The 113750-nt window shown below is 72.5% G+C and carries 100 protein-coding genes, 11 tRNA genes, 1 other RNA gene and 1 riboswitch (1 of these 113 running past the window's edge); of the genes, 61 read left to right on the top strand and 51 right to left on the bottom strand.

The window, feature by feature from the left end; genetic code table 11:
* The 5 genes from ACZ3ZD_RS32875 to ACZ3ZD_RS32855 form a co-directional block, all read left to right on the top strand.
* Positions 1 to 692: the final stretch of an ATP-binding protein gene (locus tag ACZ3ZD_RS32875; protein ID WP_467405545.1), read on the top strand. It extends 931 nt beyond the left edge of the window; the window shows 692 of its 1623 coding nt (coding positions 932-1623); its start codon lies beyond the left edge, outside the window; it ends in the stop codon at positions 690 to 692.
* Between the two features lie 13 nt (positions 693 to 705).
* Positions 706 to 2145 (top strand): bifunctional glycosyltransferase family 2/GtrA family protein, encoded by a 1440-nt coding sequence (locus ACZ3ZD_RS32870; RefSeq protein ID WP_467405543.1) that lies wholly within the window; start codon positions 706 to 708, stop codon positions 2143 to 2145.
* Entirely contained in the window at positions 2142 to 4328 is a 2187-nt protein-coding gene (locus ACZ3ZD_RS32865; protein ID WP_467405540.1) for an ArnT family glycosyltransferase, read from the top strand. The genes ACZ3ZD_RS32870 and ACZ3ZD_RS32865 overlap by 4 nt, the downstream gene beginning before the upstream one ends.
* A 47-nt stretch (positions 4329 to 4375) precedes the next feature.
* Complete coding sequence (locus ACZ3ZD_RS32860) at positions 4376 to 5803, top strand: MFS transporter (protein WP_467405537.1); 1428 nt, start codon at positions 4376 to 4378, stop codon at positions 5801 to 5803.
* A gap of 95 nt (positions 5804 to 5898) precedes the next feature.
* Positions 5899 to 6657: a TetR/AcrR family transcriptional regulator gene (locus ACZ3ZD_RS32855; RefSeq protein ID WP_467405698.1), complete on the top strand. Its 759-nt coding sequence runs from the start codon at positions 5899 to 5901 to the stop codon at positions 6655 to 6657.
* Between the two features lie 36 nt (positions 6658 to 6693).
* Here the strand turns inward: ACZ3ZD_RS32855 and ACZ3ZD_RS32850 are convergent, their stop codons facing one another.
* The 4 genes from ACZ3ZD_RS32850 to ACZ3ZD_RS32835 form a co-directional block, all read right to left on the bottom strand.
* A complete protein-coding gene (locus ACZ3ZD_RS32850) occupies positions 6694 to 7203 on the bottom strand; it encodes a PPOX class F420-dependent oxidoreductase (RefSeq protein ID WP_467405535.1) in 510 nt (169 codons plus the stop codon).
* A 75-nt stretch (positions 7204 to 7278) separates the two neighbouring features.
* Positions 7279 to 8100 (bottom strand): YceI family protein, encoded by an 822-nt coding sequence (locus ACZ3ZD_RS32845; protein WP_467405533.1) that lies wholly within the window; start codon positions 8098 to 8100, stop codon positions 7279 to 7281.
* 105 nt (positions 8101 to 8205) lie between these two features.
* A complete protein-coding gene (locus tag ACZ3ZD_RS32840) occupies positions 8206 to 10680 on the bottom strand; it encodes an MFS transporter (RefSeq protein ID WP_467405694.1) in 2475 nt (824 codons plus the stop codon).
* A gap of 85 nt (positions 10681 to 10765) precedes the next feature.
* On the bottom strand, positions 10766 to 11260 hold the full coding sequence (locus ACZ3ZD_RS32835) for a MarR family winged helix-turn-helix transcriptional regulator (RefSeq protein WP_467405530.1): 495 nt from the start codon (positions 11258 to 11260) through the stop codon (positions 10766 to 10768).
* A gap of 204 nt (positions 11261 to 11464) precedes the next feature.
* On the opposite strand from ACZ3ZD_RS32835, the gene ACZ3ZD_RS32830 reads away from it, so the two are divergent.
* Entirely contained in the window at positions 11465 to 11659 is a 195-nt protein-coding gene (locus tag ACZ3ZD_RS32830) for a hypothetical protein (protein WP_467405528.1), read from the top strand.
* A 257-nt stretch (positions 11660 to 11916) separates the two neighbouring features.
* Here the strand turns inward: ACZ3ZD_RS32830 and ACZ3ZD_RS32825 are convergent, their stop codons facing one another.
* From ACZ3ZD_RS32825 to ACZ3ZD_RS32810, 4 genes are all read right to left on the bottom strand, one after another.
* The gene (locus ACZ3ZD_RS32825; RefSeq protein ID WP_467405524.1) at positions 11917 to 12858 is read right to left on the bottom strand and encodes an RNA polymerase sigma factor SigF; all 942 of its coding nucleotides are present in this window, start codon (positions 12856 to 12858) and stop codon (positions 11917 to 11919) included.
* A 335-nt stretch (positions 12859 to 13193) separates the two neighbouring features.
* Complete coding sequence (locus ACZ3ZD_RS32820; RefSeq protein WP_467405691.1) at positions 13194 to 14039, bottom strand: RNA polymerase sigma factor SigF; 846 nt, start codon at positions 14037 to 14039, stop codon at positions 13194 to 13196.
* Positions 14040 to 14223: 184 nt separating this feature from the next.
* The gene (locus ACZ3ZD_RS32815; protein ID WP_467405521.1) at positions 14224 to 14526 is read right to left on the bottom strand and encodes a Dabb family protein; all 303 of its coding nucleotides are present in this window, start codon (positions 14524 to 14526) and stop codon (positions 14224 to 14226) included.
* 8 nt (positions 14527 to 14534) lie between these two features.
* On the bottom strand, positions 14535 to 14714 hold the full coding sequence (locus ACZ3ZD_RS32810; RefSeq protein ID WP_014673639.1) for a hypothetical protein: 180 nt from the start codon (positions 14712 to 14714) through the stop codon (positions 14535 to 14537).
* Between the two features lie 425 nt (positions 14715 to 15139).
* Between ACZ3ZD_RS32810 and ACZ3ZD_RS32805 the strand changes: the two genes are divergently transcribed.
* The 3 genes from ACZ3ZD_RS32805 (at position 15140) to ACZ3ZD_RS32795 (ending at position 17087) form a co-directional block, all read left to right on the top strand.
* On the top strand, positions 15140 to 15931 hold the full coding sequence (locus ACZ3ZD_RS32805; protein ID WP_467405516.1) for a hypothetical protein: 792 nt from the start codon (positions 15140 to 15142) through the stop codon (positions 15929 to 15931).
* 126 nt (positions 15932 to 16057) lie between these two features.
* Positions 16058 to 16519 carry a GntR family transcriptional regulator gene (locus tag ACZ3ZD_RS32800; protein WP_467405513.1) on the top strand — a complete coding sequence of 154 codons (462 nt, stop codon included), beginning with the start codon at positions 16058 to 16060 and terminating at the stop codon, positions 16517 to 16519.
* 1 nt (position 16520) lies between these two features.
* Positions 16521 to 17087 carry an HD domain-containing protein gene (locus ACZ3ZD_RS32795; protein WP_467405510.1) on the top strand — a complete coding sequence of 189 codons (567 nt, stop codon included), beginning with the start codon at positions 16521 to 16523 and terminating at the stop codon, positions 17085 to 17087.
* Here ACZ3ZD_RS32795 and ACZ3ZD_RS32790 read toward each other — a convergent pair.
* Both ACZ3ZD_RS32790 and ACZ3ZD_RS32785 read right to left on the bottom strand, forming a co-directional pair.
* Positions 17075 to 17548: an NUDIX domain-containing protein gene (locus ACZ3ZD_RS32790; RefSeq protein WP_467405508.1), complete on the bottom strand. Its 474-nt coding sequence runs from the start codon at positions 17546 to 17548 to the stop codon at positions 17075 to 17077. The two genes, ACZ3ZD_RS32795 and ACZ3ZD_RS32790, sit on opposite strands and share 13 nt — an antisense overlap.
* A gap of 2 nt (positions 17549 to 17550) precedes the next feature.
* Positions 17551 to 18267 carry an XRE family transcriptional regulator gene (locus tag ACZ3ZD_RS32785; protein ID WP_467405506.1) on the bottom strand — a complete coding sequence of 239 codons (717 nt, stop codon included), beginning with the start codon at positions 18265 to 18267 and terminating at the stop codon, positions 17551 to 17553.
* A gap of 746 nt (positions 18268 to 19013) precedes the next feature.
* Here ACZ3ZD_RS32785 and ACZ3ZD_RS32780 point away from each other — a divergent pair.
* From ACZ3ZD_RS32780 to ACZ3ZD_RS32705, 16 genes are all read left to right on the top strand, one after another.
* Complete coding sequence (locus ACZ3ZD_RS32780) at positions 19014 to 19307, top strand: hypothetical protein (RefSeq protein WP_467405505.1); 294 nt, start codon at positions 19014 to 19016, stop codon at positions 19305 to 19307.
* Entirely contained in the window at positions 19304 to 19633 is a 330-nt protein-coding gene (locus ACZ3ZD_RS32775) for a hypothetical protein (protein WP_467405501.1), read from the top strand. The genes ACZ3ZD_RS32780 and ACZ3ZD_RS32775 overlap by 4 nt, the downstream gene beginning before the upstream one ends.
* On the top strand, positions 19633 to 20010 hold the full coding sequence (locus tag ACZ3ZD_RS32770; protein WP_467405499.1) for an RRQRL motif-containing zinc-binding protein: 378 nt from the start codon (positions 19633 to 19635) through the stop codon (positions 20008 to 20010). The genes ACZ3ZD_RS32775 and ACZ3ZD_RS32770 overlap by 1 nt, the downstream gene beginning before the upstream one ends.
* A gap of 43 nt (positions 20011 to 20053) precedes the next feature.
* Entirely contained in the window at positions 20054 to 21118 is a 1065-nt protein-coding gene (locus ACZ3ZD_RS32765) for a hypothetical protein (protein WP_467405495.1), read from the top strand.
* Positions 21119 to 21332: 214 nt separating this feature from the next.
* On the top strand, positions 21333 to 21578 hold the full coding sequence (locus ACZ3ZD_RS32760) for a hypothetical protein (protein ID WP_467405491.1): 246 nt from the start codon (positions 21333 to 21335) through the stop codon (positions 21576 to 21578).
* Between the two features lie 104 nt (positions 21579 to 21682).
* Positions 21683 to 21985 carry a hypothetical protein gene (locus ACZ3ZD_RS32755; RefSeq protein ID WP_467405487.1) on the top strand — a complete coding sequence of 101 codons (303 nt, stop codon included), beginning with the start codon at positions 21683 to 21685 and terminating at the stop codon, positions 21983 to 21985.
* 90 nt (positions 21986 to 22075) lie between these two features.
* On the top strand, positions 22076 to 23665 hold the full coding sequence (locus tag ACZ3ZD_RS32750; protein ID WP_467405485.1) for a hypothetical protein: 1590 nt from the start codon (positions 22076 to 22078) through the stop codon (positions 23663 to 23665).
* Positions 23666 to 23667: 2 nt separating this feature from the next.
* The gene (locus ACZ3ZD_RS32745) at positions 23668 to 25788 is read left to right on the top strand and encodes a hypothetical protein (protein ID WP_467405481.1); all 2121 of its coding nucleotides are present in this window, start codon (positions 23668 to 23670) and stop codon (positions 25786 to 25788) included.
* A 200-nt stretch (positions 25789 to 25988) separates the two neighbouring features.
* Positions 25989 to 26180 carry a hypothetical protein gene (locus ACZ3ZD_RS32740; RefSeq protein WP_467405479.1) on the top strand — a complete coding sequence of 64 codons (192 nt, stop codon included), beginning with the start codon at positions 25989 to 25991 and terminating at the stop codon, positions 26178 to 26180.
* A gap of 17 nt (positions 26181 to 26197) precedes the next feature.
* A complete protein-coding gene (locus tag ACZ3ZD_RS32735) occupies positions 26198 to 26701 on the top strand; it encodes a hypothetical protein (protein WP_467405476.1) in 504 nt (167 codons plus the stop codon).
* Positions 26702 to 26717: 16 nt separating this feature from the next.
* Positions 26718 to 27182 carry a single-stranded DNA-binding protein gene (gene ssb, locus ACZ3ZD_RS32730; RefSeq protein WP_467405475.1) on the top strand — a complete coding sequence of 155 codons (465 nt, stop codon included), beginning with the start codon at positions 26718 to 26720 and terminating at the stop codon, positions 27180 to 27182.
* Between the two features lie 171 nt (positions 27183 to 27353).
* Positions 27354 to 28157 (top strand): deazapurine DNA modification protein DpdA family protein, encoded by an 804-nt coding sequence (locus ACZ3ZD_RS32725; RefSeq protein ID WP_467405473.1) that lies wholly within the window; start codon positions 27354 to 27356, stop codon positions 28155 to 28157.
* Entirely contained in the window at positions 28154 to 29092 is a 939-nt protein-coding gene (locus tag ACZ3ZD_RS32720; RefSeq protein WP_467405471.1) for a bifunctional DNA primase/polymerase, read from the top strand. The genes ACZ3ZD_RS32725 and ACZ3ZD_RS32720 overlap by 4 nt, the downstream gene beginning before the upstream one ends.
* A gap of 409 nt (positions 29093 to 29501) precedes the next feature.
* On the top strand, positions 29502 to 30758 hold the full coding sequence (locus ACZ3ZD_RS32715; protein WP_467405468.1) for a DUF3631 domain-containing protein: 1257 nt from the start codon (positions 29502 to 29504) through the stop codon (positions 30756 to 30758).
* 177 nt (positions 30759 to 30935) lie between these two features.
* Complete coding sequence (locus tag ACZ3ZD_RS32710) at positions 30936 to 31190, top strand: excisionase family DNA-binding protein (protein ID WP_467405465.1); 255 nt, start codon at positions 30936 to 30938, stop codon at positions 31188 to 31190.
* Positions 31191 to 31200: 10 nt separating this feature from the next.
* Entirely contained in the window at positions 31201 to 32460 is a 1260-nt protein-coding gene (locus ACZ3ZD_RS32705; protein WP_467405463.1) for a tyrosine-type recombinase/integrase, read from the top strand.
* Positions 32461 to 32525: 65 nt separating this feature from the next.
* On the opposite strand, the gene ACZ3ZD_RS32700 is transcribed toward ACZ3ZD_RS32705, so the two are convergent.
* The 4 genes from ACZ3ZD_RS32700 to ACZ3ZD_RS32685 form a co-directional block, all read right to left on the bottom strand.
* Positions 32526 to 32610 (bottom strand) — tRNA-Ser (locus ACZ3ZD_RS32700).
* A gap of 57 nt (positions 32611 to 32667) precedes the next feature.
* Entirely contained in the window at positions 32668 to 33099 is a 432-nt protein-coding gene (gene tadA, locus ACZ3ZD_RS32695) for a tRNA adenosine(34) deaminase TadA (RefSeq protein ID WP_467405460.1), read from the bottom strand.
* Between the two features lie 80 nt (positions 33100 to 33179).
* Positions 33180 to 33713, bottom strand: a complete 534-nt coding sequence (locus tag ACZ3ZD_RS32690) for a tRNA adenosine deaminase-associated protein (RefSeq protein WP_467405688.1) — start codon at positions 33711 to 33713, stop codon at positions 33180 to 33182.
* 304 nt (positions 33714 to 34017) lie between these two features.
* Positions 34018 to 34260, bottom strand: a complete 243-nt coding sequence (locus ACZ3ZD_RS32685; protein ID WP_467405458.1) for a hypothetical protein — start codon at positions 34258 to 34260, stop codon at positions 34018 to 34020.
* 96 nt (positions 34261 to 34356) lie between these two features.
* Here ACZ3ZD_RS32685 and upp point away from each other — a divergent pair, with 96 nt between their 5' ends.
* A complete protein-coding gene (upp, locus tag ACZ3ZD_RS32680) occupies positions 34357 to 34992 on the top strand; it encodes a uracil phosphoribosyltransferase (protein ID WP_467405456.1) in 636 nt (211 codons plus the stop codon).
* Between the two features lie 96 nt (positions 34993 to 35088).
* On the opposite strand, the gene ACZ3ZD_RS32675 is transcribed toward upp, so the two are convergent.
* The gene (locus tag ACZ3ZD_RS32675) at positions 35089 to 35724 is read right to left on the bottom strand and encodes a LytR C-terminal domain-containing protein (protein ID WP_467405453.1); all 636 of its coding nucleotides are present in this window, start codon (positions 35722 to 35724) and stop codon (positions 35089 to 35091) included.
* A 142-nt stretch (positions 35725 to 35866) separates the two neighbouring features.
* Entirely contained in the window at positions 35867 to 36163 is a 297-nt protein-coding gene (locus tag ACZ3ZD_RS32670) for a type II toxin-antitoxin system VapB family antitoxin (protein ID WP_004943146.1), read from the bottom strand.
* Positions 36164 to 36275: 112 nt separating this feature from the next.
* Between ACZ3ZD_RS32670 and ACZ3ZD_RS32665 the strand changes: the two genes are divergently transcribed.
* Positions 36276 to 37886 (top strand): helicase HerA-like domain-containing protein, encoded by a 1611-nt coding sequence (locus tag ACZ3ZD_RS32665; RefSeq protein WP_467405450.1) that lies wholly within the window; start codon positions 36276 to 36278, stop codon positions 37884 to 37886.
* 238 nt (positions 37887 to 38124) lie between these two features.
* Here the strand turns inward: ACZ3ZD_RS32665 and ACZ3ZD_RS32660 are convergent, their stop codons facing one another.
* The 3 genes from ACZ3ZD_RS32660 to ACZ3ZD_RS32650 form a co-directional block, all read right to left on the bottom strand.
* Complete coding sequence (locus ACZ3ZD_RS32660) at positions 38125 to 38445, bottom strand: hypothetical protein (protein ID WP_467405447.1); 321 nt, start codon at positions 38443 to 38445, stop codon at positions 38125 to 38127.
* Positions 38446 to 38539: 94 nt separating this feature from the next.
* Positions 38540 to 39235: an HdeD family acid-resistance protein gene (locus ACZ3ZD_RS32655; RefSeq protein WP_467405445.1), complete on the bottom strand. Its 696-nt coding sequence runs from the start codon at positions 39233 to 39235 to the stop codon at positions 38540 to 38542.
* Positions 39236 to 39428: 193 nt separating this feature from the next.
* Entirely contained in the window at positions 39429 to 40031 is a 603-nt protein-coding gene (locus ACZ3ZD_RS32650; protein WP_467405440.1) for an HhH-GPD-type base excision DNA repair protein, read from the bottom strand.
* 160 nt (positions 40032 to 40191) lie between these two features.
* On the opposite strand from ACZ3ZD_RS32650, the gene ACZ3ZD_RS32645 reads away from it, so the two are divergent.
* The 3 genes from ACZ3ZD_RS32645 to ACZ3ZD_RS32635 all read left to right on the top strand — a co-directional run bounded on the left by ACZ3ZD_RS32645 (position 40192) and on the right by ACZ3ZD_RS32635 (position 45024).
* Complete coding sequence (locus ACZ3ZD_RS32645) at positions 40192 to 42444, top strand: penicillin acylase family protein (RefSeq protein WP_467405437.1); 2253 nt, start codon at positions 40192 to 40194, stop codon at positions 42442 to 42444.
* A complete protein-coding gene (locus ACZ3ZD_RS32640; protein ID WP_467405433.1) occupies positions 42437 to 43024 on the top strand; it encodes a GNAT family N-acetyltransferase in 588 nt (195 codons plus the stop codon). The genes ACZ3ZD_RS32645 and ACZ3ZD_RS32640 overlap by 8 nt, the downstream gene beginning before the upstream one ends.
* Before the next feature lie 266 nt (positions 43025 to 43290).
* Positions 43291 to 45024, top strand: coding sequence for a copper resistance CopC/CopD family protein (locus tag ACZ3ZD_RS32635; RefSeq protein WP_467405684.1), 1734 nt, complete (start codon positions 43291 to 43293; stop codon positions 45022 to 45024).
* Position 45025: 1 nt separating this feature from the next.
* Here ACZ3ZD_RS32635 and ACZ3ZD_RS32630 read toward each other — a convergent pair whose 3' ends face one another.
* The 4 genes from ACZ3ZD_RS32630 to ACZ3ZD_RS32615 form a co-directional block, all read right to left on the bottom strand.
* Entirely contained in the window at positions 45026 to 45511 is a 486-nt protein-coding gene (locus ACZ3ZD_RS32630) for a hypothetical protein (RefSeq protein ID WP_467405431.1), read from the bottom strand.
* Between the two features lie 198 nt (positions 45512 to 45709).
* Entirely contained in the window at positions 45710 to 46135 is a 426-nt protein-coding gene (locus ACZ3ZD_RS32625) for a hypothetical protein (RefSeq protein ID WP_467405427.1), read from the bottom strand.
* A complete protein-coding gene (locus tag ACZ3ZD_RS32620; protein WP_467405423.1) occupies positions 46132 to 46410 on the bottom strand; it encodes a ribbon-helix-helix domain-containing protein in 279 nt (92 codons plus the stop codon). Before ACZ3ZD_RS32620 ends, ACZ3ZD_RS32625 begins: the two co-directional genes overlap by 4 nt.
* Before the next feature lie 301 nt (positions 46411 to 46711).
* A tRNA-Ser gene (locus ACZ3ZD_RS32615) sits at positions 46712 to 46799 on the bottom strand.
* A gap of 96 nt (positions 46800 to 46895) precedes the next feature.
* Here ACZ3ZD_RS32615 and ffs point away from each other — a divergent pair.
* The 6 genes from ffs (at position 46896) to ACZ3ZD_RS32585 (ending at position 55893) form a co-directional block, all read left to right on the top strand.
* Positions 46896 to 46994, top strand: an RNA gene (gene ffs / locus ACZ3ZD_RS32610) — signal recognition particle sRNA small type.
* A 158-nt stretch (positions 46995 to 47152) separates the two neighbouring features.
* On the top strand, positions 47153 to 49504 hold the full coding sequence (locus ACZ3ZD_RS32605) for a DNA polymerase III subunit gamma and tau (RefSeq protein WP_467405421.1): 2352 nt from the start codon (positions 47153 to 47155) through the stop codon (positions 49502 to 49504).
* 112 nt (positions 49505 to 49616) lie between these two features.
* The gene (gene purD, locus ACZ3ZD_RS32600; protein WP_467405416.1) at positions 49617 to 50876 is read left to right on the top strand and encodes a phosphoribosylamine--glycine ligase; all 1260 of its coding nucleotides are present in this window, start codon (positions 49617 to 49619) and stop codon (positions 50874 to 50876) included.
* Between the two features lie 313 nt (positions 50877 to 51189).
* On the top strand, positions 51190 to 53172 hold the full coding sequence (locus ACZ3ZD_RS32595) for a M48 family metalloprotease (protein ID WP_467405682.1): 1983 nt from the start codon (positions 51190 to 51192) through the stop codon (positions 53170 to 53172).
* 251 nt (positions 53173 to 53423) lie between these two features.
* Positions 53424 to 54923 carry a N,N-dimethylformamidase beta subunit family domain-containing protein gene (locus tag ACZ3ZD_RS32590; protein WP_467405413.1) on the top strand — a complete coding sequence of 500 codons (1500 nt, stop codon included), beginning with the start codon at positions 53424 to 53426 and terminating at the stop codon, positions 54921 to 54923.
* Positions 54924 to 54993: 70 nt separating this feature from the next.
* Positions 54994 to 55893: a phosphoribosylaminoimidazolesuccinocarboxamide synthase gene (locus ACZ3ZD_RS32585; RefSeq protein ID WP_467405411.1), complete on the top strand. Its 900-nt coding sequence runs from the start codon at positions 54994 to 54996 to the stop codon at positions 55891 to 55893.
* A gap of 45 nt (positions 55894 to 55938) precedes the next feature.
* Here the strand turns inward: ACZ3ZD_RS32585 and ACZ3ZD_RS32580 are convergent.
* From ACZ3ZD_RS32580 to ACZ3ZD_RS32545, 8 genes are all read right to left on the bottom strand, one after another.
* Positions 55939 to 56011: transfer RNA gene (locus ACZ3ZD_RS32580), tRNA-Gly, on the bottom strand.
* 23 nt (positions 56012 to 56034) lie between these two features.
* Positions 56035 to 56649: a response regulator gene (locus ACZ3ZD_RS32575; RefSeq protein WP_467405408.1), complete on the bottom strand. Its 615-nt coding sequence runs from the start codon at positions 56647 to 56649 to the stop codon at positions 56035 to 56037.
* Positions 56650 to 56685: 36 nt separating this feature from the next.
* Positions 56686 to 57897, bottom strand: a complete 1212-nt coding sequence (locus ACZ3ZD_RS32570; protein WP_467405406.1) for a sensor histidine kinase — start codon at positions 57895 to 57897, stop codon at positions 56686 to 56688.
* 33 nt (positions 57898 to 57930) lie between these two features.
* The gene (locus ACZ3ZD_RS32565; protein ID WP_467405404.1) at positions 57931 to 58719 is read right to left on the bottom strand and encodes an ABC transporter permease; all 789 of its coding nucleotides are present in this window, start codon (positions 58717 to 58719) and stop codon (positions 57931 to 57933) included.
* Complete coding sequence (locus ACZ3ZD_RS32560; RefSeq protein ID WP_467405401.1) at positions 58716 to 59654, bottom strand: ABC transporter ATP-binding protein; 939 nt, start codon at positions 59652 to 59654, stop codon at positions 58716 to 58718. The genes ACZ3ZD_RS32565 and ACZ3ZD_RS32560 overlap by 4 nt, the downstream gene beginning before the upstream one ends.
* A 129-nt stretch (positions 59655 to 59783) precedes the next feature.
* Positions 59784 to 59856 (bottom strand) — tRNA-Gly (locus ACZ3ZD_RS32555).
* Positions 59857 to 59936: 80 nt separating this feature from the next.
* A tRNA-Gly gene (locus tag ACZ3ZD_RS32550) sits at positions 59937 to 60008 on the bottom strand.
* A 167-nt stretch (positions 60009 to 60175) separates the two neighbouring features.
* Positions 60176 to 60493 carry a histone-like nucleoid-structuring protein Lsr2 gene (locus tag ACZ3ZD_RS32545; protein ID WP_467405398.1) on the bottom strand — a complete coding sequence of 106 codons (318 nt, stop codon included), beginning with the start codon at positions 60491 to 60493 and terminating at the stop codon, positions 60176 to 60178.
* 311 nt (positions 60494 to 60804) lie between these two features.
* Here ACZ3ZD_RS32545 and purS point away from each other — a divergent pair, with 311 nt between their 5' ends.
* The 7 genes from purS to purM all read left to right on the top strand — a co-directional run bounded on the left by purS (position 60805) and on the right by purM (position 68321).
* Positions 60805 to 61068: a phosphoribosylformylglycinamidine synthase subunit PurS gene (purS, locus tag ACZ3ZD_RS32540; protein ID WP_467405396.1), complete on the top strand. Its 264-nt coding sequence runs from the start codon at positions 60805 to 60807 to the stop codon at positions 61066 to 61068.
* On the top strand, positions 61065 to 61745 hold the full coding sequence (purQ, locus tag ACZ3ZD_RS32535; protein ID WP_467405393.1) for a phosphoribosylformylglycinamidine synthase subunit PurQ: 681 nt from the start codon (positions 61065 to 61067) through the stop codon (positions 61743 to 61745). Before purS ends, purQ begins: the two co-directional genes overlap by 4 nt.
* Positions 61742 to 64000 (top strand): phosphoribosylformylglycinamidine synthase subunit PurL, encoded by a 2259-nt coding sequence (gene purL, locus ACZ3ZD_RS32530; protein ID WP_467405390.1) that lies wholly within the window; start codon positions 61742 to 61744, stop codon positions 63998 to 64000. The genes purQ and purL overlap by 4 nt, the downstream gene beginning before the upstream one ends.
* A gap of 190 nt (positions 64001 to 64190) precedes the next feature.
* Positions 64191 to 64988 carry a maleylpyruvate isomerase family mycothiol-dependent enzyme gene (locus ACZ3ZD_RS32525; protein WP_467405387.1) on the top strand — a complete coding sequence of 266 codons (798 nt, stop codon included), beginning with the start codon at positions 64191 to 64193 and terminating at the stop codon, positions 64986 to 64988.
* A gap of 66 nt (positions 64989 to 65054) precedes the next feature.
* Positions 65055 to 65489 carry an META domain-containing protein gene (locus ACZ3ZD_RS32520; RefSeq protein WP_467405385.1) on the top strand — a complete coding sequence of 145 codons (435 nt, stop codon included), beginning with the start codon at positions 65055 to 65057 and terminating at the stop codon, positions 65487 to 65489.
* 199 nt (positions 65490 to 65688) lie between these two features.
* A complete protein-coding gene (purF, locus tag ACZ3ZD_RS32515) occupies positions 65689 to 67218 on the top strand; it encodes an amidophosphoribosyltransferase (protein ID WP_467405383.1) in 1530 nt (509 codons plus the stop codon).
* Between the two features lie 35 nt (positions 67219 to 67253).
* Entirely contained in the window at positions 67254 to 68321 is a 1068-nt protein-coding gene (gene purM, locus ACZ3ZD_RS32510) for a phosphoribosylformylglycinamidine cyclo-ligase (RefSeq protein WP_467405379.1), read from the top strand.
* 90 nt (positions 68322 to 68411) lie between these two features.
* Here purM and ACZ3ZD_RS32505 read toward each other — a convergent pair whose 3' ends face one another.
* Together ACZ3ZD_RS32505 and ACZ3ZD_RS32500 are read right to left on the bottom strand one after the other, a co-directional pair.
* The gene (locus ACZ3ZD_RS32505) at positions 68412 to 68657 is read right to left on the bottom strand and encodes a DUF3073 domain-containing protein (protein WP_030348846.1); all 246 of its coding nucleotides are present in this window, start codon (positions 68655 to 68657) and stop codon (positions 68412 to 68414) included.
* 290 nt (positions 68658 to 68947) lie between these two features.
* Complete coding sequence (locus ACZ3ZD_RS32500) at positions 68948 to 70054, bottom strand: Leu/Phe/Val dehydrogenase (RefSeq protein WP_467405374.1); 1107 nt, start codon at positions 70052 to 70054, stop codon at positions 68948 to 68950.
* 200 nt (positions 70055 to 70254) lie between these two features.
* On the opposite strand from ACZ3ZD_RS32500, the gene ACZ3ZD_RS32495 reads away from it, so the two are divergent.
* Entirely contained in the window at positions 70255 to 71097 is an 843-nt protein-coding gene (locus ACZ3ZD_RS32495; protein ID WP_467405371.1) for a DUF8083 family protein, read from the top strand.
* Positions 71098 to 71623: 526 nt separating this feature from the next.
* On the top strand, positions 71624 to 71830 hold the full coding sequence (gene bldC, locus ACZ3ZD_RS32490) for a developmental transcriptional regulator BldC (protein ID WP_003949541.1): 207 nt from the start codon (positions 71624 to 71626) through the stop codon (positions 71828 to 71830).
* A 341-nt stretch (positions 71831 to 72171) separates the two neighbouring features.
* Here the strand turns inward: bldC and ACZ3ZD_RS32485 are convergent, their stop codons facing one another.
* From ACZ3ZD_RS32485 to hrpA, 3 genes are all read right to left on the bottom strand, one after another.
* Positions 72172 to 72366 carry a DUF6274 family protein gene (locus ACZ3ZD_RS32485; RefSeq protein ID WP_467405368.1) on the bottom strand — a complete coding sequence of 65 codons (195 nt, stop codon included), beginning with the start codon at positions 72364 to 72366 and terminating at the stop codon, positions 72172 to 72174.
* A 259-nt stretch (positions 72367 to 72625) separates the two neighbouring features.
* A tRNA-Asp gene (locus tag ACZ3ZD_RS32480) sits at positions 72626 to 72700 on the bottom strand.
* A 94-nt stretch (positions 72701 to 72794) separates the two neighbouring features.
* Positions 72795 to 76739, bottom strand: coding sequence for an ATP-dependent RNA helicase HrpA (gene hrpA, locus ACZ3ZD_RS32475; protein WP_467405365.1), 3945 nt, complete (start codon positions 76737 to 76739; stop codon positions 72795 to 72797).
* A gap of 89 nt (positions 76740 to 76828) precedes the next feature.
* On the opposite strand from hrpA, the gene ACZ3ZD_RS32470 reads away from it, so the two are divergent.
* Entirely contained in the window at positions 76829 to 77887 is a 1059-nt protein-coding gene (locus ACZ3ZD_RS32470) for an ABC-2 transporter permease (protein WP_467405363.1), read from the top strand.
* A gap of 69 nt (positions 77888 to 77956) precedes the next feature.
* Here the strand turns inward: ACZ3ZD_RS32470 and ACZ3ZD_RS32465 are convergent, their stop codons facing one another.
* The 5 genes from ACZ3ZD_RS32465 to ACZ3ZD_RS32445 all read right to left on the bottom strand — a co-directional run bounded on the left by ACZ3ZD_RS32465 (position 77957) and on the right by ACZ3ZD_RS32445 (position 80649).
* Positions 77957 to 78616 carry a histone deacetylase gene (locus tag ACZ3ZD_RS32465; RefSeq protein ID WP_467405360.1) on the bottom strand — a complete coding sequence of 220 codons (660 nt, stop codon included), beginning with the start codon at positions 78614 to 78616 and terminating at the stop codon, positions 77957 to 77959.
* A 111-nt stretch (positions 78617 to 78727) separates the two neighbouring features.
* Positions 78728 to 78801: transfer RNA gene (locus tag ACZ3ZD_RS32460), tRNA-Phe, on the bottom strand.
* Positions 78802 to 78825: 24 nt separating this feature from the next.
* Positions 78826 to 78900, bottom strand: a tRNA-Asp gene (locus ACZ3ZD_RS32455).
* 36 nt (positions 78901 to 78936) lie between these two features.
* A tRNA-Glu gene (locus ACZ3ZD_RS32450) sits at positions 78937 to 79009 on the bottom strand.
* Between the two features lie 80 nt (positions 79010 to 79089).
* On the bottom strand, positions 79090 to 80649 hold the full coding sequence (locus ACZ3ZD_RS32445) for a metallophosphoesterase family protein (protein WP_467405358.1): 1560 nt from the start codon (positions 80647 to 80649) through the stop codon (positions 79090 to 79092).
* Between the two features lie 93 nt (positions 80650 to 80742).
* Between ACZ3ZD_RS32445 and ACZ3ZD_RS32440 the strand changes: the two genes are divergently transcribed.
* From ACZ3ZD_RS32440 to ACZ3ZD_RS32420, 5 genes are all read left to right on the top strand, one after another.
* Positions 80743 to 81093, top strand: coding sequence for a metallopeptidase family protein (locus ACZ3ZD_RS32440; protein ID WP_030348836.1), 351 nt, complete (start codon positions 80743 to 80745; stop codon positions 81091 to 81093).
* A 163-nt stretch (positions 81094 to 81256) separates the two neighbouring features.
* Positions 81257 to 81769 (top strand): hypothetical protein, encoded by a 513-nt coding sequence (locus ACZ3ZD_RS32435; RefSeq protein WP_467405354.1) that lies wholly within the window; start codon positions 81257 to 81259, stop codon positions 81767 to 81769.
* Between the two features lie 318 nt (positions 81770 to 82087).
* Positions 82088 to 84223, top strand: a complete 2136-nt coding sequence (locus tag ACZ3ZD_RS32430) for a DEAD/DEAH box helicase (RefSeq protein WP_467405351.1) — start codon at positions 82088 to 82090, stop codon at positions 84221 to 84223.
* Positions 84224 to 84358: 135 nt separating this feature from the next.
* On the top strand, positions 84359 to 85864 hold the full coding sequence (locus ACZ3ZD_RS32425; RefSeq protein WP_467405349.1) for an amino acid permease: 1506 nt from the start codon (positions 84359 to 84361) through the stop codon (positions 85862 to 85864).
* A gap of 99 nt (positions 85865 to 85963) precedes the next feature.
* Positions 85964 to 86036: transfer RNA gene (locus ACZ3ZD_RS32420), tRNA-Lys, on the top strand.
* Between the two features lie 230 nt (positions 86037 to 86266).
* On the opposite strand, the gene ACZ3ZD_RS32415 is transcribed toward ACZ3ZD_RS32420, so the two are convergent.
* Together ACZ3ZD_RS32415 and ACZ3ZD_RS32410 are read right to left on the bottom strand one after the other, a co-directional pair.
* Positions 86267 to 86938 carry a GTP cyclohydrolase II gene (locus tag ACZ3ZD_RS32415; RefSeq protein WP_467405345.1) on the bottom strand — a complete coding sequence of 224 codons (672 nt, stop codon included), beginning with the start codon at positions 86936 to 86938 and terminating at the stop codon, positions 86267 to 86269.
* A gap of 96 nt (positions 86939 to 87034) precedes the next feature.
* Positions 87035 to 87547 (bottom strand): MarR family winged helix-turn-helix transcriptional regulator, encoded by a 513-nt coding sequence (locus ACZ3ZD_RS32410; RefSeq protein ID WP_467405344.1) that lies wholly within the window; start codon positions 87545 to 87547, stop codon positions 87035 to 87037.
* Between the two features lie 103 nt (positions 87548 to 87650).
* Here ACZ3ZD_RS32410 and ACZ3ZD_RS32405 point away from each other — a divergent pair, with 103 nt between their 5' ends.
* Positions 87651 to 88781: a dihydrofolate reductase family protein gene (locus tag ACZ3ZD_RS32405; RefSeq protein ID WP_467405341.1), complete on the top strand. Its 1131-nt coding sequence runs from the start codon at positions 87651 to 87653 to the stop codon at positions 88779 to 88781.
* An 82-nt stretch (positions 88782 to 88863) separates the two neighbouring features.
* On the opposite strand, the gene ACZ3ZD_RS32400 is transcribed toward ACZ3ZD_RS32405, so the two are convergent.
* Positions 88864 to 88937, bottom strand: a tRNA-Met gene (locus ACZ3ZD_RS32400).
* Positions 88938 to 89061: 124 nt separating this feature from the next.
* Here ACZ3ZD_RS32400 and ACZ3ZD_RS32395 point away from each other — a divergent pair.
* From ACZ3ZD_RS32395 to ACZ3ZD_RS32385, 3 genes are all read left to right on the top strand, one after another.
* Positions 89062 to 90240, top strand: coding sequence for a PP2C family protein-serine/threonine phosphatase (locus ACZ3ZD_RS32395; protein ID WP_467405338.1), 1179 nt, complete (start codon positions 89062 to 89064; stop codon positions 90238 to 90240).
* Positions 90241 to 90370: 130 nt separating this feature from the next.
* Positions 90371 to 90537, top strand: a riboswitch (cyclic di-AMP (ydaO/yuaA leader).
* A 9-nt stretch (positions 90538 to 90546) separates the two neighbouring features.
* Positions 90547 to 91584: a M23 family metallopeptidase gene (locus ACZ3ZD_RS32390; protein WP_467405335.1), complete on the top strand. Its 1038-nt coding sequence runs from the start codon at positions 90547 to 90549 to the stop codon at positions 91582 to 91584.
* An 82-nt stretch (positions 91585 to 91666) separates the two neighbouring features.
* On the top strand, positions 91667 to 92611 hold the full coding sequence (locus ACZ3ZD_RS32385) for an aldo/keto reductase (protein WP_467405332.1): 945 nt from the start codon (positions 91667 to 91669) through the stop codon (positions 92609 to 92611).
* 160 nt (positions 92612 to 92771) lie between these two features.
* Here ACZ3ZD_RS32385 and ACZ3ZD_RS32380 read toward each other — a convergent pair whose 3' ends face one another.
* The 4 genes from ACZ3ZD_RS32380 to ACZ3ZD_RS32365 all read right to left on the bottom strand — a co-directional run bounded on the left by ACZ3ZD_RS32380 (position 92772) and on the right by ACZ3ZD_RS32365 (position 97774).
* Positions 92772 to 94067 carry a PrsW family intramembrane metalloprotease gene (locus ACZ3ZD_RS32380; RefSeq protein ID WP_467405330.1) on the bottom strand — a complete coding sequence of 432 codons (1296 nt, stop codon included), beginning with the start codon at positions 94065 to 94067 and terminating at the stop codon, positions 92772 to 92774.
* Between the two features lie 42 nt (positions 94068 to 94109).
* On the bottom strand, positions 94110 to 94946 hold the full coding sequence (trmB, locus tag ACZ3ZD_RS32375) for a tRNA (guanosine(46)-N7)-methyltransferase TrmB (RefSeq protein WP_467405327.1): 837 nt from the start codon (positions 94944 to 94946) through the stop codon (positions 94110 to 94112).
* Between the two features lie 95 nt (positions 94947 to 95041).
* Positions 95042 to 96262 carry an L-2-hydroxyglutarate oxidase gene (gene lhgO / locus ACZ3ZD_RS32370; RefSeq protein WP_467405325.1) on the bottom strand — a complete coding sequence of 407 codons (1221 nt, stop codon included), beginning with the start codon at positions 96260 to 96262 and terminating at the stop codon, positions 95042 to 95044.
* A gap of 87 nt (positions 96263 to 96349) precedes the next feature.
* Positions 96350 to 97774: an MFS transporter gene (locus ACZ3ZD_RS32365; RefSeq protein WP_467405323.1), complete on the bottom strand. Its 1425-nt coding sequence runs from the start codon at positions 97772 to 97774 to the stop codon at positions 96350 to 96352.
* A gap of 724 nt (positions 97775 to 98498) precedes the next feature.
* Here ACZ3ZD_RS32365 and ACZ3ZD_RS32360 point away from each other — a divergent pair.
* Positions 98499 to 100574 carry an asparagine synthase-related protein gene (locus ACZ3ZD_RS32360; RefSeq protein WP_467405320.1) on the top strand — a complete coding sequence of 692 codons (2076 nt, stop codon included), beginning with the start codon at positions 98499 to 98501 and terminating at the stop codon, positions 100572 to 100574.
* 193 nt (positions 100575 to 100767) lie between these two features.
* The gene (locus ACZ3ZD_RS32355) at positions 100768 to 104118 is read left to right on the top strand and encodes an ATP-binding protein (RefSeq protein WP_467405318.1); all 3351 of its coding nucleotides are present in this window, start codon (positions 100768 to 100770) and stop codon (positions 104116 to 104118) included.
* Here the strand turns inward: ACZ3ZD_RS32355 and ACZ3ZD_RS32350 are convergent.
* Together ACZ3ZD_RS32350 and ACZ3ZD_RS32345 are read right to left on the bottom strand one after the other, a co-directional pair.
* Positions 104105 to 105997, bottom strand: a complete 1893-nt coding sequence (locus ACZ3ZD_RS32350) for a sigma-70 family RNA polymerase sigma factor (RefSeq protein ID WP_467405315.1) — start codon at positions 105995 to 105997, stop codon at positions 104105 to 104107. The two genes, ACZ3ZD_RS32355 and ACZ3ZD_RS32350, sit on opposite strands and share 14 nt — an antisense overlap.
* A 213-nt stretch (positions 105998 to 106210) precedes the next feature.
* Positions 106211 to 106948, bottom strand: coding sequence for a TetR/AcrR family transcriptional regulator (locus tag ACZ3ZD_RS32345; protein WP_467405313.1), 738 nt, complete (start codon positions 106946 to 106948; stop codon positions 106211 to 106213).
* Between the two features lie 377 nt (positions 106949 to 107325).
* Here ACZ3ZD_RS32345 and ACZ3ZD_RS32340 point away from each other — a divergent pair, with 377 nt between their 5' ends.
* From ACZ3ZD_RS32340 to ACZ3ZD_RS32330, 3 genes are all read left to right on the top strand, one after another.
* Positions 107326 to 108702 (top strand): NAD(P)/FAD-dependent oxidoreductase, encoded by a 1377-nt coding sequence (locus ACZ3ZD_RS32340; RefSeq protein WP_467405309.1) that lies wholly within the window; start codon positions 107326 to 107328, stop codon positions 108700 to 108702.
* 133 nt (positions 108703 to 108835) lie between these two features.
* On the top strand, positions 108836 to 110551 hold the full coding sequence (locus ACZ3ZD_RS32335; RefSeq protein ID WP_467405307.1) for an ATP-binding SpoIIE family protein phosphatase: 1716 nt from the start codon (positions 108836 to 108838) through the stop codon (positions 110549 to 110551).
* Between the two features lie 2 nt (positions 110552 to 110553).
* Positions 110554 to 111369: a class I SAM-dependent methyltransferase gene (locus ACZ3ZD_RS32330; protein ID WP_467405304.1), complete on the top strand. Its 816-nt coding sequence runs from the start codon at positions 110554 to 110556 to the stop codon at positions 111367 to 111369.
* Positions 111370 to 111397: 28 nt separating this feature from the next.
* Here the strand turns inward: ACZ3ZD_RS32330 and ACZ3ZD_RS32325 are convergent, their stop codons facing one another.
* A complete protein-coding gene (locus tag ACZ3ZD_RS32325; RefSeq protein WP_467405301.1) occupies positions 111398 to 112672 on the bottom strand; it encodes an MFS transporter in 1275 nt (424 codons plus the stop codon).
* A 134-nt stretch (positions 112673 to 112806) separates the two neighbouring features.
* Between ACZ3ZD_RS32325 and ACZ3ZD_RS32320 the strand changes: the two genes are divergently transcribed.
* On the top strand, positions 112807 to 113355 hold the full coding sequence (locus ACZ3ZD_RS32320) for a MarR family winged helix-turn-helix transcriptional regulator (protein WP_467405297.1): 549 nt from the start codon (positions 112807 to 112809) through the stop codon (positions 113353 to 113355).
* Positions 113356 to 113750 lie beyond the last annotated feature (395 nt).

The following is a 113750-nucleotide window of genomic DNA, read 5'->3' as shown; positions in this document are numbered from 1 at the left end:
GCGGGCGCGAGCAGGTCGGCCCGGACACCCGGCACGCGCTCGGGCGGATCGAGTCCGAGGCCGGGCGGATGACCCTTCTGGTGGAGGATCTGCTGCTGCTGGCCCGGCTGGACGCCGGCCGGCCGTTGCAGTTCGAGCAGACCGATCTCATCCCGCTGGTCGTGGACACCATCAGCGACGCCCGCGCGGCCGGCATGGGCCACACCTGGCGGCTCGACCTGCCCGACGAACCGGCACCGGTGTCCGCGGACGCGGCCCGGTTGCAGCAGGTGCTGGTCAACCTGCTGGGCAACGCCCGCACCCACACCCCGCCCGGTACGACCGTCACCGCGCGCGTGCAGCGGCGCGGGCCGTGGATGTGCGTGGAGGTGGAGGACAACGGGCCGGGCATCCCGGCGTCGCTGCTGCCGCATGTCTTCGAGCGGTTCGCCCGCGGCGACTCGGCGCGCTCCCGGGCCACCGGGTCCACGGGGCTCGGGCTCGCCATCGTGCAGGCCGTGGCCGCCGCGCACGGCGGTGCCGTGACCGTGGACAGCGTTCCGGGCCGCACGGTGTTCACCGTGCACCTGCCCGCCCTCGCGCCGGCCGTACCCGGCCCGGCGGCCGGGGCGAGTTGGTCCTCGCACTCGCCGGCACAGCACGACTCACAGGCCCAGCACAGTGCCACCACATGGGTGCGACAGGGCGGTTGACGAGAGTCGGGGCATGCGAACCGACTCTTCTCCCGGCACTTTGCCGGCGCGGGAGCACCTCCCGGCCGCAGCCGCCGGAACGCCTGTCCTGGACGTAGTGATCCCCGTCTACAACGAGGAGAAGGACCTCCAGCCGTGCGTCCGCAGCCTGCACGCGCACCTCACGCGCACCTTCCCGTACGCGTTCCGCATCACGATCGCGGACAACGCCTCCACGGACACCACCCCGCTGGTGGCGGCGCGGCTGGAGGCGGAGATCCCCGAGGTCGTCCACTTCCGCCTGGAGCAGAAGGGGCGGGGACGGGCGCTGCGGACGGTGTGGTCGGCGTCCGAGGCGCCGATCCTCGCCTACATGGACGTCGACCTGTCCACCGACCTCAACGCCCTGCTGCCGCTGGTGGCGCCGCTGATCTCCGGCCACTCGGACCTGGCGATCGGCTCCCGGCTCGCCCGCACCTCCCGGGTCGTACGCGGCCCCAAGCGGGAACTGATCAGCAGGGCCTACAACCTGATCCTGCGCGGTTCGCTCCAGGCCCGCTTCTCGGACGCGCAGTGCGGCTTCAAGGCGATCCGGCGCGATGTGGCGCAGGTGCTGCTGCCGCTGGTGGAGGACACCGGCTGGTTCTTCGACACCGAGATGCTGGTGCTGGCCGAGCGGGCGGGCCTGCGGATCCACGAGGTGCCGGTCGACTGGGTCGACGACCCGGACTCCACCGTGCACATCGTGAAGACGGCCACCGACGACCTCAAGGGCGTGTGGCGGGTCGGCAGGGCCCTGACCACCGGTTCGCTGCCGCTGGACCGGCTGGCCCGGCCCTTCGGTGACGACCCGCGCGACCGCGACCTGACCAACGTGCCCAAGGGGCTCGCCCGCCAGCTCGTCGGCTTCTGCGTGGTCGGCGGCCTGTCCACCCTCTTCTACCTGCTGCTGTACAGCGTGTTCCGGCAGTTCACCGGCTCGCAGTTCGCCAACGCGCTCGCGCTGCTGGTCTCCGCGGTGGCCAACACGGCAGCCAACCGCCGGCTTACCTTCGGCGTGCGCGGCCGGGGCGGCGCGGTCCGGCACCAGGCACAGGGCCTGGTGGTCTTCTGCATCGGCCTCGCCCTGACCAGCGGCTCGCTCGCCGCCCTCGGCGCGGCGGGCGGCAGCCCGGCGCACTCGACCGAGCTGGCGGTGCTGATCGCGGCCAACCTGGCGGCGACCGTGCTGCGCTTCCTGCTCTTCCGCGCCTGGGTCTTCCCGGACCGGGGGGAGCCGGAGCCGTCCCCGGCGGCCACCGCGCACACCCTGCCCGCACCGGCGTACGGCCCCGCGACCCCGTACGCCCCCCTGCCGCACCGCCCGGTACCGCACCGGCAGCAAACGCCCCGGCAGCAGACGTACCACCAGCAGCAGACCTTCGCGCGGGTGCAGCCCGTGCGGCACGACATCGACCCTGAGGACGCCCGATGACCAGTACGACCGTCTGGGGACCGCCCCCGGCCGCGCCCCCGCACGCCCCCGGGACCGGTGCGGCCGAGCTGCCCTTCCCGCGCAGGGTGTGGCGCGGCCGGCCCGAGGACCCCCGCTGGGCCCGCCCGGCCCTGCTCGGCCTGCTGGCCACCACCCTCCTGGCCTACCTGTACAACCTGAGCGCCTCCGGCTACGCCAACTCGTTCTACTCGGCGGCCGTCCAGGCGGGCAGCGCGTCCTGGAAGGCGTTCTTCTTCGGCTCGCTGGACGCGGGCAACGCCATCACCGTCGACAAGCCGCCGGCCGCGCTGTGGCCGATGGCGCTGTCGGTGCGGATCTTCGGTCTCCACTCGTGGGCGATCCTCGCGCCCGAGGTGCTGATGGGCGTGGCGACGGTCGCCGTCGTGTACGCGGCCGTGCGCCGCAGGTTCAGCCCCGCGGCCGGTCTGATCGCGGGCGCGGTGCTCGCGCTCACCCCTGTCGCGGCGCTGATGTTCCGGTTCAACAACCCGGACGCCCTGCTGGCCCTGCTGACGTCGATGGCCTGCTACCTCGTCGTCCGGGCCGTGGAGGACGGCCGTACGAAGTGGCTGGTGTGGGCCGGGGTCGCGATCGGGTTCGCCTTCCTCGCCAAGACGCTCCAGGCGTTCCTGATCCTGCCGGCGCTGGCGATCGTGTACGCGGTGTGCGCGCCGGTGTCGTGGAAGAAGCGGTTCGGGCAGCTGGCCACGGCCACGCTCGCGCTGGTCGTCTCCGGCGGCTGGTGGGTCGCGGTCGTCGAACTCTGGCCGGCCTCGTCCCGGCCGTACATCGGCGGCTCGCAGAACAACAGCTTCCTGGAGCTGACCTTCGGCTACAACGGGCTCGGCCGGCTGAGCGGCGACGAGACCGGCAGCGTGGGCGGCGGGGGCGGCGGGGGCGGCACCGGCATGTGGGGCGCGACCGGCTGGAACCGGATGTTCAACTCCGAGGTCGGCGGTCAGATCTCCTGGCTGCTGCCGGCGGCACTGATCCTGCTCGCCGCCGGTCTGGTGGCCACGCGCCGGCTGCGCAGGACGTCGGTCACCCGCGCCTCGTTCCTGGTCTGGGGCGGCTCGCTGCTGACGACCATGGTGGTCTTCAGCTACATGGCGGGCATCTTCCACCAGTACTACACCGTGGCCCTCGCCCCCTACCTCGCGGCCGTCGTCGGCATGGGCGCGGGGCTGCTGTGGGAGCGGCGGCGGGAGCTGTGGGCGTCGATCACCCTCGCCGCGTCCGTGGTCGCGGCGGCGGCCTGGGGGTACGTCCTCCTCAACCGCACCCCCGACTACCTGCCCTGGCTGAAGTGGGCGGTCCTGGTCGGCGGGCTGACCGCGGCGCTCGGCCTGGTCTTCGCGGGCCGCCTCACCCGGCGACTGGCCCTCGGCGCGGCGGCCGTCGGCCTGGTGGCCGCGCTGGCCGGACCGACGGCGTACACCCTGAGCACCCTCCAGGAGGGCCATACCGGTTCGATCGTCACGGCCGGCCCGGCGGGCGCCGGGATGATGGGCGGCCGGGGCGGCGGTCCCGGTGGCGGTATGCGGGGCGGCTTCGGCGGCGGCATGCCGGGTGGCCAGAACGGCCGACAGGGTCAGCAGAACCAGCAGAACCAGCAGAACCAGCAGAACCAGCAGGGGCAGCAGGGGCAGCAGCAGAACCAGCAGGGCAACGGCTTCCCGGGCGGCGGCATGCCGGGCCAGAACGGCCAGAACGGCCAACAGAAGGGCACCGGCAACGGCTTCGGCTTCCCCGGCGGCTCCCGGATGGGCGAGCGCGGTGGCGCGGGCGGCGCCGGTGGCCTGCTGAACGGCGCCAGCGTGACGTCCCAGGCCAGGAAGCTGCTGGAGAAGAACGCCGGGGCGTACACCTGGGTGGCCGCGTCCGTCGGCTCCCAGAACGCGGCCAGCTACCAGCTCGCCACCGGCGACCCGGTCATGGCGATCGGCGGCTTCAACGGCACCGACCCCTCCCCGACACTGGCCCAGTTCAAGAAGTACGTCGAGCAGGGCAGGATCCACTACTTCATCGCCGGCGGGGGCATGGGCGGTGGACGCAGCGGCGGTACCGCCTCGCAGATCAGCTCCTGGGTGCAGAGCACCTTCAAGAAGGTGACGGTGGGCTCGGCCACGTTCTACGACCTCACGCAGAAGAACGACGCCTGAGGCGGCCCGACCGCAACAGCGAGCGGCCGGAGGCGCGACAACCGAAAATGCGTTGTACACCGTATAGTCACCACTATACGGTGTACGGCATGTCCTCATCCCACGGCCATCCCCAGCGCTGGCTGATCCTCGGCGTCATCTGTCTCGCGCAGCTCACCGTGCTGCTCGACAACACCGTCCTGAACGTGGCCATCCCCTCGCTCACCCGCGAGCTGCACGCGAGGACCTCCGACATCCAGTGGATGATCAACGCGTACTCGCTGGTGCAGTCCGGCCTGCTGCTCACCGCCGGCAGCGCCGCCGACCGCTACGGCCGCAAGAAGATGCTGATCACCGGGCTCGCCCTGTTCGGCATCGGCTCGCTCGTGGCCGGGCTCGCCGGCAGCACCTCCCAGCTGATCGCCGCGCGGGCCGGCATGGGCGTCGGCGGCGCGCTGCTGATGACCACCACGCTGGCCGTGGCGATGCAGATCTTCTCCCCCGAGGAGCAGCCGAAGGCGATCGGCATCTGGAGCGCGGTCAACGCGCTGGGCTTCGCGGGCGGCCCGCTGATCGGCGGATTCGTGCTCGACCACTTCTGGTGGGGCGCGATATTCCTGATCAACCTGCCGGTCGCGGCGCTGGGCCTGGTCGCCGTGGTGGCCCTCGTCCCCGAGTCCAGGAACCCGCGCGGTGAACGCCCCGACCTGCCGGGCGCGGCGCTGTCCACCGTCGGCATGGCCGCGCTCGTCTTCGCGATCATCTCCGGGCCGGGGCACGGCTGGACGTCGGCGCGGGTGCTCGTCACGGCGGCCGTGGCGGTGCTGGTCCTGGGGGCCTTCGCGTGGTGGGAGAGCAGGGTCGAGGAGCCGATGCTCGATCCCCACTTCTTCCGGGACCGGCGGTTCACGGGCGCGGTCGCCGGGGCCGTACTCATCGTCTTCGGCATGGGCGGCGCGCTGTTCCTGCTCACCCAGCACCTGCAGTTCGTACTCGGCTACGAGCCGCTGGAGGCCGGACTGCGCACCGCTCCGCTGGCGTTGACGGTGGTGGTGCTCAACTTCAGCGGGCTGTCGGCGCGGTGGTCGGCGCGGCTCGGCACGCCGGCGTCGATCGCGCTCGGCATGGTCTGCATGGCCGGGGGTCTGGTGTCCATCGCCGAGGTGGACGGCGGGGGCTACCCGGGGACGCTGCTCGGGCTGCTGCTGATCGGCGCGGGGTGCGCGGTGGCGAACCCGGCGATGGCGCACGCCATCATGAGCGCGATCCCTCGGGAGAAGGCGGGGGTGGGGGCCGGGATCAACGGAACCTTGGCCGAGTTCGGCAACGGGCTTGGTGTCGCCGTTCTGGGTGCTGTGCTCAGCTCTTCCATGGCGTCGGGGGAGTCGTTGTCCGCCGCGCTGGGCACGGGTCAGTTGGTAGGCGCCGTCGCCGTGCTGGCCGGTGGCTTCGTGGCGGCGGGGTTGCTCCGCCGGGCGGAGAGGGTGTCCGCCTAGCGGCTCGGAGGGACGGGCCGGCCGGGCGGCACCGGCAGGATCCGAAGGACTGGGCCTAGGTTGGGACAGTGAGCGCAAACGAGGAAGGGCCGCCGGTGGCGAAGCGGGCAGGTCGGTCGGCGCGGGACAGCGTGTGGCGGGAGGGCCGGGCCCGGCGCGGTGGGCGCAGTGCGCAGCCCTCCGGGCTGGACCGGGAGCGGATCACCGAGGCGTCCGTACGGCTGCTGGACGCGGAGGGACTCGCGAAGTTCTCCATGCGGCGGCTGGCGGCCGAACTGAACGTCACCGCGATGTCCCTGTACTGGTACGTCGACACCAAGGACGACCTGCTCGAACTCGCCCTCGACGCGGCCTACGCCGAGCTGCGGCTGCCCGACCCGGACGACACGGACGAGGACTGGCGGGAGCAGCTGCGGGCGCTGGCCACCGCGTACCGGGGGCTGCTGGTCCGGCATCCCTGGCTGTCCCCGCTGGCCGGGCGCTTCCTGAACATCGGCCCGAAGGCGCTCGCGTTCTCCCGGGTGATCCAGCGGGTCGTCGGCCGGGCGGGCCTGCCGGCGCACGGGGTGACCGGGGCGATCTCGGCGGTCTTCCAGTTCGTGTACGGCTACGGGACGATCGAGGGGCACTTCTACGCCCGGATCGCGGACACCGGGCTCAGCCCCGAGGAGTACTTCGAGCAGTCCATGTCCCTGGTGGACGAGGTCCCCGGCACCGCCGACGTGATACGGCAGTCCAAGGACCTCATGGCGGCACGCGGCGGTGACACGGTGGGCGAGATGCTGGACCGGGACTTCACCTTCGCCCTGGACCTGCTGATCGCCGGCATCGAGGCGATGGTCACCCGCGGCTGACCGCTCCTCCGCGACGCCCGCGCCGGGCTCTTCGGCCTACTCGTCCGTCGACTCCGCCGACTCCGTCGATTCTTCCGGGTCCCCCGACGCCAGCCGCGCCGGGAAACCGCCCGTGGCCACCGGCCCCCACCGCTCCGGGGTGATCCGGATGATGGACTTGCCCTGCTTGACCATGGCCTGCCGGTACTCGTCCCAGTCGGGGTGTTCGCCGGCGATGTTGCGGTAGTACTCGACCAGCGGTTCCACGGAGTCGGGGGTGTCGACGACCTCGGCCGTGCCGTCGATCTGGACCCAGGGGCCGTTCCACTCGTCGCTCAGGACGAGCAGGCTGACCCGCGGGTCGCGCCGGGCGTTGCGGGTCTTGGCCCGCTCCGGGTAGGTGGAGACGACGATCCGGCCGGAGTCGTCCACCCCGCAGGTCAGCGGGGAGGCCTGCGGGGAGCCGTCGGCCCGGCGGGTGATCAGCAGGGCGCGGTGGCGGGGCCGTACGAAGTCCAGCAGCTCGGCCCGCGACACACGGGTGTTGGTAGCGATGTTCGGTGCCATGGGGGCAGCCTAGGGGCAGGGGGCGCCCCGGTGGCCGGCTTTGCTGTGCCGGTGTCCGGGCGCTCCCCCGGGGAGCTAACCCTGGGGCAGCGAGTCGCCCTGGACCGCCTGGATGTCCAGCTCCACCTTCAGCGTGGTGCCGATGGCCGCGATGCCCGCCTGGAGGACCTGGTTGTAGTTCATCGCGAAGTCCTCGCGGTGCAGTTCGGCGGTGGCCCGGAACGCGGCGCGGGTGCCGCCCCAGGGGTCGGCGCCGGTGCCGAGGTAGGCGAGGTCCAGGTCCACCGGTCGTACGACCCCGTGCAGGGACAGTTCGCCGTGGACCGTCCAGCGGTCGGAGCCGGCCTGGGTCAGTCCCGTCGAGTGGTAGGTGATCTCCGGGTGCCGTTCGACGTCGAGGAAGTCGCCGGACCGCAGATGCGTGTCGCGCATGCCGTTGCCGGTGTCGATGGAGCCCGCCCGGATCACCGCGGCCACCCGGGACTTGGTGACGTCGTCGGGCGCGATCTCGACGGTGCCGCCGAACTCCGTGAACCGGCCGCGCACGCTGGAGATCCCCAGGTGCTGGGCGACCGCGGCGACGGAGGAGTGCGCCGGGTCGATGGTCCAGGGGCCGGGCGGCGGCAGCTCGGTGCCGCCCTGCCGGGCCAGTGTCACCGTGCCGACCTCGGCCCGGCCGCTCGCGGTGACGATCGCGCTGGACGCGGCCGGCGCGTAGCCGACGGCGGTCACGATCACGGTGTACGCGCCCGGTGCCAGCTCGGTGGTGTCCCGTACGGCTCCCTCGGCGTCCGTCTCGGCCCGCAGCACCTGCGTGCCGGTCATGTCGGTCACCGTGACGACCGCGTGCGACACGGCCCACCCGTCCCGCGTACGGATCTTCGCGGTCAGTCCCATCCCGTTCTCTCCCTGCACAAAGCTCTACAACTGGTCGTATGAGACCGGCCCGTGGCGGGCGCGCCCTTCGTCCAAGGCGCGCGCCGCCACGGGCCGGGGTGTGAACTACTCGCCGGGGTGGGCGAGTTCGATGTCGTGGCCGTCGACGCCGGGGCCGGACACGGTCAGCGCGGTGGCCACCGGCGGGTAGCCGGTCGCGATGACGGTGTACTCGCCGCCGTCCAGGTCGGTGAAGGCGTACGCGCCGTCCGCACCGGTGGTGGCGGTGCCGGCCACGTTGCCCGCCTGGTCGACCAGGGTCACCCGGGCGTCGGCCAGCGGGCCGTGCGGGGCCCGGACGACCCCCTGGAGCCGGGCGCCGGCGTCCAGGTCGACCTCGACCCGGGTGACGCCGGTGGCGCCGACCTCGACCGGCAGGGCGCGCGGCCGGAAGCCGCTCGCGTTGACCGCGACGGTCACCGTGCCGGGCACCAGCTCGGTGAGGGCGAACTCGCCCTGCTCACCGGTGGCGGCGGTGGCCAGCAGGTCGCCGCGCACATCGGTGACGATGACCATGGCGTCCTTGACCGGCAGCGCGCTCCCGGCGGCCCGGACGACACCGGTCAGCCCGCTGGTCCCGCTGAGCAGGATGTCGTACGACAGCGGGTCCTCGCCCACCACGATGGTGGAGGCCTGCGGCTGGTAGCCGTCGGCGGAGGCGATCAGGACGTACGAGCCGGTGCCGGGGGCGTGGAGGGCGTAGGAGCCGTCGCCCTGGGCGACCGAGCGGCCCAGCTGGCGGCCGGACAGCGAGATCAGGGTGATCGCGGCCTGCGGGACCGGGGCGCTCTCGGCGCCGCGGACGAAGCCGTGCACCGGAGTGCCACCGCCGCCCGGGGTGCCGGGCTCGGCGATCGTGGCGACGGCGCTCTGCTGCGTGACCGCGGTGGCCATGGCGGCCGTGGTGCCGCTCTCGCCGACGACGGGGGCGGCCCAGCCGGGCACCCGCTCCGGGGCCGGGGCCTCGGTGACCGTCTCGACGGCGGCCGGAGCCGGGTCCTCGGCCGGGGCCTGGCCCTCGGCGGCCTGGGCGAGCGCGCCCTTGGTCCGCAACGGGACCTCCTTGATGAACAGCGTGATCAGGAACGCGAGGGCGGCGAGGCAGCCCGCGATGAGGAAGACGTCGGCGATGCCGTGGCCGTAGGCGCTCTCCATCAGCGTCCGGATGGGCTTCGGCAGCGCGTTCATGTCCGGGATGGTGTCGGTCGAACCGGAGCTGCCGGCCAGGGCCTTCTGGTACTTCGGGCTGAGGTCGGCGACGCCGTCCTGGACGTAGTGCGTGATCCGGCGGGACATCACGGCACCCAGCGCGGAGACGCCGACCGCACCGCCGAGGGAGCGGAAGAAGGTGACCGTGGAGCTGGCCGAGCCGAGGTCGGAGGGCGCCACCTGGTTCTGCGTGGCGAGCACCAGGTTCTGCATCATCATGCCGATGCCGAGACCCAGCAGGGCCATGAAGATGGCCATCTTCCAGTAGTCGGTGTCGTACCGGATGCCGCCGAGCAGTACCAGGCCGGCCGTGACCAGGACGCCACCGCTGACCAGCCACGCCTTCCAGCGGCCGGTGCGGGTGATGAACTGGCCGGAGACGGTCGAGGAGACGAACAGACCACCGATCATCGGGATGGTCATGACGCCCGACATGGTCGGGGACTTGTCGCGGGCCAGCTGGAAGTACTGGCTGAAGAACACGGTGCCGGTGAACATCGCGATGCCGACGAACAGCGAGGCGAGCGACGCCAGCGTGATCGTGCGGTTGCGGAACAGGCGCAGCGGGATGATCGGCTCGCTCGCCCTGGACTCGACGAGCACGAACAGCGCGCCGAGGACGATCGCACCGCCGATCATCGCGTAGGTCTGCCAGGACAGCCAGTCGTACTTGTCACCGGCGAAGGTGACCCAGATCAGCAGCAGGGACACGGCGGCGGCGATGAGGGTCGCGCCACCCCAGTCGACCTTGACCTCCCGCTTGACCACGGGCAGGTGCAGGGTCTTCTGCAGCACGATCAGCGCGATGACCGCGAAGGGGACGCCGACGTAGAAGCACCAGCGCCAGCCCAGCCAGGAGGTGTCGGTGATGACACCGCCGAGCAGCGGGCCGCCGACGGTGGCGACGGCGAAGGTGGCACCCAGGTAGCCGGAGTACCGGCCGCGCTCGCGCGGGGAGATCATCGCCGCCATGACGATCTGCGCCAGGGCGGACAGACCGCCGACGCCGATGCCCTGGAACACCCGGAAGGTGATGAGCATGCCGGGGTTCTGGGACAGGCCGGCCGCCATCGAGGCGACCACGTAGATGATCAGGGCTATCTGGACGAGAGCCTTCTTGCTGTACAGGTCGGCGAGCTTGCCCCACAGGGGAGTGGCCGCGGTCATCGACAGCAGGGCGGCCGTGACCACCCAGGTGTAGGCGGACTGGCCGCCGCCGAGGTCCCCGATGATGTGCGGCAGGGCGTTGGAGACGATCGTGGACGACAGGATCGCCACGAACATGCCGAGCAGCAGCCCGGACAGGGCCTCCATGATCTGCCGGTGCGTCATCGGGGCGTCGCCGTGGGAGCCTCCCCCGTGCTTGGCGTGAGCCCGCACACCGGCTGGTGTGGTCGTTGCCATGGGCTTCCTTCTCTTACGTGTTTGCGGGTGTACGGGTGGTCTCTTGCGATACGGGGTCGGGCAGCCGGAGGGGGGCGGACCGGCAGTCGCCGAAGGACGCGCGCAGCCGCGTCATCAGCCGGATCAGCTCGGCGACGTCCTCGTCGGCCCAGTCCGCCAGCCGCTCGGCGAGCAGGTGCGTGGTCCGCCGGGACAGCTCGTCGAGCTGCGCCAGGCCCGTGGGCGTCAGGCGCAGGATGCGCGAGCGCTTGTCCGCGGGGTCCGGGTGCCGCTCGATCCAGCCGCGTGCGGCGACGTGGGCGACATGCCGGCTGGTGACCGACATGTCCACGGCGAGCAGCTCGGCGAGCTTGCTCATGCGCATGTCGCCGTGGCGGCCGACCAGGGTCAGCACGGCGGCCGAGCCGGCCGGACAGTCGGGGGGCAGGATCCGCCCCATGTCCCGTTTCACGGCGCCGACGGCGCTGAGCTGACGCGCCAGCTCTTCGAACTGCGCCTGCTCGGCCATCACACCTCCCGTATCGTTGCTTAGGGCAACCATAAGCGTGTTTGGTTGCTGCAGGCAAACAAGTCGGGGGTGGGCTGCGCAAAAACTTGGCAAAGACAAGCATTGCTGGCGTAAAGATGCAGGTGACCGTGGCTGGCATGCCCCCGTCTGTCCCGGTGGCCCCGCACTTGGGCCGGTCCCCGGGATTCGCTAGGGTCTCGGGGCATGGCTAACACCCAGGGCCCCCAGGGCAATTACGACCCCGCAGGCAACACCCAGATGTTCCGCGCCTTCGTCGACGAGGCCCCCCAGGCCCGCCAGCAGCAGGCGGCCTCCTCCGGCCCCCGGGTCGGCCTGATCATCGGCGTCATCGTCGCCCTCGCCGTGGTGGCCGGCGTCGCCTGGCTGGCGATGAAGTAACAACCCCCAGGTCCCACTCCGCCACGCCGGACACGCGCCGCGTCTCGACGGGGTGCCGTACGCCTCCCCGTCGGCCCCCGCACACCACTGACACCGGGCCCGGACGACAGCCCCCGCACACACCGACCCCGCGTCCGGACAGACGACGGCCGCCGACACTGCCGTAACGGCGTCTCGGCGGCCATGCGTCCATGTCGTCGTGCGGAGAGTCCCGGGGAGCGGTCAGCCGGGAGGGGTCCCTGTCGCGGTCGCGGGGATCAGTCCGAGATCAGGCCGTCCCTCAGCTGGGCCAGGGTCCGGGTCAGCAGGCGGGAGACGTGCATCTGGGAGATGCCGACCTCCTCGCCGATCTGCGACTGGGTCATGTTGGCGAAGAAGCGCAGCATGATGATCCGCCGCTCCCGGGGCGGGAGTTTGGCCAGCAGGGGCTTGAGGGACTCGCGGTACTCCACGCCCTCCAGGGCCGTGTCCTCGTAGCCGAGCCGGTCGGCCAGGGAGCCCTCGCCGCCGTCGTCCTCGGGGGCCGGGGAGTCGAGGGACGAGGCCGTGTAGGCGTTGCCGACCGCGAGGCCGTCGACCACGTCCTCCTCGGAGACGCCGAGCACGGCGGCCAGCTCGGTCACCGTCGGCGAGCGGTCCAGCTTCTGCGACAGCTCGTCGCTGGCCTTGGTGAGCGCCAGCCGCAGCTCCTGGAGCCGGCGCGGGACCCGTACCGACCACGAGGTGTCGCGGAAGAACCGCTTGATCTCGCCCACGACCGTCGGCATCGCGAACGTCGGGAACTCCACGCCCCGTTCGCAGTCGAACCGGTCGATCGCCTTGATCAGGCCGATGGTGCCGACCTGGACGATGTCCTCCATCGGCTCGTTGCGCGAGCGGAACCGGGCCGCCGCGTAGCGCACCAGCGGCAGGTTCAGCTCGATCAGGGTGTCCCGGACGTACGCCCGCTCGGGGCTGTTCTCGTCCAGCGCGGCCAGGCGCAGGAAGAGCGAGCGGGACAGGGTGCGGGTGTCGAGGTTCGCCGTGACCGGCGCGGCCGGGACAGCTTCGGCGGCCGGGTCGGCGGCCGGGGACGGCACGGCTTCGAGGGCCGTGACACCCTCGAAGCCGTCGAGGACGTCGAGAGCGTCGAGCTCCTTGGGCGCTGCCTCGCTCAGCGTGGGCGTCAGCACCTTCGAGCTGCCCTGGTCTGCGGACATGCCACCCCCTTTGGGTCGCGGGACGGTCGCGGCGGCGCCCTCGTGACGAGTAACGCAGCCCTCACCTGAATACCGGAGCCGGAGCCACGGCAAACGCGCTTCCCGCAGAATGTCACATGTCGGCAACGCGCTGTACCGACATGTCGACACGTGAGATCCGAAGAGGCCCTGCAAACAAGAGGCCTGACGGTGTTTCGGGCCCCAACTGCCGCAACTGCCCAGGTGAGGCGATTCGCTCGCGCCGGTGAACGGTCGATCGGGTTTGCGATGCAACGGCGCGCGAGCCGTGCTTCCGTGCGCCCGCTGTGCATCGGCCGCCACGGCCGCTGCTGCGGCTAGGCGTCGATCCGGTTTGCGGAGCGCAGTCGCTGGAAGCTACGGGCGAGCAGTCGGGAGACGTGCATCTGGGAGACGCCGAGTTCCGCGCTGATCTGCGACTGGGTGAGATTGCTGTAGTACCGCAGGAGAAGGATCCGCTGCTCCCTCTCCGGGAGTTGGACGAGGAGGTGGCGGACCAGGTCGCGGTGTTCCACGCCGTCCAGGGCCGGGTCCTCGTAGCCGATCCGGTCCAGCAGGCCGGGCAGGCCGTCACCCTCCTGGGCGGCCTCCAGCGAGGTGGCGTGGTACGAGCGTCCCGCCTCGATGCAGCTGAGCACCTCCTCCTCGCTGATCCGCAGCCGCTCGGCGATCTCGGCGGTGGACGGCGTGCGGCCGTGCAGCGTGGTCAGGTCCTCGGTGGCGCTGTTGACCTGCACCCACAGCTCGTGCAGCCGGCGCGGGACGTGCACGGTGCGGACGTTGTCCCGGAAGTACCGCTTGATCTCGCCGACCACGGTGGGCATCGCGAAGGTCGGGAACTGCACGCCCCGGTCCGGGTCGAAGCGGTCGATGGCGTTGATCAGGCCGATGGTGCCGACCTGGACGACGTCCTCCATGGGCTCGTTGCGGGAGCGGAAGCGGGCGGCGGCATAGCGCACGAGCGGGAGATTCGCCTCGATCAGCGCCCCCCGCACCCGGTTGTGCTCCGGCGTGCCCGGGGTCAGCTCCTTCAGTTCGGTGAACAGGACCTGGGTCAGGGCCCGGGTGTCGGCGCCGCGGCGCTTCTCGGGGGCCGGCGGGTCCGGTGGGGCCGGAGTGGGCGCCTCTTCCTGGGGCGGCGCAGTACTGGCCGACAAGGTCAACGCCACCTCTTCATCGGTCAATCATCCGTCAAAAGCGGTCATAGCATCACAAGACATGTGCACTGTGTGCAAGCACCTGGTAACCCCGTGTTGGTTTCAAACCGCGACAGGTGTGGGTAAGCAGTGCACGAAAAACCCCCCGCCGAGGAGGGCGGGGGGCTGTGCGCGAGCGTCGGGTGCGGGGTTACCGCCCGGCGAACTCGTAGTCGGCGATCACCCAGGTGGCGAACTCGCGCCACAGCGCGACGCCCTCCTGGTGGGCCGGGTGCTCCAGATAGCGCTTGAGGGCGTCGGCGTCCTCGACGGCGGAGTTGATCGCGAAGTCGTAGGCGATGGGACGGTCGCTGATGTTCCAGCCGCACTCCCAGAAGCGCAGTTCCTCGATCCGGCCGCCGAGCGCCCGGAAGACCTCCACGCCCGCCACGACCCGCGGATCGTCGCGCTCGACACCCTCGTTGAGCCTGAACAGCACCAGGTGGCGGATCATGGGATACCTCAGCTCTTTCCTCCGTGGGCGACCCAGGTCATGAAGTCGCCGACGGCCTTGGCCGCGTCCGAAATGCCCTCGAAGCCTATCTGGACGTAGTCGGCCGCCTTGGCCGGGTCCGTGATGATCACGTACAGCGCGAAGACCACGAGCACGTACACGGCGATCTTCTTGGCGTTCACCGCCACTGCGGCCTCCCCTGTGCCAGTGCCTCTCGGGCCCCTGCCTGCCGGCCGCGAGTGTAACCTTCGGGCCTTCGCGCACGGCCAACAGCCTGCCGGGGCGCGCGCGTTGCGTCCGGAACACGCGAAAGGCCCCACCGGACGGCGGGGCCTCTCTACGAGCGGTAGCGGAGGGATTTGAACCCTCGGTGACTTGCGCCACACTCGCTTTCGAGGTCTGTTCGTGCTGGTCAGAGCGTGATCCGACACCGTTCAGGGCCGTTCACGGGTGTCCGCCAGGTGAGGGAGGGGACGGTCGCGAACGGTGCCGGACGGGTGTGAATGAGACGGAAACTGAGACGGCCCACCGGAGCGGAATCGCCGAGTGCATGCACGTCAGAGGCTTTCCCCAAGGCCTCAGCTCTGTCAGGGGGTCCCGCTACTCTCGCACCATGCCTGAGTATGAGGACAACCCAGCCGGCCGCCTGCGGACGCTGCTCATAGAGTTGCATCAAACCCCCCCGAACCACGGGGCATGGGACGCAGTGACGAGGCTTCTCGTCCCGACAGCTTCCCCGTCCTCGCCGGAAGCGCTCAGGGCCATGACACGTCTGCTGGAGCTACCGGCGGAGATCCGGGCCGCCGTGGAAGCGCTCGATGAAGACGAAGAAGAGAAGGAGCACCTTGTCGAGCACTTGGACAAGGTGGAGGCATTTCTGACCAGCGTCACCAACCGGAACAACACTCTTGGCCAGGCATCTCAAGTCTTCGCCACCGGAGGTGATGTCCCCAACAGTGCTGCTGTGCAGTCCCTCGGTACTTGCTCGCGCCGCCTGCACCGCCTCAGCCCTGAGCCCGTCATCCCGCGCGAGGAAATTGACCGTCTGATCCAATCCGTGACTGCGCTCATGGATGAAATCCGAGCTTCCAGCCTGGAGAGTGCGGCCAAGCTTCTCCTGTTGCATCACCTCCATCGCCTGCTTCAGGCCCTTGACCTCATCCGCATTACTGGGGCCGCTCCCGTCGAGGAGAGCTTTGACGCCTTCCTTGGGGCTGTCACACGTAACCGCGAAGCGATGCAGGATGTGGGGAAGCGAGGCCTGTCGGAGCGACTCACGGCCTTCCTGGGCGCAGTCAAAACGGCTATCGACGTTGCCCGAGGTATCCACCAGTTCGGGACAGAGGCACACGCCGTGATCGAACAGGGCAGTCATGCAATCGAACAAGCTCGCCACATGCTCTAGTCACCAGATGCGGTGGCGCCATCAGGAGTCGACTCACTCTTACCGGCCGCTGTCGCCTCTCTCGGCGCAGGTCACGAGTCGTGGGAGCCTGGAGGACATCGACGAGCGAGCGGAGAGGGAGAGCGGGTGTCGCAGCAGACCAACCCTCGGGGAACCTTCTTGAAGATCGCTGACGCGCTGAAGACGCGGATCGAGGGGGACCCGGACATGACGGTTCTGCCGTCACTGACCGACGTCGTGCGCGATTACAAGGTCTCGCGCGGCGTGGCTGTCCGTGCGTTCGGCGTGCTGAAGCAGGAAGGCGTCGCCGAACCCGCGCCGGGCGAGCGGTGGCGCGTCGTCCGCTCGGGGGTGCGAGTCGACCGGCGTCCGCTCCATCAGCGGATCGCGGATGTCATCACGGCTGATGGGCTGGAAGTGGGGGAAGCCTTCCCGAGTGCTTCGGTGCTTGCGGAGCGGTTCGGGGTCTCGCGTCCCACGGTGACCAAGGCGCTGGAGAAGCTGGAAGCCGCCGGTCTGCTGGCGGGGGGAGGACAGGGCAGGGTGCGGACGGTCCGCGCCGTGCCGACGCGAGAGGAGCGTTCGTAGCTTGCCGAAGTTGACGGAGTGGGCCTATCCCCTGGCTGAGTCCCTGCTCGCCGAGCCGTTGCCGCGACGGTGGAAGCACTGCCTGGGAGTCGCCGAGAGGGCGCGTACAGTCGCGCTCATCCTCGACCAGGACGCGGATCTGCTGGAGGCCGCTGCGGTTCTGCATGACATCGGCTACGCACCGGACCTGGCCAAGACGGGCTTTCACCCGCTGGACGGCGCACGCTACCTCCGGGACGTGGCCGGCGCGGACGAACGGGTCATCAACCTGGTCGCCCACCACTCCTGTGCCTGGATGGAGGCCGAAGCACGCGGTATGCGCGAGGAGCTGGAGGGGGAGTTCCCGCGCGAACGAGAGCACCTGAACGACGCGCTCTGCTACTGCGACATGAACACCACACCCGACGGCACGCCGACGAATCCAATCGACCGGATCAACGAGATCACGGGACGGTACGGGCCGGACAGCCTGATCGGGCAGTTCATCCGCCGGGCCGAACCCGAGATCCTCGCGTGCACGTCCCGCGTGCTCGATCAGGTAGCCGCGGCCAAGCGTCAGCCGATGTAGGGAGCGGTGCGTGCCTGGTCCATGGCGTGCTCGATCCGGAGCCGCATGGTGGGGTGCACGTCCAGCGTCGCCAGGTCCGCGGGGTCGACCCAGCGGACCTGAGTCGTCTCGTTGCTAGTACGGAGTTCGCCCCCGACCGGCCGGGCACGGAAGCAGATGCTGAACTGCTGCCGCACCTCGCCGTCGTCGTACTTCATCACGTGGCCGGGGTCCGTGTAGAGCCCGGTCACGTCGGCCACCTCCACCTTGATCCCGGTCTCTTCCCAGACCTCCCGCACGACCGTGTCACTGATCGATTCACCCACGTCGTGGCCGCCGCCGGGCAGTGCCCAGCGGCCGTTGTCGGAGCGCTGGATCATCAGCACCTGGCCCGAGTCGTTCTGGACGAACGCGACGACAGACGGCACGACCGAGTTGGCCGGCGGAGCGTCGGGGTCGTGCAGGTAGTCAATGCGTCCCATGCTCAGGCTCCTGTGATGTCTTGGTCCGTGACCTGGCGGGCGCCTCCCCAGGTCTGTTCGATGCTATTCGCGTAAGTGTCGAACAGACCGCCACCGGGCATGCGGCGCAGGTGGAAGACGGGTGCCATGTAGGCGCCAATGCCGTAGACGTGGGGATTCACGAGCATTTCCTCATCAGCCCGGTATATGGAGTTGTAGAGCGTGGTCGCGTGCAGCCGAAAGCTGATTTCAGGGTGGCTCCGGAACAGGGGCCGATAGTTCACCAACGCGTTCCGGATCTTGCCATTCATGATCCGGTGCCCCTCATCGATGCCACGCTGCCGGACAGCTTCACAGTTCGGGTCTCCGAGCAGGATGCGGACCTGCGCAGCCCCTTCCACCTTCTTCTTCAGGAGATCGTGGAACAGGGGATCCTCCGACAGGAAGAGCCCCGAGTAGACGAGAACGTCTACGTTCCTCTCCGCTCGCGCGTAGAGGTCACGCCAGAGACCGGGCGGGACCGTGTGCCGATGCGGGTAGACAGCGACAATCTCCGCTTTGGTCAGGTCCGCCGCGCTCTCGACGTTGCGTCCGTCATCCCACAGAGTCGTCACGTCGACCTGAAGCGCTGCGGCCGTCGCGTACTGGTGGCGCCTGTACGGCACCTTTCCCTGCGTGATCCAGCGCTCGACCGTCTTCGGGTTGACCTCGATCGCTTCAGCGAGGCTCTGCAACGTCATGCCGCGGGCTAGGAGGGCGGACCGTAAGCGCTCGTTCGACATCTGCACCCCCGTTGGGACTTCTAGGGACTTCCTGACCGTAGCCAGAAGTCCCGGAGCTGTCCATGGGTGAGGTGCCCAACTCCCCTGACCTGCATCGATCCTGATTGAGCGCCAAGAAGTCCCGGCGCAAAACCGAGGGGTTCCGTCGACATGCTTGACGGACCCCCATGCAGTACCTGTAAAACAGGTACTGCAACGACCGAGCGCAAGAACTCGGTCGGAAAGCGGCTTCCTGCCGCATGCGCAGCTTGGTCCCGCCGGATCCGCTTACACGCGGTCTGGGCGGCAGGGGAGACGTAAAAGTCCGTCGTCTTCACGGATCGATCGGTGTCATCGGCTAAGCCGTTGGTCTGACCCTCGGGCGTGGACCCAGGGACCGGATCGGCAGGGATCCCGGTGATTGGGCCGCACCCAGCCCATGGCATCCAGGGAGCATCCACTCAGCGAGTGACGACTGAGTGGCGCGGTGACCGCGCGCCGTCCAAGAGGAGGCGGAGCAAGGCGCGTACGGAGCCGCGAGACGACAGTGACGGGAGCTCCCGTCACTCGTCATGCGGGCAGGACGCCGGCCACGCGTCGGCGGCCTGCCCGTTTGATGAGGGTCCTACCCGTGCCGCTTGCGGTGCGGTTCCTTCCCCACGGCACGCGCTGCGTAGAGGTACCTCCGGGCGCGGACAGCCGATCCACTGTGAGGAGAAACCTCCATGAAGTACATCGTTGCCGGCCGTGAGGCCGTCACCACCGCGGAGTTCGCGGAACTGGCGCTCGGCACCCCCCTTGAGCTGTGGCTCGGGGCGGAGGGAGAGAGCGACGAGGAGCGCGCGGCCCGCCTGGACGCGGCGCGCGACATCCTCTCCGACCCCGAGTTCAGCGACCTGCCCGACGACCTGATCCGCCTGGCCGCGCGGGTCGTCGAGGACCACCCGGACCTGTTCAACGTCGTCCCGCTGGTCCGCCCCGCCCGCCGCCGCGTGCTCCGCAAGGGAGTCGCGGCATGAACGAGGGCCTGGCGCTGGACGACTTGGCCGTGCCGCTGCGGGCGCTGCGTCTGCTCGCTGCGGACTTCGGGCACCTCGCAGCCCCGACCGTCGGGGTCACCACCATCTGGCCGGACCGGCTGGAGTTGTCCTTCCACGGCGACCTGGCCGACTTCGAGGCGTGGCGTGACGCGCTGGACATCGCCCCGGACGCCGTGACGCACAGCACGCAAAGCGGTGGCCGCACGCGCGTCCTGCTCGCGTTCGGCCAGTACGCCGGCGCCACGGTGAAGCTGGTCGCCTACGCCGACGTGCCCGCCCCCGCACTCGTCGGAGCAGCGGCCTGATGGCGGCGCTGGGCAAATGCTTCGACCCCACCGGCGCCCGGCACGGCATCCCCACCTACCCGTGGCGCTGCGCGCCGGACGGGCTGGCCACCCGGCGGCAGTTACGGGCCCGTGGCCTGCGCCCCGGCGGCCAGCCGGTCGCCGCGCAGATCCTCCGCCCCCGCCACCGGCGCGGGCCGCTGGTCGCCTACCTGTACCGGCTCGACCAAGCCAAGCCGGTCCGAGCGATGACGGACGCGAAGCGCCGGGCGCTGGAGAGCGCGATGCGCGCCCGCCGGACCTGCCCGCAGTGCCGCACGGACGCCGGCTACGTCATCCCCGCATCCCTTGGGGTGTGCGTGCCCTGCGCCTACCCCGACGACCAGCGCGCCGCCTGACCGGCCCGGTCAGGCGGTCAGCCTCCCGACAAGGAGACAAGCAGTGAAGCATCCCCCGGAGAAGCCCCTGAGCTGGGGCCAGACACTCGTACTGGGCGCCACGGCGCTGCCCATGGTCGGCTTCGGCTGCTTGGGCGCGTGGGGCACCTACAGCAACATCACCTCCGTGTTCCACCGCTCCGCCACCGCGCTCGGTGTGGTCGCCGCGGGCGAGGGCGCCACGCTGGTCCTGGCGCTGACCCTGGTGGGCCTGACCATGCTGGGCCAGTCCTCCCCGGCGGCCGTGCGGCTCGGTCTGTGGACGCTGCCGGCGGTGGCGTCCCTGACCGGCGCGGCCGTCGCGCCGACGGGCACGGAGTCGGTGGTGTTCGCCTTTACCCCGATGGCCATGTGCGTGGCCGCGGAGGGGATGGGCCTGCTGGCCCGCCGGATCGTGGTCTACCGCACCGGGGTGGACGCCGAAGCGCAGCGCCGCAACGCCGCGGTCGTGCAGAAGCTCGCCTACCACCGGGCCCGCGCCGCGAACCACCCCGACGAGGGCGCACGCAAGGACTCGGAGCTGAAGTCGTGGAAGCTCGCGAAGAAGGTCGGCGCGGGTGACGCTCTGCTCGGGGCGCACCTGGTCGACGTCCAGCGCGAGCGGATGACGGCCGGCGCGGATGCCGCGCTCGCGGGCATGTTCGCCCTGCCCGTCACGCCCCCCGTCACGGGCGTGACGGGCGCTCCCGAACCGGTCGCCGTCGAGGCTGCGGGCGAGGAGGGCGTCACGGGCGTCACGCCTACCGTGACGGAGGAAGACACGCAGGTCACGGCCGAGTTCGAGCCAGTTCCGGCCGGGGCCGTCACGCCCGTGACGCCGCCCGTCACGCCCGCCGTGACGCTGGAGGAGATCGCGGCCGTGGCCGGCGTTGCGACCCCGCAGCCTGGGGAGCCACTGACTGACGCTCAGCTCGTCGTCGTTCTGCGGCACCTGCGCTACAGCGACGACCCGCCGCTGTCCTACCGCCAGGCCGTCACCGGGTTCCGCGAGGGCGGGTTCGTCGGCGGGGAGCAGCGCGTACGCAAGGCGTGGGGCTCGCTGATGTCCCACGAGGAATCCGACGCCTGACCGGCGTCCGGCACCACCAATGACGGCCAGCCCAAGGCAAGTGGGCTGGCCGTCGTTGCGACTGCCGGAAGCAGTCGAGCACCAGTGAAGCAGACCCGGTGAGCCACGGCGAGCGGCACCCTCGCAGACCCGGCGCGCAGACCCGGCGAGCTTGCCCCTCCACCCCACCGGCCGCCCAGAGCGCGGCCCGAACCGACACGCAGGAGATCTGACCGTGACCACGCAGACCACTGCCACCGGTGCCGCCCGAGCTCAGCAGGGGCAGGGCACGCATCACTTCGTCATCACCCTGGAGAAGCCGGGACTGTTCTCCGTCACGCAGGAGGGCACGTTTACGCCCCCGCCCGGTAGTACCCGTCAGGACGCCTACCGGCTCATCTACCGGGCCGTCTGCGACCAGGACCCCGACTTGCACGGCGCTTCGGTCGGGTTCTTCACCCTGGAGCCCAACCAGTTCTGACCGGCGCTCTCTTACAGCGCACCGGCTCGGACGCCGCCTTGGACGGCATGGCGTCCAAGGCGGCGTCCGGGCCTCTGCTGTCCTCCCTGAAGGGACGTTCACGAGTGAAGGACACGCGTCACCGCATCCTCGTCTCCGGCTCCGTCGCTGCAAGTGCGGCGCTGGCCGGGGCGATCGGGGTAAACCTGGCTGGTTACGGCGTGCCGCTGGCGCTGCTGGTGGCCTGCTGCACGTCGTGCCTGGCCACGTTCTCCAGCCTGCTCTTCCGCGTGATCGAGGCGTGGTCGACCGTGACGCACCGCTGCATGCGGCCCGGCTGCGACTTCCGGGTACGCCTGACCGGCGTGGATGCGGCGGAGAACCGGCGTTGGCAGGAGATCGCCGCCCACCACCCTCACCGCTGCTGAGCGGCGGCGCTTACCGCTCATTCAGCAGGCCCGGCCGCAACCTTCCACAGCCCCGGCCGGGCCCTACTCCCCATAAGGAGTGCTCACAGCATGACGGAACTCAGCACCGAGCCGGTAGCCGTCGAGGCTGCCCCGGCCACACCGCCCCCGCCGCCCGACGCCCCGCCCGCCACTTCGGCTCCGGGCGCGGCGGAGGCGGAGCACACGCCCGGCGGCTGGCCGGTCGTCCCCCTCGCCCTGACCGGGGCGAACAGCACTGTCGGAGCGGTCGCCGCCACCTCTCTGGTTGGCGGCCCGATCGCCGCCATGGTCGCCGCGACCGGCGTCGTCGTGCTGGGCACGTTCGCCGCTCGCTCCCGCAAGCCCAACCCCCGCCGCGACGCCCGCCGCTCCCCTGCTCGCACGGCCGGGCGTGCGGCTGCCCGCAGCGCGGGCCTGCGCCGCAGTGGCTCGGGAGCGGCAACGGGCGGTCGCGGCAGTGGCGGCCGTTCCGCGGGCGCCCGGCATGGCCGCACAGGCAACCGCTCGGGTGGTGTGCCTGGCCAGCACCGCCGCAACACCGGCCCGGCCGCACGCCACGACTCCGCCACCAGCGGCAAGACGCTCGGCAAGAGCGGCCACGGCGCGACCCGGCACCTGCCCGGCGCGGCGGGTAGGGCCGCAAGCCGAGCCGGGCAGATACGGGCCCTGCGCGCCGCGCAGAAGGCTGCGGGCGGCTCCCGCGCCGATAGGCGGGCGCAGACCACGGCCGCACGGCGTGCGGTGGCCGACGCCCGGCGCAACGCCAAGGCCGCAGCGGGCACTACCCGGCTGGGCAAGCGCGGTGGTCTCGGGGGCCGTCTGACGAGCGCTGCCGTCCGCAAGGCTCGCGCGGCGCGGGATGCGGCGGTCGCCAAACAGCGTGCCCGGCGCGACAAGAAGGCGGCCGGAACGGTGGCCGCACAGCGTGCCCAGGTGCGCAAGGCGCCGGCCCGGAAGGCGGCCCGCAAGGCGCTGCGCAGGTCGGCGGCCCGGTTCCACGGCCGCCGCGTGCTCGCCGCCCTGTTCGCCCTCCCGATCGGTCTACTCGGTCTGATCACCAGCCTGATCGGCCGGAAGCTCAACATCCCCTGGCTGATCCACCCCGGCCGCCGCCTGTACCGGCGGCTGGCCGGTGTGGCGGCCGAGCAGCGCGCGGCCCGCGATGAGGCGATCCGCGTGGAGCTGGCCGAGCAGGAGGCCGCCGCCGACGCGCAGGCCGCCGGGGACGGCACGGACGGCATCGCGGACGGCATCGAGCGGCCCGCGGCCACGGTCCCCACCAGCAGTACTACCGAGGTGAGTGAAGGAGAGCACGTGTCCGGTTTCCGGTTCGAAGAGGCCGCGGCCGAGATGGAGCAGGCCGCCGGCCAGTACGACCCCGAGAACGCCATGGAGATCCTCGCCATGGTCGAGGGGCTCCCGGCCGCGCTGACCAGCGTGGCGAACGTGATGAAGATCCTCGCCGAGCGCTCCGACAGCGAGTTCCCGCTGGAGAAGGAGATCGCGGACGGCTTCAACGACATCTTCGGCGCCCTGATGAGCGCCGTCGCGGTCGCCGAGGACATGGGCCCGCTGTTCCGGCAGGTCCACGCGCAGGACATCGCCCGCCACGAGGACCCCCGCAACGGCCCCGAGGCCGAGAAGGGCTGGAACGTCTGACCATGGCCGCCACCGCCACCGCCAAACAGCAGAGCAGTGGCCCGGTGTTGGACTGGAGTGCCGGTCACGGACCCGTGACCGGCGCCCTGTCCGCCACCACCGGAGCCTTCGCCGTCGCCACCACCGGCGCCGCAACCGCCATGCCCCCGGGCTGGGCGCTCGCCGTCGGCGCGGCCGGTGCCCTCGGGCACACCGTCGTCGGACTGCGGCTGCGCAACGCCGGCCGCACCCTCGCCACCCGCGCCGCGTCCTGGCTCGTCGGCGCCGGATGGACCACCTGGGCCATGACCCACGGCCCCCTCACCTGGGCCGCCCTCGGCTCCCTGGCCACCATCGGCGTCGGCATCGGCGCCGCCGCCCGCTCCACCGCGCTGTATGAGGAGGCGCGGGAAGAGGAGGCCATCGCCGCGGAGCAGCGGCAGATCGCCGCCGAACTGTCCGCCGAACGCCGGGCGATCGCCGCGGAGTGGATCGACCGGATCCAGCGGGTGTGCTCCATCACCGTCCGCGTGGTCGGGGTGGAGAAGTGGGAGACCGGCACCGGTTACTCGCTGGATGCCGAACTCCCGCCGGGCGGCGCGACCTGGAGCAAGATTGCAGCCGAGTCGGCCCGTCTGTCGGCGGATGCGCGGCTGCCGCACGGCTGCACCGCCACCGCTTCCCCCGGCATCCACCAGGGACGGGTCATCATCGACGTGACCACCGTCAACGTGCTGGAGCAGGAGCGGACCTACCCGGCCGACTACGGGCCGCTGTCCGTGCACACCGGCATCCCGTGGGGGTATCGCACCAACGCCGAGGAGATTCGGGCCTACCTGCGCGAGCAGTGCGCGCTCGTGGTCGGCCCGACCGGTTCGGGCAAGACGAACCTGGTCCATCTGATCCTGGCCGGGTTCGCTCGTGCCGAGGACATGCTGACCTGGGTCATCGACCTGAACGCCGGGTCGGCCGGCTTGCCCTGGGTGCTGCCCGCCCTGGGCGGTGAGCTCAAGCGCGAGGACGGCAAGCCGGTCCGCCCGGGTATTGACTGGCTGGCCGGGACGTTCGATGAGGCCATGGCGATGCTCGAGACAGCCGTCAGGGTGGCCAAGCAGCGCAAGATGGGCTACCAGGACCTGCTCGCCCGCCACAACACCGACCTGCTGCCCATCAGCGCGAAGATTCCGCAGATCATGCTCGTGATCGATGAGGGCGCGGAGATCCTGGCCAGCCCTGACCGGCAGATGCGCAAGCTCGCGGAGAAGATCCTGGAAGTGATCCGGATCGCCCGCGCCATGGGCATCCGGACCGTGCTCACCGCCCTCGGGGCCACCGGCAACGTGCTGGGCAACCTGATGATCCGGCGGGAAGCCAAGGTCCGTGTCGCCCTGACCGGCGGAGAGACCGAGGGCATGGACCTGTCCAAGATGTTCCCCGGCTCCCGCGGCCTGCGCGTGGAGCAGGCCCCGTACAAGGGCGCCGGGTTCATGGGCACCCCGGAGTCGCCGGCCGCGCTGTTCAAGGCATGGCGGATCCTGCCGAACCAGATCCGGGAGATCATCGCCGCCACCTCCGACCGGCATCCGATGCTGGACGACATCTCTGCCAAGGCGGCTGGGCCCGCCTACGCCCGCCGCTGGGACGCCGAGCGCACTGCATGGATGCGCGACCACACCCCCACCGGCGACGCCCCGGGCGCCGGCCCGTCCCGGGAGGGGCTGAACCTGTCCGCGCTGCGCCGCGAGCAGCGGCCGGACGGGCAGGGCTCGCCGGAAGAGGAGATGCTGCGGCAGTTCCGGGCCCAGATCGATGCCCAGTTCGCCACCGCGCACGACCCGCACACCCCCGCCGCCGACGACGCGCCGCCCGCCACCGGCGGGCTGAATTTGTCGGCGCTGAGGGGCGAGCAGGACAACCCCGCACAGCAAGCCGCGCTCGCCGCGCTGCTCGCCGCCGGCCCGGCGGGCACCGGGGCATCGGCGATCGCCCGCGCGCTCGCCGACGAGTACGGCACGACCCGTCAGACCGTCGTCGGCTGGCTCAAGACATGGGTCGAGGACGGCATCGCGGTCCGCGTCGGCGAGGGCACCAAAGCCCGCTACGTCCACCGCCGCCACGCCCCCCAACAGCCCGACGAAAGCTGATCACTTGTCGCCTGTCGCCCCGCGAAAACAAAGCCACCCCTGAGGCGTCTGAAGGTCCGGAAACGGCTTGTGACCTGCAAGGCGACAAGCGACAAGACAAGACAAGCGACAAGCCGCACGACAAGCGACACGACAAGACAAGGCACGGGCAGCACCCCGCCCCCAGGGTGCTGCCCGCCGTGTTTTCCGGGAGGCCGCTCGTGATCCTGACCCTCTCCGCCGTCGCCCTCTTCGGGGTGCTGGCCCTCGTCCTGCTGCGGGGCCGCTACGTCGGCCCGTTCAGCGCGACCGTGCTCTTCCTGTTCGGCTTCTTCACCGCCGGCACCGGCGCCGCCGGAACCATCCGCGCCATATGCGCCGCGCTCGCCGACGCCGCCCGCCACCTCACCTGACCGGCAGGAGACCCTCCATGCCCGACCACGACCAGCCCCCCGCCTGGCACCCGCGCATGACCGACACGGAAGCCGACGCCGAAGCCCGCCGGATCATCGCCGACGCCTACCGGCCCGTGCCGCAGATGCCGACCGTCTACCGCGACGAGAGCCCGCTGCCCGCCTACGGCGGCACACCCCCCGTCCCCCAGCCCGACCGCCGGATCGTCCCCGCGTGGGCCGCCGGGACCGCGGTCGCCGGAATCGGCGTGGGCGCCACCTGCGTCGGTCTCGGCTGCGGGATCTGGCTCGCCTGCCAAGGATTCGCCGCCGTGACGCTCACCAGCGTCCTGTTCGTCACCCTCCCGATCGCCGCCGTGGCCGCAGTCGCCGCCGCCATCGGCTCCACCCTCCGCTCCATCAAGGCCACGCACACCGTCACCCACCACCACTACGCCGGGCCGGTCCGGCAGGAGACGAACACCATCACCGCTCCCGCGTACGGGCTGATCGCCCGCAACCGCAACGAACTCAACCGCTGAACCCGGAGGAACCCGCATGTCGTTCGGAGAGACCCCGATCACCCTCGTCGGCAACCTGACCGACGACCCCGAGCTGAAGTTCACCGAGGGCGGCGCCGCGCTCGCGAAATTCACCATCGCCGTCACCCCGCGCAGCTTCGACCGCGCTGCGAACCAGTGGAAGGACGGCACCACCGCGTTCTACCGCTGCGCCGCCTGGCGCACCCTCGCCGAACACGTCGCGGAGTCCCTGGGTAAGGGCTCGCGCGTCGTCGCCATGGGCCGGATGCGGCAACACGACTGGACGACCGACACCGGCGAGAAGCGCTCGATGCTCGCCGTCGAGGTCGACGACATCGGCGCGTCCGTCCGCTTCACCACCGTCCAGATCAATGGCAAGCGGCCCGCCTCCAACGGCCCGGCCGGAGGCGACCCGTGGGCCGCGACCAACGCCTCCGCCACCGGCGGTGCCGCGGCGGAGGGCACCGAGCCGCCGTTCTAGCAGCCCCAAGGGCGGCCCCCTCGTCTCGCCAAAGTCGCGGGGCCGCCCTTGTCATCCAGCACTTCCGTAGAGGACTGGAGAACTCCCAGCATGACCCAACCGACCCACGTCCGGCGAGTTCTACCGCCGGCCAACCCCGCACCCGAACCGGGAGCTCCCGCACAGGGCGGAATGCGGTTCTACCTGACCACCCACAAGCGGCACTGGGTCAAGCTCACCAGTGTGCCGCTGTTCCTGAAGTCCGAGCACTTCGTCAGCGCCGCCAAGCTCTATCCCGCTCTGGGCCCGTACGCGGTCGACTCCGGCGGCTTTGGGGAGCTTCAGCACAAGGGTGACTGGACGCGCACCCCACGCCAGTACGTGCAGGACCTGCGCCGCATCTGGGAATGCGTCGGCCCCTACGACTGGGCCGCCCCGCAGGACTGGATGTGCGAACAGGCCATCATCGAGGGCGGCTGGTTCGGTGGTCAGTACTTCGTCGGCACCCGCCTCAGCGTCACCGAGCACCAGCGCCGCACGGTAGCCAACTTCCTCGAACTGCGCTCCCTCGCCCCCGACCTGCGCATTGCGCCGGTACTTCAGGGCCGTGACGTAGAGGACTACGAGCGATGCGCGGAGCTGTACGACAAGGCCGGGGTCGACCTGCGGGCCGAACCGGTCGTCGGCCTGGGCTCGGTATGCCGGTTGCAGTCCACCCGCAAGGGTGCCGCGATCGTCACCGCGATGGCCGCCCACGGGCTTCGCCTGCACGGCTTCGGCTTCAAGATTCTCGGTCTGGAACGCGTCGGCCATCTGCTCGCCTCCGCCGACTCCGCGGCCTGGAGCGCACACGCCCGCCACCGCCCGCCGATTCAAGGTCACCCGCACAAGAACTGCGCGAACTGCCTGGACTACGCCCTGAAGTGGCGACAGCGCGCTCTCAGCGCCATCCCCGCCCACCGGCAGACGCTGCTCACGGACAGGAGCGCGGCATGACCCCGACCAATGTCATCGACGTACCCAGCGTCGACCTGCGCAGCCTGCACCTGCTGACTTCCGCCCTGTGCTCCGCAGAGCGCGGCTGGCCGGTCATCCCGCTGCTTCCCGGCAGCAAGCGCCCGGCCGGGCACGCCGAGCGTTCCTGCCCCGGCTCCGGCCGGTGCGCGGACGGGCACCGCACCCCGGAGCAGCGCGCCACCACCGACCCGGATCTGATCCGGGCCGCGTGGGCGCGCACCCCGTACAACGTGGGGATCGCCACCGGCCCGGCCGGGCTGCTGGTGATCGATCTGGACGTGTGCAAGGCGGGAGAGGAAGAAGGAGCGCCTGACGGCGCCGCTTCTTTGAGCGCGCTCTGCGAGCGCGCCGGCCAGGAACTTCCGCCCACGTACCAGGTGCGGACCCCGAGCGGGGGACGGCACCTGTACTTCACCGCCCCGCCCGGCGGGAAGCTGCCTAGCAGCGTCAACCGGCTCGGTCCGCACGTCGACACCCGTGCGTGGGGTGGCCACGTCGTCGCCCCCGGCAGCACCACCCCCGACGGCGCGTACGAGGTACTGGAAGACGCCCCGGTCGCGCCGCTGCCGCACTGGCTGACGCCGCTTTTGGTCGAACCTTCCCGGTCCGCTGCGGCGGCCCCCGCGCCGCTGCTCGTCCCGGGCTCGGTTACCCGCCGGGCCAGGGCCGCCCTTGACCGCGAGGTGGCCGCGGTCGCCGGGACCGGCGAGGGCGGCCGGAACACGCGACTGCTGGAGGGCGCCCGCGCCCTGGGGCGGTTCGTCACATGGGGCGAGATCCCGCGGAACGTGGTGGAGGAGGCTTTTCAGGTGGGGGGAGAGGAGGCCGGACTGTCGCCGGCCGAGTGCCGGGCCACCATCCGCAGCGCCCTCGACTGGTCGATTCGCACCTGCCGGCCCAGGGACGCTACATGACCCCCCGCCCTGAAAAGCCCACCACACCCACGTCCGAGCGCTCGCGCCCGACGAGGTGCGGCACCGACAGGAGCCGTGGCACGAAGAGCGACGGCCGCCAGGCCGTCCTTTCAGCTCTTCGTTCTGACCCGCAACCGACCAGCCACCCGCGCCACAACGCCGGCGACCCCACACCGGCAAGGCCCGGGATCCGCATCTACGCCCCACCGGTCTATCGCCACCACTACGACGGCGCCCGCTGGTCCAAGCGCTACGGCGACACTCCCACCGCCGCCTACGCCTGCCCATGCGGCCAGACGGAGACCGCCAGCGGACAGGACGCCGTGGCCGCTCTGATCGCCGACTACGCCGCTCACAAGCACGCCTGCACGGGAGCTCCCGTCCCGCACACCGAAAGGAGGAACGCCGCATGACCAGCACCAACGGGTCCGCCCCGTCCATCGACGGCGCCGCCTTGCTCGAAGAGGTCGAAGCGTTCCACCGCCGCTTCAACATCTTCCCCACCGAGTCCGCGTACGTGGCCGTGACCCTGTGGGACGCGCACGCGCACCTGATCGACGCGTTCGACGGCACCGCCCGGCTCGCGTTCCTCTCCCCGGAGCCGGGGTCGGGCAAGTCCCGCGCTCTGGAGATCGTAGAGACGCTCACCCCACGTGCGGTCACCACGGTCAACGCCTCCGCCAACGCCCTGTTCCGGCTGGTGGAGGCCGACGGGGGAACCCCGACGCTGCTCTTCGATGAGATCGACACCGTGTTCGGGCCCAAGGCCGGGGGCAATGAAGAGGTCCGCGGATTCCTGAACTCCGGCTACCGGCGCGGCGCGAAGTCCCTGCGCTGCGTCGGGGACGGCTCGAACCAGTCCACCGAGTGGTTCTCCTCGTTCTGCGCCGTCGCCATGGCTGGGCTCGGCTCCCTGCCGGACACGATCCTGACCCGCTCGGTCATCATCCGGATGCGCAAGAAGGCCCCCAATGAGAAGGCCCAACCGTACCGCCGGCGCGTCCACGAGAAGCAGGGCCACGCCCTGCGCGACCGGCTCGCCGAGTGGGCTACCACCGTGCACGACCAGGTCGCCGAAGCCTGGCCCGAGATGCCCGAGGGAGTCTCCGACCGGCCCGCCGACGTGTGGGAACCCCTGCTCGCCGTCGCCGACGCGGCCGGCGGCCACTGGCCCGAGCGCGCCCGCGCCGCCTGCGTCGAACTCATTAAGGCAGCGGGCGAGGGCAACGAAGCCTCCCTCGGGGTCCGCCTGCTGACCGACCTGCGCGACAAGGTGTTCTGCGGCGCCGACCGCATGCCCACCGCCGCCATCCTCGAAGTCCTCCACGGACTCGATGACGCCCCCTGGGCCGACCTGAACGACGACGGCAAACCCCTCACCGCCCGCGGACTGTCCAAGCTCCTGAGCCAGTACGTCCGCCCCGACAACACCCCCATCCGGCCACGCGGAATCCGGGTCGGCAGCGGCACCCCCAAGGGCTACTACGCCGAGGATCTGACCGACGCCTGGGCCCGCTACTGCCCCCCTCCCCCCGAGAAGTCCGCAACATCCGCAACATCCGCAACACCTCAGGTCAGCGGGGGTGAATCCGTGGCGGAAGACCCCGCCGAGAGCCGCCACATGCTCGCGGAAACCGGCACACGCCCGCTGCGCGCAGTCGGCTGACAACCCGCGCCCCCACGGTGCCGCCGCGCCACCGCGCGGCGGCACCTATCCGCAACACAACCGCCATCCGCCACAAATCCAAGCCGCTGACCAGCAATGTTGCGGCGTGGCGGATGTTGCGGATTCCCAGCAAGGGCCTGCCGCCCTCACCGTCGCGAGACGAAGGAGATCCGCCGCATGGACACGGCCCAACTCGCCGACTCCATCGACCACACCCTTGTCCTCCTGACCGTCGAAGAGGCCGCCCGCCGACTCCGCATCGGCCGCACCCTCTGCTACCGGCTCATCGGATCCGGAGAGCTGGAATCCGTCCCCGTTGGTCGACTCCGCCGCGTCCCCGCCGACGCCGTGAACGACTACGTCGCCCGACTCCGCGCGGCCAATCGCGCCACCTTCCCCAACACTTCCGCCGCCATGGCTGACGCCGCCTGAGAGGACACCTGTGGAAGACAAGAAGAAGCGCACCCGACAGCCCAACGGCCGTTCGTCCATCTACCAGGGGAAGGACGGCAAATGGCACGGCCGTGTCACCGTCGGCGTGCGAGACGACGGCAAGTCGGACCGTAGGCATGTCGAGCGGAAGACCAAGGCGGAAGTCGTCGCGGCCGTGCAGGAGCTGGAGCGGATGCGTGACGCCGGCACGGTGCGCAAGCCGGGTAGGCCCTGGACGGTCAAGGCGTGGCTGACACACTGGATCGACAACATTGCGCCGCTCGCTGTGAACGAGAACACGATGGTCGGCTACGGGGTCGCCGTTCGAAAGCACCTGATCCCGGGTCTCGGTGCCCACCGACTCGACCGGCTCAAGCCGGAGCACATCGAGACCTTCTACGCCAAGATGCAGGCGAACGGCAGCAAACCAGCGACCGCCCACCAGGCGCACCGGACCTTCCGGACCGCGCTCAACGAGGCGGTTCGGCGCGGCCACCTCGCCCAGAATCCCGTACAGCTCGCCAAGGCTCCGCGCGTAAGCGAGGAGGAGATCGAGCCGTACACCGTGGAGGAGGTTCAGCGGCTACTGCGTGCCGCGGACCGCCGGCGGAACACCGCGCGTTGGGCCGTGGCGCTCGCGCTGGGGCTCCGGCAGGGGGAGGCGCTGGGACTGAAGTGGTCGGATGTCGACCTGGACAATGGCGTCTTGCTGGTCCGCCGGAGCCGTCGCCGCCCGCGGTACGCGCACGGATGCGGGGGGTCCTGCGGCCGTAAGGCTGGGTACTGCCCACAGCGCCAGCGGACCAACCCGGAGACCGCCGACACGAAGTCCCGCGCGGGCCGACGGGCGGTCGGGCTTCCTCCACAGCTTGTGGACATGCTGCGCGAGCACGCGCGCCGGCAACAGGCCGAGCGCGCGGCGGCCGGGGACAAATGGAACGAGGAGGGGTGGCTGTTCGCCACCGAGACCGGACGTGGGACTTCCCCCCGAACGGACTACGACGACTGGAAGGAGTTGCTCAGCGACGCGAAGGTACGTGACGGCCGTCTGCACGACGCGCGGCACACGGCGGCCACGGTGCTGCTGATCCTCGGAGTCTCCGAGCGGGCCGTGATGGGGCTGATGGGTTGGTCCACCACGGCTATGGCCGCCCGGTATCAGCACATGGTCGACACGGTTCGGCGGGACATCGCGCGACAGGTCGACGGGCTCATCTGGAAGACGAGTGGGGACGACGGCGCCGCTGGCGCTCTCGTACCGGCCAACTGAGACGGGAACTGAGACGGAAGCCGAAGAGGCGCGCGGTTCGATGAACCGTGCGCCTCTTCTACCTGCGGTAGCGGAGGGATTTGAACCCTCGGTGACTTGCGCCACACTCGCTTTCGAGGCGAGCTCCTTCGGCCGCTCGGACACGCTACCGAGGGAGACCTTACAGCACAGTGCGGCGAGGTTTGAAATCCGTATCGGGCGGTGCCGTCAGCGGTCGCGGAAGAAGGCGGTGAGGAGTCCGGCGCACTCCGCCGCGAGCACGCCCTCGATGACCTCCGGGCGGTGGTTGAGCCGCCGGTCGCGCACCACGTCCCACAGGGAGCCGGCCGCGCCCGCCTTCTCGTCCCGGGCGCCGTAGACCACCCGGTCCACCCGGGACTGCACGAGCGCGCCCGCGCACATCGTGCACGGCTCCAGCGTGACGACGAGCGTGCACCCGGTCAGCCGCCACTGACCGAGCCGGGCCGCGGCCCGCCGGATCGCGAGGACCTCCGCGTGGGCCGTGGGATCACCGGTGGCCTCCCGCTCGTTGTGCCCGGCCGCGAGCACCGTCGTACCGTCCGGGGACAGCACGACGGCGCCGACGGGGACGTCACCGCCCCGGACGGCGAGTCCGGCCTCCGCCAGCGCGTGCCGCATCGCGGGCCGCCAGGGGTCCCGGACCGGGTCCGGCGCGCCCCGCGGGATCCGCCCCGTGGGCGGCGGGTCCTGTGGCGTGGTCAGCGGACGGTCTCCAGCACCTCCGAGGCGCCCAGGGCCTCGGCGATCGTGTTCAGCGCGTCGTCGGCGTACAGGGCGCGCAGCTCCTTCTCGCTGATGCCCAGGTCGTCCAGGATCCCGCTGTCGCCGACCGGGCTGTGCGGCACCGCGTCGGCGGCGCCGCCCTCTTCCTCCTCGTCGTCCTCGGACTCCCCGTCCTCCGTGCCGTCGAGGTCCAGGGCGTCCAGGTCCGGGCCGTCGTCCGCGCCGGGCTCACGGCCGAGCAGCTCGTCGGTGAGGAGCAGCTCCCCGTACGCGCTGCGCCGGGCGGCGGCGGCGTCCGAGACGTAGATGCGAGGGTCGTCCTCGCCGTCCACGCGGACGACGCCGAACCAGGAGTCCTCCTGCTCGATCAGGACGAGCACCGTGTCCTCGTCGGGAGAGGCTTCCCGGGCCAGGTCGGCCAGATCCGACAGGGTCTCCACATCGTCCAGCTCCGTGTCGCTCGCTTCCCACCCGTCTTCGGTGCGCGCGAGCAGTGCGGCGAAGTACACCGTGACTCTCCCACTGGTCATAGGCGTGCCGGTTGGGGGTCCCCCCGGCGGAGGTACGTGGGCGGGGAGAGCCTGGGCTCCGAGCCCCACCCACTCGGAATCGTGGCAGAAACAAGGCGTCCAGGGGACGTCTTCGGCTCCCTGTGTCTGGCTGTTTCGATCGTGGATCCCTGATCGGCTCACCAGCGCGCTCATTGCCGCCACCAGCGGATCGTACGCGGCTTTCCCGCCCGCCCACGCACGCCCACGTCCCCAACACCCGTGCGTGCGGGGATCTTCCGCTGCCCGGCGGCGCCCCGCACCGCTACCAGCGGAACGTCCGCATGCGCATCGCGTGGCGCAGCCGGGCGGCCTTGGCGCGCCGGGGCTGCACCCGGGCGCGCAACTCGCGGGCCTCGGCGAGGTCGCGCAGGAACTGGGCGCGCCGCCGTCGGCGCTCGGCCTCGGTCTCGGGCCTGTCGGGATCGGTCCTCGCGAACCGCGCGGCGGGACCGGTCGTGTCGCCGGCCTCGGAGGCGTCCGCGGGCAGGTCAGGCTGGTCGGACACGTCTCACCACCCCACTTACGTCCTTCCCACTTTCCCCCGGATGGCCGGTTTGACGCCAGCGTGAGGGCGGCCCGTGGCGCAGGTACCGTTAGGGGCATGCGTCTCCACGTCGTCGACCACCCCCTGGTCGCTCACAAGCTCACCACGCTGCGCGACCAGCGCACCGACTCCGCGACCTTCCGGCGGCTCGCCGACGAACTGGTCACCCTGCTCGCCTACGAGGCGACGCGGGACGTGCGCACCGAGGCCGTCGACATCCAGACCCCGGTCGCGCGGACCACGGGCGTCAAGCTCGCCCGGCCCCGCCCGCTGGTGGTGCCGATCCTGCGGGCCGGTCTCGGCATGCTGGACGGCATGGTCCGGCTGCTGCCGACCGCCGAGGTGGGCTTCCTCGGCATGATCCGCAATGAGGAGACGCTGCAGGCGTCCACGTACGCCTCGCGCATGCCGGAGGACCTCTCGGGCCGCCAGGTGTACGTCCTCGACCCGATGCTGGCCACGGGCGGCACGCTGGTCGCGGCGATCCAGGAGCTGATCAAGCGGGGCGCCGACGACGTCACCGCCGTGGTGCTGCTGGCCGCGCCGGAGGGCGTCGCGGTCATGGAGCGGGAACTGGCGGGCACGCCCGTCACGGTGGTCACGGCGGCCGTGGACGACCACCTCAACGAGCTGGGGTACATCGTGCCCGGGCTGGGGGACGCGGGGGACCGGCTCTACGGGGCCGCGGAGTAGGCTGCGCGGTCGTTCCCGCGCCCGCGGGGGCCCTGGCCGCCCGACCGGCCGGCCTGCTCCGGCTCCCCGCTCAGCAGGTTTCCTTCGGCTCCCTGCTCAGCAGGCCTTCTTCGTCGTGGCCGTCGTCCGGGGCTCGGACAGGGTGGTCAGGGCCCGGTCGGCGGTCGCGCGGTCGGCCAGGCCCTTGAAGGCGTCCCCGATGATCAGGTCCAGGTCGGCGCCCTTGCGGCCGTCGGCGCGTACCTCCGCGCCGGCGAGCTGGGTGCCGAGGACCCGCAGGGAGGTGTCCTGGGCGGTGGGGGAGCCGAGGAGTATCCCCGCGCCCTTCACCTTCTTGTCGTACTGCTTCGACGCGTTGCCCACGGTGCCGATGCGGAAGCCGCGCTTCTTCAGTTCGTCCGCGGTGGTCTTGGCGAGCCCGCCGTGCTTGGTCGCGTTGTAGACGTTCACGGTGATCCGGCCGGGCTCGGGGAGGGGCTTCACCCGGGCCACGGGGGCCGCCGCCGCCTTGGTACGGCAGTGCGCTTGGGCGGCGGACGTCGTCGTGCCGCCGCCGCCCGTGAAGACGTCGATGAGCTGCAGGGTGCCCCAGCCGACCAGGCCGAGCACGGCGGTGGACGCCACCACGACGGCCGCGAGCCTGCCGTGCCGTCGGGGCGGACGCATCCGAGGGTATTTGTCCCCCGTGATCCGGTACTGGCCGCCCATGCCAGGGGGAGTCAGCATGCTCATGAACGCAGCGTAGTGCGCCCGAGCGGCGATGCCTATCAGATGATCAGTCGATGCCGCTCGGCGAACCCGAAAGGGGCAGCGGTCGTGTCGCACCCGGCCGGCCCGAGGTGGCGCGCCGGGGCCGCCGAGGTGTCGCGCCGGGTCAGTCGAGTTCGAGCACGCGCGCGTGCAGCACCTGGCGCTGCTGGAGGGCGGCGCGTACCGCGCGGTGCAGGCCGTCCTCCAGGTAGAGGTCGCCCTGCCACTTCACGACGTGCGCGAAGAGGTCGCCGTAGAACGTCGAGTCCTCCGCCAGCAGGGTCTCCAGGTCGAGCTGCTGCTTGGTGGTCACGAGCTGATCGAGGCGGACCGGGCGCGGCGCGACGTCCGCCCACTGCCGGGTGCTTTCCCGGCCGTGGTCGGGGTACGGCCGGCCGTTTCCGATGCGCTTGAAGATCACACGGAAAGCCTACCGGGCAAGACGTTCCGGGCGCAGCCATGGCGGCGGAGTGCAACGCTTGAAAAGATGGAGCAATTCCGGCAAATGGGCTACTACGGGAACGGGGTCGGAGATGAGTGACCGCGAGACCGCGCCGTCCACCGGGCCCGACCGGGCCGGTGCGCCGCCCGTCGAGGCCGGTGCGCTGCCCGACGAGGCGCGGAAGATCGCCTCGGGCTACGCCTTCACCGGTCCCGCGCTCGACCTCGGCGCCCTGCTGTGGGACGGCGTGTGCCACCCCGGCGCGTCGGTCCGTGTGCCGCTGCCGGTGCTCAACCGGCACGGCCTGGTCGCGGGCGCCACCGGCACCGGCAAGACCAAGACCCTCCAGCTGATCGCCGAGCAGCTGTCGGCCCAGGGCGTGCCGGTGTTCCTCGCGGACATCAAGGGCGACCTCTCCGGCATCGCGCGGCCCGGCCGGGACGACGACCGGGTGCGCGGGCGGGCCGGCCAGGTCGGCCAGGAGTGGACCCCGGGCGGCCGCCCGGCGGAGTTCCTCGCGCTCGGCGGCCTCGGCCACGGCGTCCCGGTACGGGCCACGATCACCAGCTTCGGCCCGGTGCTGCTGGCCAAGGTGCTCCAGCTGAACCACACCCAGGAGCAGTCGCTCGGCCTGGTCTTCCACTACGCCGACACCAAGGGCCTGGAGCTGGTCGACCTCAAGGACCTGCGTGCGGTCGTCGCCTTCCTCACCTCCGACGAGGGCAGGGCCGAGCTGAAGAACATCGGCGGCCTGTCCGGCGCCACGGCCGGGGTGATCCTGCGCTCGCTGACGGCCTTCGAGGCGCAGGGCATGACGGACTTCTTCGGCGAGCCGGAGTTCGACACGGCGGACCTGCTGCGCACGGCGGACGACGGCCGGGGCATCGTCTCGGTCCTGGAACTCCCCGCCGTCCAGGACAAGCCCCTGCTGTTCTCGACGTTCCTGATGTGGCTGCTCGCCGACCTCTTCCACGACCTGCCCGAGATCGGCGACGCCGACAAGCCCCGGCTGGTGTTCTTCTTCGACGAGGCGCACCTGCTGTTCAACGACGCCTCCCGGGCGTTCCTGGACTCGATCACGCAGACCGTCCGGCTGATCCGCTCCAAGGGCGTCGGTGTCTTCTTCGTCACCCAGACCCCGAAGGACGTCCCCGGCGACGTCCTCGCCCAGCTCGGCAACCGCGTCCAGCACGCCCTGCGCGCCTTCACGCCCGACGACCAGAAGGCCCTGCGGGCGACCGTGCAGACCTTCCCCAGGTCGGCGTACGACCTGGAGGAACTGCTCACCGGCCTGGGCACCGGTGAGGCCGTGGTGACCGTGCTGAGCGAGACCGGCGCCCCCACCCCGGTTGCCGCCACCCGGCTGCGCGCCCCGGAGTCCCTGATGGGCCCGGTCGACGGGGCCGCGCTGGACGAGGCGGTCCGCGCCTCCCCGCTCCACGACCGTTATGCACAGGCTGTGGACCGCGAGTCGGCGTACGAGAGGCTGAGCGCCGCCGCCTCCCGGCCGTCGGCCGCCGCTCCCCGGCCTGAGGGCGCGGCCCCCGAGCGGGAGCGGGAGGCGGCGCCGAGCCGGGAGCCGTCGCTGGTCGAACAGGTCGTCGGCAGCGGGATGTTCAGGTCCCTCGCCCGCTCGGTGGGCACCCAACTCGGCCGGGAGATCACCCGCTCCCTGTTCGGCACGGCGCGGCGGCGGAGGTAGCGGCGCAGACCGGGGCCGCGGGGGCCCGGCGGAGGCGGGGGTGCCTCCGCCGGGGGTGTTCACCGTGGCTGGTCCTGCGGCGGTTGCTGTGGCCGCGGGGGGTGTTGGTCCGGCCTGGGGGCCGTACCGCGCCGGGCCTCCGCGCGCAGGAGGGCGCGCAGGACGGCGTAGGGATCCTTGGGCATGGCTGTGCTGCTCCTTGCGTCGAGCCGACCGACCTCGCGGGGACGCGGGTCCGTCAGCAGCGCAGGACCACCGTGCGCAGCAGGGGGGTGGTGTCCGGCACCCGCGGCGCGGCGGGGCACGGGCGGACCGCCGGGCGGCCGGGCGCCGGGGCGGGGAGGGGCGCGGGGCGCTCGGGTACGTCGGCCCGGAGGAGGACGCGGACGGAGGGCCGTAGCGCCGCGTCGAGGGTCTCGTGCTCGGCGGTCTCGGCGGTCACCGCCAGGCCGGGGGCCGCCTGGGCCGACAGGTGGGCGGCGGGCACCCCCAGGGCGAGGAGCAGCACGAGCACGCGCAGCCAGGTACGGCTCCGGGGTGTGCTGCTGCTCCTGCTCACACCGGCTTTCTCCCCGGCGCGGACGGGGCAGCCTGCACGCCGGGCGTGAACTCCGCCCGCTCGGCGTACCTGCGGCACCCGCGGTTGACGGCGGTCACACCGTCTGCGGGACCCGGCCGGCCCGTCCACGGATGCGCACCGCGGTGACGATCTCCACGATGCCCACCGCGATCAGCCAGATCCCGCCGACGAGGGTCAGTACGGCGACCGACCTGAAGGGCGAGTCGATCAGCACGATCCCGGCGACGAAGGTGAGGATCCCGAGGAAGACCTGCCAGCCCCGGGCCGGCATCCGGGGATCGTGCGCGGCGGCCAGGGTCTGGGTGATGCCGCGGATCAGCCAGCCGATGCCGATCCACAGGGCGAGCAGCAGGATCGACTGCATGGGCCCGCGGAAGCAGAACAGGCCCAGCAGGATCGACAGCGCGCCGCTGACGAAGGCCAGCACCCGCAGCGAGGTCGCCCGGTGCGTGCCGAACGCCGAGACCAGCTGGAAGACGCCGCTGTAGACCAGGTACACGCCGAACAGCACCCCGGCGGCGAGCAGGGAGGCGCCCGGCCAGACCAGCACCAGGACGCCCAGCACCAGGGAGCCGATCCCGGTCAGCAGCACGACCTGCCAGGCGGCCCGGGACAGGGCGTGCAGGGGACCCTCGAACGGCATCTCCGGTTCATGGTGCCCCCGGTACGGTTCCGCCGCGGGGCGCCCACGCGGAGCCTCCCCGGCGTGCACGTGCCGGTCGTCGTACTCACGGCCCCCGTCGGGCCCACCACTCGGCGCCTCGGTCATGCTTCATGCTGGGAGCGGCCGGGGGGTGGCGGCCAGCGGGGTGGGCCGAACGGGGGGCGGGGGCGGACGGTCGCCAGGGGCGATGGGGCGATGGGGCGATGGGGCGCTGGGGCGGGCTGTCGCCGGGCCCGGTCCGGGTGCCGGGGCAGTCGGGCGGAGCCGTGTGGACGGCCGGCGTCGCGTGGGGGGCCGGCTACTTCTTCCCCGGCTTGGCCGCCTTCGCGGCCTTCGCCACGGCCTTCGTCTCCTGCTTGTGGGCGCGTACCCTGGCCAGCGACTCGGGGCCGGTGATGTCGGCGACGGACCGGAAGGACGCCGGCTCGCCGTAGGCGCCCGCGGCCTCGCGCCAGCCCGCCGGGGCGACCCCGAGCTGCTTGCCGAGCAGGGCCAGGAAGATCTGTGCCTTCTGCTTGCCGAACCCCGGTAGGTCCTCCAGCCGCCGCAGCAGTTCCGCCCCGCTGCCGACGCCCCGCCAGACGGCCTCCGCGTCCCCGTCGTAGTGCTCGACGAGGTACTGGAACAGCTGCTGGATCCGCTTGGCCATCGAGCCGGGGTAGCGGTGCACCGCGGGCTTCTCGGAGAGCAGCGCGGCGAAGGACTCCGGGTCCATCGCGGCGATCTCGTGCGCGTCCAGATCTCCGGCGCCGAGCCGGTCGGCGATGGTCCGGGGCCCCTTGAACGCCCACTCCATCGGGATCTGCTGGTCCAGCAGCATCCCGGTCAGCGCGGCGAGCGGGGACCGCCCGAGCAACGCGTCGGCCGCCGGGTCCTGGGCGAGGTGCAGGGTCACGTCCATGCGTCGATGATCCCGCGCCCCCACCCGACCCGCGCGCCCACGGCCCGCCTCCGCGCGTCCCACCAGCCCCGCCCCTGCCCCGTGACCCCCTCGACGGTTCGCGTACGATTCCCCCACGGAAAACTTAGGCAAGGCTAACCTAAAGCAGGGAGTTTCCCGGGTGACCACCAAGACGTACCGCGACGCCTGGGGCATCCCCCACCTGCGCGCGCCCAGCGCCCGCGAACTCGCCCGCGCCCAGGGCCGGGTCACCGCGCACGACCGGGCCTGGCAACTGGAGACCGAGCGGCACCGCGCCCAGGGCACCACCGCGTCCTTCCTCGGCGCCGAAGCCCTCTCCTGGGACGTCTTCGCCCGCCGGGCCCGGCTGGAGGACACCGCCCGCCGCTGCTACGCCGCGCTGGAGCGCCGGGACCCGGAGACCGCCGCCTGGGTACGGTCGTACGTCGACGGGGTCAACGAGGGCCTGCCCGCCGGCGCCCGCCGCGCACCCGAGTTCGCCCGCACCGGCCTCGCCCCCGGCCCCTGGCAGCCCTGGACGCCGCTCGCCGTCTGGCTCGGCACGCACATCCTGTTCGCCGGCTTCCCCGCCAAGCTCTGGCGCGAGCAGGCCGTACGGCACCTCGGCCCCGACGCCGTCGGCCTGTTCGCCACCGACGGGCCCGGTACGGCGGGCAGCAACGGCTGGCTGGTCACCGGCGACCGTACCGCCACCGGGCACGCCCTCATCGCCGGCGACCCGCACCGCTTCATCGAGGACCCCGGGGTCTACCAGCAGATCCGCCTCGCCTGCCCCGAGTTCGACGTCATCGGCCTGGCCGTGCCCGGCGTCCCCGGCATCGCCCACTTCGGCCACACCGGCACGGCCGCCTGGGCCATCACCAACGCCATGGCCGACTACCAGGACCTCTACCGCGAACGCCTCCGCCGCACCGGCGCGGGCATCGAGGCCCTCTCCCCCGACGGCACCTGGCAGCGGGCCCAACGCCACACCGAGACGATCGACGTCGCCGGCGAGCCCCCCGTCGAGATCGAGGTCCTGGAGACACCCCGGGGCCCGGTGATCGCGGGAGGCCCGGAGGGCCTGGACGGCCCGGTGACCGCGGGTGGGCCGGAGGGCCTGGACGAGGGCACGCCCGGGCCGCCGGAGGGAGCCACCCCGCACGTCACCCCGGGACCGGCTTCCCACCCGGTCGGCGACGTCGGCCTTGTGGACACGGACCCCGCCGGGACCGCAGCCGACGCGCTCGCCCTGCGCTACCCACCCCGCGTCACGGAGGACCTCGGTTTCAGCGCCCTCCTCCCGCTCCTGCGCGCCCGCACCGTCGCCGACATCGACCGCGCCCTGGACGCCTGGGCCGAGCCCGTCAACGTCGTACAGGCCGCCGACACCGCCGGAGGCACCCTGCACCGCGTCGCCGGCCACGTCCCCGTTCGCGTCGAGGCCAACCGCCGCCACCCGGTGCCCGCCTGGGAGCCCGGCCACGAATGGCACGGCGCGCACGAGACGCCGTACGCCCACCCGGCCACCGAGGACGGCATCGCGGTGATGGCCAACGCCCGCGGCCTCGCCACGCCCCTCGGCGTCGAGTTCGCCCCGCCGCACCGCGCCGCCCGCATCCGCGCCCTGCTCGACGCGGGCCACGCCTGGACCGCCGACGACATGCCCGCGATCCACACCGACACCCACCTGGGCTCCGCCGGCCCCCTCCTGCGCCGGCTCGCCGCGCTCACCGACCTCACCCCCGCCGCCGCGGCCCTCCGCGACCGCCTGCTCGCCTGGGACCGCCGGATGGACGCCGACAGCACCGACGCGGCGGCGTACGCGGCGGTACGCGGCGCGGTCGTACGCCGGCTCGCCGCCCACCCGGTCTTCGCCCCGCTCACCACGCCCCCGGCCTACCCGGACGTCCTGCTCCCCTGGCTGGCCCTCGTACCGCGCCTCGGTTACGCCCTCGAACACCTGCTGAGTACGGAGGAGTTGTACGGCGTCGACCGGGCGGCAGCCGTCCGTACCGCCCTGGAGGAGGTCGCCGCCGAGCCCCCCGCCGCCCCCTGGTCCGCCACCCACCGCCTGGCCCCCTGGCGGGCGTTGCCGGCCGGGGCGTACTCCGCGGCGGACGAGCCGGGTCTCGCCGGCGACCACGACTGCGTGCTCTGCACCTCCGCCGTCCCCGGCCTCACCGACCGCGCCGCCCGCGGGCCCGCCGCCCGCTACGTCTGGGACCTCGCCGACCGCGACAACAGCCGCTGGGTGGTTCCCTTCGGCGCCGACGGCGTCCCCGGCGCCCCCCACCACCACGACCAACTCCGCCTGTGGCTGGCGGGGGACCTGGCCCCGGTGACCACCGACTGGACCCGGCTCACCGACGTCTCCCACCCCACCGACCCGCTCGAGGAATCCCATGACTGACCCGTACGTCCAGCACATCGACGGCTACGGCACCGTCCGCATCCGCCCCCTGGACCCGGAGGGCGACGCGGGCCTGGTCCACGCCTGGGTGAGCGACGAACGCGCCGCGTTCTGGGGCATGAACGGCCTCACCAGAACCCAGGTCACCGAGATCTACGCCCACATGGCCACCCTCGACACCCACCACGCCCACCTCGTCACCAAGGACGGCGAACCGGCCGCCCTGCTCCAGACGTACGAGCCGTCCGCCGACCGGGTCGCCGAGTGCTACGACGTTCGCCCCGGCGATCTCGGCATGCACCTCCTGATCGCCCCCGCGGGCCCCGAGGGCCCGCGCCCCGGCTGGACCTCCACCCTGCTGACGGCCGTCACGACGTACGCGCTGCAGACCCTGGACCGCCGGCGGATCGTGATCGACCCGGACGTGCGCAACACGAAGGCGATCGCCCGCTTCGAACGCCAGGGCTTCCGCCGCGGTCCGGCCGTCGTCCTGCCCGAGATAGACCTGCCCGACGTGTACCTGCCGGAGAAGCACGCCCAACTGGCGTTCCTCGACCGGACGGCAGCCTTCCCCGGCTGACGGCGCCCACCTGAGCCGGGCCGACCCGGTGAGCACACCGGCCGTTCTCCGCGTACCTGTAGGGAGGCAGTCTGCACGGGTGCGTGCGGGGACGGAGGCTGACGACAGTGCTGCGCGAGGAAGACCGGCGACCGGAACGACGGCGAACGCCGTACGGGCCAGGGGGCGTACGGGGGCCGCGGGGTCCACGTGGGCCGCGCGGCACACCCCCGCACCCCCTCCTCCGCCCCGCCCGTCTCCTCTCCGCCCTCCTCCTCCCCGTCCTCCTGTTCGGCCTGCTCCTCGGCACCGCGGCCCCCGCCTCGGCCCACGCCGTCCTGCGCTCCACGGACCCCGGCGACGGATCCGTCCTGCGTACCGCCCCCCGCCAGGTCACCCTCACCTTCACCGAGTCGGTCGGCCTGCTGACCGACTCCTTCCGGATCTACGACCCCACCAACCGCCGCATCCGCACCGGCCCCGCCGACCACGCCCCGGGCCGCTCCGACACGGCCCGTGTCGGCCTCCCCGCGCGGCTCGCCACCGGCACGTACACGGTCGCCTGGCGGGTGGTGTCGGCCGACAGCCACCCGGTGTCCGGCGCCCTCACCTTCTCGGTCGGCAAACGCACGGCGGCACCCGCGACCCCGCCCGCGGACGGCGCGGAGAACCGGGCGACCACGGCCCTGAACACCATCGCGCGCTATCTCGCCTACCTCTCCCTGGCCCTGCTCCTGGGCGCGGCCGCGTTCGTGGCGTACTGCCGTCCGCCGGCCACCGCGCACCTGCGCACCCCCGTCCTGGCCGCCGCGGCCACCCTCCTCGTCTCCACCGCCGCCCTGTACCTCCTGCGGGCGCCCTACGAGGAGGCCGCCGCCCCGACGACCGCCTTCTCCCTCTCCGCCCTCACCCACACGGCGACGACCCGCCCCGGCCTGCTGCTCCTGCTCCGCCTGGCACTGCCGGGGGCGGCCGCGGCGGTCGTGGCGGTCCTGCGCAGGCGCGGCGCGAGGCCTCCGCGCCGGGCCGGCCTCGCGGCGGGCGTGGTCCTGGCCGTGCTGCTGTCCCTGACCTGGTCGGCGTCCGAACACGCCTCGGCGGGCATCCAGGTCCCGGTGGCGATCGTCTCGTCCACCCTGCACCTGCTGGCCATGGGGGCCTGGCTGGGCGGTCTGGCCGCGCTCCTGTGGACCCTGCGGCACACCGCGGAGCCGGCCGGCCTGCCCGCCTCGGTCCCGGCCCGGTTCTCCCGCCTGGCGTTCGCCTCCGTGGTCGTCCTGGTGGTGACCGGCGTCTACCAGTCCTGGCGGGGCCTCGGCTCCTGGCAGGCGCTCACGGACACGGCGTACGGCCGCACCCTCCTGGCCAAGCTGGCCGTGGTCGCCGCGCTGCTCCTGGCGGCGGCCTGCTCCCGCACCTGGACCGCCCGCCTGGTCCGGGCCGCCGCGGCCACCCCCGCCCGCGTCCCCGAACCGGCGACCGGCCCCCCGTTCCCCGAACCGCCGCCCCCGGCCCCACCGGTGCACCCGGTCCTGCCCCTGCTGCGCCGCTCGGTCCTGCTGGAGGCGACGGCCGGTCTGCTGGTCCTGGCCCTGACCACCCTGCTGACCAGCACCGTGCCCGGCCGCGCGGCGACGGAATCGGCCCAGGCCGTCACCGCCCCGGTGACGGGCATCCCCACGGCCTCCGTCACCACGATCCCCTTCGACACCGGAGCGCCCGGCGGCCGGGGCAAGGTCCAGATCACCCTGGACCCCGGGCGCGTCGGCACCAACTCCGTACAGGCGGTCGTCTACGGCCCCGACGGCGGCCTCTCCGCCATCCCCGAGCTCCGCCTGACGCTCACGCTCCCCGCCGGGCGCGTCGGCCCCCTGGACACCCGGGTCACCGACCGCGGGGGCTACTGGTCCGCCCCCTCCTTCACCCTGCCGCTGCCCGGCACCTGGACGATGAAGGCCACGATCCGGGTGTCCGACCTGGACCAGGTGACGGTGTCGGCGCCGGTGCGGGTGACGCGGTGACTCAGACGGCGTGCAGGTAGAGCTGCGGCGACCAGGCGGTGCAGCTGGGCCCCTCGTCGATCGCGTGGCCGCACGCCCTGATTTTGAAGTTCCAGTCGCCGTGGGCGGGCCGGTCCACCGTCGCGACCCGGTGCTGCCCCATGGCCAGCCGCCAGCTGAACCAGCCGAGTTGGGACGGGTACGTGTAGCGGATCTCGTAGTAGGCGTACCGGGGGCCGGAGTAGCCGCCGTAGTACAGCTTCAGCGTGTCGGTGCAGCCGTCGAAACGGGCACCGGCGTACGGGCCGTTCGTGAGCCGGTACCGCTGGGGCACACCGCCGACGCTGCTCCCGCCGCCCGGCGGGAACGCGTCCCGGTACGTACAGAGGGTCGCCGGAGCGGCCCCCGGGCCCCCCGCCGGCCGGTCCGCGGCCGCGGCACCGTCCACCGAGACGACGGGAAGCAGCAGCGCGGCCACAGCGGCCACACCAACGAGCGAACGCCTCATGCCCCTCACCTCCAGCAGAGGATGCTCCTCCACCACGGTGCACTCCCACCTCGCGAGCCGCATCCGGGGCGGCGGCGAGCGGGCGGGGAACGTCGAAGGGCCCCACCGCGAACAGTGGGGCCCTTCGACATCGTGCGACGGCTGGTGGACGGCGCCGGACGGCGACGAACGAGACCAGAACCGAGACCAGGGCGCTGGTCATACTCGCTTGATGACGATCGATCCCGGAACCAGCTGCTCCAGGTCGTCCACGTCCGATGTGAAGATGGTGACCTGCCCTTTCTGCTGCCGGGCGATGATGGCGAGCACCGCGTCGATCGCGTACTTGTGGCCGTGAAGCTTGGCGTCGGACAGGAGTCGGCGGGCCTGGCGTGCCTCGTCCTTCCCGATGTCGGCGACTTTGAGCCGGGAGAGCACCCAGTCCCAGCGCTGCTCGGTGGTTCTGCCGTCGTACGCCTCCACCAGCGTCATGGGCGACGTGACCACTTCGGCTTCGCCCCGTGCTGCGAGATCGAGCCAGGCGATCATCTTCCGGTCACCACGCACAGCGAGGGACAGGGCTTCGCAGTCGAGTACGAAGACGCGCAGTGGCCGCTGCCCGTGCTCACCGGCCCGCTTGGTCACGCGGCCTCTCCGGCGTTGTGTCCTCCGGCGGTGAGGCGACGTTCGTGCTCGGCGTCGAGATCTTCCAGCTCCGAGAGTGCTGCCGCGCGCTCGTCCTCGGTGACCGCGCCGTGTTCCTCCTGCAGCCAGTCGACCAGTTCCAGCAGACGGTCCCGATCGCGCTTGTAGCGCAGTGCTTCGGCGACGTACGCCGAAAGCCCCCGCTCAGCCGCCTCGGCGCGGATCTCGTCCAGGAGGTCTTCGGGGATCGTCACCGTCACCTTCTTGGTTGCCATACAAGTCACCATACTCTTGGTGTGAATGCCCCTACCAGATTCCCGTGACCCGTAGGGCAAGGAGGCCGACGGCCAATCCGTGAGCCCTGCCCATGCGTGATCGCCGACTTGCACCGCTTCACTCGGCCACCGCGTGGCCGGACGCCATGCTCAAGGAGGTGGCCCGGAAGATCGCCGATGCAGGCTGGGGAACCCCGGAAGCACCCGCTGTGGACAAAAACCAGGACAACGAAGGCTGAGACACGTCGAAGGGCCCCACTGCGAACAGTGGGGCCCTTCGACATCGTGCCCGGTGAGGCACTGGCGGAGGATACGAGATTCGAACTCGTGAGGGGTTGCCCCCAACACGCTTTCCAAGCGTGCGCCCTAGGCCTCTAGGCGAATCCTCCGCCGGAAACATTACATGACCGAGGGGAGTGCTCGCGAACCCGTTCCCGCAGGCCCGCATCCGGTTCAGCTCGGGTGCCGCGATCGGGTACTGTGGGCGCAGCCCCTCACGCGGCGCTATCTGACTGAACTCCCCCAGGGCCGGAAGGCAGCAAGGGTAGGTCGGCTCTGGCGGGTGCGTGGGGGGCGCTTGCGTTTCCGGGCCGCAGGCCCGGGGCGGTGAGGCGGCGCAGGGCCTGTGGGCCGCGATGCCGGGGCCGGCGTGGGGCCGGTGGGCCGCGATGCCCGGGCCGGCGTGGGGCCGGTGGGTCGTGGGCGGAGTCCGATGTCAGTGGGCGCCATTAACCTCGTATGCGTGTCGTCTCTCGCGCTGTACCGCCGCTATCGCCCGGAGACCTTTGCCGAGGTCATCGGGCAGGAGCATGTCACCGACCCGCTGCAGCAGGCGCTGCGGAACAACCGGGTCAATCACGCGTACCTGTTCAGCGGTCCGCGCGGCTGCGGCAAGACGACCAGCGCACGCATCCTGGCCCGCTGCCTCAACTGTGAGCAAGGTCCCACCCCCACCCCCTGCGGCGCGTGCCAGTCCTGCCAGGACCTGGCCAGGAACGGGCCGGGTTCGATCGACGTCATCGAGATCGACGCGGCCTCTCACGGTGGTGTGGACGACGCCCGTGAGCTGCGCGAAAAGGCGTTCTTCGGCCCCGCGAGCAGCCGGTACAAGATCTACATCATCGACGAGGCCCACATGGTCACGTCGGCCGGCTTCAACGCGCTACTCAAGGTGGTCGAGGAGCCGCCCGAGCATCTGAAGTTCATCTTCGCGACCACCGAGCCCGAGAAGGTCATCGGGACCATCCGGTCGCGTACCCACCACTACCCCTTCCGCCTCGTGCCCCCGGGCACGCTCAGGGACTACCTCGGCGAGGTGTGCCAGAAGGAGGACATCCCGGTCGAGGACGGCGTGCTGCCGCTCGTCGTGCGCGCCGGCGCCGGTTCCGTGCGTGACTCCATGTCCGTCATGGACCAGCTCCTCGCCGGTGCCGGAGCGGAGGGTGTGACGTATGCCATGGCCACCTCCCTCCTCGGCTACACCGACGGCTCCCTCCTCGACTCCGTCGTGGAGGCCTTCGCCACGGGTGACGGGGCCGCCGCCTTCGAGGTCGTCGACCATGTCATCGAGGGGGGCAACGACCCGCGGCGGTTCGTCGCCGACCTGCTGGAGCGGCTGCGGGACCTGGTGATCCTGGCCGCCGTTCCGGACGCCGTGGACAAGGGGCTCATCGACGCCCCGGCCGACGTCCTGGAGCGGATGCAGGCCCAGGCCGAGACCTTCGGCGCCGCCGAGCTGAGCCGCGCCGCCGACCTGGTCAACGAGGGCCTGACCGAGATGCGCGGCGCCACCTCCCCGCGCCTGCAGCTGGAACTGATCTGCGCCCGCGTCCTGCTCCCCGCCGCCTACGGCGACCAGCGGTCCCTCATGGCCCGCCTCGACCGCCTGGAGCGCGGCATCAACTTCCCCGGCGGTGCCGCCGGTGTCGGCGCGCCGGCCATGGGGTACGTCCCGGGCCCCGACGCCCACCCCGGCGCCCTCGCACCGGGCACGGGTGCGGGCACGGGCGCCGGCGGGGTGTCCGTACCGCCCGGTGGCGGCCCCGCGGCGGCACGCGCGGCCGTCCGGGGCGCGGGCGCTCCGACCGCCCAGGACGCCCCCCACGCCCCCCAAGGCCCCGCCGCCCCGGCCGAGCCGACCCCCGCGCCCCCGCCCGCTCCCGCTCCCGCGCCCACGGCCCCCGCCCCGCAGCCCGCCGCCCCGGCCGCCGGCGCCTGGCCCACCGCCTCCGCGCCTGCGCCCGCCACCCCGCAGCCCGCTGCGTCCGCGCCTGCGCCCGCCACCCCGCAGCCCGCCGCCCCGCAGCCCGCTGCCTCCGCCCCCGGCGCCTGGCCCGCCGCCGCCCCCGCCGGTGGCGGCCGGCGCCCAGGTGGCTGGCCCACGGCCGCCGCCCCGGCGGGTGGCCGTCAGGGCCCCGCCGAGGGCTCCACCCAGGGCGGCCAGGACCGTGCCGCCCCCGACCAGGCCCAGCACCAGCCACCGCAGCCCGCCCCCACCGGCGGTCTCGACCCCCGCGCGCTCTGGCCGAACATCCTGGAGGCCGTCAAGAACCGCCGCCGCTTCACCTGGATCCTGCTCAGCCAGAACGCCCAGGTGACCGGCTTCGACGGCACCACCCTCCAGCTCGGTTTCGTCAACGCCGGCGCCCGCGACAACTTCTCCGGCAGCGGCAGCGAGGACGTGCTGCGGCAGGCGCTGGCCGAGCAGTTCCACGTGCAGTGGAAGATCGAGGCGGTCATCGACCCGTCCGGCGGCGGCTCCACCCCGCCCACCGGCGGCTCACCCGGCTACGGCGGAGGCGGAGGCGGTGGCTACGGCGGCGCGCCCACCCCCGCCCCCGGCAGCACTCCCGGCGGTGGCTACGGCCCCCAGGCCGCCCCCCGCCCGGCGCCCGCCCAGCCGTCGGCCCAGGCCACCGGCGGCGCCCCCGCGCCCCGGCCGTCCGCCGCGCCCGAACCGCCGCCGCCCGTCGCCCCCGAGGACGACATCCCCGAGGACGACGACCCGGATCTGGACGAGTCGGCCCTCTCCGGCCACGAGCTGATCATGCGGGAGCTGGGGGCGACGGTGGTGGAGGAGTTCACCAACGAGTGACCGAGTAGCCGACCCGACCCTCCGGCTCCCGGCCACCGCCCCCCGAACCTTGGAGGAAGCTCCGAATAACCCGCCGCCCGGGCTTCGGCGACCTTGCCATTAGGCTGACCCCGTGAAGGTCCTCGTCATCGGCAGCGGTGCCCGCGAACACGCCCTGTGCCGTTCCCTGTCCCTCGACCCCGACGTCACCGCGCTGTACTGCGCCCCCGGCAACGCCGGCATCGCCGAGGTCGCCGAGCTGCACCAGGTCGACGCGCTCGACGGTGCCGCGGTGGCCGGGCTGGCCACCCGCCTCGGTGCGGAGCTGGTCGTCGTCGGCCCGGAGGCCCCGCTGGTCGCCGGTGTCGCCGACGCCGTCCGCGCGGCGGGCATCCCGGTGTTCGGCCCCTCCGGGGAGGCCGCGCAGCTGGAGGGGTCCAAGGCCTTCGCCAAGGACGTCATGGCGGCGGCCGGCGTCCCGACAGCCCGCTCCTACGTCTGCACCACCGCCGAGGAGGTCGCCGAGGCCCTCGACGCCTTCGGTGCCCCCTACGTCGTCAAGGACGACGGTCTCGCCGCCGGCAAGGGCGTCGTCGTCACGAGCGACCTCCAGGCGGCCCGGGCGCACGCCGCCGCCTGCGAGCGGGTGGTGATCGAGGAGTACCTCGACGGCCCCGAGGTCTCCCTCTTCGCCATCACCGACGGCGAGACGGTCGTACCGCTCAAGCCCGCCCAGGACTTCAAGCGCGCCCTGGACGGCGACGAGGGCCCGAACACCGGCGGCATGGGCGCCTACTCGCCGCTGCCGTGGGCCGACCCGAAGCTGGTCGACGAGGTGCTCCAGACCGTGCTGCAGCCCACGGTGGACGAGATGCGCCGCCGGGGCACGCCGTTCTCCGGGCTGCTGTACGCCGGTCTCGCGATCACCTCGCGCGGGGTGCGGGTCATCGAGTTCAACGCCCGCTTCGGCGACCCCGAGACCCAGGTGGTGCTGGCCCGGCTGAGGACCCCGCTGGCCGGTGTCCTGCTGGCCGCCGCCACCGGCGGCCTCGCCGACCTGCCGCCGCTGCGCTGGAGCGAGGACGCGGCCGTCACCGTCGTCGTCGCCTCGCACAACTACCCCGCCACCCCGCGCACCGGCGACCCGATCACCGGCCTGGACGAGGTGGCCGCCGAGGACGCCCCGCACGCGTACGTGCTGCACGCCGGCACCCGGCGGGAGGGCGACGCGGTGGTCAGCGCGGGCGGACGTGTGCTGTCCGTCACGGCCACCGGCAAGGACCTGACCGAGGCGCGTGAGCGGGCGTACCGGGCGGTGGACCGGATCCGGCTCGACGGCTCGCAGCACCGCACCGACATCGCGGCGAAGGCGGCGCGGTCCGCGGGCGCCTGAGCCCGGTCCACGGGTGCCGACGCCAGCCCGTCTGACCTGCTCGTACGACTCCCAGGCCCCGGATCCGAGATCCGGGGCCTGATCTTTGCTGTCTGTCACCCAGCTCTGACCAGAGCCATTCCATCGAGTGAGCAATCGCCCATACGGCTGACGGGGGCCGGGGCCCCAACTATGGTGCCGCGCAAGTGTTCCGGCACTTGGCCCACCGGCATTGCGATGTCAGTGGCGGGTGCCACAGTGGGGGAGTGAGCAAGACCAGGACGGCACTCGATCGGCAGAAAGGGGGCGAGGTCGGCACGTGACCGGAATCGGTATGGAGGCGGGCGCGCAGGCCGCGCGCTCCCGGGCCCTCGCCGTCCTGCGGGTCCGGGGCCGGGCCCTGGCCGTGGCCCTGCTGCCCGCGGGTGCCGCGGTGATCCTGCTGACCGGCGCCTCCACCGGCCATCTCGTCGGCCCGGGCTGGGACACCGCCCGGTGGGTCGTCGGCGTCCTCGCGGTGCTGGTGCTGCTGGCCGCCGCCGGTATCGCCGTGGTCGTGGCCCGGGCCCGTCCCGCCATGAGCCCCACGGTGCCGATCGCGGAGGGCTCCGCCCCGGACCTGTACCGGATGGTGCGCGACCTCGCCGACCGCCTGGACGTGCCGGCGCCCTCGGCCATAGCGCTCACCCCCGACTGCGACAGCTGGCTGGAGGACCGGGCCCACTCGGCCCACGGCCCGCCCCCGCGTCCGGTGCCCGACGAGATAGCGGGCCCGGGCTGCCGCCGGACCCCGGTCGCACCGGTCCTCGTCATCGGCTCCCCGTTCCTGTGGTGGATGCGGGTGGGCGAGCTGCGCGCCGTCCTCGCCCCGGTCATCGCGGGTACGGGCCCCTCGGCGCACCCCGACATAGCGGCCGCCCGCCGTTTCGTGCGCGGTCTGGACGCGGCCGTGGCCGTCGCCTCGGCCCCGGGCCGCTGTCCGCTGGTCCGCTGGCTGTGCGCGGCCCTCGGCTGGGTGGCGCGGCTGCTGCTGCGCGGCTGCCGTGAGCACGCGACACAGATGGAGCGCGGGGTCGCGGCGGCGGCGGCCGAGCGCGCCCAGGCCGTGGACTACGGGCTGCGGATCGTCGCCCAGGAGCAGGTCGGGCTGGCCTACGCCGGCTGGGACCGGCTGCTGACCAGGGTGGCGCTGCCCGCCTGGCGCATGGGCCGCTGGCCGTCCCGGCTGGACGCGGGCGTGGTCGCGGCGCTCACCGAGCTGTCCCGCCGGGACCGGCTCGCCGAGGGCTTCACCTCCCGGCTCGGCGAGCGTCCCGCCTGCGATCTGCTGGAGGAGCCGGGCGCGGTGGACGAGGCGACCTCGCTGCTCGCCGCGCGCCTCTTCCACGGCGGTCCCGCCGAGGCCGGTCCCGACTGGGCACCGGTGGACTGGCAGGCGTATCCGGAGGAGGTCGTGGACCGCACCTGGCGCACGGACGCGGCCCGCCTGCACCGCGTCCTGGACACCCTGGGCGTCCGCCCCTCCCACACCCCCGCCGGCCCCACCCTGGCCCGGGTCCTGGACCATCTGACGACCCCCGGCCCCGCCCACCAGCCCGCCGCCGACACCCAGCGCTCCCAGCAGGAACCACCACCCGCATCCGCTGGGACACCCGCCGCGGAAGCCGCCGGCACGGCCTTCGGCACGGACCCCGGCACCGACACCGACCCCGTCACCGGCCGGGCCGCAGCCTCCGCCGCGGAAGCCACAGGCACCGACCCCGCCACGGCCCTTGGCTCAGACCTCGCCACGGCCTTCGGCACGGACCCCACCGCGGAAGTCCCCGGCACGGAAGCCCTCGGCACCGCCCCCGCCATGGACTCCACTGCGGCCCCCGCCCCCGACCCCACCGCGGAAGCCACCGGCACGGACCCCGACCCCGACCCCACCACCCCCCGCAGCGCCGCCCTGGCCGCAGGGCTCAGTGCGGAGCTGGCCCGGGAGGGGACGACGGCCGCCGGTCAGGTCGCCGACAGCTTCCGTTGGGACGATTGCGACTGCGTCCTGCCCCCCTTCCCGCTGCAACCCCAGCGCACCGCCCGCGAACTGCTCGCCGACCACGTCACGGCGATGGTGTGCTGCGCGGCCGTCGACACGGCCGGAGCGGCACCCGCGCTGGACTGGCTGGACGGTCCGTCCCTGCTGCTGGGCGGCGAGCGGGCCGCCGATCTGGCCCCCAGGGTCCGCAGCCTGATCGAGGAGGGGGACCCGGGTCCGCTGCGCGACTGGCTGGCCGCGTCCGGAATACGCCCGGAGAAGCCCGTGAGACTCGTCTGAGCCGCCCGCACCCCGCGCCCGTCCCCGCGCAGCACCCCCCGCCTCCCCCGTCGTAACGGAAAGGCGACTTCCACTTCAGGTCAATTCGCAACGAGTAGTGACCGGGCCCGTGCGTTATGTGATGTGCTGGGACCGACCACCCCCTTGGCAAACGCAAGCGACATACGACAGTACGACCGAGTACAGCGCGTACACAGAGAACGGTGAGGACCACCGAGACAGGCACGGGGGCATGAGGGAGGGGAGCGACCATGGCCTCGGACCACATCCGCCGCTGGGAGTCCGGAGCACTCGCGCACGCCGTCACGGACCCCTTCGGCCAGGGCCCGGTGCCCTGGCTGCGCGGCAGTGAGACGTACTTCGACGACACGGGCCACGTCGTGCCGTGGTACGTCGACCCCAGCCCGCAGCAGCTCACCGGCGGCGACCGGGCCCGCGTCCCGGCGCCCCGCGCGGCCGGCTCCGGCCCCCGCACGGCCGACGACGTGCACCGCCAGATCAAGGGCTTCACGTCCACGGGCGCGGTCGCGCCCGGCGAGGCGATCGACTTCCACGTCACGGTCGACCCGCCGCAGGAGTTCAGCGTCGACATCTACCGCATCGGCCACTACGGCGGTGACGGCGCCGCGAAGATCACCACCAGCCCCCGGCTCTCCGGGATCGTCCAGCCGCAGCCGCTGACCGCCGACCGCACGGTCTCCTGTCACCACTGGTGGCTGTCCTGGCGCCTCCAGGTGCCCTCCTACTGGAGCATCGGCGCCTATGTGGCCGTCCTCACCACGGCCGACGGCTACCGCTCCCACGTGCCGTTCACGGTCCGCGACGACCACCCCGCCGACCTGCTCCTGCTGCTGCCGGACATCACCTGGCAGGCGTACAACCTGTACCCGGAGGACGGCCACACGGGCGCCAGCCTCTACCACGCCTGGGACGAGAAGGGCCGGCTGCTCGGCGAGGCCGACGCGGCCACCACGGTCTCCTTCGACCGCCCGTACGCGGGCGCGGGCCTGCCCCTGCACGTCGGCCACGCCTACGACTTCATCCGCTGGGCCGAGCGCTACGGCTACGACATCGCCTACGCCGAGGCCCGCGACCTGCACGCCGGCCGTGTCGACCCCGCCCGCTACCGGGGCCTGGTCTTCCCCGGCCACGACGAGTACTGGTCGGTGCCGATGCGCCGGGCCGTCGAGGACGCCCGCGACCGGGGCACCTCGCTGGTCTTCCTCTCCGCCAACACCATGTACTGGCAGGTGGAGCTGGGCCCGTCCCCGTCCGGCGTCCCGGACCGGCTGCTGACCTGCCGCAAGCGCAAGGGTCCGGGCCGGCCGGTGCTGTGGCGGGAGGTCGACCGGCCCGAGCAGCAGCTGGTCGGCATCCAGTACGCGGGCCGGGTGCCCGAGCCGCACCCGCTGATCGTGCGCAACGGCGGGCACTGGCTGTGGGAGGCGACCGGCGCGCACGAGGGCGACGAGATCGCGGGCCTGGTCGCCGGCGAGGCCGACCGCTACTTCCCGCGCACCCCGCTGCCCGAGCACGACGAGCGCATCCTGCTCGCCCACTCCCCGTACACCGACAACGACGGCGTCCTGCGCCACCAGGAGACCTCCCTGTACCGGGCCCCGTCCGGCGCCTGGGTGTTCGCGTCCGGCACCTTCGCCTGGTCCCCGGCCCTGGACCGCCCCGGCCATGTGGACACCCGGATCCAGCGGGCCACGGCGAACCTGCTGGACCGCATCTGCAAACGCGACTGACCCCCCGGCGCGCCCCATCGGCCCCATACGGGAGAATCGAGGCACTTGGTCAGAACCACGGGGAGGAACCGTGTCCGGATTCGTAGAAAAGCCCGAGCCGATCGAGGTTCCGGGCCTGGTGCACCTGCACACCGGCAAGGTGCGCGAGCTGTACCAGAACGAGGCGGGCGACCTCGTGATGGTCGCCAGCGACCGCATGTCCGCCTACGACTGGGTGCTGCCCACCGAGATCCCCGACAAGGGCCGGGTGCTCACCCGGCTCTCCCTGTGGTGGTTCGACCAGCTGCGCGACCTCGCCGAGAACCATGTGATCGGCACGGAGCTGCCCGAGGGCGCCCCGGCCGACTGGGCGGGCCGCACACTGGTCTGCAAGTCGCTGAAGATGGTCCCGGTGGAGTGCGTGGCCCGGGGCTACCTCACCGGCTCCGGCCTCGCCGAGTACCAGGAGTCCCGTACGGTCTGCGGCCTCGCCCTCCCCGAAGGCCTCGTCGACGGCTCCGAACTGCCGGGCCCGATCTTCACCCCGGCCACCAAGGCCGAGGTGGGCGAGCACGACGAGAACGTCTCCTACGAGGAGGTGGCCCGCCAGGTCGGCGCGGAGACCGCCGCCCAGCTGCGCCAGGCCACGCTCGCGGTGTACTCCCGCGCCCGGGACATCGCCCGGGAGCGGGGGATCATCCTGGCCGACACCAAGTTCGAGTTCGGCTTCGACGGCGACACCCTCGTCCTCGCCGACGAGGTCCTCACCCCGGACTCCTCCCGCTTCTGGCCGGCCGACGAGTGGCAGCCGGGCCGCGCCCAGCCGTCGTACGACAAGCAGTACGTCCGTGACTGGCTGACCTCGCCGGCGTCCGGCTGGGACCGCCGGAGCGAGCAGCCTCCGCCGCCGCTGCCGGAGGAGGTCGTGGCCGCGACCCGGCAGAAGTACGTGGAGGCGTACGAGCGGCTGACGGGCACCAGCTGGTCCTAGGGCACGAGAAAGACCCCGGTCCAGTGGACCGGGGTCTTCATCCCGAGCGGACGACGAGGCTCGAACTCGCGACCTCAACCTTGGCAAGGTTGCGCTCTACCAACTGAGCTACGTCCGCAGTGCGCCGTTGCGCGAGAGCAACTATACCCAACCTCGTTCGCGTGCGAGACGCACTGCCGCATGACGGTTCTCGACGCCGAGCTTCGAGACGGCCGAGGAGAGGTAGTTCCGCACGGTCCCCGGCGACAGCGCGGCCCGCTCGGCGATCTCCGCGACCGGCGCCCCGTCGGCGGCCAGCTCCAGTACCTCGGCCTCCCGCGCGGTCAGCGGCGAGTCCCCGGCGGAGATCGCGTCGGCGGCCAACTCCGGGTCGATGTAACGGCTTCCGGCGTGCACGGTCCGGATGATCTCGGCGAGCCGCCGGGCGCTGACGGTCTTCGGGACGAACCCGCGCACACCGGCCGCGAGGGCCCGTTTCAGATGCCCGGGCCTGCCGTGCCCGGTGACGATCAGGACCTGGATGCCGGGCAGTTCGGCGCGCAGGGATGTGGCGACCTTCACACCGTCGGCACCCGGCATCTGGAGGTCCAGGACGGCCACGTCGGGTTCGTGCGCCCGGGCCATGGCCAGCGCCTCGGGCCCGCTCGCCGCCTCCGCGACGACCAGCAGGTCGTCCTCCAGCGAGAGCAGGGCCGCGAGGGCGCCCCGGATCAGATGCTCGTCGTCGGCGAGCAACAGCCGTACCGTAGCGCTCACGAGGTGACTCCTCTCACAGTCTTCGGGTCGCGGTCTTCAGATCGCGGTCTTCAGGGGTATGTCCGCCACCAGCCGGAACCGGTCCCGGCCCGCGCCCACGACCCCCGCCGCCAGGGTTCCGTCGACGGCGGCGAGCCGTTCCCGCAGCCCGGCGAGCCCGGAGCCGCCGCCGGTGCCGGGCGCCGCGACCCCGTCGTTCTCCACCGTCAGCACCACATGTCCCGCGCGCACCGCGAGTTCCACCTCGCACCGGCCCGCGTCCCCGTGCCGCAGCACGTTGGTGGTCGCCTCGCGCACCACCCAACCGAGCGCGGACTGCACCTCGGCGGGCAGCCCCCCGGTCTCGGCGCGCACCGCGCAGTCGATCCCGGCGGCGGTCAACACGCCCTGCGCACCGGCGAGTTCGACGCCGAGGTCGGCTTCCCGGTAGCCGCGGACGACGTCCCGTACCTCGCGTTGGGACTCCTGCGCGATGCGCTGCACCTCGACCATCTGCTCCACGGCCTCCGGCCGCCCCCGCCGGGCCAGTTGGACCGCCAGCTCGCTCTTCAGGGCGATCACCGACAGGTTCCGGCCCAGCACATCGTGCAGGTCCCGCCCGAACCGCAGCCGCTCCTCGGCGACGGCGAGCCGGGCCCTGGTCTCCCGGGCGTCGTCCAACTCGTACACGGAGTCGAGCAGCCAGACGGAGAAGACACAGGTGAGGGCCAGGAATCCGGCTCCCAGGAACACCATGAGCCCGGTGACCACCGCGACGGGCCAGAGCGCGCCCAGCGGCAGGGACACCAGCGCGGCGCCGCAAGCGAATCCGGTGAGGATCGCGAGCACCCGCCGCCGGCTGCGGACCCCCAGCGCCTGCATGCCCCCGCCCCAGGACAGGAGCCCGCCGTAGACCGTGCCGACGGCCGTCCCGGTGCCCGTGCCCACCGGGGCGTACCGGTGCAGTGCCAGGGTGGTGCCCGCCAGCACGAAGGTCAGGGCGGCGAGCGCGCACAGGGCCCGCACCGGCTGGGGGCGCCGGCCGCGCGTCCAGTCCAGGGCCCGGGAGGCGGTCACCGCGACCGCCACCGCGTGCACGGCGACCATGGCGACCAGCAGGCCCGCGAGCCACGGCGGCGCGTGCCCGACCGCGGGCAGGCCCACGCCGAAGATCTCCACCAGGATGAAGAAGTGGAACGACCAGCGTGTGTACGTCTCGACCTTCGCCGGTGTGCTCTTGCGCCGCCACCAGCCGCGTGGCCCGGTCATCCCCGTCTCCCCGTTTCCCCGTCACTTCCGTGCTCAGCGTCGCGTCTCCCAGCGGAACCGCCGCCGTACAGCAAACACCGCCACGAAGATCCAGGCCACCGCGGTCACGAGGGCGGTGAGCGTCTCGCCGGTGCTCAACTGGCCGGTCCAGCCGCCCCGGAAGAGCCGGATCGCCGGGGACAGCGGGAGCAGTTCGCAGACGGTGGCCAGCCGGTGCGGCATGACCTCGGTCGGGAACGTGATCCCGGAGCCGACCATCGACACGGTCATCAGGGGCAGCGTGGTGATCTGGCCGCTCTCCACGCTGCGGGTGAACGACGCGGTCAGCGCGGCGAGCGCGGCGCTGACCAGGAGGCCGGTCACCAGCCCGGGCAGGATCAGGTACGGCGCCCTGGGTGCGCCCGTGTGCAGCAGGGCCGCGCATCCGGCGCACAGCAGCAGCGCCTGGGCCAGTCCGATCCCGACGGCGGGCAGCGCGGTGCCGGCGAGAATCTCGGTGTCGGACAGCTCACCGGTGCGCAGCCTTTTGAGGACGAGTTCCTCGCGGCGCGCCACGTAGGCGTTGGTCAGGGAGGTGTACACGGCGAAGAGGAAGGAGAAGCCGACCGCGGTCGTCAGCAGGGTGGTGGCGAGGGTCAGGCCCCGCCCGCCCAGGTCCACCTGGTCGAGGGCCGGCCGCATGCTGAACGGCAGGACGAGCGGCACGACCAGCGCGGTGAACACGACACCGCGGTTGCGGCCCAGGAGGACCAGTTCGGCCCGCGCCAGCGCCCGCAGCCGCTGGACGGAGCCCGGGCCGATCCCGGGGATCGAGATGCTCACGCCGCCACCCCCTGCTCCCGCGCGATCCCGAGGAACGCCTCCTCCAGCGAGGCCGAGCGCACGTCCAGGGCGCGCAGTTCGACGCCGGCCCGGTCGGCCCAGGCGAGTATCCCGGTGGCGGTGCGCTGGAGTCGGGTCGTGCGCAGCCTTACGACCCGTCCGTCGCTCTCGTGCCCGCAGACGCCGAGTTCGGCGAGGGGCGGCAGATCGCCGAGGAAGTAGCCGGCGGGCAGTTCGAAGGACATCCGGGAGGGACGTCCGGCGGTGACCTCGGCCGGCGTCCCGGAGGCGGCGATGCGGCCCTCGTGCAGGATGGCGAGCCGGTCGGCGAGACCCTCGGCCTCCTCCAGGTAGTGCGTGGTGAGCAGCACGGTGGTGCCCGCGGCCCGCAGCTCGCGCACCAGCGCCCAGGTCTCCCGGCGGCCCTCCGCGTCGAGCCCGGTCGTCGGCTCGTCGAGGAACAGCACCTCGGGGTCGCCGAGCAGCGCGAGCGCCAGGTCCAGTCGCCTGCGCTCCCCGCCGGACAGCTGCTTGACCCGCACCCGGGCCTTGCCGGTGAGCCCCACCAGGTGCAGCACCTCGGCTTCCGGCCGGGCGCGGCTGGTGCAGCCGGCCCACAGGCGGGCGGTCTCCGCGACGGTCAGCTCGGCGGGGAAGCCGCCCTCCTGGAGCATCACGCCGGTGCGGGGCCGTACGGCGGTCCGCTCGCGGTGGGGATCGTGGCCGAGCACCCGGACCCGGCCGCCGGCCGGTGCCGCGAGCCCTTCGAGCAGTTCGACCGTCGACGTCTTCCCGGCGCCATTGGTGCCGAGCAGGGCGAAGATCTCTCCGCGCGCCACGGAGAAGGTGATTCCGCGTACGGCCTCGAACCCGCCCCCGTAGACCCGTTTGAGGTCGGTGACCTCGATCACGTTCTCGTGTCCGTGAGTGTCCATGACCTCAGCGTCCCGGCGGCGCGGTCCGCCCGGCAGTGCGGGGTGTCACCGCCGGCCATGACAAATGTCAGACCCGGCCGACTGGACGAAGAAAAGACCCCGGTCCAGTGGACCGGGGTCTTCATCCCGAGCGGACGACGAGGCTCGAACTCGCGACCTCAACCTTGGCAAGGTTGCGCTCTACCAACTGAGCTACGTCCGCACTGCTCCCGATCGGCTCCCACCGATCGGTGCGAACACCAGCCTACCTGATCCACCACGGTGGTTCGGTCGGCGGTGCGGAGCGGGTGACAGGAATCGCACACTGCGCCTTCCCCCTGGAAGGGGGATGTTCTACTACTGAACTACACCCGCACGGCTCTCGGGATCCGGCCTTCCGGCCTCGCCCCTCGGCGTGTCCCAGACATTAGCTGATCAGCAGGGGGGTAGCGCAAGTCGGCTCCCCTCCGGACCCGGTATGCCCCAAGTGCACGGCCCCCAGGGCCCTCTGACGGACCCTGGGGACTCGCCCCTTCGCGGGCTCACTGCGCGGCGCTGAACGCCTCGTAGACCTTCTTCGGGATGCGTCCACGGGCCGGGACGTCCATCTTGTTGGCCTGGGCCCAGGCGCGGACGGCCGCCGGGTCGGGGGCGACCTCCGTCTGCTTGTACGCCTTGCCGGACCGCGACCGCTTGCGGCCGGCCTCGACGTAGGGCGCGAGCATCTTGCGCAGTTTCTCGGCGTTGGTTTCGTTCAGGTCGATCTCGTACGACTTGCCGTCGAGTCCGAAGGCGATCGTCTCCGCCGCTTCCGAGCCGTCGATGTCGTCAAAGAGAGTGACCACGACCTTTTGCGCCACGAATATCGGTCCCTTCGTGCGGCACGTCGTTACAGCTCAAGGCCGCCGACGTGCCGAGTATCGGCTATTGCCAATTCATTTGTACAGTGCCCGGCAATGCAAAGTGAAGTCCCACTAAATCCGTCCGCGTGTCCGGGCTCAATAGGGCATGGCGGGCGGACTGTGGAACTTTCCCAGAAGTTTTCACGGGCCGCCCGCTTCGACACCCGATCGTGATGCGCCTCACGTACTTTCCTCCAACTCTACCCGCGTAGAAATTTTGTGCGGGTAGTCTGAAGGAACCTGCTCAGCACCACACACCGGGAGTGCCAGTGGCACGCGTCGTAGTCGACGTCATGCTCAAGCCGGAGATCCTCGACCCCCAGGGCCAGGCGGTCCAGCGTGCGCTGCCGCGCCTGGGATTCGAAGGGATCTCGGACGTACGTCAGGGAAAGCGTTTCGAACTGGAAGTTGACGGGCCGGTCGACGAGGCCGCGCTCGCCCGGATCCGCGAGCTCGCGGAATCCTTCCTCGCCAACACCGTGATCGAGGACTTCACGGTCCGGGTCGACGAAGTCGCGGAGGCGGCGAAGTGACCGCTCGTATTGGCGTCGTCACTTTCCCGGGCAGCCTGGACGACCGGGACACCCAGCGCGCGATCCGCCTCGCGGGCGCCGAGCCGGTCGCCCTGTGGCACAAGGACAAGGACCTCAAGCAGGTCGACGCCGTGGTGCTGTGCGGGGGTTTCTCCTACGGCGACTACCTGCGCGCGGGTGCCATCGCGCGCTTCTCGCCGGTGATGGAGTCCCTCATCGAGCAGGCGAAGGCCGGACTGCCGGTCCTCGGCATCTGCAACGGCTTCCAGATCCTCACCGAGGCCCACCTGCTCCCGGGCGCGATGCTCGGCAACGACCACCTCCACTTCATCTGCCGCGACCAGAAGCTGCGGGTGGAGAACGCGGAGACCTCCTGGACCAGCGACTACCGCGCCGGCCAGGAGATCCACATCCCGCTGAAGAACATGGACGGCCGGTACGTCGCCGACGACCGCACGCTGGACATGCTGGAAGCCGAGGGCCGGGTCGCGTTCCGGTACGTGGGCTTCAACCCGAACGGCTCGCTGCGGGACATCGCCGGCATCACCAACGAGGCCGGGAACGTCGTCGGCCTCATGCCGCACCCCGAGCACGCCGTCGAGCCGCTGATCGGTACGGGCCGTACCGACGGCCTGCCCTTCTTCACCTCGATCCTCAAGAAGCTGGTCAACGCATGAGCCGGACGCCTCTGGACACGGTCGAGCACGCGGCCGCGACCCCCGACGTCGAGCTGCCCTGGGCCGAACTCGGCCTGAAGAAGGACGAGTACGAGCGGGTGGTGGAGATCCTCGGCCGCCGCCCCACCGGCGCCGAACTCGCCATGTACTCGGTCATGTGGTCCGAGCACTGCTCGTACAAGTCCTCCAAGGTCCACCTGCGCCAGTTCGGCGAGAAGGCGCCGCAGAGCGACGCGCTGCTGGTGGGCATCGGCGAGAACGCGGGCGTCGTGGACGTCGGCCAGGGTTACGCCGTGACCTTCAAGGTCGAGTCGCACAACCACCCCTCCTACGTCGAGCCCTACCAGGGCGCGGCCACGGGTGTCGGCGGCATCGTCCGCGACATCATCGCGATGGGCGCCCGCCCGGTCGCCGTGGTCGACCCGCTGCGCTTCGGCGCGGCCGACCACCCCGACACCAAGCGCGTCCTGCCGGGCGTGGTCGCGGGCATCGGCGGCTACGGCAACTGCCTGGGCCTGCCCAACATCGGCGGCGAGGTCGTCTTCGACGCCTGCTACCAGGGCAACCCGCTGGTCAACGCCGGTGCCATCGGTGTGATGCGGCACGAGGACATCCACCTCGCCAAGGCCTCCGGCGCGGGCAACAAGGTCATCCTGTACGGCGCCCGGACCGGCGGCGACGGCATCGGCGGCGCGTCGATCCTGGCGAGCGAGACCTTCGACGACGCCAAGCCGTCGAAGCGGCCCGCCGTCCAGGTCGGCGACCCCTTCCAGGAGAAGCTGCTCATCGAGTGCACCCTGGAGGCGTTCCGGGAGAAGCTGGTCGTCGGCATCCAGGACCTCGGCGCGGCCGGCCTGTCCTGCGCCACGTCCGAGCTGGCCTCCAACGGCTCCGGCGGCATGCGCGTCACCCTGGACGACGTACCGCTGCGCGACTCCACGCTCTCGCCCGAGGAGATCCTCATGAGCGAGTCGCAGGAGCGCATGTGCGCGGTCGTGGAGCCGGAGAAGGTCGACCGGTTCCTGGAGATCTGCGAGAAGTGGGACGTCATCGCCACCGTCATCGGTGAGGTGACCGACGGCGACCGCCTGGAGATCTACTGGCACGGCGGCAAGATCGTCGACGTCGACCCGCGCACGGTCGCCCACGAGGGCCCGGTCTACGAGCGGCCGTACGCCCGCCCGTCCTGGCAGGACGAGCTGCAGGCCGACGACGCGAACAAGCTCCCGCGGCCGGCGACCTCCGAGGAGCTGAGGGAGCAGGTCCTGCAGCTGGTCGGCTCGCCGAACCAGGCGTCGAAGAAGTGGATCACGTCCCAGTACGACCACTTCGTGCAGGGCAACACCGTCCTCGCCCAGCCGGAGGACTCCGGCATGATCCGCGTGGACGAGGAGACCGGCCTCGGCGTCGCCATCGCCACGGACGGCAACGGCCGCTACGCCAAGCTGGACCCGTACACCGGCGCCCAGCTGGCCCTGGCCGAGGCGTACCGCAACGTCGCCACGACCGGTGCCAAGCCGCTGGCCGTGTCCGACTGCCTGAACTTCGGCTCGCCCGAGGACCCGGCGGTCATGTGGCAGTTCGCGGAGGCCGTGCGCGGTCTCGCCGACGGCTGCCTGCAGCTCGGCACCCCGGTGACCGGCGGCAACGTCTCGCTCTACAACCAGACGGGCGAGGCCGCCATCCACCCGACCCCGGTCGTGGCGGTCCTCGGCGTGATCGACGACGTCGCACGCCGCACCCCGGTCGCCTTCCAGGAGGAGGGCCAGCTGATCTACCTCCTCGGTGACACCCGCGAGGAGTTCGGCGGCTCGGCCTGGTCCCAGGTGGTCCACGACCACCTCGGCGGTCTGCCCCCGGCGGTGGACCTGGAGCGGGAGCGGCTGCTGGCCGAGATCCTGATCTCCGCCTCCCGCGACGGCATGATCGACTCGGCGCACGACCTGTCCGACGGCGGTCTGATCCAGGCCGTGGTGGAGTCCGCGCTGCTCGGCGGCAAGGGCGCGCGTCTGGTCGTACCCGACGGCCTGGACGCCTTCACCTTCCTGTTCTCCGAGTCGGCCGGCCGGGCCATCGTCGCCGTGCCGCGCTCGGAGGAGGTCCGCTTCAACGACATGTGCGGCGCCCGGGGCCTGCCCGCGGCCCGCATCGGCGTCGTGGACGGCGACGCGGTGGAGATCCAGGGCGAGTTCACCCTCTCCCTGGAGGAACTGCGCAGGACCCACGAGGAGACGATCCCGGCCCTCCTGGCGTAACCCCTCGGCAGCCCCCGCCCGGACGCCCCACCCCGGGCGGGGCCCCTCGCCGTCGCGGCTCGGACACCGACCGGCGGGAACGTCCGGTCCCCGCGGTGCGGTGGCGGGTTTCGTCGCCGGCCCCTGGCGGATGAGCCGCGAGGGGCCGGGGGACGGTGACCGTCGGAGCCGGTCCGCATAGGCTCGCCGCATGCCGACCGTCAGGAAGCGTGTGCGTGGTTATGACCCCGGTAGGACCCGGGGTGCGGTTCTCGCCCAGTTCGGGCTGGTGCGGGAGGCCGTCGGGGGGCTCGGGGAGGGGCGGTTCGAGCTGCCCACGCGGCTCGGCGGGTGGACCGTACGGGATCTGGTGGCGCACCTCGGTATGGCGCTCACCGCGATCCCCCGGGCGCTCGCGCTGCCCGAGCCGCCGAAGGCGGACACCGGGCCGCTCGACTGGCCGTTCGCGACCGCGGCGAACTCCGCCGCGATCGACGCGTTCACCCGAGACCTCGCCGCCGGGACCCCCGACCCGGGTGCCTACCTCGCGGACGTCGAGCAGTCCCTGCGCACCCTGCTCGCGGAGCACCCCGGCACCCGGATCCTGCAGACGACCGTCGGCGCGATGTCGCTGGACGACTACCTGGTCACCCGCACGGTGGAACTCGTCGTCCACACCGACGACCTGAACGCCGCCGTGCCCGGCCTGGACGTGCCGTACGACCGGCAGGCCCTCGCCGCCGCCACCCGGCTGCTCGCCGACGCCCTCGCCCTGAAGGCACCCGGCGGCTCCACCGAGGTGCGGGTGCCGCCGTACGCCGTCGTGCAGTGCGTCGAGGGCCCCCGGCACACCCGGGGCACCCCGCCCAACGTCGTGGAGACCGACCCGCTGACCTGGATCCGGCTCGCCACCGGCCGCGTGACCTGGCAGGACGCGCTGGCCGAGGCGAAGGTCGGCGCGAGCGGGGAGCGGGCCGACCTCGGGGGGCTGCTGCCGATCATGGGCTGACCGTCACGACGGGAACCGGTCGTACCCGGCATCCGTCGAATCCGTATGAACCGGTACAAGCAGCGCGTGACCGTAGCGGTGGCCGCCGTGGTTCTCCCGTTCGCGGTGGCCTGTGGCAGCGAGAAGGGGGACAGTGGGGCGGTGAGCGTCCAGCAGCCGGTGACCGGCATCGACTGGCGGGTCGACAGCATCACCGTCGGCGGTACGACCCGGACCGCGCCCGCCCCCGCCCGCCTGCGCATCGAGGCGGACGGCCGGGCGGCCGGCAACCTGGGCTGCAACCAGTTCAGCGCCCGGGCCACCGTGCACGGCGACCGGATCACCATCGGCGACCTGCGCACGACCCGGATGGCCTGCGGCGCGGAGCGCATGGCGTTCGAGCGCGCCCTCGCCCGCACCCTCACCACCGGCACGCTCACCGCCGAACGCGACGCGGCCAAACTGACGCTCACCGACGGCGACGGCGACCGCGTCCACCTCAGCCACGGCGGCTCCGCATGATGTGCGACACCTCACTCACGCGTCCGGCGAAGACGCCCGGGACGGGCCCGGCGGCGGGACCGCACCCCGCGCCGGAAGCCGACAAAAGAGCGTGACCAGCGCAAACGTAGAAACCACCAAGGTGATCGACACCGGCCGTGCCGTTACGGCGCGTATCCCCAATTCGGACCAGTGGTCGATCTCGCCTACACTCGGTGGCGTGCCACGTGGTGACGGTCGACTCAATCACGATCTGCTTCCCGGCGAGAAGGGCCCCCAGGACGCTTGCGGCGTCTTCGGCGTCTGGGCTCCGGGTGAAGAGGTCGCAAAGCTCACGTACTTCGGGCTCTACGCCCTCCAGCACCGGGGTCAGGAATCCGCGGGAATCGCGGTCAGCAACGGCTCCCAGATCCTCGTCTTCAAGGACATGGGCCTGGTCTCCCAGGTCTTCGACGAAACATCGCTCGGTTCCCTCCAGGGACACATCGCGGTCGGACACGCCCGCTACTCGACCACCGGCGCCTCCGTGTGGGAGAACGCCCAGCCGACGTTCCGCGCCACCGGGCACGGTTCGATCGCGCTCGGCCACAACGGCAACCTGGTCAACACGGCGCAGCTCGCCGAGATGGTCGCCGACCTGCCGAACGACAACCACAGCCGCTCCACCCGGGTCGCGGCCACCAACGACACCGACCTGCTGACGGCCCTGCTGGCCGCCCAGGTCGACGAGGACGGCAAGCCGCTCACCATCGAGGACGCGGCCCACACGGTCCTGCCGAAGGTGCAGGGCGCCTTCTCGCTCGTCTTCATGGACGAGCACACCCTCTACGCCGCCCGTGACCCGCAGGGCATCCGCCCGCTGGTCCTCGGCCGGCTGGAACGCGGCTGGGTGGTCGCCTCCGAGTCCGCCGCCCTGGACATCTGCGGCGCCAGCTACGTCCGCGAGATCGAGCCCGGCGAGTTCGTCGCCATCGACGAGAACGGCCTGCGCAGCTCCCGATTCGCGGATGCGAAGCCCAAGGGCTGTGTCTTCGAGTACGTGTACCTGGCCCGCCCGGACACCGACATCGCCGGCCGGAACGTGTACCTGTCCCGCGTGGAGATGGGCCGTCGGCTGGCCAAGGAAGCCCCCGTCGAGGCCGACCTGGTCATAGCGACCCCGGAGTCCGGCACCCCGGCCGCCATCGGTTACGCGGAGGCATCCGGCATCCCGTTCGGCGCCGGCCTGGTCAAGAACGCCTACGTGGGCCGTACGTTCATCCAGCCCTCGCAGACGATCCGCCAGCTGGGCATCCGCCTGAAGCTGAACCCGCTGAAGGAAGTCATCAAGGGCAAGCGCCTGGTCGTCGTGGACGACTCGATCGTGCGCGGCAACACCCAGCGGGCCCTGGTCCGGATGCTGCGCGAGGCCGGCGCCGCCGAGGTCCACATCCGGATCTCCTCCCCGCCCGTGAAGTGGCCCTGCTTCTTCGGCATCGACTTCGCCACGCGCGCGGAGCTCATCGCCAACGGCATGACCATCGAGGAGATCGGCACCAGCCTCGGCGCCGACTCGCTCGCCTACATCTCCATCGACGGCATGATCGAGGCGACCACCATCGCCAAGCCGAACCTGTGCCGCGCCTGCTTCGACGGCGAGTACCCGATGGACCTCCCGGACCCCGAGCTGCTCGGCAAGCAGCTCCTGGAGACCGAGCTGGCGGCCGGTCCCGCGGCCACGGCCGCCTCCGACGCGATCCGTCGCCCGTAACACCCCTGCAGTACGACACGAAAGCTCTCACAGTCATGTCTGAGACAACTGGTGCCAGCTACGCAGCGGCGGGCGTCGACATCGAGGCGGGCGACCGCGCGGTCGAGCTGATGAAGGAGTGGGTGAAGAAGACCCAGCGCCCCGAGGTCCTCGGTGGCCTCGGCGGCTTCGCCGGACTCTTCGACGCCTCCGCCCTCAAGCGCTACGAGCGCCCGCTGCTCGCCTCCGCCACGGACGGCGTCGGCACGAAGGTCGACATCGCCCGCCGCATGGGCGTCTACGACACCATCGGCCACGACCTGGTCGCCATGGTCATGGACGACATCGTGGTGTGCGGCGCCGAGCCGCTGTTCATGACCGACTACATCTGCGTCGGCAAGGTGCACCCCGAGCGGGTCGCGGCCATCGTCAAGGGCATCGCGGAAGGCTGTGTGCTGGCCGGCTGCGCCCTGGTGGGCGGTGAGACGGCCGAGCACCCGGGCCTGCTGGGCGAGGACGACTTCGACGTCGCCGGCGCCGGTACGGGCGTCGTGGAGGCCGACCGGCTGCTGGGCGCGGATCGCATCCGTACGGGTGACGCCGTGATCGCCATGGCGTCCTCCGGGCTTCACTCGAACGGGTACTCCCTGGTCCGCCACGTCCTGCTGGACCGCGCCGGACTGGCCCTGGAGACCGAGGTCGCGGAGCTGGGCCGGACCCTCGGCGAGGAGCTGCTGGAGCCCACCAGGATCTACTCGCTGGACTGCCTCGCGCTGACCCGCACCGCCGAGGTGCACGCCTTCAGCCACGTCACCGGTGGCGGTCTGGCCGCCAACCTGGCCCGGGTGATCCCGGACGGTCTGCACGCCGTGGTCGACCGCTCCACCTGGACCCCGGGCGCGATCTTCGACCTGGTCGGGAAGACCGGGGACGTCGAGCGCCTGGAGCTGGAGAAGACCCTCAACATGGGTGTCGGCATGATCGCCATCGTCCCGCAGGAGTCGGCCGAGGTGGCCCTCACGACCCTGGCCGACCGGGGGGTCGACGCCTGGGTCGCCGGCGAGATCACCGAGCGCGGCGCGAAGACGGCCGGTGCGGAGCTGGTGGGGGACTACGCGGCCTGACCCTGCGGGCTGCACGGAACCCGACCGTGCGGACAGCACAGAAGCCGGTCGGTGGCGGTGCCACCGACCGGTCTCGTGCTCAGTGCAAGGTCAAGCGCCTCGACGGTGCTGTGCGGGACCCTCGTCCTCGTCGTCGTCCTCATAGAGGTCGGCGTATCGGGAGTACAGGTCGTCGTCGTCATGCTCATCGTCCTCGAAGCGGTCGCCGTTCGGCGACTGGTTCGACGTCGATGCGCCCAGCTCCTCGGCCAGGCGTGAGAGGTCAGTCCCGCCGCTGTTGTACTTCAGCTGGCGGGCGACCTTCGTCTGCTTGGCCTTGGCCCGGCCGCGCCCCATGGCTCGACCCCCTCAACGACGGGGCTCGACGGCCCCAGAGTCTGACACGCGTTCATGATCTGGAACGGACTCTCCATGGAGAGGCCGGTCCGTAGGGCTTCCACGGTACCTGAGCCCGCGCCCATACGGTACGTCGCCCGCAGCACGCGCGTGTGCACAGGACCTTCGAGGCGCCCCGTCCTCGCTGGTCAGTGGCGATTTTAACCACTTATCGGGGAACGACCCGCCGGGGGAAGTGAGAGTTCTCTCGAAGTTCCCGCCGACGGGTACCGCGCAGGTGTGCGAGCGGGCTAGCGCGCGGCCCGGTCCGGGCGGGCGTCGGCCATGCGCTGCTCGGCGATCCGGTCCGCCGCCGCGGCCGGCGGAATCCCGTCTTCCTTCGCACGTGCGAATATGGCCAGCGTGGTGTCGAAGATCCGCGCCGCCTTCGTCCTGCACCGGTCGAAGTCGAACCCGTGCAGCTCGTCGGCCACCTGGATGACACCGCCGGCGTTCACCACGTAGTCCGGCGCGTAGAGGATCCCGCGGTCGGCGAGGTCCTTCTCCACACCCGGGTGGGCCAGCTGGTTGTTGGCCGCACCGCAGACCACCCGGGCCGTGAGCACCGGGACGGAGTCGTCGTTGAGGGCGCCGCCGAGCGCGCAGGGGGCGTAGATGTCCAGCCCCTCGACCCGGATCAGCTCCTCGGTGCCGGCGACGGCCGTGACCCCCGCGGGGTACTGGTCGAGGATCCGCCGGACGGCGTCCGCGCGCACGTCCGTGATCACGACCTCGGCGCCCTCGTCGCGCAGGTGGCCGACCAGGTGGTGGCCGACCTTGCCGACGCCGGCGACGCCGACCCTGCGGCCGCGCAGCGAGGGGTCGCCCCACAGGTGCTGGGCGGAGGCGCGCATGCCCTGGTAGACGCCGAAGGCGGTGAGCACCGAGGAGTCGCCGGCGCCGCCGTTCTCGGGGGAGCGGCCGGTGGTCCAGCGGCACTCGCGGGCCACGACGTCCATGTCGGCGACATAGGTGCCGACGTCGCACGCGGTCACGTAGCGTCCGCCGAGCGAGGCGACCATACGGCCGTAGGCGAGGAGCAGCTCCTCGGTCTTGTCCCGCTCGGGGTCGCCGATGATCACGGCCTTGCCGCCGCCGTGGTCGAGGCCGGCCATGGCGTTCTTGTACGACATCCCGCGCGCGAGGTTGAGGGCGTCGGCGACGGCCTCGGCCTCGGTGGCGTACGGGTAGAAGCGCGTGCCGCCGAGGGCGGGGCCCAGGGCGGTGGAGTGGATGGCGATCACGGCCTTGAGGCCGCTGGCCCGGTCCTGGCAGAGCACGACCTGCTCATGACCGCCCTGGTCCGAGTGGAACAGGGTGTGCAGGACATCAGCGGGCGCGCCGGTTACGTCGGTCACTGTGGTGACTCCTGTGTACAGAGCGGCGGGTGGGGTCGGTCCCCGTACGGGTGGCGGGGAGCCGTGGCATGAGCGTAGAGCCTCGGCCCACTCACCATCCGCGCAGTGTTCAGGATCACTCCCGCGGGCCTTTCGTGCACGTATCGCCGTGGCACGATTCGCAGGGGTTTCGAGCCGGGTCCGATGGGGAGGGAGCAGGCGTGCCGAAGGTGTCCTCCGTGGTCGTCCCCTATGCCGCGTACCTGCGCGTGTACGAGCCGCTGGGCGCCTTCCCGGAGCCGGAGCGCGATCACTGGACGCGGTACGCCCGCCGCCCCGACCGCCCCTCCTACCAGGACGAACTGCGCCGGTCGCTGGCCGACTTGCTGCCCGTCCCGCCGATCGCGGTGCCGGTGCACGAGAGCGGCGACGCCTTCGTGCTGGAGGTCGACGGGGTGGTGTGCGTGTGCCCGTGGCGGACCCGGCTGCGCGGCTGGCAGGCCCTGGGCGAGCTGGACGCGGAGCTGCCGCCGCCGGTGCTGGACGCGGTGCTGCCGCCGGTGGTGCGCCGCCAGGCCGCCCAGGACTACGAGCGCTGGCTCGCCCGCAACCCCGACGCCCGTCCGTGGATCCGGACGGCGACCTGGCAGGTGCCGCTGAACTGGTTCGTGCTGGTCTCGGACGAGGAGCGGCGGTACGACAAGGGGACCGCGGAGGTGCCGCCGGTGCTGCGCTACCGCACGCCGATGGTGCAGGCCCGGCGCCGGGTGGCCAGGGGGCTGCGGGCGCTGCGGGACACGGTCGAGGAGGGCCCGCTGGTCGACGGCCTGCTGGACGTCGGCCGCTGGCTGGAGGAGTTCCACCCGCGCTCGCTGGTGGAGCTGGACTACGGCGGTCTGGTGCACGTGGTGCCGGCGGGGGAGCTGGAGGACGACCACTCGGCGGCGGACGTGGCGGCCGGCATCGAGGCGCTGCGCCGGGGTGACGGGGCGGCCGCGGGGGAGGCGTACGGGCGGCTGGTGGAGCGATGGCGGGCGGTGCGGGACCTGCGCTCCGCGAACTGAGTGACGTACGTCACGGTCAAACAGGTGCCGGAGGACGTACGTTCTACTCGCTTGGTCCAGTACTCCACCTGACGGGATGTTGGTCTCGTTCTGGACTTTTGTCCCAAGGGTGATGGATGGCACTTACCCGGCCCTTGCGCCTCTTGCCCTCCCTCGTGCCAAAATAGGACAAGGAGTCCGGGGAGGGCTCCGTCCGTCCAACTGTGCTCCGACATGGGCGGATTCTCAGCATTGCACGCTTTGGGGGGTCTGGTGACTCCTGAGCGCCCTGTGACTGATCGTCACAGCGGCGTGACTGTCCGCTATGGCATGGTCCATCGGCTTCCGTCGCTGATGAACACCTGGGAGGGCAATTCCATCGGTTTGGCCGACGCGGCTGGACAGATGGTGTAGTTGTAGTGCCGAGGACAAGCCGTTCGTCCTATAACCGACTCGACTCGCGTCCGCCATTTCGGGCAACGCGGGTCAAGGTGCAGAATTTAGAGGAAAGAACCGAGAAGGTTCGGTTCTCCCGAGGAGGCCGCTCATGACCGCTCGCACCCCTGATGCCGAGCCGCTGCTGACCCCGGCTGAGGTCGCCACCATGTTCCGTGTCGACCCCAAGACGGTCACGCGGTGGGCGAAGGCCGGCAAGCTCACGTCCATCCGCACGCTCGGCGGGCATCGCCGCTACCGCGAGGCCGAGGTCCGCGCCCTGCTCGCGGGCATCCCGCAGCAGCGCAGCGAGGCCTGAACAACTCCATAACCGGGCAAGACGGTCGGTCCCCCAACCGGCCGGGGCGCTCGGAACCCTAGCTCCAAGCGACGCGGGACCTGCCCCAACAGGGCCCTCGCCCAAGCCGAACGAAACGTCGTAGGCAGCGACAAGGGTGCGTCGTCGATCGCGCTGGACTCCGCCGGGTCCAGCGCGGTCTTTTTTGTGCGCCTCCATGCACCTCCGTGTAGGAGTCTGGGGAGGCCTGTCGGAACGGCCGCGGGCCGGCTCCGGGGGTGGTGCAATTGCACATATTAAATTGACCCGTTGTAGGGCGGGGGTAAGTGCCGCGGTTTCAAAAACTCATGCGGTGACTCGCGTCACACACCCTCGGGGGTCTCCTCCCCCTCCACGGCCTCCCGCTCACCGTCCTGCCCGCCCGGGCCGGCGTCCATCGCCAGCCGCAGCAGGCGGTGGCAGACGGGGCAGTGCCGGGTGAGATGCCCGTAGGACGAGGCGGCCGCCAGATGGGCCCTCAGGAGCGCCCGCGTCTCATGCCTGACCGACGCCGCCATACGCCACCTCCGGGGACCGCACAGAGGGAACGAGCCCTGCTCCCTGCGTACCGGCGGAATGTGACCCCGTCAAGGCCGCGCGGGGCCTGCGGGGGCGCCCGGGGCCGGCAAAGGGGGCCCCTTCCGGGGGTTTTCGAAGAAGCGGTCCTGACGGGATGCGCTGGGTCTGATCGCGGCTGCGCCGCGGGCGGGGCCTCCGGCGGTTGGAGGCACGAGTAAGGCCCGCCATCCTGATGGATGCGGGCCTTACTTCGATACGCGGTCCTGACGGGATTTGAACCCGCGGCCTCCACCTTGACAGGGTGGCGAGCACTCCAAACTGCTCCACAGGACCTGGTGTCGCGGCGCTTGCTGGTGCGTTGCGCTGCGAGAAGGACTGTACAGGAGGGCGAGGGTCCTGGTCGAACTCACCCTCTGTACGAGAGCGGTTACGGGACCGCCGCGTCGATCGCCTTCACGATCCGCTTGTCCGAGACCGGGTACGCCGTGCCCAGCGCGTGGGCGAAGTAGCTGACCCTCAGCTCCTCGATCATCCAGCGGATGTCCAGGACCGAGGACGGCACCGGGCGGCCCTTCGGGAGCTGTTCCAGGAGCCAGGCGTACTCGTCCTGCATCTCGTGGACCTTCTCCATACGGGTCGTGTCCCGCTGGACCCCCGTCGGCATCTGCTGCAGGCGCCGGTCGGCGGCCACCAGATAGCGCATCAGGTCGGGCAGCCGCCGTATGCCGGCCCAGGTGACGAAACCGGGCTTCACCAGGGCGTCCAGCTGCTTGCGGACGTCCGTGAGGTTGGCGAGCAGCGCCGGGCTGCCCACGGCCTTCAGACGGCGCTCACAGGCCTGCCAGGCGGCCAGCACCTGCTGCACCTGGGCGACCGTACGCACCGTCGTGTCCACGATCTCCGCGCGCACCTTGTCGTACAGCTTCCGGTACGACTCCTCGTCCCACGCCGGCCCCCCGAAGTCCCCGATCAGCTTGTCCGCCGCGGCCATCGCGCAGTCGTCGAACAGGGCCTGCACCGAGCCGTGCGGATTCGCGGAGAGCGCCAGCTTCTGGGCGTTCGTCAGTTTCTCGGACGCGAACTTCGCCGGGTTCACCGGGATGTTGCGCAGGATCAGCCGGCGGGTGCCCTTCCACATGGCCTCCGCCTGCTCCGCCTCCGTGTCGAAGAGGCGCACCGAGACCGTGTCGCCGTCGTCCACCAGCGCCGGGTACGCCTTGACCGGCTGGCCGGCCCGGCGGGTCTCGAAGACGCGGGTGAGGGTGCCGATCGTCCAGTCCGTCAGGCCCCTGCGCTCCAGGGACGGGCCGCCCTCGCGGGACGCGGTCGCGGCCGCCGCCTGGGACAGGGCCTTGCGTGCCTTCGGCTTCAGCCGCAGCTTCAGCGCCTCCAGGTCCTTGTCCTCGGCCAGCTTCCGGCGCCGCTCGTCCACGATCCGGAACGTGATCTTCAGATGGTCGGGGACCCGGGACCAGTCGAAGTCCTCCGCCTCGAACGGGACTCCGACCATCCGCTTCAGCTCGCGCGCCATCGTCACCGTCAGCGGCTCCTGCAGGGGCACCGCCTTCTGGAGGAACGCCTTCGCGTAGTTCGGCGCCGGTACGTAGTTGCGGCGGACCGGCTTGGGCAGCGAGCGGATCAGCTCCGTCACCACCTCCTCGCGCAGGCCCGGGATCTGCCAGTCGAAGCCCTCGTCCGTGACCTGGTTGAGGACCTGGAGCGGGATGTGGACCGTCACACCGTCGGCGTCCGCGCCGGGTTCGAACTGGTACGTCACCCGGAACTTCAGCTGCCCCTGGCGCCAGCTGTCGGGGTAGTCGGCCTTGGTGACCGCCTCCGCCGACTCCCGGATGAGCATCTCCCGCTCGAAGTCCAGGAAGTCCGGCTGCTCCTGGCGCTTGCGCTTCCACCAGGAGTCGAAGTGGGCACCCGAGACGACGTGTTCGGGAACCCGCTGGTCGTAGAAGTCGAAGAGCGTGTCGTCGTCCACGACGATGTCCCGGCGCCGGGCGCGGTGCTCCAGCTCCTCGACCTCGCTCAGCAGCGTGCGGTTGTCGGCGAAGAACTTGTGGTGCGTGCGCCAGTCGCCCTCCACCAGCGCGTTGCGGATGAACAGTTCGCGGGAGACCTCGGGGTCGATCCGGCCGTAGTTCACCTTCCGCTGGGCTACGATCGGGACGCCGTACAGCGTGACCTTCTCGTACGCCATCACGGCCGCCTGGTCCTTCTCCCAGTGCGGTTCGCTGTACGTCCGTTTCAGCAGGTGTCCGGCGAGCGGCTCGACCCACTCCGGCTCGATCCTCGCGTTGACCCGGGCCCAGAGCCGGCTCGTCTCCACCAGCTCGGCCGACATCACGAACCTGGGCTGCTTCCGGAACAGCGCCGAGCCCGGGAAGATCGCGAACTTGGCGTTCCGGGCGCCCAGGTACTCGTTCTTGTTGCCGTCCTTCACGTCCTTCATCCCGATGTGGGAGAGGAGGCCGGCGAGGAGGGAGACGTGGATCCGGTCGGCGGGGGCGTCGTCCTCGGCGAGGTGGATGCCCATCTGCTTGGCGACCGTGCGCAGCTGGGTGTAGATGTCCTGCCACTCGCGGATGCGCAGGAAGTTCAGGTACTCCTGCTTGCACATCCGGCGGAAGGACGACGACCCGCGCTCCCTCTGCTGCTCGCGGACGTAGCGCCACAGGTTGAGGTAGGCGAGGAAGTCGCTGGTCTCGTCCTTGAAGCGGGCGTGCTGCTGGTCGGCCTGGGCCTGCTTGTCGGCCGGGCGTTCGCGCGGGTCCTGGATGGACAGCGCAGCGGCGATGACCATGACCTCGCGGACGCAGCCGTTGCGGTCGGCCTCCAGGACCATCCGGGCCAGCCGCGGGTCGACCGGCAGCTGGGCCAGCTTGCGGCCGGTGTCCGTCAGCCGCTTGCGCGGGTCCTTCTGGGCGGGGTCGAGCGCGCCCAGCTCCTGGAGCAGCTGCACGCCGTCGCGGATGTTGCGGTGGTCCGGCGGGTCGATGAAGGGGAACTTCTCGATCTCGCCGAGGCCGGCCGCGGTCATCTGCAGGATGACGGAGGCCAGGTTCGTCCGCAGGATCTCCGCGTCCGTGAACTCCGGGCGGGCGAGGAAGTCCTCCTCGGAGTACAGCCGGATGCAGATGCCGTCGCTGGTACGGCCGCAGCGGCCCTTGCGCTGGTTGGCGCTGGCCTGCGAGACCGGCTCGATCGGCAGCCGCTGGACCTTGGTGCGGTGGCTGTAGCGGCTGATCCGGGCGAAGCCGGGGTCGATGACGTACTTGATGCCCGGGACGGTCAGGGAGGTCTCGGCGACGTTGGTCGCCAGAACGATCCTGCGCCCGGTGTGCGGCTGGAAGACCCGGTGCTGCTCGGCGTGGGAGAGGCGGGCGTACAGCGGCAGCACCTCGGTGAACCTGTACTTCTTCTTCTCCAGCGCGTCCGCGGTGTCCCGGATCTCCCGCTCGCCGGAGAGGAAGACGAGGATGTCGCCCTTGCCCTCCGCCATCAGCTCCTCGACGGCGTCGGTGATCGCGGTGATCTGGTCCCGGTCGGCGTCCTCCGACTCCTCCTCCAGCAGCGGCCGGTAGCGGACCTCCACCGGGTACGTCCGCCCGCTGACCTCGATGATCGGGGCGTCGCCGAAGTGCCGGGAGAAGCGCTCGGGGTCGATGGTCGCCGAGGTGATGACGACCTTCAGGTCCGGGCGCCTGGGCAGCAGCTGGGCGAGGTAGCCCAGCAGGAAGTCGATGTTCAGGGACCGCTCGTGGGCCTCGTCGATGATGATCGTGTCGTAGGCGCGCAGCTCGCGGTCGGTCTGGATCTCGGCGAGCAGGATGCCGTCCGTCATCAGCTTGACGAAGGTGGCGTCCGGGTTCACCTGGTCGGTGAAGCGGACCTTCCAGCCGACGGCCTCGCCGAGGGGCGTCCTCAGCTCCTCCGCGACCCGCTCGGCGACGGTCCGGGCGGCGATCCGGCGCGGCTGGGTGTGCCCGATCATGCCGCGCACGCCCCGGCCCAGCTCCATACAGATCTTCGGGATCTGCGTGGTCTTGCCGGAACCGGTCTCACCGGCCACGATGACGACCTGGTGATCGCGGATGGCCTCCGCGATCGCGTCCTTCTTCTGGCTGACCGGCAGCTGCTCGGGGTAGGTGACGGCCGGCACGCGGGAGCGGCGCTCGGCCATCCGGGCCGCGGCCTTCTCGATCTCGCCGTCGATCTCGGCGAGGACGGCGGCACGGGCCTCCGGCTTACGGATCTTGCGCGCGCCCTCCAGCCGCCGCCCGAGCCGGTGCGCGTCGCGCAGCGACAGCTCGGTCAGGCGGGGGGCGAGGGTGCCGGGGGCGGGGGCGGGATGCGTAGACATACGCGATCCAGGATCTCACCTCGGCCGAAAATCACGCGAACGATTTCACGGGGGCGCGGCAGCCTATTGATTGGCCTAGTTTGTACGGTATGCCCGAGTCGCCGCACGGAGAGCACGGCCGCCGCCCGACCCGCGCGGAACGCTGGGCCGCCTTCCGGGAGTCCCCCTTCCTGCCCGCCACGGTCCTGGCGCTGATCGTCGCCGCCGCGGCCGGCCTCTTCGCCGGCTCCTACACGTACGCCATGGCCAACCCGACCCCGCACAGCATTCCGACGGCGGTGATCGGCGCCTACCGCGAGCCGGCCGCCCGCCGGTTCGTCGACGGCATGGAGCGGGCCCTGGGCGCCTCCCTGAAGACGACCGCCTACGGCGATCGGCGGGCCGCGGTGCGGGCGGTGGAGCAGCAGAAGGTGTTCGCCGTGTTCGAGGCGCCCGCCGGCGGCCGGACGCTGACCCTGGACGTGTCCGGCGCGTCCGGGGCGACGGTCGCCCAGGTGCTCACGCAGTCGGCGGCGAAGGTGAGCAGGGCGACGGGCACCCCCGTGGCCGTCCACGACCTGAACCCGCTGCAGAAGGGGGATCCGCGCGGACTGGCGATCTTCTACATCACCCTCGCCGCCGTGATCATGGGCTTCATCGGGGCCATCCAGCTCAGCGTGCACGCGGCGGCGCTCAATCCGCTGGAACGCATCGCCTACATCGTCGCCTACGCGCTGCTCGGCGCGTTCACGATCGCCGCGGTGGTGGACTGGTGGCTGGGGGCGCTGAGGCTGCCGTTCGCCGAGTCCTGGGCCATCCTCGCGCTGACGATGTTCACGTCCGGGCTGGTGTTCACGATGTTCAACACCCTCGTCGGACGCTGGGCCATGCTGCCGACCTGGGGCCTGATGGTGCTGCTGGGCAACCCGTCGTCCGGCGGCGCCGTCTCCTGGCCGCTGCTGCCGTCCCCGCTCGGCACGATCGGCCGCTGGCTGCCGCCCGGCGCCTCGGTGAACGCCCAGCACACCGCGGTGTACTTCCCCGGGTACCAGCATGCGTTCCCGTTCCTGGTGCTGGCGGGCTGGGCGGTCCTGTCCGGCGCGGTCTTCGTGATCTGGCGCCACCGCCACCCGGGCGGCCGCCCGACCCGGCCGGCCCACGCCGGCTAGGCCGGCGTGGCGGCCAGCACGGCGCCGGCCGTCACCAGCCCTCTGGAGATCCGCCTCCGGTACCCCGGGCTAGTCGAGGAGGGCGGCGATGGCCCGCGGTGACCAGTGGTCGCTGGCGCCGGGGCAGGCCGCGACGTAGGAGACGACCGCGTCCAGGTCCCAGGCGCCGGTGGCGAGCAGGCCCGAGGCCAGGAAGCGGAGGTACGGGGCGGAGGGGGGAACCCACTGCACGTCGTTGATCCCCCAGGGTGCCGTGAAGGTCAGGACCGGCAGGCCGTCGACCTGGCCGGGGCAGACCAGCGTCTCGTAGCGGCCCTCGCCCAGCACGGCACGCCCCCGGCTGAGGACGTCCGCCAGGTCCAGGTCCGCGCCCGGCCTCCGGTACATCTCCTGAGCGGCGATGTCGGCGAACTGGCCGGCGGTCACCAGGTGCGCCCGGGCCAGCACCCGCCCGCTCACCTCGGGGTCGTAGAAGGCGCGCCCGCCTCCCCACACGGGTGACCTGGTGGCGAAGTACATCGCGCCGGTCAGCTCCACGGGGATCGACCGGGCCGGCATGGCGGGGTCGCGGCACCCCGGGTACTCCCGGGCCCCGCCGGGCAGGTGCCCGCCCCTGAGATAGGCGGCGAGCCGGTCCAGGTGCACGTTGGAGCCGTAGGACGTGTACCAGACCCGCTCGGGATACCAGTCGAGCGGCAGGGTCGGATCGATGCTCGGTAGGGCCTTCACCTGGCGGTACTCCGTCGGTGTGCCGGGGCGGGGCTGATACGGGAACAGCCGGTACGAAAGAGGCCCCCTCCACGCTCGTGGAGAGGGCCTCTGCCCTGTTCAGGGCGGCTGTGGCTGGGGCCGGGGTCGAACCGGCGACCTTCCGCTTTTCAGGCGGACGCTCGTACCAACTGAGCTACCCAGCCACGGTGTTTCACGTGAAACACCAGCGGTCCTGACGGGATTTGAACCCGCGGCCTCCACCTTGACAGGGTGGCGAGCACTCCAAACTGCTCCACAGGACCAAGCGTGCGTGCAACAGTGTCGCACACGGTAATGCGTGCCCCCAACGGGATTCGAACCCGTGCTACCGCCTTGAAAGGGCGGCGTCCTAGGCCGCTAGACGATGAGGGCTATCGGCCCGCCTGGGCGCTTGTCAGCGCGTCGGGGACGTGAGAAGCATATGGGATGGCGCCGGGTATCGCCAAAACGGTTTACGGCGAGGTCGCGGGAGCCGTCGGAGACGGGGAGCGCGAGGCGCCCCTGACCCCCGGGGAGGGGGAGTGCGAGGCGCCGGGGCCGCCCGGCTGGTTCTCGTCCGCCAGGTGGCGGCTGACCTCCGCCGTTGTCAGCCCCAGACCGCCCAGCTTGATCGCGTCCCACGCCTGGAGCCGGTGGCTGTCACGGTCGAAGTAGAGGATCGAGGCCTCGATCGGGGCGGGGTACCTGCGCTCCACGGCCCGCAGCCCGCTGCCGCCGGTCGACCCCTCCATGCGCAACCGGGTGCCGTACGGCAGCAGCTCCGTGCCTTCGTGGTGCAGGTGCCCGCACAGCACCAGCGGCACCTCGCCGTCGGTCTCCCGGGCGGCGGTCGGCTCGTGCGCGATCGCCACGTCCACGGGGGTGTGTGCCGCCTTCTGGTCGCGCAGGGCGCTGGCCAGCCGGTCGCCCGCCAGCCGCTCGGACGCCTCACCGCCGGGTGCCGCCGAGCGGTCGGGGGTGAACTGCGGATCGCCGATGCCCGCGAACCGCAGACCCGCCACCGTCCGGGCCCGGCCGTCGTCCAGGACATGCACGTTCTTCATGCGTTCCAGGTAGCGCTGGGTGGTCCGCGAGTCATGGTTGCCGCGCACCCAGACGTACGGCACGCCCAGGTCCCGGATCGGGTCCAGGAAGCCGTTCTCCGCCGCCGAACCGTGGTCCATCGTGTCGCCGGAGTCGACGATCACGTTCACCTGGTACTGCTTCACCAGCGAGGCGATGATCTTCCAGCCGGCCGGGTTGAGGTGGATGTCCGACACGTGCAGGACCCGGATGGTGGAGGGGTCCGGCCGGTACGCCGGGAGCGTGGACGTGACGTCGTAGAGCTTCGTCACGTTCGTCACCAGGCGCGCCAGCTCCTGCTGGTAGACGTTGAATTCCGTGACGATGCTGCGGGCGTTGCCCACCACGGACGGCGCCGAGCTGAGCAGCCCGGAGAACCTCGGTTCCAGGACCGACTTCGGGTTCCAGGTGGCGTACGCCGACGCGCCCGAGGCGGCCAGCAGGACCAGGGCCAGCCCGCCGGCGGCCAGCGCCCGGCGCGGGCGGCGGTAGACGGCGAGGCCGAGGGCGGTGGCCCCCGAGACCACGGCGACGCAGGAGCGCACGGCCAGGTCCAGCGCGCCGTGCTGCACGTCCTGGGCGATCTCCTGCTGCAGGCCGGAGATCCGCTCCGGGTGGTCGACCAGCTCCTGCGAACGCAGCGGGTCCAGCTGGTCGACGTTCACGTCCAGACGGACCGGGGCCACATGGCTGTCCAGGCTGAGCGCGCCCAGCGGCGACACGTTGATCTTCGTACCGCCGGTCAGGGAGGGGCGCAGCGCCATCGTCGTGTCCATCGGGCCGACGGGGGCCCGTACGTTGCCGACGATCAGCAGACCCAGCCAGGCGCCCACCAGCACCACCGCGGCGAGACCGAGAGCGCGCAGCCAGGGGCGGGGGCGGGCGGCGGGTTCGAGGGAGGGCAGCGGGCGGGAGCGGTCCGTGGTGCGGTGCGAGGTCCGGGTCAGCATGGTGCTCAGGGCTGAGCGGGGGGCGCGGGCCATTGGTCCCGTATGCCCAGGTGCCACGGTGGATATGCGGCGCCGTTACCGGACAATGGCCCTGTGCTGGAGATGACGCGCGAGGAGTTCGAGGAACTGGTCGCCGAGGCGCTGGACCGGATCCCGCCGGAGCTGACACGGCTGATGGACAATGTCGCGGTGTTCGTCGAGGACGAACCGCCCGCCGACGATCCCGAGCTGCTCGGGCTGTACGAGGGGACACCGCTGACCGACCGGGGCGAGTGGTACGCGGGCGTCCTGCCGGACCGGATCACCGTCTACCGGGGGCCGACGCTCAGGATGTGCGAGAGCCGCGAGGACGTGGTCGCCGAGACCGAGGTGACCGTCGTCCACGAGATCGCCCACCACTTCGGCATCGACGACGCCCGGCTGCACGCCCTCGGGTACGGATGACCGGGCTCCGGTACGGATGACCGGGCACGGGCGTGCGGGGCGGGGGCCGGTGCACGCCGGGGCGGTGCGTGCGGGGCGCCGATGCGTACGGGGCGCGTGTCCTCTTGTGGGCGGCGGGAGTTGGGGAGGTTGACTTTCTTCCTTGCCCCCGGAGGTGGCCGCCGTGCGCCCCTTGTACGTACCCGTCCGTCTCGCCGCCGCGGTCCTGGCCGTCACCGCCGCCGCCGGCTGCGTGAACGTGGGCGACGACGCGGGCCGGGCCCGGCCCTCCCACCCGGCGGGGCAGCGCGGCGGCGAGGCGCCCGACGGCGGCCCGGTGGACGGCGTGGGCGGCCTCGCCCGGGAGCAGGGCAGCGTGGGGGACGGCAAGCACGGGCACGGCGGCAGGGCGAAGAAGGGGAAGTCGGCCTCGGCGTCGGCCACCCCGTCGGCCGCGCGCAGCGCCTCGCACGCGCCGGCCGCGCCGGGCCGGACCGTCCAGCCCGGGGACCCGGTGCCGACCGACGCCCCGCCGACGCCTCCGGCGGCCTCCGCCCCGCCCGAGCCGCCGGCCTCCACCCCGCCGCCGCCCGTCTCGGAGCCGCCGTCGGCCGAGCCCTCCTCGTCGGCGCACGAGGAGCCCGGCCCGCAGCTGGTGCAGCGGGAACCGGCGCCCCGGGCGGGGGCGCCCGCCTAGGCCCTCTCCTTCGGATCCCGACGGCGTCGCGGGGGCTGGCACGCTCGGGTCGGCAGGAACGCTCCGACACCCGAAGCCGACCCGAGCCGAAGGGGAGGACCAGGGCGTGACCAGGGTCTCCATGAGCCGGTTTGCCTTCAGGGGTGGGAGGTGCGTATGGTGGTAGATCGTTTGATCCCATTTGCCCGGCGCCACCACAGAGCGCGCCGTGTGGCGCGTACTCTCCTTTGCCGTGGCGGACCGCATTGAGGCGGTCGTGAGCGAAACACGGAGTTGACGGGCGCGTGCCGAAGAGACTCCGGAAGGTTTCGCATTCGCATGTCCGTGTCCAGTACTGACCAGATCGTCGTGTCCGAGAACGAGAACGACACCGAACTCATCGACGTGACGACCGAGGTCACCGAGGCCCCCGAGGCCGCTGACACCACCCCCCAGACCACCTTCGCCGACCTCGGCCTCCCCGAGGGCATCGTGCGCAAGCTCGCGCAGAACGGCGTGACGACCCCCTTCCCGATCCAGGCCGCGACCATCCCGGACGCCCTGGCCGGCAAGGACATCCTCGGCCGTGGCCGCACCGGCTCCGGCAAGACCCTCTCCTTCGGCCTGCCGACCCTGGCCCAGCTGGCCGGCGGCCGGACGCAGAAGCACAAGCCCCGCGCGGTCATCCTCACCCCGACCCGCGAGCTGGCCATGCAGGTCGCCGACGCCCTCCAGCCCTACGGTGACGTCCTCGGCCTGAAGATGAAGGTCGTCTGCGGCGGCACCTCCATGGGCAACCAGATCTACGCCCTGGAGCGCGGCGTCGACGTCCTCGTCGCCACCCCCGGCCGCCTGCGCGACATCATCAACCGCGGCGCCTGCTCCCTGGAGGACGTGCAGATCGCCGTCCTGGACGAGGCCGACCAGATGTCCGACCTGGGCTTCCTGCCCGAGGTCACCGAGCTGCTCGACCAGGTGCCGGCCGGCGGCCAGCGCATGCTCTTCTCCGCCACGATGGAGAACGAGATCAGGACCCTGGTCGACCGCTACCTGAACGAGCCCGTCCTGCACGAGGTGGACGCGGCCCAGGGCGCGGTGACGACCATGTCCCACCACATCCTCATCGTGAAGCCCAAGGACAAGGCGCCGGTCACCGCCGCGATCGCCTCCCGCAAGGGCCGCACGATCATCTTCGTCCGCACCCAGCTGGGCGCCGACCGCGTCGCCGAGCAGCTGCGCGAGTCCGGCGTGAAGGCCGACGCGCTGCACGGCGGCATGACCCAGGGCGCCCGGACCCGCACCCTGGCCGACTTCAAGGACGGTTACGTCAACGTCCTGGTCGCCACCGACGTCGCCGCGCGCGGTATCCACGTCGACGGCATCGACCTGGTGCTGAACGTGGACCCGGCCGGTGACCACAAGGACTACCTGCACCGCGCCGGCCGTACCGCCCGCGCCGGCCGTACCGGCACCGTGGTCTCCCTCTCCCTGCCGCACCAGCGCCGCCAGATCTTCCGCCTGATGGAGGACGCCGGCGTCGACGCGGCCCGCCACATCATCCAGGGCGGCGCCGCCTTCGACCCCGAGGTCGCCGAGATCACCGGCGCCCGCTCCATGACCGAGGTCCAGGCCGAGTCCGCGGGCAACGCCGCCCAGCAGGCCGAGCGCGAGGTCGCCCAGCTCACCAAGCAGCTGGAGCGCGCCCAGCGCCGCGCGACCGAGCTGCGCGAGGAGGCCGACCGGCTGGTCGCCCGGGTCGCCCGCGAGCGCGGCGACGACCCGGAGGCGGCGGTGGCCGAGGCCCAGGCGACGGCGGCCGAGCAGCTCGCCGAGGTCGAGGAGCCGGCGCAGCGCGAGACCGAGCGCGAGGAGCGTCCGGCGGCTTCGGCGCCGTACGAGCGCCGGGAGCGGCGCGGCTTCGACCGCGACCGTGGCTTCGAGCGTCGTGACGACCGTGGTGGCCGTTCCTTCGAGCGCCGTGACGACCGTCGTGACGACCGTGGTGGCCGTTCCTTCGAGCGTCGCGACGAGCGTCGTGACGACCGTGGTGGCCGTTCCTTCGAGCGTCGCGACGACCGTCGTGACGACCGCGGTGGCCGTTCCTTCGAGCGCCGTGACGACCGTGGCGGCCGTGGCTTCGAGCGCCGTGACGACCGCCGTGACGACCGTGGTGGCCGTTCCTTCGAGCGTCGCGACGACCGCGGCGACCGGGGTGAGCGCGGCGAGCGCCGTCCGTTCGACCGTGACCGTGGTGGCCGTACCTTCGAGCGCCGTGACGACCGCGGTGGGTTCCGCCGGGACGAGCGCGGTGGCCACCGGGGCAGCGACCGCCCGTTCAACCGCGACCGCCGCGACGACCGCCCGGGCTTCCGCACCGGCGGCCACGAGCGCCCCTACGGCCGCCGCGACGACCACCGCGGCAACGGCTCCTTCGGCCGCCGCGAGGACAAGCCGCGCTGGAAGCGCAACGGCTGACGCCCAGTGAGGCGGTGAAGCAGTAGCGCAAGGGCCCGTACGACACGTTCGTACGGGCCCTTCCGCGTGCCCGGGGGCGTTTTCCGGTCACCGGGTGACGCATGTCACGCCTCCGGCGAGGGAATTGCTGGGGGCATGACAGATGACCCGCGAGCGGCCGGACCGTCGGACGAGGAACGGCTGGCCCAACTCGGCTACACCCAGGTGCTCGCCCGCCGCATGTCGGCGTTCTCGAACTACGCCGTCTCCTTCACGATCATCTCGGTGCTGTCCGGCTGCCTGACCCTCTACCTCTTCGGCATGACCACCGGCGGCCCGGCCGTGATCACCTGGGGCTGGGTGGCGGTCGGTCTGATGACCCTGTTCGTGGGCCTGTCGATGGCCGAGATCTGCTCGGCGTACCCGACCTCGGCCGGCCTGTACTTCTGGGCCCACCGGCTGGCGCCCCCGCGTTCGGCGGCGGCCTGGGCGTGGTTCACGGGCTGGTTCAACGTGCTGGGCCAGGTGGCGGTGACGGCGGGCGTCGACTTCGGCGCGGCCTCCTTCCTCGGCGCCTACCTGAACCTCCAGTTCGGCTTCGAGGTGACCCCGGGCCGCACGGTGGCGCTGTTCGCCGCGATCCTGCTCCTGCACGGCCTGCTGAACACCTTCGGCGTGCGGATCGTCGCGTTCCTGAACAGCGTGAGCGTGTGGTGGCACGTCCTCGGGGTGGCGGTGATCGTCGCCGCGCTCGCGCTGGTCCCGGCCCACCACCAGTCGGCGTCCTTCGTGTTCACGCACTTCGTCAACGGGACGGGCTGGGGCAGCGGCCCGTACGTCGTCCTGCTCGGCCTCCTGATGGCCCAGTACACCTTCACCGGTTATGACGCCTCCGCGCACATGACCGAGGAGACCCGCGACGCGGCCACCGCGGGCCCGAGGGGCATCGTCCGCTCGATCTGGACCTCGTGGATCGCCGGCTTCGTCCTGCTCCTCGGCTTCACCTTCGCCATCCAGTCCTACGACCGCGAACTCGCGTCCCCCACCGGCGCCCCGCCCGCCCAGATCCTGCTGGACGCCCTCGGCGCCACGGCCGGAAAGCTCCTGCTGCTGGTGGTGATCGGCGCCCAGCTCTTCTGCGGCATGGCCTCGGTGACCGCCAACAGCCGCATGATCTACGCCTTTTCCCGGGACGGCGCGCTGCCCTTCTCCCGCGTCTGGCACACGGTCAGCCCCCGCACCCGCACCCCCGTGGCGGCGGTCTGGCTGGCCGCACTGGGCGCGCTGGCCCTGGGCCTGCCCTACCTGATCAACACGACGGCCTACGCGGCGGTGACGTCCATCGCGGTCATCGGCCTCTACATCGCGTACGTCATCCCGACCTACCTCCGGGTCCGCAAGGGCACCGCGTTCACCCCCGGCCCCTGGCACCTGGGCAGGTGGTCGGGGGTCGTCGGGATCGTCTCGGTGACCTGGGTCGTGCTGATCACGGTCCTCTTCATGCTGCCCCAGGTCTCCCCGGTCACCTGGAAAACCTTCAACTACGCCCCGGTGGCCGTCCTGGTCGTCCTCGGTTTCGCCGCGAGCTGGTGGCTGGCCTCGGCCCGCCACTGGTTCCTCACCCGGCGCCCGGCCCCGGATCCCATCCCGGCCGAAAAGTAACTATCCCCCCGCTTCCGCCGGCCCCGACGCGGCCGTGTCGCCGATACCCGATCGGCGACACGGCCGCGTCCGGCTATGCTCGGACAGGCATCACCGCACGGGCCGTTAGCTCAATTGGCAGAGCAGGGGACTTTTAATCCCTTGGTTGTGGGTTCGAGTCCCACACGGCCTACCGAGGGCGGGCGGGGGATATGGCCCCTGACCCGCGGCGCAGCGCCTGAGTTGGCTTCGGCCGGCTCGGGCGCCGCCTCGTTTTCGGGCCGGTGCGTGAGCGGTACGTGAGCGGGAGCACTCGTGGCCGGCGGATCGGCTGCGGTCTGACCGGGCCCCGGCCGGCTTCCGTCTCACCCGCGCGGTCACCGCGACCCTTCCGGCCCTCGCGGCCCTCCCGGCCCGCCGGTCCTAGCCCGCCGTCAGCTCGGTCAGCTCGGTCAGCTCGGTCAGTTCCGTCGGTTCCGTCAGTTCCGTCAGGGGCAGGGTGTGCTGGGTCCGGTGGACCTTCGCGCGCAGGTAGCGGACGTTGTGGGCCGTGGGGAAGACGCCGGTCGGCACCCGGTCCCGGACCGTGAGGCCCAGCGAGCGCAGCTGGCCGGCCTTGTCGGGGTTGTTGGACAGCAGGTCCAGCTCGGTGACGCCCAGGGCGGTGAGCATCTGCGCGGCGGCCGTGTAGTCGCGGGCGTCCTCCGGGAGGCCCAGGGCGGTGTTCGCCTCGTAGGTGTCGAGTCCCTGGTCCTGGAGGGCGTACGCGTCGAGCTTGTTGTAGAGGCCGATGCCCCGGCCCTCCTGCCGGAGGTAGAGCAGCACGCCGCCGTGGACGGCGATGCGCTCGACCGCCTCGCGCAGCTGCGGGCCGCAGTCGCAGCGGGCCGAGCCGAAGACGTCACCGGTCAGGCACTCGGAGTGCAAACGCACCAGCGGGACCGGCCCGGGCTCGCCGAGGACGAGGGCGAGGTGCTCCCGGCCGTCGGTGAGGCCGTGGAAGGTGACGAGTTCCGCGTCGGCGCCGTAGCCGTCGGCGAAGCGCAGGGGTACCCGGACGCGGGCGCGCGGGGTGGCGGCGGTGATGTCGGGCATGCGGGTCCCTCCCGGGAATGTGCTTCAGATTTGAAGCAGTGCTTCAACGGGACCCTACCTTTGCTTGAGAGTTAAAGCAATCAGCCGCTCGGGTCGCTACGGCGAGCAGGACGACCGGCGCCGCCACGGGACGTCCCCGGCGCCGGGCCCGGCGTCCTCGCCCTGCAACCCGCGCGCGATCCCGGTGCAGATCTCCTCCAGCTGCCCCACCTGTTCCGGCGTGAGCCGGTCGAACAGCGCGGCACGCACCGTCCCGACGTGCCCGGGCGCCGTACGCTCCAGTACGGCCGTCCCCTCGTCCGTCAGCACCGCGAGCGAGCTGCGCTTGTCCTGGCGGCAGTCCTCCCGGCGCACCAGGCCGTCCCGCTCCAGCCGGGTCACCACGTACGTCAGCCGACTGCGCGTGATCTTCAGCTTCTCGGCCAGGTCGGTCATGCGCAGCCGCCGTTCGGGGGCCTCGGAGAGGGTGGCCAGCACCGTGTAGAACAGGTGCGGCATGCCTCCCTCCTGCTGGAGCTGCCGGTCGATCGCGTCCTCCAGGAGGCGGGAGGCGGCGATGTAGGCGCGCCAGGCGCGCTGTTCCTCCGGGGTGAGCCAGCGGGTCGTCATGCCGCCAGTGTAGGTTTGTTTCAAACTTGAACCAAGCCGTACGACCGCGCCGGACCACTCGTACGGCCACCCGCCCCCCGCCTCCGGAAAAGAGAGCGCGCCGATGCCCCTGCCGTACGTGCTGCTGTCCGCCGCCGTCTCCCTCGACGGCTACCTGGACGACACCGGCCCCGAGCGGCTGCTGCTGTCCAGCCCGGCCGACTTCGACCGGGTCGACGCGGTACGGGCCGGCGTCGACGCCATCCTCGTCGGCGCCGGCACGATCCGCGCCGACAACCCCCGCCTGCTGGTCAACTCGGCCGAGCGGCGCGCGGCCCGCACGGCGGCGGGCAGGCCGGAGTACCCGCTGAAGGTCACCGTCACCGCCACCGGCGACCTCGACCCGGCCGCCCGCTTCTGGCACACCGGCGGCGACAAGCTCGTCTACTCCACCGACCGGGGCGCCGAACGGGCCGCCCGCCTCCTCGGGCGCACCGCCGACGTCGTCCCGCTCGGCCCCGCGCTGGACTGGCGGGACCTGCTGGAACACCTGCACGAGGTGCGCGGGGTCGGACGCCTGATGGTCGAGGGCGGCGGCACGGTCCACACCCAGCTCCTCCAGCAGGGCCTCGCCGACGAGCTCCAGCTGGTCCTCGCCCCGCTGTTCGTCGGCGACCCCGCGGCCCCGCGCCTGTTCGGGCCGGGCGCCTACCAGGGCGGCCGCCTGCGCCTGCTGGACACCCGCCGGATCGAGGACGTCGTCCTCATGCGGTACGCGCCGACGGCCCCCGGCACCGGCGCGCGGCCCACCGCCGCGGACCGCCACTGGCTGCGCACCGCCTGCGAGCTGGCCGCGCAGTGCCCGCCGTCGCGGACGGCGTTCAGCGTCGGCGCGGTGGTCGTCGCCGCCGACGGTACGGAGCTGGCCCGGGGCCACTCCCGGGAGGGCGCCGATCCGGTGGTCCACGCGGAGGAGGCGGCGCTCGCGAAGATCGCCCCGGGTGACGCACGGCTGCCCGGTGCCACGGTGTACAGCAGCCTGGAGCCCTGCGCCCGGCGCGCGTCCCGGCCGGCGCCCTGTGCGGAGCTGATCCTGCGGGCGGGGGTGCGGAGGGTCGTCACCGCGTGGCGGGAACCCGACACGTTCGTGCACGCGGCCGACGGGACGGGGGTGCTCGCGGCCGGGGGTGCGCGGGTGGTCGTACTCCCCGAACTGGAGGAGCTCGCGAAGGCGCCGAACGCGCACGTGCTGTGAGCGCCCGCCCGTCCGCCCCGGCGGACGGGCGGGAAAACACCCAGGGCCCGGAATCCTTGGGATTCCGGGCCCTGGGTTTCAGTAGCGGGGACAGGATTTGAACCTGCGACCTCTGGGTTATGAGCCCAGCGAGCTACCGAGCTGCTCCACCCCGCGTCGTTGTGACTCCAGTGTACGCCATGCGCGGGACCGCTCGCACACCCCTTTCGGTCCACCGGGGTCGCCCGGTGTCCCGGGGCCCGGAAACCTGGAGGTACGTCGGACATGTGGGAGACACGCGGTGCGCCCTGGAAAGGTGGAGGAGAGCCCGTACGCCAGGGCGGGCGGCCGGCTCCCCGGCGACCCCGTACCCGACCCGGGGCTCGGCGGCGGGCCCGCGCCGGCGCGGGCCCGCCGCCCGAGGCCGCGCGGTGTGGCCCGCGCGCTGCCCGCGCTCCTCGTCGGCTGCGGGGTCCTGTACGGCCTGCTCACCCCGGACGACTTCACCCCGGTCCCGTTCTTCACCGCCGCCCCGCTGGTCGCCGCGCCCCTGTCCGCGCTGCGCACCACCGTCCTCGCCGGCCTCGCCTCCCTCGCCGCCGCCTACGCCGTGCACACCGACGCCGGTGCCCACCCGACCGTGGGCACCGTCACCGACGTGGTCACCGTGGCCACGGTCGCCCTGCTCGCCGCCGCCATCAACCGGGTGGTCCGGCGCGGCGACCGGCGGCTCGCCTCCGCCCGGGAGATCGCCGAGGCCGCCCAGCGGGCCGTACTGCCGGAGCCCGCCGCGCGGATCGGCGGCTTCGAGATCGCCGCCTGCTACGAAGCGGCCCGCCAGGACGCGTTCATCGGCGGCGACCTGTACGCGGTGCAGGACAGCCCGCACGGCGTCCGGCTGGTCGTCGGGGACGTGCGCGGCAAGGGCATGGGCGCGGTGGCCGCCGTGGCCGTGGTGATCGGCGCGTTCCGGGAGGCGGCCGAGCAGGAGACCACGCTGGAGCGGGTGGCCGAGCGGCTGGAGCGGGCGCTGGCCCGCGAGGGCACCCGGCGGGACGGCATCGACGCCTTCGAGGGGTTCACCACCGCGGTCCTCGCCGAACTCCCGCACGACGACGGGGTGGTACGGATCGTCAACCGCGGCCATCCGCCGCCGCTGCTGCTGCACGCCGACGGCACGTTGTGCACCCTGGCTCCCGCCGAGCCCGCGCTGCCGCTCGGCATGGCCGACCTGGGCCGGTGGCCGGACCGGGCCACCGAGGCCCGCTTCCCGGGCGGCGCCACCTTGCTCTTCCACACCGACGGCCTCTCCGAGGCCCGGGACGCCCACGGCCGGTTCTTCGACCCCGGGCGGCGGCTCGCCGGACGCGTCTTCCCCGGGCCGGCCGCGCTGCTCGGCCGGCTCGCCGCGGACGTGCGCCGGCACTGCGGCGGTGACCTGACCGATGACATGGCGCTGCTCGCCGTCCGACGGCCATGACGGTTCCCACCGAAAGGCCCGGCCCGACAAAACGTTAATGATCAAGGCGAACGGCTTGGAAAGTGACTCGCAAGTCTATTAACGTTCGATAACGCAGCGCGGTCGTCCCAGCCGTCACCAGAGGCGGCTCCGTGCGCACGCGCCGAATCCCGCAAGGGAACCGGGGAACCACCACCTTGGGGTGAATCACGCGGATACCGCCGTGAACTCGTGCAGGTCACGCCGGTTATACGCGCGTAGGAGACCTTCCTGCTCCGAACCCGTCAGCTAACCCGGTAGGCGGCGGAAGGAAAGGAGCGCGCCCGCGTGGCGTCCAACCGGCCTGCCCCAGAAGCCCCGTTCATACCGGCCGAGCGCGAGACCGAGACCTTCGGGTACGGCTCCTACCGTGCCGCGGAGGGCCCCTGGGAGGAGTGGAATCCGACCGAGGAGTCCGTCACCCCGGTCCGTGGCCGGCACCGCGTCGCCAAGCAGCGCGGCGGCTTCGCGCGCAGCTCCACCGTCCTCGGCGTCGGCGTCATCGCCGCGGTCGGCGCGGGCGGCATGGCCAGCGCCAACACCGGCAAGCCACCGGTCTCCCTCTCCCTGCCGGACCTGCCCTCCGTCGGCTCCCTCTTCGCGCACGGCTCCGACGGCTCCCAGCCGGCCGAGGCCGCCACCGCCACGCTCAGCGGCGTCGCCGTGGCCACCGCCGACGGCGAGGACGGCACCGACGCGGGCGAGGCGCTGCGCAACCGGATCATGGCCCAGGCCGAGCATCAGCAGGGCCAGGCCGAGAGCAAGGCCACCGCCGCCGCGCTCGCCGCCGCCCACCGGCAGTCCGCCGACGCCGCCGCCCAGGCCGAGAAGGAGGCCGCCGCCCAGGCCGCCGCGGCCAAGGAGAAGGCGGAGGCCGCCGCCGAGAAGAAGGCCGAGGAGGCCCGGCTGGCCCGGCTGGCCAAGCAGTACACGCTGCCGACCTCCGCGTACACGATCACCTCGACCTTCGGCCAGGCCGGCTCGATGTGGTCCTCCGGCCACCACACCGGCCTCGACTTCGCCGCTCCCACCGGCACCCTGATCAAGGCCATCCACGGCGGCACGATCACCGAGGCGGGCTGGGCCGGTTCCTACGGCTACCGCACGATCCTCACCCTGGACGACGGCACCGAGCTGTGGTTCTGCCACCAGTCCTCGATCAACGTCAAGGCCGGCCAGAAGGTCTCCACCGGCGAGGTCATCGGCCGCGTCGGCGCCACCGGCAACGTCACCGGCCCGCACCTGCACCTGGAGGTCCACCCGGGCGGCCAGCCCGGCGCGATCGACCCCATGGCGTGGCTGCACGGCAAGGGCCTCACCCCCTGACACCCGCGCTCCGCGGGGGGCTTTGCGAATTTCGGCGCCGGCGGCGGAATGCGATCTTCTGCCGCCGGCGTTGACATGTCGTATGACGTCACTTCGCCAACTGGGCACTTCCGACCTCCAGGTCTTCCCGCTCTCCCTGGGCGGCAACGTCTTCGGCTGGACCGCGGACGAACAGACCTCCTTCGCCGTCCTCGACGCCTACACGGCGGCCGGCGGCAACTTCATCGACACCGCCGACGCCTACTCCGCCTGGGTCGAGGGCAACCAGGGCGGCGAGTCGGAGACGATCATCGGCAAGTGGGTCAAGGCCCGCGACAACCGCTCCGATGTCGTCATCGCCACCAAGGTCAGCCAGCACCCGCGGTACCGGGGGCTGTCCGCCGCCAACATCAAGGCCGCGGCCGACGCCTCCCTGCGCCGCCTGGACACCGACTACATCGACCTCTACTACACCCACTACGACGATCCCGAGGTGCCGGTCGAGGAGATCATCGGCACGCTGGACGAGCTGGTGAAGGCCGGCAAGGTCCGGCACATCGCCGCCTCCAACATCACCGCCGAGCGCCTCAGGGCATCCCTGGAGTTCTCCGACCGCGAGGGCCTCGCCCGCTACGTCGCCCTCCAGCCGCACTACAACCTGGTCTCCCGGGACACCTACGAGGGCCCGCTGCAGGACCTCGCCGTCCGCGAGGGCCTGGCCGGCGTCCCGTACTTCTCCCTCGCCTCGGGCTTCCTCACCGGCAAGTACCGGCCCGGTACGACCGTCGACAGCGCCCGCGCCGGCGGTGCCGAGAAGTACCTCGGCACCGAGCGCGGCCAGAGGGTCCTCGCGGCCCTGGACGAGGTCGCCGCGGCCCACGAGGCCCCGGTCGCCACCGTGGCCCTGGCCTGGCTCGCCGCCCAGCCGTCGATCACGGCCCCGATCGCCTCCGCACGGACGGTGGAACAGCTGCCCGCGCTGGTGGGGGTGGCGGACCTGAAGCTGACGGACACCGAGCTGACCCGGCTGACGGAGGCCTCCGCCTAGCTAGGTCCTTTCCCTCGGACCGGGCCGGCTTCGGGTGGCGGTGCTTCCGGCGCCCCGCGACGCCGGCGAGATCCGAGAGAGAGGGCCTGGCCCTGGCCGCCCTGCCTGTCCGGTCCGCCCGGTCCGGCGGGGCCGGGCGCTCGTCGGCCCCGGCGGTCGCTCACGTCCGGTAGGGGTTGTACGCGGCGTACGGCACCGCCGGATACCCGTACGGCGCCGCACCCCGGTACGCCGGCGCCGGTACGGAGGCCCGGCTCGCGTACTCCAGGGCCGGCCGGGCCACCTGCCTGCGCTTCCACAGCTCGTCCAGCAGCTCCCGCTCCCGTACGACGAAGTCGGCGCCGGCCTTCCCCGCCCGGCCCCGCTGCCGCAGGAAGGCCAGCGCCGTGGCGTACGCCTCGTACCGGGCGACCTCCCGCGCCGCCGGGCGCCCGTGGTGGTGGCGGGCGTGGTCCCGGGCCATCCGCCGGGCCCGCATCGACCCGAGCGCGAACGGCTCGGCCGGGCCCAGCCAGCCGGCCAGTACATACGCCGGCAGCTCCGCCCGCACGGTGCGCAGCTCCCGCTGCCGGGTGAAGACCGCCAGCCAGGTGAGCAGCCCGAACGCGGGCACCATGAAGGCGCCGTAGACGGCGAAGAAGCCGTACTCGCCGAAGGTGGAGGAGCCGTTCCAGAAGGCGTGCATGCCCATCGCGAGGAGCAGGCCGCAGACCGGCAGCAGGGCCCGCCGCAGATGCTGCCGCTCGGCGGACAGCGCGGCGACGCCGAAACCGATGCCGGTGAGCACGGTGAACAGGGGGTGCGCGAACGGGGACATCACGATGCGCACGAAGAAGGTGGCGGCGGTGACGGAGGCGATGCCGCGGCCGCCGGTGAGCTGGTCGGTCCCGAAGGCCGTACCGAGGTAGAGGATGTTCTCGGTGAACGCGAAGCCGGTGGCGGTGACCCCCGCGATCACCACTCCGTCCACGATCCCGGTGAAGTCGCGCCGGCGGAAGAGGAAGACCAGCAGCACGGCGGCGGCCTTCGCGGACTCCTCCACGATCGGGGCTATCACCGTGGCGCCGAGCGTGTCGGCGCTGGCCGGGTCCGCGGTCGAGGTGGCTATCCACTTGGTCGCGAAGCTGTTGGCCACGATGGCTATCAGCGCCGCCGCACAGGCTCCCCAGGCGAAGGAGAACACCAGGTTCCGCCACGGGCCCGGCTGCACCCGGTCCAGCCACCGGAAGGCGGCCAGCAGCCAGGGCACGGGCAGCACGGCCAGCCCGAGCCCGACGAGGAAGCCCTCCGTGCCGGTCTGCCGCCGCACGAGCGCGAGGATGACCAGGCCGGACAGGGCCAGCAGGGAACTCAGTGCCCCGTACCGCACCCACCTGCGCTGCCACCAGTGCGGGTGGCGCAGCGCGCCGTCGCCGGGGCGCGGGGGGTACGGCGGAAACGGAGGACTGGTGGCCACGGCATCGACCCTAACGGTGGCGGGACGAGGGGCTGGAGCGGATTACCGGTCCTGCTCGGCGGTGCGGTGCGGGACGCGCCGGAACAACAGGTCGCTCACCACATGTCCCTTGTCCAGTCCCTGCCCCTCGAAACGGGTCAGCGGCCGGAAGTCGGGGCGCGGTGCGAAGCCGCCGTCCGGGCGGGTGTTCTCGAAGTCGGGGTGCGCGGTGAGCACGTCCAGCATCTGCTCGGCGTACGGCTCCCAGTCGGTCGCGCAGTGCACGATCGCGCCGGGCCGCAGCCGGGTCGCGGCAAGGGTGAGGAACTCGGGCTGGATGAGCCGGCGCTTGTGGTGGCGCTTCTTGGGCCAGGGATCGGGGAAGTAGACGCGCAGTCCGTCCAGCGCGTCCGGGCGGAGCATCTCCCGGAGCAGGATGATCGCGTCGCCGTTGCCCACCCGGACGTTGGACAGGCGCTGCTGGTCGGCGAGGTTCAGCAGATTGCCCTGGCCCGGGGTGTGCACGTCGACGGCCAGGATGTTGGTGTCCGGGTCGGCCGCGGCCATCCGCGCGGTGGCCTCGCCCATCCCGAAGCCGATCTCCAGGACCACCGGGTGGTCGTTCCCGAACAGCTCGCCGAGGTCGATCACCCGCTGCCCGTCGATGTCCAGGCCCCACGTGGGCCACAGCCGCTGCAACGCGTCGGCCTGCCCGGCCGTCACCCGGCTCCGCCGCGGCTGGAAGCTGCGGATCCGCCGCTCGAAGTGCGACCCGGCGGGATCCGCCTTGGGCCCGTCGGGAAAGCGCGGCTCACCCTTGGCCCGGGTGTGCCGGACGGGGACACCGGGGGCGTGGGGCGCCGAGAGCGGGGCGTCGGGGGTATCAAGGGAGTCAGCCACAATAGTCCCGATTTTACGGCGCCCGCCCCGATCACCGACCCGGCGGCCTCGCCGACCGCCGCAAGCACCCCCCGTGCCTGCGCGTCGATGGCCGCTCAGTCGGTCGCGGTGAGCATCTTCAGGGCTCGCTGTCCGATCTCCCGGCCGATCGGCAGGGATGCCGTCGCCGCCGGGGACGGGGCGTTGAGGACGTGGACCGTGCGGGGGCCCTCCCGGATCAGGAAGTCGTCCACCAGCGTGCCGTCGCGCAGGACCGCCTGCGCGCGGACTCCGGCCGGGGCGCGTACCAGGTCCTCGGCCTCCACGCCGGGCAGGAGCCTGCGCACGGCCTCCAGGAACGCGCCCTTGGACACCGAGCGGCGCAGCTCGCCCGCGCCGTACCGCCAGTGCCGGCGGGCGATCGCCCAGGAGCCCGGCCACGCCACGGTCCCGGCCAGCTCCCGGGGGCGTACGTCCCCCCAGCCGTACCCCTCCCGGGCCAGCGCCGGCACCGCGTTGGGGCCGATGTGCACGCCCGAGTCGATCCCGCGCGTCAGATGCACCCCGAGGAACGGGAACGCCGGGTCCGGCACCGGATACACCAGCCCCCGCACCAGCTCGGGCCGCGCCAGCTCGTAGTACTCCCCGCGGAACGGCACGATCCGCACCCCGGGCTCGTCGCCGGCCAGCCGGGCCACCTCGTCGCAGTACAGCCCGGCGCAGTTCACCAGCACGCGCGCGCGTACGACGTCCCCGCCCGCGGTGAGGACGGCCACGCCCCGCTCCGGGCGCCGGTCCACCCGCACGACCTTCGCGCCGTACCGGATCTCCGCCCCGGAGGCCCGCGCCAGCTGCCGGGCGACGCCCACGAAGTCGCACACCCCGGTCGTACCGACGTGTATGGCGGCCAGGCCCCGCACCTCCGGTTCGTACTCGGTGATCTGGGCCGGCCCCAGCTCCCGCACCGGGATGCCGTTCTCACGGCCCCGCTGCACGAGCGCGTGCAGCCGGGGCAGCTCCTCGCGGTCCGTGGCGACGATCAGCTTGCCGGTGACGGCGTGCGCGATGCCGTACTCGGCGCAGAACTTCACCATCTCGGCGGCGCCCCCCACCGCGAACCGCGCCTTCAGCGAGCCCGGCCGGTAGTAGATCCCGCTGTGGATGACCCCGCTGTTGCGCCCGGTCTGGTGCCGCGCCGGGCCGGGCTCCTTCTCCAGCACGGTCACGCGCGTGCCCGGCGCGGCCCGTGTGATCGCGTACGCCGTCGACAGCCCGACGATCCCCCCGCCGATCACGAGCACATCACAGTCGTACGCCCCGGCCCGCACCTGCACCACCTCCGCCTCCGATAGTGCACTGCGCCACTGACAACGCCTTCAAACACCGGGGTACGGCCCGACCGCCCAGGGGTGCGCCGAAGGTCCCTACGCCGGAGCCATCAGCAGCGGCCGCGCCCGCTCCCGCAGCTCGACCACCCGCGGCTCGTCCCCGTACGGCTCCAGCCGGTGCAGCAGGTCCTTCACGTACTCGGTGGTACGCGCCGAGGAGATCCGCCCGGCCACCTCCACCGCCCGCACCCCCTGCTCGCACGCCGCGTCGAGGTTGCCGGACTCCAGCTCGGCCACCGCGGACACGACCAGCCGCAGCCCGTGCGACCGCACGAACTCCTCCGTCGGCTTCGACAGGGCCTGCTCGGTGAACCGCCGGACCTGCCGGGGCGCCTTCAGGTCCCGGTAGCACTCCGCGGCGTCCGCGGCGAACCGGTCGTACCCGTAGAAACCGAGCCACGAGGGGTCGTTGTCCCCGGGCCGGGACCGCTCCAGCCAGCTCTCCGCCGCCTTCAGCGCCGTACCCGCCGCCTGCGCGTCGCCCGCACGCGCGTGTGCCCGCGCCTCGACCAGCCGGAAGAAGCTCATGGTGCGGGCGGTCGCCAGCCCCCGGTTGCGCTCCAGCGCGGCCTGCGCGAGGTCCACGCCCTCGTCCCCGAAGCCCCGGTACGTCGCCTGGAGCGACATCGAGGCCAGTACATAGCCCCCCAGCGGGACGTCCGCCGCCGCGCGCGCGAGCCGCAGCGCCTGGATGTAGTACCGCTGCGCGGCCTCCTGCTGGCCGGTGTCGAAGGCCATCCACCCGGCGAGCCGGGTGAGTTCAGCGGAGGCGCCGAACAGGGCGCGGCCGACCTCGTCGGAGTACGCCCCGAGCAGCAGCGGTGCCGCCTCCACCCGCAGGCACTCCGGCACCATCGACGAACGCCAGTCCCCGCCCCCGTACTTGGAGTCCCACCGTCTGGCGTCCTCGGCGGCCTCCCGCAGTTTCTGCACATCGCTGTGGCCGACTTTGAGCGGTGCGCCCGAGTCCTCGGCGGAGCCCGCCTCCCGTGCGACCGAGCTGTCGGCGGGGGTTATCAGCCATCGTGAGGCGGGCGTTGCGTATGCGCTCACTGCGAACGACCCGGCCAGCGACTGCCAGATGCCGCCGGAGCCCGCGCGGCGGCCGGCGAGGTCGAGGCGGTACAGCTCGGTCGCCGACCTGACCGCCTGCCCCACGTCCCGGGGGAAGGCGAGGCCGACCTCGGGCGCGGGGTCCGCGTCCGCCAGGCCGATCTCGTGCAGCGGCACCGGCCGGCCGAGCTTCTGGCCGATGGCGGCGGCGATGAGGTGCGGCGCCGCGCCCTGCGGCACCATGCCCTTCGACACCCAGCGCGCCACCGACGTCTTGTCGTAGCGAAGCGTCAACCCGCGTTGTGCGCCGAGGTCGTTGACGCGACGCGCGAGACCGGCGTTGCTGATTCCCGCGAGGGCGAGAACGGCGCCGAGCTTTTCGTTCGGCCCGCGTTGCTCCCTGGACATGCGCCACCCCTCGACACAGACGGCTGCCGTACTGGCATAACCACGCGGCATTCGTAAACCCAGCGTAGTTCGCCGCATCCCAAGCGTTAAGGGGCATTGTTCCGGTTGGCGGGATTGTGGTCGGTACGCAGGGGCGGCCCTGTACGGAGTGTGCACGGGCTGTCGCCGCGTGCCCCCGCGCGTGTGGCCGTGCGCCCGTCCGTGCGCTCTTCTCCGGCCACCGGGGGAGCGGTTCCATGGCACCTGCGTGGGTCGGCCCGCTGTACTGGATCCAGTGGGCTGGGGGACACCGCCACCTTCATCCCCGCGGGTGGCGGACCGGTCCGGGAGGCGATGCCCGCCTCCCGGGCCGTGCGCGCGTACGCGTGAACGCACGCTTCGCAGGCCTGTACGGAGCGTGCTCATCTCCCGCGTCTCTCCCGTTATTTGGCCGAAAATCGACCCCTCGCCGGTGCGATGAATTGCCGCTCCGACCATGCAACTTGACGGCGCGAAGGGCGGTTTGGGGGAGCGCATTGGGGGCGCATTCGCGCCGTGCCGCCCGGCCCCCGTCCGGACCGGCCCCCTCCGCTCGGTCCGTCCGACCGTCAACCTCCCGGGCCCGTCCTGGGAACTTCCCACGCTCCAAGGCGGTGCCGCCGCCCCTCTCCCGCGCGCCCTTCATGGCAGCATGGGGAACCGGTTCGTACGGTGCACTGGTTGTCCACAGCCTGTGGAGGCGTCGATGCGGTGGTTGGTGGGGTGGAGCAGCACCGCCGCGCGCGCCGCCGGGATCGGCTCCGCGGGTGCCGTCGGCTACGACGGCGAGACCGTTCACCCGGTCGGCTCCCACCTCCTGTGGGGCGACCCGGACCCGCTGTGGGCCGTGGGCGACTGGCGACCGGACGAGGTACGCGTGGTGCACGCCGACGCCCAGCACCGCATCGCCGTCCTCGGCATCTGCGGCGCCACCGACGAGGAGCTGCGGCGTGGCCTGGTCACCGCGCGCGGGGGCGCGCTGCGCCATCTGACCACCTGGCCCGGCAGCTACACCGCCGTCGTTCAGGCCGGCCGCCGCATCACCGTCTGCGGCGATCTCGCGGGCGCCCGGCCGGTGTTCTACACCCCGTGGGCCGGCGGCACGGCCTACGCCACCGCCGCGCTGCCCCTCGCCGACCTGGTCGAGGCCAACCTCGACTTCACCCACCTCGCCGCCCTGCTGGCCGCCCCGGACGTACCGGCCGCGCTGCGCGACACCACCCCGTACGACGGCGTACGGCGGATCCCGCCGGGGCATGCGCTGGTGCTGCGCGCCGGAGCACGCGAGATCGCCGGGTACGAGCCGGTCGCCTCCCTCGCCGTCGCCGCGCCCCCGGCCGACCCCGACCGCGCCGTGGACGCCGTGCGCGACACGCTCGTGGAGGCCGTCCGCACCCGCTTGGCGGCACCCCGGCACGTGCCCGACCTGGACCCCGGGCCGGTGCCCGGCATGGGGCCGGCCGAGCGGCGCGCCGCGCGCGGGATGCCGGTTCCCGGCATCGGCGCCGACCTCTCCGGCGGGCCCGCCTCCGGCACCCTCGCGCTGCTGGCCGCCGGACTGCCCGGCAGACCCGGCACGCTCCTCGGCCACGGCACCGGCGCGGGCGAACGCCTCCTCGCCGTCACGTTCAACGATCTGGCCGTGACCGGCCGCGAGGCCGAACTCGAACGCGCCGGGGCCCTGGCCGCCAACCCCCGGCTGCACCACGTGGTGGTCACCGGCGCCGAGGAGACCCTGCCGTACGCCGACCTCGACGGCCCCCTGACCGACGAGCCCGGCCCCTCCCTGGTCCAGGCGGCCCGGCACCGCGCGCGGCTCGCCGCGGGCAGCGCCGACCACTTCACCGGCCACGGCGCCCGCCAGGTCCTGGACGCGCACCCCGCCCGCCTCGCCGACCTCCTGGTCGACCGCCGGCGGCGCCACCTGGTCCGGCCGGTCGCCGCGCTCGCCCGCGCCGACGGTTCGGTGCTGGTCCCCGCGCGCGTGTACAGCGCGGCCCGGCGCCTGGCCCGCACCCCGTACCGGGCGGGCCTGGAGGTGCTGGCCGAGCGGCTGATGCGGCGCCGCTTCGACGAGCCCAAGGGGGCGGTCGGCGCCTCCCTCGCCGCGCTCACCTGGGCGAGACCCGGGCCCGCCGCCCGGTGGCTGACGGGTGAGGCACTGGCTGAAGTATCGGTTCTGCTCCAGGCGGAGGCCGAACGCTCGGGAACCGGCGTGCAGCGCCCCGGCGACTACCGCGCGCGGGCGGCACTCACCCGGCACGCCGCCGACCTGCGCGTGCTGGAACAGGCCGCGGAGATCCGCTCCCAGCGGCTGCACGCGCCGTTCCTCGACAACCAGGTCGTCCGCGCCTGCCGCGACCTCCCCGAGGCCCTGCGCGTCCAGCCCGGCGCCCGCGCCGCCATCCTGCGCACGGTCCTGGAGGGCGCCGGCGTCACCGACCTGCCGCCCGGCTGGGGCGCCCCCTCCCACGCCCCGTCCGCGGCGGCCGCGCGCGCGGGCCTGCGGATGGCCGCCGACCCCCTGCTGGACCTGTTCGCCACGCCCCTGCTCGCCGACGCCGGCCTGGTGGAGGCCCGTGTCGTCCGCAAGGCCGTGCGCGCCGCCGCGGCCGGCGAGCCGCTCCCCCTGGACGGCCTGGCCGACCTCGTCTCCCTCGAACTCTGGCTCCGCCGCCTCCTTGCCCGCCGCGGCACCTGCTGGACCGGCACCCCGACCCGATCCCGCGCGGTCCCTTCGGGGATCCAGCCGCGCAGGAGCGCGCTGACGCCGGGGGCGTGAGCCGTCCGGCGGAGGCGGGTGCGGTCGCCGGGGGTGCGCGATGCCGGGGAGAACCGGGGGCCGGTGTCGTTGTCCGCCCACGGCCGCGCGGTGGCTGGTCGCGCGGTCCCCCGCGCCCCCGAGGGGCCGCCGCCGTGCCGTCGCCGGGGGAAACCCCCGTGCCCCATCCGCCACGTGCCGCCACAATGACCAGGTGCGGTACAGGATCCTGGGCGTAACCCAAGCAGCGGACGACCAGGGCACCGCCCTACCCATCGGCGGCCGGCGCCTGCGCACGCTCCTCGCCGCCCTCGCCCTCCGCGCCGGCCGCACCACCGGCGCCGACACCCTCGTCGACGAGGTGTGGGCGGACGACCCGCCCCAGGACGCCACCGCCGCACTCCAGGCACTCGTCGGCCGGCTGCGCCGTACCCTCGGCCGGCAGGCCATCGCCTCCACCCCGGGCGGCTACCGCCTCGAAGCGACCGAGGACGACGTCGACCTCCACGTCTTCGAACGCCTCACCCGCACCGGCACCCAGGCCCTCGCCGCCGGCGACCCGGCCGCCGCCCACCGCGCCCTCACCGACGCCCTCGGCCTCTGGTACGGACCGGCCCTCGCCGACCTCCCCGACCGCGCCGCCGCCACCCGCGCCGACGCCCTGCGCCAGGAGGCGACCCGCGCCCGCGCCGCCGCCGCGCTCGCCCTGGGCCGCGCCCAGGAGGCCGTACCGGAGCTGCGCGAGCTGACCGCCGCGTACCCGTACGACGAGCCGCTGCACGCCCTCCTCATCCGCGCCCTGCGCGACACCGGCCGCCCGGCCGACGCCCTCGCCGCCTACGAGTCCGCCCGCCGCACCCTCGCCGACACCCTCGGCACCGACCCCGGCCCGGAACTGAGGTCCCTGCACGCGTCGTTGCTGCGGCAGGAGCACCCGGTCCCCCCGGACACCAGGGTCCGCCCGCAGCCCGGGACCCCCCTCCGACCGCCCGAGCGCACCGGGAACCTCCGCCGCCGTCTGACCTCCTTCGTCGGGCGGGAACCGGAGATCGAGGCCATTCGTTCGGAGGTACACAGGGCCCGCCTGGTCACCCTCACCGGACCGGGCGGCTCGGGAAAGACCCGTCTCGCCGAGGAGACCGCCGCCACGCTCCCCTCGGCCTGGCTGGTCGAGCTGGCCCCGCTCGACCATCCGGAGGCGGTGCCCGGCGCGGTGGTCAGCGCGCTCGGTCTGCGCGAGACCGTGCTGCTGACGGGCGACCTGGCGACCCCGCAGGCCGACCCCACGGCGCTGCTGATCGAGTACTGCGCACCGCGCAGCCACCTCCTGATCCTTGACAACTGCGAGCACGTCGTCGGCGCGGCAGCCGCCCTCGCCGAGACCCTCCTCACCCACTGCCCCGGGCTCACGATCCTCGCGACCAGCCGTGAACCCCTGGGCGTCCCCGGTGAGTGGGTGCGCCCGGTCGAGCCCCTCGCCCCGGAGCAGGCGCACCGCCTCTTCGCCGAGCGCGCCAAGGCCGTCCGTCCCGACGCCGACGCGGTGCTCGCCGACACCGGGGCCGTGGCGGAGATCTGCCGCCGCCTGGACGGGCTGCCGCTGGCCATCGAGCTGGCCGCCGCCCGGCTCAGACTGCTGACCCCGCGCCAGATCGCCGACCGCCTGGACGACCGCTTCCGCCTGCTCACGTCCGGGAGCCGCACGGTCCTGCCCCGCCAGCAGACCCTGGGCGCGGTCGTCGACTGGTCGTGGGAACTGCTGGACGAGCGGGAGCGCACGGTCCTGCGCGAGGTGTCGGTGTTCGCCGGCGGCTGGGACCTCGCGGCGGCCGAGGCCGTGTGCACCGGCCCGGTCGCGGACCTGCTCGGCGCGCTGGTCGACAAGTCCCTCGTGGTCGCCGCCCCGCCCGAGCCGGACGGCACCGGCACCGGCTCGGGCGCCGGTATGCGCTACCGCATGCTGGAGACCATCCACGAGTACGCCACCGAGCGCGCGGCCGAGGTCCCCGGGGTGCGCGAGGCGGCCGAGCGGCGCCACCGCGCGTGGGTGCGCGCGCTGGTGGAGGAGGCCGAGCCGCAACTGCGCTCGGGCGCCCAGCTCCCCTGGTTCACCCGCCTGGAGACCGAGCTGGACAACGTCCGCGCGGCCCTGGACCGCGCGGTGCAGGCGGGCGACGAGGCGGAGGCGGGCGCCATCGTGCTTGCCATCGGCTGGTTCTGGTGGCTGCGCAACCACCGCCAGGAGGCGATCACCTGGGTACGGCTGGTGCTCCGCCTGGGCGTCGCCCTGGACGCCCTGCCCGCGGGCGCGCTGCCCGGCGAGGCGATGGCTCGGGTGGAGTCCGCCGACCCGGTCGGCGCCTTCCTCGCCGCCCCCGACGCAGAGGCCGGGCATCCGCTGCACGCGCTGCGGATGGACCTGCGCATGCTCGACCTGTTCCTGATCTCCGAGACGGGCACGGAGAACCTCGCCGCCGACGGGCGCGCCCGGGAGTACCTCGCGCGCGTGCGGGCCCACTACGAGCGGGGCGGCCCCCAGGCGGCCCGGCTCCCGGGCATCATCTGGCCGCTGACCGCCTACTACCTGGGCGGCCCGGCCGACATCCGCCCGCACATGACGACGTGCGTGGACAACGCCCGCAGCCACGGCGGCGACTGGGAGGTCGCGGTCGCCCTGATGTACCGCGCCCACGTGACCGTCGACTCCCCGGGCAACCTGCGCGGCGTGGACGAGGACCTGGCCGAGCTGCGCACCCTCACCCGGCGCGTCGGCGACCGCTGGATGCGCGCCCAGGTGTGCAGCGCGGCCGGAGAGACGGCCATGGCACGCGGCAGGTACGAGGAGGCGCGCGGCGAGTACGAGGAGGCGCTGCGGCTCGCCTACGAGGTGGGCGCGTACGCCGAGTCGCCGTTCCTGATCGCCCGGCTCGCCGAGATCTCCTACCGCTCCGGCGACCGGGAGACCGCGCTGGCCGCCCTGGCCGAGGGGGACAGGTCAGCGGACCGGTACGCGGTGCCGGAGGCGAAGGCCTTCGTCCTGCTGCTGCGCGCCCACATCGCCCTGCACGACGGGCAGCCGGCCCGCGCCCGGGAGCTGTACGAGGCGATCCGCACGCTGACGCGGGACAGCACCCCGCCCCCGCAGTTCGCGGCGGCCCAGCGGATGGTCGAGGCGCTGCTCGCGGCCGACGAGTCGGGCCCGGCGCACGGGGTGGCGATCCTGGCCGACGCCCTGCGGCAGGCCGTGACCGACTGGTGCGCCGAGTCGATCACGGCCGGTCTGGTGGACGTGGCGGCCTGTCTGCTGGCCCGGCTCGGCGATCTCCCGGGCGCGCTGCGGCTGTTCGCCGCCGCGGACCACTGGCGCGACGGGCTCAGCCGGCCCGAACCCGAGCGCAGCGAGGCGGCCCGGGTGCGCGCCGAGGCCCGCGTGGACCTCCCGGCCGGCCGCTACGCCGCCGAGTGCGCCCGGGGCGCCTCCCTCGGCGTGCCGGACGTTCTGCGGGAGCTGGGCGCGGCGGCCCCGGCCGTCCAGGAGGGCCGGAGCCCGGCTACCGGCAGGTGAACCGGGACTCCGCCCAGTCCACCGGCGCCACCCGGTCGAGGGCGCTGCCGCGCGGTTCCACGACGAGCCGTACGGTGCCGCGCCCGGTGAGGTCCACATGGACGGGCACGGCCCGGTCGCTGCCGCCGACCGGGCCCGACCGCCACAGCCGGACCCCGTCGGCGTAGACGGAGAAGGAGACCTTGCCGAGCCCGAGCGTCATGTCGTCCACGCCGGCCAGGGCGTCGTAGGCGGTGCACTGCCGGTTGAGGGCGACGGTGACGGACGACGCGCCGCGCACGGTGACCCCGCGCGCGTACCGCTCACCGCCGATCGACATGCCGTACCGCTGCCACACCCAGCTGCTCTCCGCCAGGACGATCTCGGGCCGGGTGCCGTCGCCGGCGACGTCGAAGCGCAGGTCGCTCAGCTCGTAGACGGTGGACGCGGGTGGCGGAGCGGGCGTGGGGGTCGGCGTCGGCTTCGGAGCGGGGGGTGGAGCGGGCACCACGGGCGGCGGCGTGCGGGACGGCCGGGGGGCGGGCCCGGAGGTCGGCGAGGCGGGCGCGGTCGTCCCGGTTGGTACGACCGGTGGCCGTACGGGGGGCGATGCGACGACCGGCTGCGGGGCGGCCGGGGTCCGTACGTCCGGTGCCCGCACGGCCGGGGTGTGGCTGATCGGTGGGTGGACGGCCGGGGTCTGGACGACCGGCGTGGACGGTGCCGGCCGGGCGACCTGCCGGGCCGGGTGGCCGTCATTCACCAGGGCCAGGGCGACCGCGGTGGCGGCCACCGCGACGACACCGGCCGCGATCCCAACCTTCACCGGCGCGCCGAGCCCCTCGGCGGCCGCGGCCCCGCCCGCGCCGGACGCTCCGCCGGACGAGCCGGTGGCCGCGGCGGCTGCCCCGGCGCCGGCGCTGCCGGCCACGATCCCGAGGGCCTTGGCGTACCCGGCGGCCCCGAACCAGCCGACGACCGCGACCGGCACGACACCGGGGATACCGCTCGCGACCTCCTCGATCTGGGCCGCCGCCAGCCGGCACCTGGCGCACTCCGCGAGGTGCTTGCGCAGACCCCGCTCGGCCCGGACGCGCAGCTTGCGGCGGGCGTAGGTGCCGAGTTGGTCGGCGTAGCGGGCGCACTCCTCGTCGAGGGCGAGGGCGGCGCTGACGTGGGCCTGGAGGTAGGCCTGCTTCAGCCCCTCGCGGGCGCGACTGGCGAGCACGCGGGTGCCGTTGGCGTCCAGCCCGAACAGGACGGCCACCTCGCTCGGGGACTCGTCCTCGACCTCGGTGTGCCACAGCACGGCCTGCCAGCGTTCGGGCAGCGAGCGGAAGGCCCGCATGGCCAGGGACTGTTCGGCCTCGTGCAGGGCGCGCACGTCGGCGCCGAGACCCAGCGTGTCGTCGTCGGACGCCGCCGGGGTCCGGGCGGCCTGCTGGGCGAAGAGGGCGAAGTCGTCGACGAGTTGCTCGCGCCGGGCGGAACTGGTCCAGCGCGCGGCGACGCGCCGCACGGAGGTCAGCAGATAGGCGCGTACGGCGTGTTCCGGCCCGGAACCACCGCGGACCGCTTGCAGCATCCGGGCGAACACCTCGGCGGTGAGGTCGTCGGCGGTGTGCGCGTCCCGGCAACAGGTGCGCGCGTACCGGCGTACCGCGTCGGCGTGCCGCCGGTACAGCTCCTCGTAGGCCGAGTCGTCGCCGGCCCGCATCCGCCCGATCAGCTCGCCGTCGGCGGGCGGCAGCTCCCGGGGCGGGGGCAGCACGCTCCCCTCACGCTGGGCCGGCACGCTCGTCTCGGCGGAACGCCCGCCCTGCTTCGGTACCTGGGGTGAGTCCGGCCCGAGCGTCTCCCCGTCATCACCGCGTGACCCGCCCCGCTTGTCAACGCCCATCGCCGACAGCCCCCGACACCGGCCCAGCCCAACCCGTCACCGGCTCAGCGTGCCACACCGGCCTCCCCCGGAGCCCGCTTTCACCCGCCCCGTCCACTCATCCGAGCGGACTTGCCCGCACACCCCCGAACACCCTTCGAACGCCCGGCATGCGAAGCCCGCGGCGCGTGCCACGCCGGCCGGAACCGGAGCCCGCGCCGCGGCCGTCGCGGACTACGCCGGGCGGGACCTGAGCCCCTCCAGCAGGATGTCCAGCAGCCGTGCCGAGGCCGCCGCCTGCTGGGCCGCGTCCGGCAGGGACGGCGCCGCCGTGGCGATCACGAGCAGGACGTCGGCCACGGACACGTCCGTCCGCAGCTCACCCGCCGCCCGCGCCCGGTCCACCAGCTGACCGACCACGTCGAGCAGCGCCCCGGCCCCCGCGTCGTCGGCCCCCTCCGCCACCAGCCGCAGCTCGGCACCGCCCGGCTGCACCCGCTGCTGGGGCACCCGGGTCTCCTCGGCGGACGCGGACGGGGAGCCGACCCTCAGCACGTGCGGCGGCAGCAACCGCCCCGCCCCCGACGCCACGGACGTCCGCAGGAACCGCGACAGCGCCGACCACGGCTCGTCCTCCTGCCCGAGCGCCGTCCGCGCCTGCTCGGTCAGCCGCGCCGTCTCCTCCTCGGCGATCCGCCGGACCAGCACGTCCTTGCTGGGAAAGCGCCGGTACACCGTGCCGACCCCGACCCGGGCGCGCCGCGCCACGTCCTCCATCGGCGCGCCGTACCCCAGCTCGCCGAACACCTCACGCGCCGCACGCAGCACGTGCTCCAGGTTGCGCTGTGCGTCCACCCGCAGCGGGGTCGTCCGCGCCACGTCCGCGCGCCCGGTGCCTCCCGCCACGGTCATCGCCTTACCGCCCGGTGCGACGGCGGCTGCGGATGCCCAATGAGTTTCCTGAACATGCATGTGTTCCCCCGGTAATGACGTCTCCCCCCGGAGACTCTCCCCGCCACTGAAAGCGAAGTGCGCGGAACCGGCCTTGGTCCCGACCGGCCCCGCCCGTCGCGGACCCGTTCGACCACATTCCCTACACTCCGTCGACACACGAACATAGTTGAGAGACAGTCAATTCAGAAGGGGCAGGTTCCGCACAGTGCGCCCCCCGATCGGAGTACGGGACGTGTACGTCCCTCTTGGCGCCCTTCGCCCCCTCTGGCCCGCCCCCGCTGACCTGCCCCCTTTCGTCCCCCACCGCCACCTCGGCCGGCCCCGCGCACACCCGGCCGCCGGTCACACAAATTGCCGGGGCTGTGGACAAACACCAGCGCCGGGTGCGTCATGGGATGGTGAAGGAACGTGCGCGCATTCTGGTTGTCGGCGGCGGCTACGTCGGGATGTACACGGCCCTGCGCCTCCAGCGGAAGCTGAAGGCCGAGCTGAGACGGGGCGAGGTCGAGATCACGGTCGTCACCCCGGACCCGTACATGACGTACCAGCCGTTCCTCCCCGAGGCCGCCGCGGGCTCGATCTCCCCACGCCACGTCGTCGTACCACTGCGCCGCGTCCTCGACCACTGCCACGTCGTCGTCGGCGAGGTGACCGCCGTCGACCACGCCGTACGCACCGCCGCCGTCACCACCCTCGCCACCGCCGAGGAGGGCACCGCCGAACTCCTCGACTACGACGAACTCGTGCTCGCCCCCGGCTCCGTCGCCCGCACCCTGCCCATCCCCGGCCTCGCCGAGTACGGCATCGGGTTCAAGACCCTCGAGGAGGCCATCGGACTGCGCAACCACGTCCTCGAACAGATGGACATCGCCTCCTCCACCCGCGACCCCGCCCTCCGCGACGCCGCCCTCACCTTCGTCTTCGTCGGCGGCGGTTACGCGGGCGTCGAGGCCCTCGCCGAACTCCAGGACATGGCCCGCTACGCCGCGCGCTACTACCACAACCTGCGCCCCGAGGACATGAAGTGGATCCTCGTGGAGGCCACCGACCGCATCCTCCCGGAAGTCGGCCCCGAGATGGGCCGCTACACCGTCACCCAGCTGCGCCGCCGCAACATCCAGGTACTGCTGGACACCCGCCTGGAGTCCTGCGCCGACCGCGTCGCCGTACTGAGCGACGGCCAGCGCTTCCCGACCCGGACGCTCGTGTGGACGGCCGGCGTCAAACCGCACCCGCTGATCGCCGCCACCGACCTGCCCCGCACCGAGCGCGGCAAGGTCCGCTGCACCGCCCAGCTCACCGTCGACGGCACCGAACACGCCTGGGCCGCGGGCGACGCCGCCGCCGTACCCGACGTCACGGCCGCCGACCCCGGCACCGAGACCGCCCCCAACGCCCAGCACGCGGTCCGCCAGGCCAAGGTCCTCGGCGACAACATCGTCCACGCGCTGCGCGGCGAGCCCCTCGACACGTACGCGCACAAGTACGTCGGCTCGGTCGCCTCCCTGGGCCTGCACAAGGGCGTCGCGCAGGTCTACGGCCGCCGGCTGAAGGGCTACCCTGCCTGGTTCATGCACCGCGTGTACCACCTCAGCCGGGTCCCCACCGTCAACCGCAAGGCCCGGGTGCTCGCCGAATGGACCCTCGCCGGGCTGTTCAAACGGGAGATCGTCTCGCTCGGTTCACTCGAACACCCCCGTGCGGAGTTCGAACTCGCGGCCGGGGGAAAGCCTTCCCAGGGCCCCTCCGACGACCCGAAGGGGTCGTCCTGACCCGCCCCGGGAACTCCACGGTCCGCGCCGGCGTCTGACGGTTGTCGCCCGCCGCGGCCCGCTCCCTGCCAGACTGCCCTACGACGTCGGACGGGCCACCCGCCCGACCTAGCACCCACGAGGCTTTCCCCAAGTGAACTTCACGCGCTGGAGCGCCCGGCTCCCCGGAACGCAGCGCCGCGCCGCCGCGCGGACCGAGACGGCGGTCACCCCGGACCGGCGGGGGGAAGGCTCCGTGCCCGCGGCCCGCGCCGAACAGTCCGCCGACGGCACACCCCCGGTGCCCGCCGTCGACGAACTGCCCGCGCGGGACGTCCTGGACCGCGTCCCGGCCCTCGTCGCCCTCGTCCACGGCCCCGACCACCGCATCTCCTACGTCAACGACGCCTACACCGCGGCCTTCGGCGCCCGCCCCACCTGCGCCCCCGCCCGCGAGGCCCTGCCCGAACTCGTCGAACTCGGCCTGCTCCCGCTGCTCGACCAGGTGCTGCGCAGCGGCAAGCCCCGCACGCTGAAGTCCCGCAAGGCCGTCGACGGCCGCTCGTACACCTTCACCTGCACCCCCGTCGCCGAGGACGGCGACCGCGACGCCGGCGTCCTCGTCTTCGCCACCGACGTCACCGACCACGCCGAGGCCGCCGAACGCCTGCGCGCCAGCGAGCGCCGCCAGCGCGAGACCGCCGTCACCCTCCAGCGCTCCCTGCTCCCGCAGGAACTCGAACAGCCCGACGACCTGCGCATCGCCGCCACCTACCAGCCCGGCGGCACCGAGGCCGCGGTCGGCGGCGACTGGTACGACGTGATCACCCTCGGCGGCGGCCGCACCGCCCTCGTCATCGGCGACGTCATGGGCCGGGGGGTGCGCGCCGCCGCCGTCATGGGCCAGCTGCGCACCGCCGTCCGCGCCTACGCCCGCCTCGACCTGCCCCCGCACGAGGTGCTCCAGCTCCTCGACGGCCTCGCCGCCGAGATCGACGCCAACCAGATCGCCACCTGCGTCTACGCCGTCCACGACCCCAACGAGGGCCGCCTGGTCTACGCGTCCGCCGGCCACCTGCCGATCCTGGTCCGCGACGAGAACGGCACGGTCTCCCGCGCCGCCGAACCCACCGGCCCGCCGCTCGGCACCGGCGGCTGGATCCACTCCTCCGGCTCCATCGCCCTCGGCCCCGGCTCCACGGCCGTCCTCTACACCGACGGCCTGGTCGAGCGCCGCGACGCCGACCTCGACGAGGGCATCGCCAAGCTGGAGGGCGCCCTCGCCGGCGCCACCGGCACCCCGCAGGTCGTGTGCGACCGCCTGGTCCGCTCGGCCGGCGTCACCGCCGACCACGACGACGACGTCGCCGTCCTCGTCCTCCAGCACCCGGCGCGTACGGGCCCCGACGGCGACCTCTTCCGCAACGCGGCCCTCGAACTCCTCGGCGGCGTCGAAGCGGCCCCCCGCGCGCGTGCCTTCGCGTCCGGCGTGCTCACCAGCTGGCGCTTCCCCGCCGAACTGCACGACCTGGGCGTCCTCGCCACCAGCGAACTCGTCGCCAACAGCCTCCAGCACGGCACCCCGCCCATGCGGCTCCGGCTGCGCCGCACCGACCGCCGTCTCATCGTCGAGGTCACCGACGGCGACGACCACCTGCCCAGACGGCGCCGCGCCGAACCCGGCGACGAGTCGGGGCGGGGCATCGCGATCGTCGCGACGATCGCCTCCAGCTGGGGCTGCCGCCGTACTCCCGGCGGCGGCAAGGCGGTCTGGTGCGAGTTCGTCCTGCCGAAGGCAAAACACCGACCCGAGGCCGCCCCGGGCAGCGCGGCGGCCCGGCGACCCGCGCACCCGGGTGCTAGAAGCTGACCATGACTGACGGATCCGGCGCACGGAACGGCCCGCTCGAGGGGCCCGAGGGCTACGACACCCACTCCACCCCGATCATGGCGCCCTTCGTCGGCGAACTGCTGGACGCCGTGGACCTGCGCCCCGGGACCACCGTCCTGGACCTCGCCTGCGGCACGGGCCTCGCCGCCCGCGCGGCGGCCGCCCTCGTCGGCCCCACCGGCCGAGTCCACGGCGCCGACAGCGACGCCGAGCTGATCCGGGTGGCCCGGGACCGGCACCCCCGCCTCTACCCCGACATCACGTTCACGGTGGCGCCCCCCGGCCACCTGCCTTACGACACCGCCACCTTCGACGCGGTCGTCTGCCTGGAGGGCGCCCGGCTCTTCCCCGACCACGACGCGGCCCTCGCCGAGGCCGCCCGCGTCACCCGTCCCGAGGGCCGCTTCGCGGCGGCCGTCTGGGCCCCCGTCGACCGCCAGCCCTACTTCCTCGCCCAGCAGCGAGCCGTCCACGAGTACGGCGGCGCCGACGCGCTCCGCCTCTTCGCCCGTTCCTTCGCCGTCACCGCCGAGCAGCTCACCACCGGCCTGCGCACCGCCGGCTACACCGGCCTCACCCAGCGCGAGACCACCTTCGGCATCACCCTGCCCCCGCTGGACGCGTACGCCCACGCCCACCTGTCCGCCACCTGGGGCGACCCGATCAGGCGGGCCGGCGGCGAGGACGCCCTGAACCGGGCCGCCGCCCTGGTCCGCGAACGCCTGGCCGAGCACCTCGCCGACGACGGCACGGCAACGCTCCCCTTCACGGCCCACCTGGTCACGGCAACCCGCTGACCCCCCCGGCGACCGCGGGACCGCACACCTAGTGCGGCTCCACCAGCGGAGCGTCCTGCTCCGCGGGCGCGCCGCCCCGCCTGACCACCCGGGTCCCGCGCGCCGGCCGCGGCCGGTCCTGTACGGCGGTGAGCTGACGGCCCAGCCGCAGCGCCAGAACGGTGATCCCCAGCGAGAACAGCAGGAACGTCACGATGTACGGCCCGTGCAACGCGGCTCCGAGCGGACCGCCCACCGCCGGGCCCACGGCCAGCGCCAGCTGCTTGACCAGGGCGAAAGCCGAGTTGTACTGCCCGGCCATGCCCTCCGGCGCCAGATCGGCGACCAGTGGCGCGACCGTCGGCGACAGCATCGCCTCACCCAGCCCGAACAGCGCGTACGTCGACACGAACGCGGCCGTCGCCATCTCCTGGCTGCCGTGCCCCAGCCCCGCGTACCCCGCGGCCAGCCAGGCCACGGCCCAGATCAGCCCGACCAGGGCGATGACCCGGGACCGGCGGCGCCGCTCCACGAGCCTCAGCACGGCGAACTGGGCGACGACGATCATGAGCGTGTTCGCGGCCAGCGCCGTCCCCAGCGCGGACGTCGATATCCCGGCCGCCTCCACGCCGTACGCGCTCAGCCCCGACTCGAACTGTCCGTAGCAGGCGAAGAACAGCACGAAGCCCAGCACGCACAGCTGCACCATCGCCCGGTTCCCGAGCAGCTGCTTCCAGCTGCCCTTCGCCGACTCCGCGGGAGCGTCCTCCATGCGCGGCGAGTGCGGCATCCGCACGGTCGCCAACACGCCGACCAGCAGCAGGAACATCGCCGCCTCGATCGCGAACAGCAGCGTGAACGAGGACACGCGCGTGGTGTCGACGAGGTGGCCGCCTATGAGCCCGCCGACGCCAAGCCCCAGGTTCTGCAGGAAGAACTGCATCGCGAACGCACGCGAGCGGGTGTCCGCGGAGGAGCAGTCCACGATCATCGTCGCCAGCGCCGGCTGCATCACGGCCTGCCCGGCGCCGAGCGCCGCCGCGGACAGCAGCACGGTGACGGCACCGCCCGCCAGACCGAGGCTCAGCGCACCCAGAGCGGCGGTCACCAGGGCGGCGAGCAGAACCGGCAGCGGGCCGCGCCGCACGATCGCCCGGCCGGCGAACGGCAGCACGATCAGCGCGGCCACGGCGAAGACGGCGAGCACGAGTCCCGCCGTCATGGCTCCAAGACCCCTGACCTGCGCCACATAGACGTACAGGTAGGGGACGGTGAAGCCGAGCCCGAACGCGCTGAGTGCGTTACCCACGTGGATTCGGCGCATCGCTGCGCCCATCGCCCTGGTCACGTTCACCTCTCTCACTAGTTAGACCTGAAGACTTCGAAGCTAAAGTTCGAAGCTAAAGAGTACACAGTCAAGGACTTCAAGGCAAAGGGTCGGCGTGCCATACTGCGCCCATGGCCGACACCCCCGGCGTCACCGAGCCGACGCTCGAAGAACAGATCGCCGCCTACCAGCGCGAGTTCCGGGACCTGGACCCCCAGGTCGAGAAGATCGTGTCGGCCCTGTCCCGGCTCAACCGCCGGATGAACGTCGCCTACGGCCGCCAGACCTCCGCCCTCGGCATCAGCAACGCCGAGTGGGAGGTCCTCAAGGCACTGGTCCTCTCCGGCGCCCCCTACCGCATGGGCCCGGGCGACCTGGCCAAGCGACTCGGCCTCACGCCGGCCGCGATGACCCACCGGATCGACCGCATGGTCACCGAGGGGCTGGTCACCCGCGAGCGCGACGAGTCCAACCGGGTCCGGGTGATCGTGGAGCTGACCCCCGAGGGCCGCGAGAAGTGGCTGGAGGCGATGCGCCTGGCGACCGTCTTCGAGGAGGACCTGCTCCAGGACCTCACCCCTGTCGAGCGCGCGGTGCTCGGCGAGGTCCTGACCAGGCTGCTGCGCAGGGTCGAGCACGCCCAGCCGGACGCCGGCGGCCGGCTCAGCGACCTCGATTAAAGATCTTGACAGGGGCTGTTGACACGGCCTCGCCCGATCCGTAAGGTTCTTCGGGTTGCCGCAGGGCCGTAACGGTTCTTCGGCAGCACCTCAGCCGCCCTGAGCGGCACCCTCACACCACCAGCACGATCTTCCCTCCGGGTTGATTTCGGCGTGCCCGAATTCAATTCGAATAGGGACTCGGCGGCCCGATTGGGAATCGCCGGGCGGATCCGCTAAGGTTTGAGACGTCGGAACGGCCCAACAGCCGGGAAGACAAACCCCCCTGACTGGGAGTCAGACGCCGAAAGGATCTGATAGAGTCGGAACCGCCGGAAAGGGAAACGCGGAAGCGGGAACCTGGAAAGCACCGAGGAAATCGGATCGAGAAAAGATCTGATAGAGTCGGAAACGCA

The organism is Streptomyces sp. NPDC023481 (assembly GCF_055560195.1).
Note: the sequence above shows the minus strand (reverse complement) of the source record. Positions and strands in the feature narration are given on the sequence as shown.

Excerpts from the sequence above, each read along its gene's own strand:
- ACZ3ZD_RS32570 (WP_467405406.1), bottom strand. The coding sequence starts at position 57,897 with ATGACCGGGCCACGCGGCTGGTGGCGGCGCAAGAGCACACCGGCGAAG.
- bldC (WP_003949541.1), top strand. The coding sequence starts at position 71,624 with ATGACCGCTCGCACCCCTGATGCCGAGCCGCTGCTGACCCCGGCTGAG.
- ACZ3ZD_RS32805 (WP_467405516.1), top strand. The coding sequence starts at position 15,140 with ATGCCTGAGTATGAGGACAACCCAGCCGGCCGCCTGCGGACGCTGCTC.
- ACZ3ZD_RS32780 (WP_467405505.1), top strand. The coding sequence starts at position 19,014 with ATGAAGTACATCGTTGCCGGCCGTGAGGCCGTCACCACCGCGGAGTTC.
- ACZ3ZD_RS32620 (WP_467405423.1), bottom strand. The coding sequence starts at position 46,410 with ATGGCAACCAAGAAGGTGACGGTGACGATCCCCGAAGACCTCCTGGAC.
- ACZ3ZD_RS32340 (WP_467405309.1), top strand. The coding sequence starts at position 107,326 with ATGGTGAAGGAACGTGCGCGCATTCTGGTTGTCGGCGGCGGCTACGTC.
- ACZ3ZD_RS32815 (WP_467405521.1), bottom strand. The coding sequence starts at position 14,526 with ATGATCCGCCACCTGGTGCTGTTCAGGCTCAACGAGGGTGTCGAGCGC.
- ACZ3ZD_RS32595 (WP_467405682.1), top strand. The coding sequence starts at position 51,190 with ATGGAGGCGGGCGCGCAGGCCGCGCGCTCCCGGGCCCTCGCCGTCCTG.
- hrpA (WP_467405365.1), bottom strand. The coding sequence starts at position 76,739 with ATGTCTACGCATCCCGCCCCCGCCCCCGGCACCCTCGCCCCCCGCCTG.
- ACZ3ZD_RS32470 (WP_467405363.1), top strand. The coding sequence starts at position 76,829 with ATGCCCGAGTCGCCGCACGGAGAGCACGGCCGCCGCCCGACCCGCGCG.
- ACZ3ZD_RS32350 (WP_467405315.1), bottom strand. The coding sequence starts at position 105,997 with ATGGGCGTTGACAAGCGGGGCGGGTCACGCGGTGATGACGGGGAGACG.
- ACZ3ZD_RS32775 (WP_467405501.1), top strand. The coding sequence starts at position 19,304 with ATGAACGAGGGCCTGGCGCTGGACGACTTGGCCGTGCCGCTGCGGGCG.
- ACZ3ZD_RS32850 (WP_467405535.1), bottom strand. The coding sequence starts at position 7,203 with ATGGCACCGAACATCGCTACCAACACCCGTGTGTCGCGGGCCGAGCTG.
- ACZ3ZD_RS32825 (WP_467405524.1), bottom strand. The coding sequence starts at position 12,858 with ATGTCCGCAGACCAGGGCAGCTCGAAGGTGCTGACGCCCACGCTGAGC.
- ACZ3ZD_RS32405 (WP_467405341.1), top strand. The coding sequence starts at position 87,651 with ATGCCCCTGCCGTACGTGCTGCTGTCCGCCGCCGTCTCCCTCGACGGC.
- ACZ3ZD_RS32865 (WP_467405540.1), top strand. The coding sequence starts at position 2,142 with ATGACCAGTACGACCGTCTGGGGACCGCCCCCGGCCGCGCCCCCGCAC.
- ACZ3ZD_RS32725 (WP_467405473.1), top strand. The coding sequence starts at position 27,354 with ATGCGGTTCTACCTGACCACCCACAAGCGGCACTGGGTCAAGCTCACC.
- ACZ3ZD_RS32410 (WP_467405344.1), bottom strand. The coding sequence starts at position 87,547 with ATGACGACCCGCTGGCTCACCCCGGAGGAACAGCGCGCCTGGCGCGCC.
- upp (WP_467405456.1), top strand. The coding sequence starts at position 34,357 with ATGCGTCTCCACGTCGTCGACCACCCCCTGGTCGCTCACAAGCTCACC.
- ACZ3ZD_RS32560 (WP_467405401.1), bottom strand. The coding sequence starts at position 59,654 with ATGGACACTCACGGACACGAGAACGTGATCGAGGTCACCGACCTCAAA.
- ACZ3ZD_RS32710 (WP_467405465.1), top strand. The coding sequence starts at position 30,936 with ATGGACACGGCCCAACTCGCCGACTCCATCGACCACACCCTTGTCCTC.
- ACZ3ZD_RS32860 (WP_467405537.1), top strand. The coding sequence starts at position 4,376 with ATGCGTTGTACACCGTATAGTCACCACTATACGGTGTACGGCATGTCC.
- ACZ3ZD_RS32485 (WP_467405368.1), bottom strand. The coding sequence starts at position 72,366 with ATGGCGGCGTCGGTCAGGCATGAGACGCGGGCGCTCCTGAGGGCCCAT.
- ACZ3ZD_RS32785 (WP_467405506.1), bottom strand. The coding sequence starts at position 18,267 with ATGACGTTGCAGAGCCTCGCTGAAGCGATCGAGGTCAACCCGAAGACG.
- ACZ3ZD_RS32590 (WP_467405413.1), top strand. The coding sequence starts at position 53,424 with ATGGCCTCGGACCACATCCGCCGCTGGGAGTCCGGAGCACTCGCGCAC.
- ssb (WP_467405475.1), top strand. The coding sequence starts at position 26,718 with ATGTCGTTCGGAGAGACCCCGATCACCCTCGTCGGCAACCTGACCGAC.
- ACZ3ZD_RS32845 (WP_467405533.1), bottom strand. The coding sequence starts at position 8,100 with ATGGGACTGACCGCGAAGATCCGTACGCGGGACGGGTGGGCCGTGTCG.
- ACZ3ZD_RS32525 (WP_467405387.1), top strand. The coding sequence starts at position 64,191 with ATGCCGACCGTCAGGAAGCGTGTGCGTGGTTATGACCCCGGTAGGACC.
- ACZ3ZD_RS32505 (WP_030348846.1), bottom strand. The coding sequence starts at position 68,657 with ATGGGGCGCGGCCGGGCCAAGGCCAAGCAGACGAAGGTCGCCCGCCAG.
- ACZ3ZD_RS32735 (WP_467405476.1), top strand. The coding sequence starts at position 26,198 with ATGCCCGACCACGACCAGCCCCCCGCCTGGCACCCGCGCATGACCGAC.
- ACZ3ZD_RS32330 (WP_467405304.1), top strand. The coding sequence starts at position 110,554 with ATGACTGACGGATCCGGCGCACGGAACGGCCCGCTCGAGGGGCCCGAG.
- ACZ3ZD_RS32430 (WP_467405351.1), top strand. The coding sequence starts at position 82,088 with ATGTCCGTGTCCAGTACTGACCAGATCGTCGTGTCCGAGAACGAGAAC.
- ACZ3ZD_RS32870 (WP_467405543.1), top strand. The coding sequence starts at position 706 with ATGCGAACCGACTCTTCTCCCGGCACTTTGCCGGCGCGGGAGCACCTC.
- ACZ3ZD_RS32415 (WP_467405345.1), bottom strand. The coding sequence starts at position 86,938 with ATGCCCGACATCACCGCCGCCACCCCGCGCGCCCGCGTCCGGGTACCC.
- ACZ3ZD_RS32770 (WP_467405499.1), top strand. The coding sequence starts at position 19,633 with ATGGCGGCGCTGGGCAAATGCTTCGACCCCACCGGCGCCCGGCACGGC.
- ACZ3ZD_RS32720 (WP_467405471.1), top strand. The coding sequence starts at position 28,154 with ATGACCCCGACCAATGTCATCGACGTACCCAGCGTCGACCTGCGCAGC.
- ACZ3ZD_RS32640 (WP_467405433.1), top strand. The coding sequence starts at position 42,437 with ATGACTGACCCGTACGTCCAGCACATCGACGGCTACGGCACCGTCCGC.
- ACZ3ZD_RS32790 (WP_467405508.1), bottom strand. The coding sequence starts at position 17,548 with ATGGGACGCATTGACTACCTGCACGACCCCGACGCTCCGCCGGCCAAC.
- ACZ3ZD_RS32630 (WP_467405431.1), bottom strand. The coding sequence starts at position 45,511 with ATGAGGCGTTCGCTCGTTGGTGTGGCCGCTGTGGCCGCGCTGCTGCTT.
- ACZ3ZD_RS32840 (WP_467405694.1), bottom strand. The coding sequence starts at position 10,680 with ATGACGCACCGGCAGATCATGGAGGCCCTGTCCGGGCTGCTGCTCGGC.
- ACZ3ZD_RS32715 (WP_467405468.1), top strand. The coding sequence starts at position 29,502 with ATGACCAGCACCAACGGGTCCGCCCCGTCCATCGACGGCGCCGCCTTG.
- ACZ3ZD_RS32750 (WP_467405485.1), top strand. The coding sequence starts at position 22,076 with ATGACGGAACTCAGCACCGAGCCGGTAGCCGTCGAGGCTGCCCCGGCC.
- ACZ3ZD_RS32325 (WP_467405301.1), bottom strand. The coding sequence starts at position 112,672 with ATGCGCCGAATCCACGTGGGTAACGCACTCAGCGCGTTCGGGCTCGGC.
- ACZ3ZD_RS32830 (WP_467405528.1), top strand. The coding sequence starts at position 11,465 with ATGGCTAACACCCAGGGCCCCCAGGGCAATTACGACCCCGCAGGCAAC.
- ACZ3ZD_RS32360 (WP_467405320.1), top strand. The coding sequence starts at position 98,499 with ATGCGGTGGTTGGTGGGGTGGAGCAGCACCGCCGCGCGCGCCGCCGGG.
- purM (WP_467405379.1), top strand. The coding sequence starts at position 67,254 with ATGTCTGAGACAACTGGTGCCAGCTACGCAGCGGCGGGCGTCGACATC.
- ACZ3ZD_RS32835 (WP_467405530.1), bottom strand. The coding sequence starts at position 11,260 with ATGGCCGAGCAGGCGCAGTTCGAAGAGCTGGCGCGTCAGCTCAGCGCC.
- ACZ3ZD_RS32385 (WP_467405332.1), top strand. The coding sequence starts at position 91,667 with ATGACGTCACTTCGCCAACTGGGCACTTCCGACCTCCAGGTCTTCCCG.
- ACZ3ZD_RS32320 (WP_467405297.1), top strand. The coding sequence starts at position 112,807 with ATGGCCGACACCCCCGGCGTCACCGAGCCGACGCTCGAAGAACAGATC.
- ACZ3ZD_RS32665 (WP_467405450.1), top strand. The coding sequence starts at position 36,276 with ATGAGTGACCGCGAGACCGCGCCGTCCACCGGGCCCGACCGGGCCGGT.
- ACZ3ZD_RS32650 (WP_467405440.1), bottom strand. The coding sequence starts at position 40,031 with ATGGACGTGACCCTGCACCTCGCCCAGGACCCGGCGGCCGACGCGTTG.
- ACZ3ZD_RS32675 (WP_467405453.1), bottom strand. The coding sequence starts at position 35,724 with ATGAGCATGCTGACTCCCCCTGGCATGGGCGGCCAGTACCGGATCACG.
- ACZ3ZD_RS32655 (WP_467405445.1), bottom strand. The coding sequence starts at position 39,235 with ATGACCGAGGCGCCGAGTGGTGGGCCCGACGGGGGCCGTGAGTACGAC.
- ACZ3ZD_RS32365 (WP_467405323.1), bottom strand. The coding sequence starts at position 97,774 with ATGTCCAGGGAGCAACGCGGGCCGAACGAAAAGCTCGGCGCCGTTCTC.
- tadA (WP_467405460.1), bottom strand. The coding sequence starts at position 33,099 with ATGCGGCACGCGCTGGCGGAGGCCGGACTCGCCGTCCGGGGCGGTGAC.
- ACZ3ZD_RS32345 (WP_467405313.1), bottom strand. The coding sequence starts at position 106,948 with ATGCATGTTCAGGAAACTCATTGGGCATCCGCAGCCGCCGTCGCACCG.
- ACZ3ZD_RS32745 (WP_467405481.1), top strand. The coding sequence starts at position 23,668 with ATGGCCGCCACCGCCACCGCCAAACAGCAGAGCAGTGGCCCGGTGTTG.
- ACZ3ZD_RS32445 (WP_467405358.1), bottom strand. The coding sequence starts at position 80,649 with ATGCTGACCCGGACCTCGCACCGCACCACGGACCGCTCCCGCCCGCTG.
- ACZ3ZD_RS32425 (WP_467405349.1), top strand. The coding sequence starts at position 84,359 with ATGACAGATGACCCGCGAGCGGCCGGACCGTCGGACGAGGAACGGCTG.
- purL (WP_467405390.1), top strand. The coding sequence starts at position 61,742 with ATGAGCCGGACGCCTCTGGACACGGTCGAGCACGCGGCCGCGACCCCC.